This is a genomic window from Streptomyces sp. NPDC048269, assembly GCF_040652395.1.
Lineage (GTDB): Bacteria > Actinomycetota > Actinomycetes > Streptomycetales > Streptomycetaceae > Streptomyces.
In genome coordinates this window covers 1-114708 of record NZ_JBEZLW010000018.1, presented here as the reverse complement: position 1 = coordinate 114708, position 114708 = coordinate 1, and the positions used below count along the sequence as shown (strand labels likewise).

At 72.1% G+C, this 114708-nt stretch carries 101 protein-coding genes, 1 tRNA gene, 1 other RNA gene, 2 pseudogenes and 1 riboswitch (1 of these 106 only partly in view); of the genes and pseudogenes, 54 read left to right on the top strand and 51 right to left on the bottom strand.

Features of this window, described 5'->3' with window-relative positions:
• Together AB0D48_RS21195 and AB0D48_RS21190 are read right to left on the bottom strand one after the other, a co-directional pair.
• Positions 1-791: the 5' portion of a hypothetical protein gene (locus AB0D48_RS21195; RefSeq protein WP_362398865.1), read on the bottom strand. The gene continues 40 nt to the left of window position 1, outside the view; only the first 791 of its 831 coding nucleotides appear in the window; the start codon lies at positions 789-791; its stop codon lies off the left edge, out of view.
• Positions 788-1522: a MerR family transcriptional regulator gene (locus AB0D48_RS21190; protein WP_362398862.1), complete on the bottom strand. Its 735-nt coding sequence runs from the start codon at positions 1520-1522 to the stop codon at positions 788-790. The genes AB0D48_RS21195 and AB0D48_RS21190 overlap by 4 nt, the downstream gene beginning before the upstream one ends.
• A 78-nt stretch (positions 1523-1600) precedes the next feature.
• Here AB0D48_RS21190 and rnpB point away from each other — a divergent pair.
• Together rnpB and AB0D48_RS21180 are read left to right on the top strand one after the other, a co-directional pair.
• Positions 1601-2002, top strand: an RNA gene (gene rnpB / locus AB0D48_RS21185) — RNase P RNA component class A.
• A 137-nt stretch (positions 2003-2139) separates the two neighbouring features.
• Positions 2140-2484 (top strand): hypothetical protein, encoded by a 345-nt coding sequence (locus tag AB0D48_RS21180; protein ID WP_362398859.1) that lies wholly within the window; start codon positions 2140-2142, stop codon positions 2482-2484.
• 69 nt (positions 2485-2553) lie between these two features.
• On the opposite strand, the gene AB0D48_RS21175 is transcribed toward AB0D48_RS21180, so the two are convergent.
• The 3 genes from AB0D48_RS21175 to AB0D48_RS21165 are packed head-to-tail and all read right to left on the bottom strand — an operon-like array spanning position 2554 to position 5581.
• Positions 2554-3984 (bottom strand): bifunctional RNase H/acid phosphatase, encoded by a 1431-nt coding sequence (locus tag AB0D48_RS21175; RefSeq protein WP_362398856.1) that lies wholly within the window; start codon positions 3982-3984, stop codon positions 2554-2556.
• The gene (locus tag AB0D48_RS21170) at positions 3984-4727 is read right to left on the bottom strand and encodes a C4-type zinc ribbon domain-containing protein (RefSeq protein WP_362398954.1); all 744 of its coding nucleotides are present in this window, start codon (positions 4725-4727) and stop codon (positions 3984-3986) included. The genes AB0D48_RS21175 and AB0D48_RS21170 overlap by 1 nt, the downstream gene beginning before the upstream one ends.
• A complete protein-coding gene (locus tag AB0D48_RS21165; protein WP_362398853.1) occupies positions 4724-5581 on the bottom strand; it encodes a Nif3-like dinuclear metal center hexameric protein in 858 nt (285 codons plus the stop codon). Before AB0D48_RS21165 ends, AB0D48_RS21170 begins: the two co-directional genes overlap by 4 nt.
• Before the next feature lie 462 nt (positions 5582-6043).
• Between AB0D48_RS21165 and AB0D48_RS21160 the strand changes: the two genes are divergently transcribed.
• Positions 6044-7144: a hypothetical protein gene (locus AB0D48_RS21160; RefSeq protein ID WP_362398850.1), complete on the top strand. Its 1101-nt coding sequence runs from the start codon at positions 6044-6046 to the stop codon at positions 7142-7144.
• Positions 7145-7202: 58 nt separating this feature from the next.
• Here AB0D48_RS21160 and AB0D48_RS21155 read toward each other — a convergent pair whose 3' ends face one another.
• From AB0D48_RS21155 to AB0D48_RS21145, 3 genes are read right to left on the bottom strand one after another with little or no spacing between them, the layout of a single operon-like run.
• Positions 7203-8144, bottom strand: coding sequence for a 3-oxoacyl-ACP reductase (locus tag AB0D48_RS21155; protein ID WP_362398847.1), 942 nt, complete (start codon positions 8142-8144; stop codon positions 7203-7205).
• 35 nt (positions 8145-8179) lie between these two features.
• On the bottom strand, positions 8180-9256 hold the full coding sequence (locus AB0D48_RS21150; protein WP_362398844.1) for a Zn-dependent alcohol dehydrogenase: 1077 nt from the start codon (positions 9254-9256) through the stop codon (positions 8180-8182).
• 28 nt (positions 9257-9284) lie between these two features.
• Positions 9285-10139, bottom strand: coding sequence for a MaoC/PaaZ C-terminal domain-containing protein (locus AB0D48_RS21145; RefSeq protein WP_362398842.1), 855 nt, complete (start codon positions 10137-10139; stop codon positions 9285-9287).
• A 233-nt stretch (positions 10140-10372) separates the two neighbouring features.
• Here AB0D48_RS21145 and AB0D48_RS21140 point away from each other — a divergent pair, with 233 nt between their 5' ends.
• On the top strand, positions 10373-10726 hold the full coding sequence (locus AB0D48_RS21140; protein WP_362398840.1) for a DNA-binding response regulator: 354 nt from the start codon (positions 10373-10375) through the stop codon (positions 10724-10726).
• Between the two features lie 498 nt (positions 10727-11224).
• Here the strand turns inward: AB0D48_RS21140 and AB0D48_RS21135 are convergent, their stop codons facing one another.
• From AB0D48_RS21135 to AB0D48_RS21105, 7 genes are all read right to left on the bottom strand, one after another.
• Positions 11225-12412, bottom strand: a complete 1188-nt coding sequence (locus AB0D48_RS21135) for a lipid-transfer protein (protein ID WP_362398837.1) — start codon at positions 12410-12412, stop codon at positions 11225-11227.
• Positions 12413-12423: 11 nt separating this feature from the next.
• Entirely contained in the window at positions 12424-14568 is a 2145-nt protein-coding gene (locus AB0D48_RS21130; protein WP_362398834.1) for an acyl-CoA dehydrogenase family protein, read from the bottom strand.
• Positions 14569-14647: 79 nt separating this feature from the next.
• Complete coding sequence (locus AB0D48_RS21125; protein ID WP_362398827.1) at positions 14648-16249, bottom strand: serine/threonine-protein kinase; 1602 nt, start codon at positions 16247-16249, stop codon at positions 14648-14650.
• A 34-nt stretch (positions 16250-16283) separates the two neighbouring features.
• Positions 16284-17864, bottom strand: a complete 1581-nt coding sequence (locus tag AB0D48_RS21120) for a serine/threonine-protein kinase (protein WP_362398824.1) — start codon at positions 17862-17864, stop codon at positions 16284-16286.
• Entirely contained in the window at positions 17861-19375 is a 1515-nt protein-coding gene (locus tag AB0D48_RS21115; protein WP_362398821.1) for a serine/threonine-protein kinase, read from the bottom strand. Before AB0D48_RS21115 ends, AB0D48_RS21120 begins: the two co-directional genes overlap by 4 nt.
• 7 nt (positions 19376-19382) lie before the next feature.
• Complete coding sequence (locus AB0D48_RS21110) at positions 19383-19643, bottom strand: DUF397 domain-containing protein (protein WP_362398818.1); 261 nt, start codon at positions 19641-19643, stop codon at positions 19383-19385.
• Positions 19603-20451 carry a helix-turn-helix transcriptional regulator gene (locus AB0D48_RS21105; protein ID WP_362398815.1) on the bottom strand — a complete coding sequence of 283 codons (849 nt, stop codon included), beginning with the start codon at positions 20449-20451 and terminating at the stop codon, positions 19603-19605. The genes AB0D48_RS21110 and AB0D48_RS21105 overlap by 41 nt, the downstream gene beginning before the upstream one ends.
• Before the next feature lie 84 nt (positions 20452-20535).
• Here AB0D48_RS21105 and AB0D48_RS21100 point away from each other — a divergent pair, with 84 nt between their 5' ends.
• The 13 genes and pseudogenes from AB0D48_RS21100 (at position 20536) to AB0D48_RS21040 (ending at position 36097) form a co-directional block, all read left to right on the top strand.
• Positions 20536-20946 carry an ATP-binding protein gene (locus tag AB0D48_RS21100; protein ID WP_362398812.1) on the top strand — a complete coding sequence of 137 codons (411 nt, stop codon included), beginning with the start codon at positions 20536-20538 and terminating at the stop codon, positions 20944-20946.
• 82 nt (positions 20947-21028) lie between these two features.
• Positions 21029-22855 carry a serine/threonine-protein kinase gene (locus tag AB0D48_RS21095; RefSeq protein ID WP_362398809.1) on the top strand — a complete coding sequence of 609 codons (1827 nt, stop codon included), beginning with the start codon at positions 21029-21031 and terminating at the stop codon, positions 22853-22855.
• Positions 22856-23330: 475 nt separating this feature from the next.
• Complete coding sequence (locus tag AB0D48_RS21090; protein WP_362398806.1) at positions 23331-23978, top strand: class I SAM-dependent methyltransferase; 648 nt, start codon at positions 23331-23333, stop codon at positions 23976-23978.
• Between the two features lie 319 nt (positions 23979-24297).
• Positions 24298-24460 (top strand): annotated as a pseudogene (locus AB0D48_RS21085) (IS1380 family transposase); the annotation flags it as partial.
• A 385-nt stretch (positions 24461-24845) separates the two neighbouring features.
• Entirely contained in the window at positions 24846-25268 is a 423-nt protein-coding gene (locus tag AB0D48_RS21080) for a hypothetical protein (protein ID WP_362398804.1), read from the top strand.
• Between the two features lie 75 nt (positions 25269-25343).
• Entirely contained in the window at positions 25344-26249 is a 906-nt protein-coding gene (locus AB0D48_RS21075; protein ID WP_362398801.1) for a hypothetical protein, read from the top strand.
• Positions 26250-27767: a peptidoglycan-binding domain-containing protein gene (locus AB0D48_RS21070; RefSeq protein ID WP_362398799.1), complete on the top strand. Its 1518-nt coding sequence runs from the start codon at positions 26250-26252 to the stop codon at positions 27765-27767.
• Positions 27764-28483 (top strand): ABC transporter ATP-binding protein, encoded by a 720-nt coding sequence (locus AB0D48_RS21065; protein WP_362398796.1) that lies wholly within the window; start codon positions 27764-27766, stop codon positions 28481-28483. The genes AB0D48_RS21070 and AB0D48_RS21065 overlap by 4 nt, the downstream gene beginning before the upstream one ends.
• Positions 28477-29739 carry an ABC transporter permease gene (locus AB0D48_RS21060; RefSeq protein ID WP_362398793.1) on the top strand — a complete coding sequence of 421 codons (1263 nt, stop codon included), beginning with the start codon at positions 28477-28479 and terminating at the stop codon, positions 29737-29739. The genes AB0D48_RS21065 and AB0D48_RS21060 overlap by 7 nt, the downstream gene beginning before the upstream one ends.
• A gap of 343 nt (positions 29740-30082) precedes the next feature.
• Entirely contained in the window at positions 30083-31012 is a 930-nt protein-coding gene (locus tag AB0D48_RS21055) for an N-acetylmuramoyl-L-alanine amidase (RefSeq protein ID WP_362398790.1), read from the top strand.
• A gap of 150 nt (positions 31013-31162) precedes the next feature.
• Entirely contained in the window at positions 31163-31990 is an 828-nt protein-coding gene (locus AB0D48_RS21050) for a hypothetical protein (RefSeq protein ID WP_362398787.1), read from the top strand.
• Between the two features lie 164 nt (positions 31991-32154).
• Positions 32155-33165, top strand: coding sequence for an LLM class F420-dependent oxidoreductase (locus tag AB0D48_RS21045; RefSeq protein ID WP_362398785.1), 1011 nt, complete (start codon positions 32155-32157; stop codon positions 33163-33165).
• A gap of 187 nt (positions 33166-33352) precedes the next feature.
• Positions 33353-36097, top strand: coding sequence for a PKD domain-containing protein (locus AB0D48_RS21040; RefSeq protein WP_362398782.1), 2745 nt, complete (start codon positions 33353-33355; stop codon positions 36095-36097).
• A gap of 95 nt (positions 36098-36192) precedes the next feature.
• Here AB0D48_RS21040 and AB0D48_RS21035 read toward each other — a convergent pair whose 3' ends face one another.
• Both AB0D48_RS21035 and AB0D48_RS21030 read right to left on the bottom strand, forming a co-directional pair.
• A complete protein-coding gene (locus AB0D48_RS21035; protein WP_362398779.1) occupies positions 36193-36597 on the bottom strand; it encodes a hypothetical protein in 405 nt (134 codons plus the stop codon).
• Positions 36598-36635: 38 nt separating this feature from the next.
• Positions 36636-37277 (bottom strand): hypothetical protein, encoded by a 642-nt coding sequence (locus AB0D48_RS21030; protein WP_362398776.1) that lies wholly within the window; start codon positions 37275-37277, stop codon positions 36636-36638.
• A 112-nt stretch (positions 37278-37389) separates the two neighbouring features.
• Between AB0D48_RS21030 and AB0D48_RS21025 the strand changes: the two genes are divergently transcribed.
• The gene (locus AB0D48_RS21025) at positions 37390-37692 is read left to right on the top strand and encodes a hypothetical protein (protein WP_362398773.1); all 303 of its coding nucleotides are present in this window, start codon (positions 37390-37392) and stop codon (positions 37690-37692) included.
• A gap of 57 nt (positions 37693-37749) precedes the next feature.
• Here AB0D48_RS21025 and AB0D48_RS21020 read toward each other — a convergent pair whose 3' ends face one another.
• The 3 genes from AB0D48_RS21020 to AB0D48_RS21010 form a co-directional block, all read right to left on the bottom strand.
• Positions 37750-38838: a prenyltransferase gene (locus tag AB0D48_RS21020; RefSeq protein ID WP_362398770.1), complete on the bottom strand. Its 1089-nt coding sequence runs from the start codon at positions 38836-38838 to the stop codon at positions 37750-37752.
• Positions 38835-39569 carry a class I SAM-dependent methyltransferase gene (locus tag AB0D48_RS21015; RefSeq protein ID WP_362398767.1) on the bottom strand — a complete coding sequence of 245 codons (735 nt, stop codon included), beginning with the start codon at positions 39567-39569 and terminating at the stop codon, positions 38835-38837. Before AB0D48_RS21015 ends, AB0D48_RS21020 begins: the two co-directional genes overlap by 4 nt.
• A gap of 67 nt (positions 39570-39636) precedes the next feature.
• Positions 39637-40953, bottom strand: a complete 1317-nt coding sequence (locus tag AB0D48_RS21010) for a glycosyltransferase family 4 protein (protein WP_362398764.1) — start codon at positions 40951-40953, stop codon at positions 39637-39639.
• A 205-nt stretch (positions 40954-41158) separates the two neighbouring features.
• On the opposite strand from AB0D48_RS21010, the gene AB0D48_RS21005 reads away from it, so the two are divergent.
• The gene (locus tag AB0D48_RS21005) at positions 41159-41782 is read left to right on the top strand and encodes a TetR family transcriptional regulator (protein ID WP_362398762.1); all 624 of its coding nucleotides are present in this window, start codon (positions 41159-41161) and stop codon (positions 41780-41782) included.
• Between the two features lie 41 nt (positions 41783-41823).
• Here AB0D48_RS21005 and AB0D48_RS21000 read toward each other — a convergent pair whose 3' ends face one another.
• From AB0D48_RS21000 to AB0D48_RS20990, 3 genes are all read right to left on the bottom strand, one after another.
• Positions 41824-42999, bottom strand: coding sequence for an acyltransferase (locus AB0D48_RS21000; protein ID WP_362398759.1), 1176 nt, complete (start codon positions 42997-42999; stop codon positions 41824-41826).
• Between the two features lie 262 nt (positions 43000-43261).
• Positions 43262-43495, bottom strand: a complete 234-nt coding sequence (locus AB0D48_RS20995) for a ferredoxin (protein WP_328925458.1) — start codon at positions 43493-43495, stop codon at positions 43262-43264.
• Entirely contained in the window at positions 43495-44958 is a 1464-nt protein-coding gene (locus AB0D48_RS20990; RefSeq protein ID WP_362398754.1) for an aldehyde dehydrogenase, read from the bottom strand. Before AB0D48_RS20990 ends, AB0D48_RS20995 begins: the two co-directional genes overlap by 1 nt.
• A 238-nt stretch (positions 44959-45196) precedes the next feature.
• Here AB0D48_RS20990 and AB0D48_RS20985 point away from each other — a divergent pair, with 238 nt between their 5' ends.
• The 7 genes from AB0D48_RS20985 (at position 45197) to AB0D48_RS20955 (ending at position 53636) form a co-directional block, all read left to right on the top strand.
• Complete coding sequence (locus AB0D48_RS20985) at positions 45197-46258, top strand: MBL fold metallo-hydrolase (RefSeq protein WP_362398751.1); 1062 nt, start codon at positions 45197-45199, stop codon at positions 46256-46258.
• A 69-nt stretch (positions 46259-46327) separates the two neighbouring features.
• Positions 46328-46457: riboswitch (cobalamin riboswitch) on the top strand.
• A gap of 112 nt (positions 46458-46569) precedes the next feature.
• Positions 46570-47835 carry a prenyltransferase/squalene oxidase repeat-containing protein gene (locus AB0D48_RS20980; RefSeq protein ID WP_362398748.1) on the top strand — a complete coding sequence of 422 codons (1266 nt, stop codon included), beginning with the start codon at positions 46570-46572 and terminating at the stop codon, positions 47833-47835.
• Positions 47835-48491 carry an SCO2322 family protein gene (locus AB0D48_RS20975; protein ID WP_362398745.1) on the top strand — a complete coding sequence of 219 codons (657 nt, stop codon included), beginning with the start codon at positions 47835-47837 and terminating at the stop codon, positions 48489-48491. Before AB0D48_RS20980 ends, AB0D48_RS20975 begins: the two co-directional genes overlap by 1 nt.
• Positions 48492-48943: 452 nt before the next feature.
• Complete coding sequence (locus AB0D48_RS20970; protein WP_362398952.1) at positions 48944-50113, top strand: energy-coupling factor transporter transmembrane component T; 1170 nt, start codon at positions 48944-48946, stop codon at positions 50111-50113.
• On the top strand, positions 50110-51960 hold the full coding sequence (locus AB0D48_RS20965; RefSeq protein WP_362398742.1) for an ATP-binding cassette domain-containing protein: 1851 nt from the start codon (positions 50110-50112) through the stop codon (positions 51958-51960). The genes AB0D48_RS20970 and AB0D48_RS20965 overlap by 4 nt, the downstream gene beginning before the upstream one ends.
• Before the next feature lie 68 nt (positions 51961-52028).
• Positions 52029-52916 carry an ECF transporter S component gene (locus tag AB0D48_RS20960; protein WP_362398949.1) on the top strand — a complete coding sequence of 296 codons (888 nt, stop codon included), beginning with the start codon at positions 52029-52031 and terminating at the stop codon, positions 52914-52916.
• A gap of 264 nt (positions 52917-53180) precedes the next feature.
• Positions 53181-53636, top strand: a complete 456-nt coding sequence (locus AB0D48_RS20955; RefSeq protein WP_362398739.1) for a transglycosylase SLT domain-containing protein — start codon at positions 53181-53183, stop codon at positions 53634-53636.
• 160 nt (positions 53637-53796) lie between these two features.
• Here the strand turns inward: AB0D48_RS20955 and AB0D48_RS20950 are convergent, their stop codons facing one another.
• Entirely contained in the window at positions 53797-54966 is a 1170-nt protein-coding gene (locus tag AB0D48_RS20950) for a steroid 3-ketoacyl-CoA thiolase (RefSeq protein WP_362398736.1), read from the bottom strand.
• Between the two features lie 241 nt (positions 54967-55207).
• On the opposite strand from AB0D48_RS20950, the gene AB0D48_RS20945 reads away from it, so the two are divergent.
• Positions 55208-56452, top strand: a complete 1245-nt coding sequence (locus AB0D48_RS20945; RefSeq protein ID WP_362398733.1) for a cytochrome P450 — start codon at positions 55208-55210, stop codon at positions 56450-56452.
• 866 nt (positions 56453-57318) lie between these two features.
• Here AB0D48_RS20945 and AB0D48_RS20940 read toward each other — a convergent pair.
• Positions 57319-59352, bottom strand: coding sequence for a bifunctional glycosyltransferase 87/phosphatase PAP2 family protein (locus tag AB0D48_RS20940; RefSeq protein ID WP_362398730.1), 2034 nt, complete (start codon positions 59350-59352; stop codon positions 57319-57321).
• Between the two features lie 119 nt (positions 59353-59471).
• Here AB0D48_RS20940 and AB0D48_RS20935 point away from each other — a divergent pair, with 119 nt between their 5' ends.
• The gene (locus tag AB0D48_RS20935) at positions 59472-59813 is read left to right on the top strand and encodes an antibiotic biosynthesis monooxygenase (RefSeq protein WP_362398727.1); all 342 of its coding nucleotides are present in this window, start codon (positions 59472-59474) and stop codon (positions 59811-59813) included.
• A 187-nt stretch (positions 59814-60000) separates the two neighbouring features.
• On the opposite strand, the gene AB0D48_RS20930 is transcribed toward AB0D48_RS20935, so the two are convergent.
• Positions 60001-60396, bottom strand: a complete 396-nt coding sequence (locus AB0D48_RS20930; protein WP_362398724.1) for a nuclear transport factor 2 family protein — start codon at positions 60394-60396, stop codon at positions 60001-60003.
• 109 nt (positions 60397-60505) lie between these two features.
• Here AB0D48_RS20930 and AB0D48_RS20925 point away from each other — a divergent pair, with 109 nt between their 5' ends.
• Positions 60506-61012, top strand: coding sequence for a GNAT family N-acetyltransferase (locus AB0D48_RS20925; RefSeq protein WP_362398721.1), 507 nt, complete (start codon positions 60506-60508; stop codon positions 61010-61012).
• 101 nt (positions 61013-61113) lie between these two features.
• Here AB0D48_RS20925 and AB0D48_RS20920 read toward each other — a convergent pair whose 3' ends face one another.
• A complete protein-coding gene (locus AB0D48_RS20920) occupies positions 61114-63186 on the bottom strand; it encodes an MFS transporter (RefSeq protein ID WP_362398718.1) in 2073 nt (690 codons plus the stop codon).
• A 224-nt stretch (positions 63187-63410) separates the two neighbouring features.
• On the opposite strand from AB0D48_RS20920, the gene AB0D48_RS20915 reads away from it, so the two are divergent.
• Both AB0D48_RS20915 and AB0D48_RS20910 read left to right on the top strand, forming a co-directional pair.
• A complete protein-coding gene (locus AB0D48_RS20915) occupies positions 63411-64280 on the top strand; it encodes a peptidoglycan-binding domain-containing protein (RefSeq protein ID WP_362398715.1) in 870 nt (289 codons plus the stop codon).
• A 141-nt stretch (positions 64281-64421) separates the two neighbouring features.
• A complete protein-coding gene (locus AB0D48_RS20910; RefSeq protein ID WP_362398712.1) occupies positions 64422-65105 on the top strand; it encodes an HAD-IA family hydrolase in 684 nt (227 codons plus the stop codon).
• 2319 nt (positions 65106-67424) lie between these two features.
• Here AB0D48_RS20910 and AB0D48_RS20905 read toward each other — a convergent pair.
• A complete protein-coding gene (locus AB0D48_RS20905; protein WP_362398708.1) occupies positions 67425-68006 on the bottom strand; it encodes a TMEM165/GDT1 family protein in 582 nt (193 codons plus the stop codon).
• A gap of 594 nt (positions 68007-68600) precedes the next feature.
• Here AB0D48_RS20905 and AB0D48_RS20900 point away from each other — a divergent pair.
• The 4 genes from AB0D48_RS20900 to AB0D48_RS20885 all read left to right on the top strand — a co-directional run bounded on the left by AB0D48_RS20900 (position 68601) and on the right by AB0D48_RS20885 (position 72660).
• Positions 68601-69245, top strand: a complete 645-nt coding sequence (locus tag AB0D48_RS20900) for an HNH endonuclease family protein (protein ID WP_362398946.1) — start codon at positions 68601-68603, stop codon at positions 69243-69245.
• A 223-nt stretch (positions 69246-69468) separates the two neighbouring features.
• Complete coding sequence (locus AB0D48_RS20895; protein ID WP_362398705.1) at positions 69469-71130, top strand: alkaline phosphatase D family protein; 1662 nt, start codon at positions 69469-69471, stop codon at positions 71128-71130.
• A 131-nt stretch (positions 71131-71261) separates the two neighbouring features.
• Positions 71262-71894, top strand: a complete 633-nt coding sequence (locus tag AB0D48_RS20890) for a VTT domain-containing protein (protein WP_362398702.1) — start codon at positions 71262-71264, stop codon at positions 71892-71894.
• Between the two features lie 175 nt (positions 71895-72069).
• A complete protein-coding gene (locus tag AB0D48_RS20885; protein WP_362398699.1) occupies positions 72070-72660 on the top strand; it encodes a hypothetical protein in 591 nt (196 codons plus the stop codon).
• A gap of 32 nt (positions 72661-72692) precedes the next feature.
• On the opposite strand, the gene AB0D48_RS20880 is transcribed toward AB0D48_RS20885, so the two are convergent.
• Positions 72693-72917: a DUF2277 domain-containing protein gene (locus tag AB0D48_RS20880; RefSeq protein ID WP_362398696.1), complete on the bottom strand. Its 225-nt coding sequence runs from the start codon at positions 72915-72917 to the stop codon at positions 72693-72695.
• Positions 72918-74071: 1154 nt separating this feature from the next.
• Here AB0D48_RS20880 and AB0D48_RS20875 point away from each other — a divergent pair.
• Complete coding sequence (locus AB0D48_RS20875; protein WP_362398693.1) at positions 74072-74635, top strand: hypothetical protein; 564 nt, start codon at positions 74072-74074, stop codon at positions 74633-74635.
• 184 nt (positions 74636-74819) lie between these two features.
• Here AB0D48_RS20875 and AB0D48_RS20870 read toward each other — a convergent pair.
• A pseudogene (locus AB0D48_RS20870) lies at positions 74820-74924 on the bottom strand (NUDIX hydrolase); the annotation flags it as partial.
• A gap of 196 nt (positions 74925-75120) precedes the next feature.
• Positions 75121-75195: transfer RNA gene (locus AB0D48_RS20865), tRNA-Val, on the bottom strand.
• Between the two features lie 21 nt (positions 75196-75216).
• Here AB0D48_RS20865 and AB0D48_RS20860 point away from each other — a divergent pair.
• From AB0D48_RS20860 to AB0D48_RS20850, 3 genes are all read left to right on the top strand, one after another.
• Positions 75217-76545, top strand: a complete 1329-nt coding sequence (locus AB0D48_RS20860) for a hypothetical protein (RefSeq protein ID WP_362398690.1) — start codon at positions 75217-75219, stop codon at positions 76543-76545.
• Positions 76546-76672: 127 nt separating this feature from the next.
• Positions 76673-77350, top strand: coding sequence for a DUF4383 domain-containing protein (locus AB0D48_RS20855; RefSeq protein ID WP_362398687.1), 678 nt, complete (start codon positions 76673-76675; stop codon positions 77348-77350).
• 135 nt (positions 77351-77485) lie between these two features.
• Positions 77486-77701, top strand: a complete 216-nt coding sequence (locus AB0D48_RS20850) for a zinc ribbon domain-containing protein (protein ID WP_362398684.1) — start codon at positions 77486-77488, stop codon at positions 77699-77701.
• Positions 77702-77721: 20 nt separating this feature from the next.
• Here the strand turns inward: AB0D48_RS20850 and AB0D48_RS20845 are convergent, their stop codons facing one another.
• Genes AB0D48_RS20845 through AB0D48_RS20830 form a run of 4 tightly spaced genes read right to left on the bottom strand, consistent with a single transcriptional unit; the run spans position 77722 to position 82932 of the window.
• A complete protein-coding gene (locus AB0D48_RS20845; RefSeq protein WP_362398681.1) occupies positions 77722-78381 on the bottom strand; it encodes an O-methyltransferase in 660 nt (219 codons plus the stop codon).
• Positions 78378-79199, bottom strand: a complete 822-nt coding sequence (locus AB0D48_RS20840; protein WP_362398679.1) for an HAD family hydrolase — start codon at positions 79197-79199, stop codon at positions 78378-78380. Before AB0D48_RS20840 ends, AB0D48_RS20845 begins: the two co-directional genes overlap by 4 nt.
• Positions 79196-81733: a phosphoribosyltransferase gene (locus tag AB0D48_RS20835; RefSeq protein WP_362398943.1), complete on the bottom strand. Its 2538-nt coding sequence runs from the start codon at positions 81731-81733 to the stop codon at positions 79196-79198. Before AB0D48_RS20835 ends, AB0D48_RS20840 begins: the two co-directional genes overlap by 4 nt.
• Positions 81734-81765: 32 nt before the next feature.
• Positions 81766-82932: an HpcH/HpaI aldolase/citrate lyase family protein gene (locus AB0D48_RS20830; RefSeq protein WP_362398676.1), complete on the bottom strand. Its 1167-nt coding sequence runs from the start codon at positions 82930-82932 to the stop codon at positions 81766-81768.
• 194 nt (positions 82933-83126) lie between these two features.
• Between AB0D48_RS20830 and AB0D48_RS20825 the strand changes: the two genes are divergently transcribed.
• Positions 83127-83897: a TerD family protein gene (locus AB0D48_RS20825; RefSeq protein WP_362398940.1), complete on the top strand. Its 771-nt coding sequence runs from the start codon at positions 83127-83129 to the stop codon at positions 83895-83897.
• Positions 83898-84100: 203 nt separating this feature from the next.
• On the opposite strand, the gene AB0D48_RS20820 is transcribed toward AB0D48_RS20825, so the two are convergent.
• The 6 genes from AB0D48_RS20820 to AB0D48_RS20795 form a co-directional block, all read right to left on the bottom strand.
• The gene (locus AB0D48_RS20820; RefSeq protein WP_362398673.1) at positions 84101-84841 is read right to left on the bottom strand and encodes a Tellurium resistance; all 741 of its coding nucleotides are present in this window, start codon (positions 84839-84841) and stop codon (positions 84101-84103) included.
• Between the two features lie 155 nt (positions 84842-84996).
• Entirely contained in the window at positions 84997-86112 is a 1116-nt protein-coding gene (locus tag AB0D48_RS20815; protein ID WP_362398670.1) for a DUF475 domain-containing protein, read from the bottom strand.
• A 25-nt stretch (positions 86113-86137) separates the two neighbouring features.
• Positions 86138-86713, bottom strand: a complete 576-nt coding sequence (locus AB0D48_RS20810) for a TerD family protein (protein ID WP_362398667.1) — start codon at positions 86711-86713, stop codon at positions 86138-86140.
• Positions 86714-86897: 184 nt separating this feature from the next.
• Positions 86898-87473: a TerD family protein gene (locus AB0D48_RS20805; protein ID WP_266788238.1), complete on the bottom strand. Its 576-nt coding sequence runs from the start codon at positions 87471-87473 to the stop codon at positions 86898-86900.
• A 160-nt stretch (positions 87474-87633) separates the two neighbouring features.
• The gene (locus tag AB0D48_RS20800; protein ID WP_362398663.1) at positions 87634-88092 is read right to left on the bottom strand and encodes a peroxiredoxin; all 459 of its coding nucleotides are present in this window, start codon (positions 88090-88092) and stop codon (positions 87634-87636) included.
• 146 nt (positions 88093-88238) lie between these two features.
• Entirely contained in the window at positions 88239-88667 is a 429-nt protein-coding gene (locus tag AB0D48_RS20795) for a DUF3052 domain-containing protein (protein WP_362398661.1), read from the bottom strand.
• Between the two features lie 440 nt (positions 88668-89107).
• Between AB0D48_RS20795 and aceE the strand changes: the two genes are divergently transcribed.
• Positions 89108-91840 carry a pyruvate dehydrogenase (acetyl-transferring), homodimeric type gene (aceE, locus tag AB0D48_RS20790; protein ID WP_362398658.1) on the top strand — a complete coding sequence of 911 codons (2733 nt, stop codon included), beginning with the start codon at positions 89108-89110 and terminating at the stop codon, positions 91838-91840.
• Positions 91841-91910: 70 nt separating this feature from the next.
• The gene (locus AB0D48_RS20785) at positions 91911-92708 is read left to right on the top strand and encodes a potassium channel family protein (RefSeq protein WP_362398655.1); all 798 of its coding nucleotides are present in this window, start codon (positions 91911-91913) and stop codon (positions 92706-92708) included.
• Here the strand turns inward: AB0D48_RS20785 and AB0D48_RS20780 are convergent.
• The gene (locus AB0D48_RS20780; RefSeq protein ID WP_362398652.1) at positions 92689-93069 is read right to left on the bottom strand and encodes a peptidase inhibitor family I36 protein; all 381 of its coding nucleotides are present in this window, start codon (positions 93067-93069) and stop codon (positions 92689-92691) included. The genes AB0D48_RS20785 and AB0D48_RS20780 overlap by 20 nt on opposite strands.
• A 200-nt stretch (positions 93070-93269) precedes the next feature.
• Positions 93270-93398, bottom strand: coding sequence for a hypothetical protein (locus AB0D48_RS20775; RefSeq protein ID WP_362398649.1), 129 nt, complete (start codon positions 93396-93398; stop codon positions 93270-93272).
• Positions 93399-93652: 254 nt separating this feature from the next.
• Between AB0D48_RS20775 and AB0D48_RS20770 the strand changes: the two genes are divergently transcribed.
• The 3 genes from AB0D48_RS20770 to AB0D48_RS20760 all read left to right on the top strand — a co-directional run bounded on the left by AB0D48_RS20770 (position 93653) and on the right by AB0D48_RS20760 (position 96609).
• Positions 93653-94333 (top strand): TetR family transcriptional regulator, encoded by a 681-nt coding sequence (locus tag AB0D48_RS20770; protein WP_362398646.1) that lies wholly within the window; start codon positions 93653-93655, stop codon positions 94331-94333.
• A gap of 214 nt (positions 94334-94547) precedes the next feature.
• Positions 94548-95687, top strand: coding sequence for an alpha/beta hydrolase (locus AB0D48_RS20765; RefSeq protein WP_362398937.1), 1140 nt, complete (start codon positions 94548-94550; stop codon positions 95685-95687).
• Between the two features lie 76 nt (positions 95688-95763).
• Positions 95764-96609 (top strand): DUF4429 domain-containing protein, encoded by an 846-nt coding sequence (locus tag AB0D48_RS20760; protein WP_362398644.1) that lies wholly within the window; start codon positions 95764-95766, stop codon positions 96607-96609.
• Positions 96610-96920: 311 nt separating this feature from the next.
• Here the strand turns inward: AB0D48_RS20760 and AB0D48_RS20755 are convergent, their stop codons facing one another.
• The gene (locus tag AB0D48_RS20755) at positions 96921-97961 is read right to left on the bottom strand and encodes an aldo/keto reductase (protein WP_362398642.1); all 1041 of its coding nucleotides are present in this window, start codon (positions 97959-97961) and stop codon (positions 96921-96923) included.
• On the bottom strand, positions 97958-98356 hold the full coding sequence (locus AB0D48_RS20750; RefSeq protein ID WP_362398640.1) for a MerR family transcriptional regulator: 399 nt from the start codon (positions 98354-98356) through the stop codon (positions 97958-97960). Before AB0D48_RS20750 ends, AB0D48_RS20755 begins: the two co-directional genes overlap by 4 nt.
• A gap of 79 nt (positions 98357-98435) precedes the next feature.
• On the opposite strand from AB0D48_RS20750, the gene AB0D48_RS20745 reads away from it, so the two are divergent.
• Positions 98436-99257, top strand: coding sequence for a serine hydrolase domain-containing protein (locus AB0D48_RS20745; protein WP_362398934.1), 822 nt, complete (start codon positions 98436-98438; stop codon positions 99255-99257).
• Between the two features lie 29 nt (positions 99258-99286).
• Here the strand turns inward: AB0D48_RS20745 and AB0D48_RS20740 are convergent, their stop codons facing one another.
• On the bottom strand, positions 99287-99943 hold the full coding sequence (locus AB0D48_RS20740; protein WP_362398638.1) for a pirin family protein: 657 nt from the start codon (positions 99941-99943) through the stop codon (positions 99287-99289).
• A gap of 143 nt (positions 99944-100086) precedes the next feature.
• On the opposite strand from AB0D48_RS20740, the gene fasR reads away from it, so the two are divergent.
• From fasR to fabF, 5 genes are all read left to right on the top strand, one after another.
• Positions 100087-101253 carry a fatty acid biosynthesis transcriptional regulator FasR gene (gene fasR, locus AB0D48_RS20735; RefSeq protein ID WP_362398931.1) on the top strand — a complete coding sequence of 389 codons (1167 nt, stop codon included), beginning with the start codon at positions 100087-100089 and terminating at the stop codon, positions 101251-101253.
• 89 nt (positions 101254-101342) lie between these two features.
• Entirely contained in the window at positions 101343-102275 is a 933-nt protein-coding gene (locus AB0D48_RS20730) for an ACP S-malonyltransferase (RefSeq protein WP_362398636.1), read from the top strand.
• A gap of 19 nt (positions 102276-102294) precedes the next feature.
• Positions 102295-103299, top strand: coding sequence for a ketoacyl-ACP synthase III (locus AB0D48_RS20725; protein ID WP_362398634.1), 1005 nt, complete (start codon positions 102295-102297; stop codon positions 103297-103299).
• A gap of 56 nt (positions 103300-103355) precedes the next feature.
• The gene (locus AB0D48_RS20720; RefSeq protein WP_362398632.1) at positions 103356-103604 is read left to right on the top strand and encodes an acyl carrier protein; all 249 of its coding nucleotides are present in this window, start codon (positions 103356-103358) and stop codon (positions 103602-103604) included.
• Between the two features lie 79 nt (positions 103605-103683).
• The gene (gene fabF / locus AB0D48_RS20715; RefSeq protein ID WP_362398629.1) at positions 103684-104949 is read left to right on the top strand and encodes a beta-ketoacyl-ACP synthase II; all 1266 of its coding nucleotides are present in this window, start codon (positions 103684-103686) and stop codon (positions 104947-104949) included.
• 75 nt (positions 104950-105024) lie between these two features.
• Here fabF and AB0D48_RS20710 read toward each other — a convergent pair whose 3' ends face one another.
• Positions 105025-105519: a DUF3145 domain-containing protein gene (locus tag AB0D48_RS20710; protein ID WP_030160508.1), complete on the bottom strand. Its 495-nt coding sequence runs from the start codon at positions 105517-105519 to the stop codon at positions 105025-105027.
• 248 nt (positions 105520-105767) lie between these two features.
• On the opposite strand from AB0D48_RS20710, the gene AB0D48_RS20705 reads away from it, so the two are divergent.
• Positions 105768-106664: an SGNH/GDSL hydrolase family protein gene (locus AB0D48_RS20705; RefSeq protein WP_362398625.1), complete on the top strand. Its 897-nt coding sequence runs from the start codon at positions 105768-105770 to the stop codon at positions 106662-106664.
• A gap of 101 nt (positions 106665-106765) precedes the next feature.
• Here the strand turns inward: AB0D48_RS20705 and AB0D48_RS20700 are convergent, their stop codons facing one another.
• Positions 106766-109267, bottom strand: a complete 2502-nt coding sequence (locus tag AB0D48_RS20700; protein ID WP_362398622.1) for a glycoside hydrolase family 3 C-terminal domain-containing protein — start codon at positions 109265-109267, stop codon at positions 106766-106768.
• A gap of 104 nt (positions 109268-109371) precedes the next feature.
• On the opposite strand from AB0D48_RS20700, the gene AB0D48_RS20695 reads away from it, so the two are divergent.
• The gene (locus tag AB0D48_RS20695) at positions 109372-109950 is read left to right on the top strand and encodes a TetR/AcrR family transcriptional regulator (RefSeq protein WP_362398619.1); all 579 of its coding nucleotides are present in this window, start codon (positions 109372-109374) and stop codon (positions 109948-109950) included.
• Positions 109951-110042: 92 nt separating this feature from the next.
• Positions 110043-110771 carry a carbon-nitrogen hydrolase family protein gene (locus AB0D48_RS20690; RefSeq protein ID WP_362398617.1) on the top strand — a complete coding sequence of 243 codons (729 nt, stop codon included), beginning with the start codon at positions 110043-110045 and terminating at the stop codon, positions 110769-110771.
• 12 nt (positions 110772-110783) lie between these two features.
• Here the strand turns inward: AB0D48_RS20690 and AB0D48_RS20685 are convergent, their stop codons facing one another.
• From AB0D48_RS20685 to AB0D48_RS20675, 3 genes are all read right to left on the bottom strand, one after another.
• Complete coding sequence (locus AB0D48_RS20685; protein WP_362398614.1) at positions 110784-112370, bottom strand: DUF2142 domain-containing protein; 1587 nt, start codon at positions 112368-112370, stop codon at positions 110784-110786.
• Between the two features lie 13 nt (positions 112371-112383).
• Positions 112384-114042 carry a hypothetical protein gene (locus tag AB0D48_RS20680; RefSeq protein ID WP_362398613.1) on the bottom strand — a complete coding sequence of 553 codons (1659 nt, stop codon included), beginning with the start codon at positions 114040-114042 and terminating at the stop codon, positions 112384-112386.
• A gap of 228 nt (positions 114043-114270) precedes the next feature.
• A partial coding sequence (locus AB0D48_RS20675) for an IS5 family transposase (protein WP_362398610.1) occupies positions 114271-114708 on the bottom strand: 438 nt, incomplete at its 5' end.

The window sequence follows — 114708 nt, the reverse complement described above, 5'->3', positions numbered from 1 at the left end:
GGGTCGTCCGCGTGGAACCGGATGGTCCGTGCCTCTCCCCGGCCGCCGAGCGGGCGGGTGAACGGGAGCGGGCGACTCAGCTCCACGGTCACCGAGGTCTGACTGCCCACGATCAGGTCGAGCACCCCGTCCTCGGACACCGTGACGAGCCGCCCCTCGGGGTAGCGCCGGTCGACCCGCACCGAGGCCACGGCGTCTGCCGGGACGGACAGGTCGAAGAGGGCCCCGTAGCGGATCAGCAGCGAGCCGTCCGGCCGGACCACGTGCGGCCGGGTGACGCAGGCGGCGTGCAGGGCCAGCACGATCAGGACCCCGTACACGTCGAGGACGAGGACCACCCGGTGGACGGCGGGCCAGGGGATGAGGAGGGCCAGGCAGACCGTCTCGACCACCGACACGAAGACCATCCCGTACATCATGGCCGTCTGCGGTCCCGTGTACCCGGCGGCGAGGTCCCCGGCCCGGACCCCGTGCTTGCGGCGCAGCACCCACCGGCCGAGCGCGGCGGTGGCCCGCAACTCGTGTCGCAGCAGCCGCCGCACCTGCACGGGGACCACGGCGTGTACGGCCGCCCACCAGGCCGCTCGGGGCCCGGCGCCGCCCGCGCGCGCGGCGGCGTACAACGAGCGCAGCACCCAGGCCTCCAGCAGCAGCACGGCGAGCACCAGCGCCTCGGCGGCCGCCAGGGCCGACCCGGGGATCCGTACCCCGGCTGCCAGGCAGACCACCAGCGCCAGCTCTCCTGGTACGACGGCGACCGCCGCTGCCCTCGCGGCCCGTTTCCCGCTCACCCACGTCCCCTCTCCACGAACGCTTCCATCACCCGTCGTACGACTTCCGCCTGTGCGGGGGCGTACTCGGCGAGCAGCGCCTCCTTGAAACCGGCCACGACCGCCCCTCCGGCGGGGATCGCGGCGAACACCTCGTCGGGGACGGCCGCGACCAGCTCCGCGGCCAGGGCCGGGATCCGCGGGTCGTCCACGGCGGCGTCGGCGAGGGCGTCCAGCCGCTCGTACAGGGCGAGCACCGCGGGATCGGTGGCCAGCGGCCCGAGTGCGGCGTAGAGCTCCTCGCCGCCGGAACCCGAGGCGTCGAGCAGCGTCAGGTGCTCGCGGTCCTTCGCCGCGGCCGGCGAGTCCGTCGGCGGCGTCTGCGCCAGCAGCGCGGCGAGCGCGGGCGAGAGCGGCTCGCCCTCCCCGGGCGCCGCGGCCAGCAGCGCCGCGAGCCGCCGCCGGCGCTCGCCGATCTCGGCCTCCTGACGGGCCAGGTCGGCGTCGAGCTCTTCGAGTACGTCGGCCAGTTCGCGCCCGGCATCGTCCGCGAGGACGTCCCGCACCTCGTCGAGGCTCAGCCCGAGCTCGGTGAGCCTGCGTACGCGGGCCAGCAGTACGGCGTCGCGGACGCTGTAGGCCCGATAGCCGTTGGGTCGCCGCTCCGGCTCCGGGAGCAGCCCGACATGGTGGTAGTGCCGGATCGCCCGGGTGGTGACCCCGACCAACGCGGCGATCTCTCCGATCCGCATGCCCTCCAGTAGAAACCCTGCCGCTGCGTCAAGGTCAAGCCGCGACGGCACAGCCGGTAACATGGTCGCCACGGCAGACGAGTCGGCCGGGCGGCCGCGTCGGGATCTCCGGATCCCGCCGAGGAACGTCCGGGCTCCACAGGGCAGGGTGGTGGGTAACGCCCACCCGGGGTGACCCGCGGGACAGTGCCACAGAAAACAGACCGCCGGGGACTTCGGTCCTCGGTAAGGGTGAAACGGTGGTGTAAGAGACCACCAGCGCCTGAGGTGACTCAGACGGCTAGGTAAACCCCACCCGGAGCAAGGTCAAGAGGATCCGTCTCCGGACGGGTCTGCGCGGACGCTTGAGGGCTGCTCGCCCGAGTTCGCGGGTAGACCGCACGAGGCCGGCGGCAACGCCGGTCCTAGATGGATGGCCGTCTCCCCGGCGACCGCGAGGTCACCGGGTGACAGAACCCGGCGTACAGGCCGGCTCGTCTGCCACACAACGTCTGACCTGGGGGTTTCCCCGGATCGGACGTTCCTTTTTTCGTGACCGCACACGCGCGGCCGCCCGGATCCCGGCAGCTGACGCAAACGCCCCTCGGAGGGGCACCAGATGCGGCACGCTCGTCTTCATGACCGATCACCCTGCCCACGCGGCGGCCGCCGCCGCGCTCATACGCGAACTCGCCGAAGCGACCAAAGACCCCCGCGACGCCTACGGAAGCCCGGCCGAAATCGCTTCCGTGGCCCAGAGCCTGCGCGACCTCGCCGGCCACCTCGAAGACGCACTGCGCCACATGGAGCGGCACATCGACCGGCAGGGAGACGGCTGGGCCACCACGAACGGCCAGCAGCCCCGCCGGTACGCGCGGCAGGCGAACAGCCAGATCCTCTCCGCCCGGGCCGCGGCCCACACGATGGCTCGTGCTCTGGGCGAGTCCGTGGAAGCCCTCATCCACCTCAAGCCCGCACCCTGACGCCGGCCGGGTGGGAATGACGCCCCCGCCGCCGGACTGCCGGTGGCGGGGGCCTCTTCGCGTGAGCGGCTAGCGCAGGTGGGACGTGTCGTTCAGCAGCCGGACCGAGGCGTTGCCGTCGGCGTAGTAGGCCACCGCCGACAGGGAGGCGGCCGCGAGCTCCATGCGGAACAGGGATTCCGGAGGGGCGCCCAGGGCGAGGCGGACCAGGATCTTGACCGGGGTCACGTGGGTGACCAGCAGTACCGTACGGCCCGCGTGCGCGGCGAGCAGCCGGTCACGGGTCGCCGAGATCCGGCGGGTGGCGGCCATGAAGCTCTCGCCGCCGCCCGTGGGGGCCGCCTTCGGGGAGTCCAGCCACGCCTGGAGGTCGTCGGGGAACCGCTCGCGCACCTCGGCGAAGGTCAGGCCCTCCCAGGCGCCGAAGTCCACCTCGCGCAGGCCCTCTTCGACGGTCACGTCGAGGCCGAGGCGGTCGGCGACGGCCTGCGCGGTCTCGCGGCAGCGGCGCAGGGGGGAGCTGATGACCGTCTGCACGGTGCCGCGTGCGGCGAGCGCCTCGGCCACGGCCGAGGCCTGGCGCCGCCCGGCCGGTGACAGCTCGGGGTCGGTGCCGCCGCTCCCGGAGAAGCGCTTCTGCGGGGTGAGGGCGGTCTCGCCGTGGCGCAGCAGCACGAAGGTGGCGGGGGTGCCCATGTCGGGCCCCCAGCCCGGGCCGGCCGCCGGGGCGGTTGCCGTGGCGTTCGTGCCGCCGTGGGTGCCGGAGGCGACGGTACCGGCCGAGCTCGCGTCGGCCGCGGGGGCCGGGACGCGCCCCGCGGCGGCGGGGGCCCGGCCGGGCGCGAGGGTCACGGTTTCGCCGAACAGGGTGTCGGCGCCGCCCGCTTCGGCGGAGCCGGCGCGCGTGGCCGCGGCCTGGGCCACCCCGCCGCCCGTACCACCGCCGGAGGCGAGGGCCGCGCGTACGGCCGCCGCACCCGCCGCGGCGTCTCCGGGCGGGCCGGAGGGCGGGGGCGTGGCCAGGGACCGCGCCGCCGACGTGTCCAGGGCGGCCGTCGAGGCGGACGGCTCCCACTGCTTGCCGCGCTTGCCCGCGTCCATGGCTTCGTTGGCGAGCCGGTCCGCGTGCTTGTTCCGCTCCCGCGGGATCCACTCGTACTTCACCTGGGAGCGGGGCAGGATCGTCGCCGCTTCCGCCGCGAGCGGCTTCATGTCCGGGTGCTTGATCTTCCAGCGGCCGGACATCTGCTCGACGACCAGCTTGGAGTCCATCCGGACCAGGACCTGCGCGTCCGACGCCAGTTCCCGCGCCGCCCTGAGCCCGGCGATCAGGCCCTTGTACTCCGCCACGTTGTTCGTCGCGACGCCGATGTACTCCGCGCGCTCGGCCAGCGTCTCGCCCGTCACCGGGTCGAGGACGACAGCGCCGTAGCCGGCGGGCCCCGGGTTGCCCCGGGAGCCGCCGTCCGCCTCCACGACGAACCGGACAAGCCCCGGCATCAGATGCCCGAGTCGGCCGTACGGACCAGGATGCGGCCGCAGTTCTCGTGGCGCACGACCTGGTCGCGGGCCGCGGCCTTGATCTCGTTGACCTCGGCCATGTCGAGCTCCAGGCGGCAGCCCTCGCAGCGGCGCTGGTACAGGCGCGCGGCGCCGACCCCACCCTGCTTGACGCGGATCTTCTCGTACAGCGCCATCAGGTCGGCCGGCATGGACGCGACGATGACCTCGCGGTCCTTGGCGATCTTGGCGGCCTCGGCGTCGAGTTCTCCGGCGGCGGCGTCACGGCGTGCGATGGCGTCCGCCAGCTTGGTCTCCAGGCCGGAGACGCGGTCGGTGAGCTCGGTGACCCGCTCCTGCGCGGCCTCCAGGCGCTCCATGACCTCCAGGACCACGTCCTCCAGGTCGCCCTGCCGCTTGGCCAGGGAGACGACCTCGCTCTGCAGGTTCGCCAGGTCCCGGGCCGAGATGCCCACGCCGGAGTCCAGGCGCTGCTGGTCGCGGGCCGCGCGCTGGCGCACCTGGTCCACGTCCTGCTCGGCCTTGGTCTGCTCGCGGGCGGCGTCGCTGGCCTGCGTCTGGGCGGCGACGAGCAGGTCGCGCTGCTGGGTGAGGTCCTTGGTCAGCGAGTCGGCCTCGGCGTGCTCGGGCAGCGACTTGCGCTTGTGGGTGAGCTGAGACAGCCGGACGTCCAGGGCCTGGACGTCGAGAAGTCGGATCTGGTCGGCGGGCTCGGCGTTCAGTTGGGGGCTCCAGAGATAGAGGTGGGTGTGACGGACGGCGCGTGCGCCGTCCACGGGTCGGTGACCGTGCGCGAGACATGGGTACGCAGGCCCCAGCCATGGCGCTCGGAGATCGCGTCGAGCTGCGCGGCGGCCTGCTCGCACCAGGGCCACTCGGTGGCCCAGTGGGCGGCGTCGACGAGGGCGAGCGGGCTCTGCTCGCGGGCCTCGGACACCGGGTGGTGGCGCAGGTCGGCGGTCAGGAAGACGTCCACGCCCGCGGCCCTGGCCTGCTCGAAGAGGCTGTCGCCGGAGCCGCCGCTGACGGCGACGCGGCGGATCGGCGCGTCCGGGTCGCCGGCGACACGGATGCCCTGGGCGGTCGCCGGCAGCCGGGCCGCGGCGCGGGCGGCGAACTCGCGCAGGGTCTGGGGCTGGTCCAGTTCGCAGATCCGGCCCAGGCCCCGGCGGCCCGTGGGATCGGTGGCGTCGGGCACCAGCGGGCCGGTGATCCGCAGGTCCAGGGCTCCCGCGAGGGCGTCGGAGACACCGGGGTCGGCGGTGTCGGCGTTGGTGTGGGCGACGTGCAGCGCGATGTCGTTCTTGATCAGCGTGTGCACGACGCGGCCCTTGAAGGTGCCGGCCTCGACGGTCGTGGTGCCGCGCAGGTAGAGGGGGTGGTGGGTGACGATCAGGTCGGCGCCCAGCTTCACCGCCTCGTCGGCGATCTCCTGTACGGGGTCCACGGCGAAGAGCACCCGGGAGACCTCGGCTTCGGGGTCGCCGCAGACGGTGCCGACGGCATCCCACTGCTCGGCCCGCGAGGGGGGCCAGAGAGCGTCCAGCGCGGCGATGACTTCAGAGAGACGGGGCACGGGCCAAGGCTACCGTCCGTGGCGCCCGCCCCATGGCCCGACTGCTCGTCGGCCGGTTCCTGGCGGGCTCGGTCTCGTCCCTGGCCCCGCCCAGCCGGGCTCGGTCTCGTCCCTGGCCCCGCCCAGCCGGGCTCGGTCTCGTCCCTGGCCCCGCCCAGCCGGGCTCGGTCTCGTCCCTGGCCCCGCACACGCACGGGCCCGGTCCTCTCCCTGGCCCCGGAGACGCCCGTGAAGATCCGGTCGGCGGCGGCCGCGTCCATCCACTCCGGGCCGATCTCGACGCTCTCAGGTCCTCGGCCGAACCGGTTCCGCACCCCAAACGCCCCGATATCGCACAGCACAATCACCTCCTCCACCACAGACGAATTGCCGCGCGGCCACCCGTATGTGTGAAGCGGAGTTGGTCGCCCTGTTCGGCACGAAGTGCGAAAACTAGCTTCCTCACCGGAGGTGACGGCCCGGATGACTGTCTGTGCCATCAAGATGACGACCACGGCCCCGTTCACGATCGCCGCGGACGGGTCGTACGCCGCCCGGCTCGCAGGGGACGGCGAGGCGCTCTACGCGGAGCGCTGGACCCTGGCCGGCCCCGAACCGTACGCGGTACCGCTGCCGCTCGCGCAGCCCGAGGAGGCCGACAGCGAGCTGCTGCCGCTGACCGACGGGCGGGTGCTGATCCACCGGCGGGTGGCGGAGCGGCACGCCTTCGCGCTCCTGTACCCCACGGGCGCCGCGGCCGGGCCGCGCACCGGGGAGCTCCAGCTGGGCGCGGTACAGCCGGAGCAAGGGAAGGACGTACGGGTCCGCCTGCTGCCCCCGTCCCCGGGCGGCACCGGCGCCTTCGCCCTGGCCGTGACCGACGCCGGAACCACGGTCTGGCGGGTTGCCGGCGGCGGCTTCGGGCCGGAGCAGGTCGCCCGGATCCCGGGCCGGTGCTCCGGCGGGGTCTGGCTGGACCGCGTGGGCCGGATGCTGGCCCTGGACCGCGAGCTGGACGGCACCACCAAGGCCGTCGCCGTGGACCTGGGGCGCGGCGGCGAGGTCTCCCCGCTGCTCCAGATCACCGACGGCAGCGACGACCGGCTGCTGCTGGCCGACCCGGACAGCGGACTGCTGCTGATCCGCTCCGACGCGCCGGGTGAACCGCGTCTGGGCTGGGGGGTGCTGGGCAGTTCCCTGCCGGTCCGCTTCCCGGAGTGTCTGCGGCTGGGGGACGCGCACCCGTTCGCCGTGCAGCCGGGCCAGGCGCTGATGCCGGAGACCTGCGGAGTGGCCCTGCGGCTGCCCGGGGGTGAGGGTACCCCCGGCGCTGGCTGGGGGAGCATCGGTCTGTGGCGCCCCGCCGACCGGCGCGTCTTCCGGCTCGGGGCCCCGGCGGGCTGGCTCGGCGGGACGGGCCTGTGGAGTCCGCAGGGCCGCCTGCACCTCCCGTACGCGACCCCCGACGTCCCTTGCGGGATCGTCGGGATGACCCTGCCGGTCTCCCCTCCCCCACCGGTCCGCCTGGACGCCGCCCCGCCGGCCCCGACCCGCCCGATCCCGCTCCAGCAGGCGCCGCTGTGACGACCCGGCCCCGCCGACCCGGACCCGCCGGGTCGGCCCGCCGGCCCGATCCGCCGTATCAGCCGTGCTTGAGTCCCAGCACTTCCACGGCGGCGAAGGTCTCGTTCGCCGGGCGGGAGTCGTAGTGCGGGGTCAGGACCTCGTCGAGTTCCTCGTACGAGAAGGCCTCCTTGGTCGTGTCGAACTTCGCCGCCACCTTCGGCCGTTCCATCACGACCACGATCCCGCCGTGCACGACGAACAGCTGCCCGTTGGCCTTCGCGGCGGCTGGTGAGGCCAGGTAGCCCACGAGCGGGGAGACGTGCTCGGGGGCGAGGGCGTCCAGCTTGCCCTCCTCCGGGACCTGGAAGCCGGCGAAGACGTCCTCGGTCATCCGGGTGCGGGCGCGCGGGCAGATGGCGTTGGCCGTCACCCCGTACTTGGCGAGGGCAAGGGCGGTGGACGTGGTCAGGCCCACGATGCCGCCCTTGGCCGCCGCGTAGTTCGGCTGGCCGGCCGAGCCGCCGAGGAAGGCCTCGGACGACGTGTTGACGATCCGGCCGTAGACCGGGCCGCCCGCCGCCTTCGAGCGCTCGCGCCAGTGCACGGACGCGAAGTGCGTGGTGTTGAAGTGGCCCTTGAGGTGGACCCGGATCACCGAGTCCCACTCCGCTTCGGACATCGAGAAGACCATCCGGTCGCGCAGGATGCCGGCGTTGTTGACCAGGATGTCGAGCTTGCCGAAGCTGCTCACCGCCAGGTCGACCAGCTCGCGCGCCTGCTCGAAGTCGGCCACGTCGCCCAGGTGCGCGGCCGCCTGCCCGCCCGCGGCGCGGATCTCCTCGGCCACTTCCTCCGCCGGGGCGGCCGAGGCCTCCCCGGAGCCGTCCCGGCCCGGCTGCCCGAAGTCGTTGACGACCACGCTCGCGCCGAGCCGTGCGAGCTCGATCGCCTCGGCCCGGCCGAGCCCGCGGCCCGCGCCCGTGACGACGGCGGAGAGTCCCTCAAGTGGCAGTGACATCCGTACGGTTCCTCTCAGAGCTGGTCGACGGGGCGTCAGAGTTCGATGCAGGTGCGCAGGGCCACGCCCGTACGCATCTGGTCGAGGGCGTCGTTGATCTCGGCGAGCTGCACCCGGTGCGTGATCAGGCCCGCCAGGTCCACCCGGCCTGCCCGCCACAGCGCGATGGTGCGCTCGTAGGAACGGAGCACGTCCCCGCCGCCGTACATCGAGGGCAGGATCTTCTTCTCGTCGAAGAAGAGCGAGAACATGTCGATCTGGAAGGTGTCGTCCAGGGCGCCCGCGCCGACGATGACGACGCTGCCGCCGCGCCGGGTCATCTTGTACGCGGTCTGCGCGGTGGCGGACTTGCCGACGACCTCGAAGACGTAGTCGAAGCCCTCGCCGCCGGTGATCCGGTTCTTGGCGTCGTCGAAGGCGTCGGGGGCGACCGCCTCGGAGGCGCCGAACCGCAGGGCGGCCTCGCGCCGCGACTCCACCGGGTCGACGGCGATGATCTGCCCCGCGCCCTGGACCTTGGCGCCCTGGATGACGGATATGCCGACACCGCCGCACCCGATGACGGCGACCGAGGACCCGGCCTCCACCTTGGCGGTGTTGATGGCCGCGCCCAGGCCGGTGGTGACGCCGCAGCCGATGAGCGCGGCGATGTCGAGGGGCAGGTCGTCGGGGATCGGGACGGCGCACTTGGCGTCGACCACGAGTTCCTCGGCGAAGGTGCCGGTGGCGGCGAAGCCGAAGATGTCACCGCCCGCGCGGCGGAAGTTGGGGGTGCCCGCGTTGACCAGGCTCTCCAGGCACAGGTGGCCCTGGCCGCGCTTGCAGGACGGGCAGTGGCCGCACGGCGGCAGCCAGCAGACGAGTACGCGGTCGCCCACCTTGTGGCCGGTCACCCCGTCGCCGACGTCGGAGATCACTCCGGACCCCTCGTGGCCCGGGACGAAGGGGGCGGGCTGCGGCAGGACGCCGCTCATCGCGGAGAGGTCCGAGTGGCACAAGCCGGTGGCCTTGATCCGGATCTTCACCTTGCCGGGACCGAGCCCCACGGCCTCCATGTCGTCGACCACTTCGAGCTTGTCCTGGCCGATCTCGCTCTGCAGTGCTGCGCGCACGGTGCGGCTCCTTCAGTCCGGTCTTGGATTACGCGTGTTCGACGACGGTGTCGGCGAGGACCGGCGCGTCGTCCCGTTCGACGGCGGTCACCGACACCAGGACGCGGCCGGGCTCCTGCCACATCCGGATGCGCAGCGTCTCGCCGGGGAAGACGATCCCGGCGAAGCGCGTGCGGTAGGCGCGGACCCGGGACACGTCCCCGCCGAGGGCCGTGTCGACGACGGCCTTGAGGGTCGTCCCGTACGAGCACAGGCCGTGCAGGATCGGCTTGTCGAAGCCGGCCAGCTTCGCGAACTCGGGATCGGCGTGCAGGGGGTTCCAGTCGCCGGAGAGGCGGTAGAGGAGCGCCAGCTCCTCACGGATGTGCCGCTCCTCGACGCGGTCGGGGGCGCGCTCGGGCAGTTCCTCCCTGACGGAGGGCCCGCGGTCACCGCCGAACCCGCCTTCTCCCCGTACGAAGATCGACGCGTCGCTGGTCCACAGCGGCCCGTCGGCGTCGGCGACCTCGGTGCGCAGGACGATCACTGCCGCCTTGCCCTTGTCGTGGACGGCGGCGACCTTGGCCGAGGAGGTGGCCCGCCCCTTGACGGGGATCGGCCGGTGCAGCTCGATGGACTGGCCGCCGTGCAGGACGGCGGCGAGGTTGACGTCGATGCCCGGGGCCGCCAGGCCGCCCATCATGGCCATGCCGGCGCCGGCGACGGTGGCGAAGCTGGGCAGGACGTGGAGCTTGGACTCCAGGGTGTAGCGCAGCTCGTCGGGGTCGGTGGCGGGGACGCCGGCGCCGAGGCCGAGGTGGTAGAGCTGGATGTCCTTGTGGTCCCAGGCGATGTCCCCCTGGCGGGGGTCGGCGGCGAGGGCCCTGGCGGCATCGATCGGCATGAGGGTGCTGCTCCCTGTCGTTGAAGAACTGGGGCCGTGGAAGACCTCGGTGCGGCCGTCCGCACCGTCGGCCGCACCGAGGTCGTATGCGGGGCCGGCTGGTTCTAGAACGCGTTCTAACCTGACCGGTGAGGGAATGTATAACGCACGCCCCGATAGTTGGGAAGACTCACGGGGGGGACTCGCGGACGGACTCCTGACTTCACGTCAGATAGGGTTTCCGGGTGGACGAAATGCCCGTTGAACACCGCCAGGCCCGTGCGCTGCGCGTCCTGCTGGATCCCCCGAACCCGGCCCTGGCGCTCCAGCTCGGCCTCCAGCCGGACATCGAGGTCGTACGGGACCTGCTGGGGCGGCCGACGGTGGCCCTGGTGGAGGACGCCGAGTCGGTGGCGCGGCTGCTGGCGGAGGACCCGGAATGCCGGGTCCTGGTCCTGACGGGTTCGGCGCACCCTGGGCTGGGGGCCGCGGTGCTCGGGGCGGGGGCAGCGGGGCTGGTCCTGCGCGACGGCCCGGTGGAGGACCTGGCGGACGCGATCCGCCGGGCCTCGATGGGCGAAACGGTGGTGGACCCGGCCCTTGGCTGACCGCCGGGTGGGGCCGGGCGCCGTGGCTCCGCCCGCGCATCGCCGGCGAGGCTGTTCCGTGCCGCGGCCCGCCCCCCCCACTCGGCTCAAAGCCCGGGGCTCCGCCCCGACCCCCGACGGCGCTCCGCGCCGCGCCTCAAGCGCCGGCGGGGCTGAATTCCGGCTCACGCCGTCCTCTCGGCGCGACGGGATTGCCCTCAGGGAACGTCACCCCCGCCCGGCACACCCCAAGCCCGGCCAGGCACCTTCCAGCCCCGCCGGCGTTTGAGGCGCGGGGCCCGGGGCGGAGCCCCAGTCAGTAGGCCGCACCGCACAACCCAGCCCCACCAGGCACCTTCCAGCCCCGCCCGACACACTCCAGCCCCGTCGGCGTTTGAGGCGCGGGGCCCGGGGCGGAGCCCCGGTCTGTGAGCCGCACCGCACAACCCAGCCCCGCCAGGCCGGCGGAGCCCCGGCCCCCGTGCCTCAGACGCAGACGCAGACGCAGACGCAGACGGGCTACTTCCGTAGCAAGGTCACCACCGCAGCACCCCCCAGGCCGATGTTGTGGGCCAAGCCCACCCGGGCCCCCGGCACCTGGCGGCCCCCCGCCTCGCCGCGGAGCTGCCACACGAGCTCCGCCGCCTGCGCGAGCCCCGTCGCGCCCAGCGGGTGCCCCTTCGAGATCAGGCCCCCGGAGGGGTTGACCACCCACCGCCCGCCGTACGTGGTCGCGCCCGACTCCACCAGCTTCCCGGCACCCCCGTCCGCACACATCCCCAACGCCTCGTACGTCAGCAGCTCGTTCACCGAGAAGCAGTCGTGCAGCTCGATCACGTCGACGTCCTCGATGCCGAGCCCGGACGCCTCGTACACCTGCCGCGCCGCCGCCGCCGTCATCGGCTTGCCGACCACGTCGATGCACGAACCCGACGAGAACGACGCCTCCGTGTCCGTGGTCATCGACTGGGCGACGATCTCCACCGCCTTGTCGTGCAGCCCGTGCCGCACGACGAACCGCTCCGAGACCACCACCGCGGCCGCCGCCCCGTCGGAGGTGGGCGAGCACTGCAGCTTCGTCAGTGGCGAATGGATCTCCTTCGCCGCCAGGATCTCCTCCACCGAGTACACGTCCTGGAACTGCGCGTTCGGATTGTTCGCCGAGTGCCGGTGGTTCTTCGCGCCGACCGCCGCCAGCTGCGCGGCCGTGGTCCCGTACCGCTCCATGTGCTCCCGCGCCGCGTTCCCGAATATCTGAGCGGTCGGCGGGGACATCTCGAAGCCGTGCCCGGCGGCCATGATCCCGTAGTGCCGGGCGACCGGCGACGTCTTGAAGTCGCCGCCGTCCGCCCCGCCCCCCAACGCCCCGCGCTTCATCTTCTCGAAGCCCAGCGCCAGCACGCAGTCGCTGATGCCCCCCTCCACGAACTGCCGCGCCATCATCAGCGCCGTCGAGCCCGTCGCGCAGTTGTTGTTCACGTTGTAGACCGGGACCCCGCTCAGCCCCAGCTCGTACACCGCCCGCTGGCCGGCCGTGGAGGCCTGGAAGCAGTACCCCACCGGCACCTGCTCGACCTGGTCGTACCCCACCCCCGCGTCCGCCAGCGCCGCGGACCCGGCCTCGTTCGCCATGTCCCAGTACTGCCAGTCCCTCGACTCCGGCTTCTCGAACTTCGTCATGCCGACGCCCACGATGTACGACTTCATTCCGCTGACTCCTAGTCCCTGGGAAGGCCGAGGATCCGCTCGGCGACGACGTTGAGCTGGACCTGCGTGGTGCCCCCGGCGATGGTCAGGCAGCGGGACATGAGCATCCCGTGCACCGCCCGCTCCCCCGCCCCCTCCCGTACCGCGCCCGCCGGCCCCAGCAGTTCGAGCGCGAGTTCGGCGGTCCGCTGCTGGTGCGGGGTCTGGAGGAGTTTGCGTACGGACGCGCCCGCGCCCGGCTCCAGCCCCGACACCTGCTGGAGCGTGGTGCGCAGCCCGATGCAGGCCAGGGCGTGCGCCTCGGCGGCCAGCGCGCCGATCCGCGCCGCGTACGTGCCGTCGAGGCCGGCGGAGCGGGTGATCAGGGCTTCGAGGCCGGTGTCGAAGCTCATCTGGTCGGCCATGTGGACCCGCTCGTTGCCGAGGGTGTTCCGGGCCACCTTCCACCCGCCGTCGGCGGCGCCGACCAGCGCGTCCGCCGGGAGCAGCACGTCGTCGAAGTAGACCTCGTTGAAGAGGGCCTCCCCGGTGATCTCCTTCAGCGGCCGGACGTCGATGCCGGGGGTGTTCCTCATGTCGACGACGAAGTAGCCGAGTCCCTTGTGCTTGGGCGCCTGCGGATCGGTACGGGCCAGCAGGATCCCGTAGTCGGCGCTGTGCGCGGAACTCGTCCACACCTTCTGTCCGTTGACCCTCCAGGAGCCGTCCTCGGTCCGCTCGGCCTTCGTCCGCAGCGAGGCCAGGTCGGAGCCGGCGCCCGGCTCCGAGAAGAGCTGGCACCAGGTGACGTCCCCGCTGAGGGTCGGCAGGACGTAGGCCGCCCGCTGCGCGTCCGTCCCGTAGGCGAGCAGCGAGGGCACGACCCAGGTGGCGATTCCCAGGTCGGCGATCTTGACCCCGGCGGCCCGCAGCTCCTGCTGCACGACGAGCTGCTCGACGGGGCCCGCCCCGAGGCCGTACGGGGGCGGGAGGTACGGGGCCGCGTAGCCGGTGGGGGCCAGGATCCGGCGGGCGGCCACCGGGTCGAGGCCACGCGCGTCCTCGATGGCGGTACGGGCCTTCGCGCGGTACGTCTCACCTTCCCGCAGGCTCTCGGGCGGCATCTTCAGCCGCATCTCCCGCCGCGCCCCCGCCGCCGCGAGCCGTACGGCCCGTACGCGGTGCCCGTCCCCCGGCCCCAGCAGCTGGCGGGCGACCAGAGCCCGCCGCAGATGGATGTGGGCGTCGTGCTCCCAGGTGAAGCCGATCCCCCCGAGCACCTGGATGCAGTCCTTGGCACAGGAGTACGAGGCGTCGAGCGCACTCCCGGCCGCCAGGGCGGCGACCAGCGACCGCACCTCCGCCGGTTCGTCCATCGCCTGAGCCGCGTCCCAGGCCAGTGCCCGGGCCTGCTCCAGCCGCACCAGCATGTCCGCGCACAGGTGCTTGACGCCCTGGAACTGCCCGATGGGCCGGCCGAACTGCTCGCGCACCTTCGCGTACTCGGCGGCCGTGTGCAGTGCCCAGGCGGCGGTGCCGCAGGCGTCGGCGGCGAGGAGGGTGCAGGCCAGGTCGCGGACCAGGGCCGCGTCCAGCTCCAGCAGCCGGCCGGGCGGGGCCGTGACCCCGCGCGCCCGCACCTCGGCGGTGGGGCGGGTCGGGTCGGCGCTCTCGTGCGTACGGATGTCCAGCGCGGCGGCGTCCACGGCGAACCAGCGGGTGCCGTGCGCGGCGTCGGCGGCGAGCAGGACGAGGTCGGCCTCGCCGGCGCCGAGCACCGGGGGCGCGAGCCCGTCGAGCAGGTGCCCCCCGCCCTCGACGGCGACGGCGGTCAGGCTCCCCGGGCCGAGCGCGACGGCCCCGACCCGGCCCGCGAGGGGCTCGGCCCCGGCCCGGTCCATGAGTACGGAGGCCAGCGCGCTCGGCAGGAACGCCCCGGGCAGAGCGGCCCGCGCGGCCTCCTCGACCACCACGGCGAGGTCGAGCAGGGTGCCGCCGTCCAGGTGCGGCTCCAGCAGCCCTTGCGCGGTCATCGCGTCCCAGTAGGCCGGCCGCGCCCCGGTCTGCGGCGGGGTGTCGAGGAGCTTGCGCACCTCCTCGGGCGGCACGGCCCGCGCCACCCACCCGCGCACCGCCTCGGCCAACTCCCGCTGCTCTTGCGTGATTCCGATGCCCATGCGCGGCAGACTAGAACACGTTCCAATCTGACGGAAGGTCAGGTAGCGGTGTACTTCGGCGGCCGCATCACTGGCAGGATCAGCGGGTGGCGGCCTTCAGCGCGGCCCTGGCGACCTCCTTCGCCTTCGCCTCGCAGTCGCCCTTCGTGTACGGCTTCGCCTGGAGGCCCACCCAGACGGAGAGATTGCCCTCGCGGACGGCGAGGACACAGCTCCAGTCAGCACCGGGGGAGCTCCAGTAGGCCTCGGTGCCGAACCCGAGGCGGGAGGCCTCGCGCTGACCGGCCGCCTCCTCCTGGAATCGCCGCCTCTGCGTACCCGCGTTGGCGCCCGCGTCTCCGCCGAGGCTCAGGTCCCACCGGACCAGCGCGGCCGGTGACGCGGCGGTGTGGAGCCCGTCCCAATTGCAGGCCGCCCGCACACCCTTGGCCGTCTCGGACCGGGTGTCGCGGGCCGGCGACCCGGACGCCAGGGGCAGTTTCCCGTGCGCCGCCTGACAGGTCGGGACGGCCGTGTAGGAGATGGGAGCCGTGACCCGATCCCGTACGTACAGTGCGACCCCGGTACCGGCCACGAGGAGCACACCGGCCGCCGTCAGGGCCGCGATCCGGCGCGGAGCACGCCACGGGCTGCGGGGCATGTGCAGCCCCGCCTGCGTTCCAGGCACCGCCGGAGCCAAATCCAGCCCCGCCGGCGTTCGAGGCGCGGGGGTCCGGGGGCCGGCCCCCGCGAGCGGCGCCGCAGGGGCATCCGGGGCGTCGGTCGGCGCCGACGGCTCGGCCCGGCCGTCCAGCAGCCGGTCGATGTCCGCCCGCTGCGCGGCGATCATCCCGTACACGGCGGAGGGCCACTGGCGGCCCGCCGGAGCCACCGGACCGATCAGCTCGCGCAACCGCGCCGGGGAGGGCCGGGCGGCGGGGTCCTTGGCCAGGCAGCTCGCGACGACGTGGCGCAGCCCCGCCGGGACGGCGCTCAGGTCGGGCTCGGCGTGCACCACGTCGAAGAGCGTCCGGAGGGCGGAGGTGCCGGCGAACGGACTGCGGCCGGTCACCGCCATGGCCAGCACCGAGCCGAGCGAGAACACGTCGCTGGCGGGGGTGAGCGGCCTGCCCTCGGCCTGCTCGGGCGACATGTACGCGGGCGAGCCGACCACGATGCCGGTCCGCGTCAGCTCGGTGTCCCCCTCGGCCCCCGGCTCCGTCGCCCGCGCGATGCCCAGGTCGATGACCCTCACGCCGCCCTCGGCGAGCAGCACGTGGGACGGCTTGAGGTCCCGGTGCACCAGCCCGGCCCGGTGGATCTCCGCCAGGGCCGACGCCAACCCCGCAGCGAGGCGCCGTACGACGTCCTCCGACAGCACCCCGACCTCCTCGACGACGGCGCTCATGGACGGTCCGGCCACGAACGCGGAGGCGAGCCAGGGCGTCGGGGCGTCCGCGTCGGCATCGATCACCGCCGCCGTGTAGGCGCCGGACACCTTGCGCGAGGCGGTGACCTCACGCCGGAACCGGGCCCGGAAGCCCTCGTCCCCGGCGAAGTGCGCGAGCACCTGCTTGACGGCTACGAGGCGCCCGTCGGGCCCTGCCGCCAGCAGCACCCGCCCCATACCGCCCTCCCCCAGCACGCCGAGCACGTCGAACGGCCCCACGTGCTTCGGCCCCGAGGGCCCCAGGTCTTCCATCCCACCCCGTCCCATCTCTCCACTCGGCCCGCGCTCAGCGCGGGACGGCCGCCAGCGCGGCGCGGGCGATCTGTTTCGCCTCGGCCTCGCAGGTCGCTGCGGGATGCTCCGGGCCGCCGAGGGCCACCTGCACCACGAGGTTGCCGTCGCGCACGTGCAGCCGACAGATTTCCGTTTCCATCGCTTTCGGCCTCCACTCCGCTTGGTCCCCCACCCCGAGGCCGGTCTCGGTGCGACTGTGGCCGAAGCCGATCCGTTGGCGCTCCGTCCCGCTGTCCCCGCTGCGGCCGCTGCGCTCCAGGGTCCAGGCGACGGAGGCGTGCGGCGGCGGCTCGTTCTCGCGGGCGGCGTCGTAAACCGGCAGCCAGGCGCAGTGCGCAGACGCCCAGCTGGCCTCGTTGACGTACGTGTCCTTCTTCTCGTTCCGGGCCGGCAGCGGGAGCTTCCCGGCCGCCTCCGCGCAGCGCGGCACGCTCAGGTACCGGTCCGCTTCGGCCGGCGGCCTCGGCGGCGGCTCCTCCTTCTCGCGCAGCAGGTACGCGGGTCCGGCCACGGCCGCCACGAGGGCCCCCGCCAACAGCAGCAGGCTCCTGCGGCGCAGGCGCAGGCGCATGCCGCGTGGCGCGTGCGCCCGTTCCGGGCGGACCGCGCGCGGGGCGGTGGCGGTCGCCGCGTCCGGGTCCACGTCCGGGCCGGAATGCGCATCCGCCGGCCGGGCCGTGCTGTCCGGGTCCCGGAGCAGCCGGTCGATCTCCTCCTGCTGTGCGGCGGCCATGCGGTCGACCGCGGGCGGCCACTGCGTGCCGTCGGCCGTGCCGGTCAGGCCCAGGATCTCGGCCGGGGACGGCCGGGCTGCCGGGTCCTTGGCCAGGCACCGGGTGACCAGGCCGCGCAAGCTCGGCGGCAGGCCGAGGAGGTCGGGTTCGGCGTGCACGACGTTGTACAGGGTCAGCGCCACCGTCGGCGCCACGAAGGGGCTGCGGCCCGTCGCGGCCAGGACCAGGACCGACCCGAGGGAGAACACGTCGCTCGCCGGGGTCAGTTCACCGCCCTCGGCCTGCTCGGGCGACATGAACGCGGGCGAGCCGATCACCGTTCCGGCCCGCGTCAGCTCGGTGACCTCGCCGGGCCGGGCCACCCGGGCGATGCCGAAGTCGATCACCCGTACCCCGTCCCGGGCGAGCAGCACGTTGTCGGGCTTGAGGTCCCGGTGCACCAGCCCCGCCCGGTGGATCTCCGCGAGGGCCGTCGCCAGCCCGGCGGCGAGCCGCCGTACGGTCTCCTCGGGCAGCGCCCCGGCGCTCTCCACCGCGGCCCCCAGCGCGGGCCCGGCCACGAACACCGAGGCCAGCCACGGAGCGGCCGCTTCGGCGTCGGCGTCCAGGACCGCGGCCGTGTAGGCGCCGGAGACCTTGCGCGAGGCGGCGACCTCACGCCGGAAACGGACGCGGAAGCCGTCGTCGTCGGCGAGCCGGGCGTGCACCTGCTTGACGGCGACGAGCCGCCCGTCCGGTGCGGCGCCGAGCAGCACGCGGCCCATGCCGCCCCGGCCGAGCTCGGCGAGCAGCCGGTACGGCCCTGCCACGGCCGGATCTGACGCCCCGAGTGGTCTCATGGTCCCCTCACCACGTCGACGGCCCGCCCGGCGAACTCCCGGGTGAAGGCCTCACATTCTCCGGGCGGGTAATGGGGACCGTTCACCGAGACGACGACCGTCATGTTGACGTCCCGTACGCGCAGCTTGCAGCTCGGATCCGCCTCGAAGTCCGGCGGCTGCCACAGCCCCTCCTCGGCGAACCCGAGGGCGAGCTCGCGCTGGGTCTTGCCGCGGGCGTAGGAGGCCTCGTGGTACTTCTTCGCCTGCTCGGCCCCGGTGCCCTTGCCCTTCAAGGTCGAGAAGAACCGCCACTCGACCCGGATCTGGTCACCGGTCCGGGTTGCCCAGTAGCAGTCGACCTCCTCCGCGCCCGACGCCTGTTGCGGACTTGCCCCGCCCGCGGGTTCGAACCCGGACGGCACGCTCAGCTTGGGGACGGTCTGCTCACAGTGCGGGGGCGACGCCGGGTACACGTCCTTCCGCTGTGCCAGCGGTGTCGTGCCGGGCGTCGGCACGGGCTCGGGTACGACCTGGCGGTAGGCCTCCACGACGTACGGCCGCCCCACGGTCAGCCCGACGGCGGCCACGGCCGCCACGCCCGCAAGGGCCACCGCCACGACCAGCGGCCGGGGCCTTCGGCGGCGGGCAGGAGCCGTGTCGGCCGCGGCCACGCGCAGCAGCCCGCCCATCGTGACCGTCTGCTCGTCGATCAGCGTGTTCACCGCCTTCGGCCACGGCCGCGCCGAGGGCGTCAGCCCGCCGACCGTGCTCAGCAGCTCGCCCGGGCTCGGCCGGTCGGCCGGGTCCTTGGCCAGGCACAGCGCGATGATCCCGCGCAGGCCGGGCGGTACCCCGCTCAGGTCCGGTTCGGCGTGCACGACCTCGTGCAGGATCCGCGGCACCGAACTCCCGGCGAACGGCGCCTTCCCCGTACAGGCCATGACGAGGGTCGCGCCGAGCGAGAACACGTCACTGGCCGGGGTGAGTTCCTGCCCCAGGACCTGCTCGGGCGACATGAACGAGGGCGACCCGATGAGCGAGCCGTCGTGCGTGATCCGGGTCTGGTCGCCCACCGCCCGCACGATGCCGAAGTCGATGACCCGTACGCCGTCCTCGGCGAGCAGCACGTTCGACGGCTTGAGGTCCCGGTGGATCAGGCCCGCCCGGTGTACGTCGGCCAAGGCGTGCGCGAGCCCGGCGGCCAGTCGGCGCACCGCCTCCTCGGGCAGCGGCCCGGCGGCGTCCAGGGCTTGGCCCAGCGAAGGCCCCGGCACGAACTGCGAGGCGAGCCACGGCCTCTCCGCGTCGGGGTCGGCGTCGATCACGGCCGCGGTGTAGCCGCCGGCCACCCGCCGCGAGGCGTCCACCTCGCGGCGGAACCGCGCCCGGAACCCCTCGTCCTCGGCCAGGTCGGCATGCACCTGCTTGACCGCGACATGGCGCCCGTCCGGCGCCACCCCCAGCACGACCCGGCCCATACCGCCCTGGCCGAGCACCGAGACCGTCCGGAACGGTCCTATGTACTCCACTCCGCTCCTAGAGGGCGCCGACGAACGCAGCGAAGGCGGCGGGACTCACGGTGAAGGCGGGGCCTTCGGGGTTCTTGGAGTCCCGGACGGCGACCTGGGTGGGCTGGGTGGCGACTTCGACGCACTCGCCGCCGGTGCCGCCGCTGTACGAGGCCTTGCGCCAGGCGGTGGCGCCGAGGGGGGCGCACTCGACGCAATCGCCGCCGGTGGTTCCACTGAAGGACGACTTACGCCATTGCACGCTCGTCAGGTCCAGGCCGTTCTCCATAACGTTCCTCCATTACGCGAGCGATCAGCGCGACCGAGCGCTCCGGGGAGAGTGCTTCGGCTTGCAGCCGAGCGTAGCCGACCGAACGTTCCTTGATCAGTGACGGGTTGGCGGTCATGTGACCCTGCGCATAGCCCTCCTCGTAGAACAAGTCCGGGTCGTCGTCAAAGCGGAGGAGGTTGAACGACCCGAGCATTCCTGTGTGTTGTCCAGCCGAGAAGGGCAGCACTTGGACCTGCACCCACGGCCGCTCCAGGAAGGCCAACAGGTGGGCGAGTTGGTCTCGCATGACCTCATGCCCGCCGACCTCCTGATGCAATGCCGCCTCGGCGAGCACCACCCATAGGGCTGGCGGGTGCTCGCGTTCCAGGATGCGCTGCCTCTCCATGCGGGCCGCCAACAGCTCGTCGACCTGATCAGGGCGGTCGACGCCGAGCAGGGCGCGCGCATAGGCCTCCGTTTGGAGTAGCCCGTAGACCAGCTGCGACTGGTAGGTCGAGATGTACTCGGCCTTCGCCTCCATCTCCGCGTACGCCTGGAACCAGCTCGGCAGCTGACTCCGCAACACCAGCCCCACCAGCCGGGAGAACACCCCACCCGTCCCGAGCGCCGCGTCCACCCGCTCCGAGAAGTCCCGCGTCGGGACCTTCCTCGCGGTCTCGATCTGCCCGATCAGCGAGGCCGTGCAGAAGACGATGCCGCCCAGCGCCCCCTGTTTCAGCCCCGCGTCCTCTCTCAGGCGGCGCAGTTCCGAGCCGTAGTAGTCCAGCGGCGAGGCGCTGGGATCCAGATCGCGGATGTTGACCATGAGGAGGTCACCCCCAAGTCCACGCCGTGCGGCGTTCGTTTCGGTCCGTAGCCGAGCGTAACCACGCCACCTCACCCTGGTGACATGAATCACGCAACTCACCTCTCCCCCGGGGAGATTGACGACAGCTACCACATGGGCTTCACCGTCAATGAGCACTCGGCCCGGCACATGCGGCGCGTACTGCGGATGATGCTGGCGAGCTGGGGCCACGGCGGGCTGACCCACGCCGCTGAGCTGGCGCTCACCGAGCTGGTCGCCAACGTCGTACGCCACGTCCCCGGCCGGGACTGCTCGGTGCTCATGCTGTGCCGGCCGGGCGGGGTGCGGGTGGAGGTGTCCGACGGCTGCCCCTCCCCTCCCCGGTTGGCGCGCGACGGCGGGGGACTGGCCGAGGGCGGCCGGGGGCTGCTCCTGGTCGAGGCCGTCACCGACCGCTGGGGCACGGTGCCGCTGCCCAGGGGCAAGACGGTGTGGTTCGAGTGCGACGCGTGACGCACTGAGCCCCCGGCCCCTCGCACTCGGCGATAATGCTCTGCCGAACGGGGTGGATCATGCAGTGACGGGGGCCGGGCGCGTGCAGGAACTGATCGAAGGCCGTTACTCACTGGAGGAGTTGCTCGGCCAGGGCGGCTTCGGCGAGGTGTGGCGGGCCGAGGACAGCCGGGTGGGCCGCCAGGTCGCCGTCAAGATCGGATACCCACAGTCGCCCGAGGAGACGCGCCGGTTCGAGCGGGAGGCCAGCCTGGCCGGGAACCTCGCGCATCCCAACATCGCCACCGTCCACGACTTCGGGCGTACCGAACGGGCCGGGCGCAGTGCCGTCTTCCTCGTCATGGAGCTGCTCCAGGGCCGCAGCCTGGCCGAGGTCCTGGAGGCCGGAGTACCGCCGCTCGCGGACGCCCTGGACTGGGCCGCGCGGATCGCGGACGCGCTCGGCGCCGCCCACGACGCCGGAATCGTCCACCGGGACATCAAGCCGGCCAACGTGATGGTCACCGGGAGCGGGGTGACGAAGGTCCTCGACTTCGGCATCGCCAAGGCCCGGGGCGGGCCCGGTACGGAGCTGACGGCCACCGGCATGATCATCGGGTCGTTCCCGTACATGGCGCCCGAGCGGTGGACCGGCGGGGCGGACGGCGTGCCCGTCGACGGCCGGGCCGACCTGTACGCCCTGGGCTGCGTCCTCATGGAGCTGCTGACCGGTGCCCGCCCCTTCCCCGCGCGGGAGATGCACGAGCTGCTCGCCCAGCACCTCACGACGCGGCCGCCCGTGCCCAGTTCTCTGCAGGCGGGTCTGCCGGCCGCGCTGGACTCCCTCGTGCTCGACCTGCTCGCCAAGGACCCCCGCGAGCGCCCCGAGAGCGCGGGCCAGGTGTCCCGGCGGCTGGCGGAGATCGCCCGGGGCGCAGTCGCCGCCTCCGGCGACCCCGCCGTGCCCGTGCTCCCTCCGGTGACAGCGCCCGTGACGGCGCCGGCGGCCCCCTGGCCGCCTCCGCCGTCCTACTCCCCCACCGTGCACACCGGGGTGGGCGATCCGGTCCGCACCATGCTGGGGCGCAGGCTGACGCAACTGCTGGAGGACGGCCCGGCCGACGTCGTGGAACGGCTCGGCATGCTGACCTCCGACCTGGCCGAGGAGCTCGGGGCGCACGACCCGCTCACGATGCGTGCCGCGTACCACCACGCGATGCGCGTCCGCGGGCGGTCCGTCACGGAGCTGGAGCGCATCCTGCCGAGGATGGTGCGGGTCCTCGGCCTCGAGCACCCGGACACGATCACCGCGCGTGCCACGTACGTCGGCGAGGCCGCGGCCTTCGGGCCCGGCGACGGCCGGCGGCACGAGGAGGAGCTGCGCGAGATCATCGGGCAGGCGACCCGGGTGTTCGGCACGCACGTCCCGGTCACGCTGACCGCTCGCTACCACCTGGCCTCGGCCATGCACCGGGGGGCCCGCGACCGCGACGGCCAGTGGGACGCGCGCACCCGTGAGCGGGCGGAGAGCGAGCGGGCCTGGCTGGGGCCGCTGCTGCCCGACCTGGAGTGGGCGCTGAGTGCCGACAGTCCGGTCCTGCTGGACGTGCGGCGCCGGCTGGCGCACGACGCCTGGCTGCTCGGTGACTTCGCCGCCGCCGCGCCCCTGTACTGGCGGCTCTTCCCGGACCTCGCCGAACTCGCGGAGCACGGCGATCCGGAAGTGGCCCACCGCGTGCTGCGCAGCATCGGCGAGGCGGGCGATCCCGCGAGCGCGCTGGCGCACATGAACCTGCTGCTGCACCGGCTCCCCTTCCTCGCGGGCAGCCGCCGGCTGGCCCAGGAGGTGTCCGACACCCGGGCGGAGTTCCGACGGACGCTGCGCGAGCAGCGCCGGGCCGACGGGGGCGGCGGCCTGTTCGGCCGCTGAGCCTCCAGCCCCGCCCGGTCCGCGGGTCCGGCTGCAGGACCGGGGCTCCGCCCCGCACCCCGCGCCTCAAACGCCGCCGGGGCTGAATTCGGCTGATGCCGTCCGCTCGGCGGCGCTGGATTGCCCGCAGGGCAATTGCAGCCCCGCCGGCGTTCGAGACGCGGGGGCTCGGGCGAAGCCCCCGTCCTGCAGCCCCGCAGCGTTTGAGGAGCGGGGGCTCGGGCGAAGCCCCCGTCTTGCAGCCCCGCCGGCGTTCGAGACGCGGGGGCTCGGGGGCAGAGCCCCGGTCTTGCAGCCCCGCCGGCGTTTGAGGCGCGGGGGCTCGGGGGCAGAGCCCCCGCAACGGTGCCGCACCGGACCACGGGACCCGGGACCCGGGACCCCAGGACTCGGGACTCGGACTCGGGACCCGCCATGGACCGCTACTCAGCGGTAGGGCAGCATGGGCCGACCAGTCGCAGCTCAGGAGGAACACATGGCCAGCCCCAAGCCGGAGACCCTCGCCGCCTTCGAGGCGGCCAAGGGGTTCATGCCCGTACGGGAGGGGCTCGCCCTGTACGAGGCCGCCACCACCGCGGCCGCGCTCGGGTTGCCGCTGCTGGAGGTCGGGACGTACTGCGGGCGTTCCACCATCCTGCTGGCCGACGCCGCCCGTGAGGCAGGCGTCGCCGCGATCACCGTGGACCACCACCGCGGCAGCGAGGAGCAGCAGCCGGGCTGGGAGTACCACGACCCGACGGTCGTGGACCCGGAGATCGGGCTGATGGACACCCTGCCCACCTTCCGCCGTACCCTCCACAAGGCCGGGCTGGAAGACCACGTGATCGCGATCGTCGGCCGCTCCCCGCAGGTCGCCGCCGCCTGGGGCGGCAAGCTCGGCCTGGTCTTCATCGACGGCGGCCACACCGACGAGCACGCCACCGGCGACTACGAGGGCTGGGCCCCCCACGTCGCCGAGGGCGGCACGCTCGTCATCCACGACGTGTTCCCGGATCCGGCCGACGGCGGCCAGGCCCCGTACCGGATCTACCTGCGCGCCCTCGCCTCCGGCGCCTTCGAGGAGGTCTCGGTGACCGACTCCCTGCGCGTGCTGCGCCGCACGTCCCCCGAGCGGGCCGTCTAGAAGCCCGGTGAAGGTCTTGTTGAGGGCTGTCCGGCCGGAGGCCGGGCGGCCCGCTTGCCCTATGTGGTGGCCGGGTCGAGGTGCCAGGTGTGGCTGGTGCGGGTGAGTCCGAGGTTGATCAGACGGCGGAGGTTGAGGGCGGCGGCCCTGGTGTGGAGCCAGGTCCTCCCGCAGGGCGGCTCGCACAGCACCACTAACCTCGCGCTTTCATGAAGCGCGGTGTCGGACAGGTGATCAGGTAAACGAAAAGTGCCTCTGACCAGCAAGAATGAGGATAGTCGAGGTCCTTGTTCCTGCCATAGCCGGAGGCACTTCTCAGGTGAAGAAGCGTATCGGGTCCTACCCAGGTGTCCGCGTCGAGCGGGACGGCCGGGCGGTGGTGTCCCAGGCCGGGGCCGTACTGCTGGTCGCCCAGGCTGGACCGAGCGATATCGGCGGCTCTGTCACCGTGGCGCAAGCTTCGGGCGGTGCACGATCCGGGCTAACCAAGAGCTGCCTACAGACAGGCCCTTTTCACGTTTAGGACACAACAGCCCCAGAACGTACGCAATATCGGCCTGTAAACACGTGCCTATTCGTGAAATTGGACTCGGTTATGGAGGCGACGACCGATCGCCCGCAAAGGGGGCGGCGGATGTCCTCGCTGGTGGAGTCAGGCGCCGTCCGGGAGCACACCCAACCGGGGGAAGGAGGAGGCAGGTTGACATCGACCAAAGATCGGTTACCCTTCGACCGCGCACCTGACGTGCACACAACACACACACCCGCGGGCGGTACGCAATGTGGCGCCGTATTGCGGACACCTATCGCCGTTCACCGGTCACGATCAAAAACGAGGAAAGACTTATGATTCGACGGATTTCAGCAATGTTGCTTGCCGTGGTATCTCTGTTCGGCGCAGGAATCGCCCTAGCCGGGCCCGCGCAGGCCTACTGCGACTACGACCACGCCTGTTTCTACTCGAACAGCAATTTCGAGGGATGGAAGAGGAGAGACTACAACTCGCAGCTCAACTGGCGCAACCTCGCCTACGACAACAACGGCAACGCGCCTCTCTACTACACTGACGGCTACCCCAGCAACGTCAGCTCCATTGAGAATGAGGACCCGGACACCAAGCTCTCCGTGTACTACAACTCCGGGAATCTCGGCCCCTGCTTCATGGTCGCGGCTAACGGTTCCGTGAGCAACATGGGGGGCATATACATTAAGTCCGGCATGACCGCCAATGACAACATGAACTCGCACAAGTTCAGCAACTCATGCTTGGGGAACACGTACAACTTCTGATCGTCGAGACATGAATGCGGTGGGGCGGAGGCAGTTCCGCCCCACCGTGCACATCCACTCTCTCCAGGGGTTTCCTTGCGTTACACACGTCTCGTCATCGCAACCGGGGTCGGCGTGCTGCTGCTCACCGGGTGCGCGGAGGGCGCCGGGGTGAACGACAGCGCCGGCGGTGGCGGTCCCGTGGTCCAGGACGTCGTCACGGAGGCCGACATCGTCCTCCCGGTGTCCGCTTACCTCTTCACTCGCGAGCAGCAGGCGCTGGTCGACACCGCGAGTTCTACCCTGGCCGCCGACTGCATGAAGCGGTTCGGTTTCGATTGGCCCGTCAAGAAGACCGAGCCACTCAAGGTCGTGAGCCGCCGGTACAGCGTTGTCGGCGAGAAGGTCGCCGCCGAGTACGGCTATCACATGATCCCGACGGCCGGCTACGACGAGCACGCCGAAGGCGCGGTTCCCAGTCAGGCCAAGTTCCCGCCCGAGGCGTACATGATCTACGGCGGCAAGGGTGGCGATGGAGCCGCGGGACGCAGTTACCAGGGCAAGGACGTCCCCGAGGGCGGCTGTCTAGGGGAGGCCGCCCGCAAGCTGGGGCTCGACAAGGTGCAGGATCCCCGAAAGGGCAAGACCGGACTGCTCAGCATCGATTTCTCCTCCTTTGGGAAGGCCCTGGCGACGCCTGAATTCAAAAAGGCGCAGGACGAGTGGGTGGCCTGCATGAACAAGTCGGGATATCAGCACACCGGCTTCATGCAGCCCGCCGAGAAGTACGCGTCCCAGGGGAACTCTGCATCGCCGGAGGAGAAGGTCGTGGCCAAGGCCGATGTGAAGTGCAAGCAGGAAACGAAACTCGCCACCGTGCTGCTCCGCCTCGAAACGAAGATCCAGAGCGACTACATCGAGCAGAATGCCGCCGGTTTTGCCGAGATCAAGAAGGACCGGAGCGCGGTCATAAAGTCGGCCAACGAGGCATTGGCGAACTGAATGCAGCACGACGAACAGCCCTTCGTGGTCTCGGCCGGGGCGGCTAACAGCGGCGGCGGTGAAAGTGGTGGCGGTGCACGGATCGGGCGGCGCTGGGTCGCCCTGATCGCGGTGGGCGCGGTCGCGCTCACCGGGGCGGGCTTCGGGGCCTCCCTGCTGATCAAGTCGCCCGCCCAGGCGGCGGCGGACTCCCGGCCCCCGGCACCGTCCGTGATCACCGCGCCAGTCGAGTACCGGACGCTGGCCTCCTCAGTGATCCTTCGCGGCACCGTGGTCGCCGGCCAGAGCGTGGAGATCACTCCCGGCGGCGCGGCTGAGGGAGGCAGCCCCACGGTCTCCAAGCTGCCGCTGAAGGTAGGGGACGAGGTAGGCGCGGGTCGGCTGCTGGTTGAGATATCGGGCCGTCCGGTGATCGCGCTCCAGGGCACGGTTCCGCTCTATCGCGACCTCAAGCCCGGTGCCCAGGGCAGCGACGTGGGCCAGCTCCAGGACGCGCTCCAGAAGCTCGGCCACTCCACTTCCCCCGACAACCGGGGGCGTTTCGGCGAGGGCACGAAGTCGGCGGTCACCGCGCTCTACAACGCGCTCGGGTACGAACCCGTTGTAGTCGGCGGCGCCGAGGGCGCTGCCGCCGTCACCGCGGCCGAAACACGGGTGACCTCGGCCGTACGAGCCCTGGACGACGCCAAGGACGCACTGAAGACCGCCGAGGCCAGCTCAGTTTCGGGCTCGGGCAAGACGACGGTGCCGACCACCAGTCGCGAACTGGAGCACCTGCGCAAGGCGGTCAGCCGTGCCCAGGAGGACCTGGCCACCGCACGCGAGGGACTCGTGGCCGCGCGGGCGACCGCAGGCCCCATGGTTCCGTCCGGCGAGGTGACGTTCCTGGAGAGCTTCCCCGCACGGGTGCAGGATATCCCCGCACGGCTCGGCGGGAAGGTGCAGGGGGCGGTGATGACCATCGCAGCAGGCGCCCTGGTGCTGCACGGTTATGTGCCCGACCACCAGAAGGGCCTGATCAGGGCGGGTCAGCAGGCAGAGATCCTCTCCGAGGTCAACGGCGCCTCCGCCCAGGCCTCCGTACAGTCCATCGCCACCGCCCGCACGACGCCGCGCGCCGATGGCGGCACGCCGGCCGGACAGCCGGCCGGACAGCCGGCCGGTGGGCAGGCCGGTGGGCAGGCTGGCGCGGACGGCTATCTGATGACTCTGGCGCCGGGCCGGCCGCTGGGGGCCGAGTGGACCGGGCAGAACGTCCGCATGACAGTGCTGGCCGCCACGACCGCCGGCAAGGTCCTGGTCGTACCCATCACGGCGGTGTCGGCCGGCGCCGACGGCTCCACAGTGGTCACCGTGCTGGAGGACGACGGCAGGCAGCGCCGGGTCCGGGTGAAGCCGGGCACCACCAGCGACGGCCATGCCGAGGTCACACCCCTGGACGGCGGCGCCCTGGGCGAGGGTGACCGTGTGGTGACCGGGGTCCGGTCCAACGGCGCCGTGCGAGGAGGCACCGGATGACCACGCCCCCTCCCCCGTCCGAGCCGCCCGTCATCGAATTCCGGCAGGTCGGCCTCACCTATCCGGGGCCGCCGCCCGTGGAGGCGTTCCGCCCCAGCGACCTCACGGTCGGCAGGGGCGAGTTCATCACCGTCGTCGGCCCCTCCGGATCGGGCAAGTCCACGTTCCTGAACATCGCCGGACTCCTCGACACCCCCACGACGGGCAGCTTCCTGCTCGACGGCATCGACACCGGCCGGCTCAGGGACACCGAGCGCACCACTTTGCGTGGCCGCCGTATCGGGTTCGTCTTCCAGGCCTTCCACCTGCTGCCGCACCGCAGCGCCCGCGAGAACGTCGAACTCGCCATGGTCTACGACGGTACATCGCGCCGCGAGCGCCCCCGACGGGCCCGCGAGGCGCTGGCCCGGGTCGCCCTCGGCCACCGCACCGAGGCGCTGCCCACCCGGATGTCCGGCGGCGAACGCCAGCGGGTGGCCATCGCGCGGGCCTTGGTCGCCCGGCCCTCGCTGCTCCTGTGCGACGAGCCGACGGGAAACCTCGACACCGCCAACGCCGAGGTGGTGCTCCGGCTGCTGGAGGCTCTCAACGCCGAGGGCATCACCATCGTCCTCATCACGCACGACCCGGCCGTGGCCGCCCGCGGCCGACGAACGGTCACCATCCGGGACGGCATCCTAAGCGAGAGCGAGAGCGAGCAGGTACGCGCATGCTAAGCCGGATCGGAAAGAAACGGCACGCCGCGCCCCTCCCCGGGATCGGGCGCTCCACATTCGCGCCACGGGACCTGCTGGCCGAAGCGCTGGCCGGGATGCTGCAGCGCCCCGCCCGCTCCGCGCTCACCATGCTCGGCACCGTCCTGGGCGTCGGTGCCTTCGTCGCGGTGCTCGGCCTAACCGCCACCGCCTCCTCGCAGATCGACGCCCGCTTCAACATGCTCTCCGCGACCGAGGTGACGGTCGAGGACATCGCCCGCGAACAGAACAAGTTCGCCGACGCGGCGTTCCCGGACGACGCCTCGGACCGCGTCGAGCGGCTCAACGGGGTGCGTCACGCCGGCGCGCTGTGGACGGTGCGGCCCCGACGCAGCGCCGCCGAACTCGCCGTCACCGCCGCCCCGGTGGGCGACACCGGAGGGGAAACCCTCAACGTGGTGGCCGCCGCCCCCGGTGCCCTGCGCGCGGCCGAACCCCGGCTCTCCCAGGGCAGGCTGTACGACGAGTTCCACTGCGGTGCCCGCCAGCGCGTCACCGTGATCAGCTCGGGCATCGCCGCCCGGCTGGGCATCACCACGCTGGAGACCAAGCCGGCGATCTTCATCGGCGGGCAGCCGTTCACCGTCGTGGGCATCGTCGAGGACGTCCAGCGCCAGCCGGACGTGCTGCTCTCGGTTCTCGTACCGCAGACCACCGCGGTCGAACTTTGGGGGCGGCCCACCGAGGGCGCCAGAATGCTCATCGCCACGGACCTGGGCGCCGCCCGTCAGGTGGCCAGGGAGGCCCCCACGGCGCTGCGCCCCGACCACCCGGAGTACCTCAGGGCGATTCCGCCGCCCGACCCGAGGAGCCTGCGAACCTCGGTGACCTCCGACCTCGAACAGCTGTTTCTGCTGCTCGCCGGGGTGTGCTTGGTCATCGGAGCGGTCGGAATCGCCAACACCACCCTGGTAGCGGTCCTGGAGCGCACCGGGGAGATCGGCCTGCGCCGCGCCCTCGGCGCGCAGGGGCGCCATGTCACCGCCCAATTCCTCGCCGAGTCGGGCACGCTGGGCGCCTTCGGCGGACTCATCGGTACGGCCATCGGCACACTGGCCGTCCTGGTGGTGGCGCTGATCAGGGACTGGACGCCGGTCATGCACCCGGTGACCCTGGCTACCGCCCCGCTCATCGGCCTGGCGACCGGCGTCGTGGCCGGGATCTATCCCGCCCGGCGCGCGTCCTCCGTGCAACCGGCCGAAGCCCTTCGCGGCTGACCCGCCCCGCCCAGGGGAGGCTCGCGACATCCATGGCGGATATGGGCTGATATCTGCATCACATAACGGCCGCAAGCTCGCCAGAGTCCGCTGGGCGTAGCAGATCTCCACGCGATCTTCGTCTCTCAGCGTCCGCCCACCGTCCAGGGCTGGTGGGGGCGGTGAGTATCACGAGGGGCCCTAAGTAGACCGCAGGCAGCGCACTTAACAGTGCGGCCCGGCGGAAGGAAGGATTATGAGCCCTGGCGGGAAACCCCCATCCCCGCATAAAGGACAATCGCACCGCGCCCCCGGATGGCCCACGGTCCGTACGGCGGCCCGGGGGGCGGTCTAGCATCGCCGCGTGCGCAACGACGACAGCCCCCTACGCCCCGAGCCCGGCCCCCCGGCGGGCCCGGCCCGGCCCTGGTTCGCGCGCCGCTCCACCCTCGTGGTCGCGGCCGCCGCACTCGCCCCCATCTTCCTCGGCGGCTGGGTCCTGACCCAGATCCTGGCCGGGGCGGGCGGCGACGACTCGCGCCCGCCGCGGGTCGTGCTGCCGAAGGGCTCCTCCGCCCCCGCCCCCGCCTCCCCGTCCCCGGCGGCGCCCGCCAAGGGCCCGCTCTCCGGCCGGACCGTCGTCATCGACCCCGGTCACAACACCGGCAACTTCGACCACACCAACGAGATCGAGCGGCAGGTCGACATCGGCACCAACCGCAAGGAGTGCGACACCACCGGGACCACGACGAACGCCGGCTACATGGAGGCCGAGTTCACGATGGACGTGTCCCTGCGGGCCCGCAGGCTCCTGGAGGCGCAGGGCGTGAAGGTCATCCTCACGCACGAGGTCGGGGGCCGCGCCTGGGGTCCCTGCATCGACGAGCGGGCCCGGATCGGCAACCAGGCGAAGGCGGACGCCGTCGTCTCGGTCCACGCGGACGGCGTCTCGGCCGGCAACCGCGGCTACCACATCATCCTCCCCGCGGACGTGCGGGGCGGCGCCGCCGACACCGGGCCCATCGTCGGGCTCTCCCGGCAGCTCGGCGAGCGGATCGCCTCGAACTTCGCCCGGACCACCGGTTCCGCCCCCGCCAACTACCTCGGCAGCGGTACCGGTTTGGTCGTCCGCGACGATCTCGGCGGACTGAACCTCTCAACCCGGCCCAAGGTGTTCATCGAATGCGGCAACATGCGTGACGCCAAGGACGCGGCGCAGCTGACGAGTCCGGAGTGGCGGCAGAAGGCGGCGCAGGGCATCGCGGACGGCATCGTGGGGTTCCTCGGCGGGTAGTCCCACCGGAGGTCCCGCCGGGACTGCTCGCAGCCCCGATCCTCTCGGCCGCGCGAGACCTCCGTACCATGGTGCCGCCCGCCCGCTCCCAGGCAAGCTCTGCGACCGCGGTACCACGAGACGACCGAGACCGAGAAGGACACCTAAGACGTGAACATCCGCTCCCTCACTCGAGGCGACGGCGTGGTGATCGGAGCAGCGGCGCTGCTGTTCATCGCCTCGTTCCTCGATTTCTACTCCACCACGCTGGGCGATCTGCCGAGCGCGTGGGACACCGACGCCTACCGGCTGGTTCTCCCCAGCGTCTTCCTGCTCGGCTTCATCGCCGCCGGTCTGCTGATCGCGGGCCGCTTCCAGCCCGAGACCCGTAAGGTCCTCGGCCTGCCGCTGGCCGCGTGGGGCACCGTGCTCGCCGTGTCGGCCGCCTGGTCCGCGCTGTGGGCCCTGATCACCTGCCCGAGCACGTTCGACCTCGGCGCCGGCGCCATCCTCGCCTTCCTCGCCACCCTGGCCCTGGCCGGCGTTGCCGTGGCGGGCGCGAAGATCCCGGCGCTGGCCGGCCAGCTGATGCCGGAGCCGAAGCCCGCCGCCGTCCCGCCGTACGGGGGCCAGCCCCAGCCGGGCGCCGGGTACGGCTACCCGGGCGGCCAGCAGCAGCCGTACGGCTCCACCCCACAGCCGGTCCCGCCGTACGGCGGCACGCCGACCCCGGCCCCGGCCCCGGCCCCGCAGGACAACGCCCAGCACACCCCGGCTCCGGCGCCCGCCCCGGCGGGCGACTTCACGCCGTTCTGGTTCGCCGTTCCGGTGGCCCGCCCCCTCTTCGCCGAGGACGGCTCCCCCACCCCGATCGCCGAACTCGCCCCGGGCACCTGGTACCTGGCCGTCGAGCAGCGTGACGCCGCCACCCTGATCGCCCAGACCCAGGACGGCCGCCGCGGCGTCCTGAACGACACCTCGGGCATCCAGCGCGGCTGAGTTCGGCCCCGCCGGCGATTGAGGCGCGGGGTCCGGGGGCGGAGCCCGCAACGGCGCCGCACACACCGCCCCACAGCAACGGCCCCCCGCCCTTCCGGGCGGGGGGCCGTTGCCTTACAGTCACCTGACGCACCGTCAGTTCCGGCATCGCGGAGGGACCGTCCATGCGCCTCGGACTCGCACTCGGCTACTGGGGCCGCGGCCCCGACCCGCACCACCTCGCCCTCGCCACCGAGGCGGAGGACCTCGGCTACGACTCGGTGTGGACGGCCGAGGCCTGGGGCTCGGACGCCTTCACCCCGCTCACCTGGATCGCCGCGCACACCTCCCGGATCCGCCTCGGCACGGCCATCGCACAGATGGCCGCGCGCACCCCCACCGCCACCGCCATGCACGCCCTCACCCTGGACCACCTCTCCGGCGGCCGGATGATGCTGGGCCTGGGCATGTCCGGACCGCAGGTGGTCGAAGGCTGGTACGGGCGCCCCTTCCCCGCGAGCCCGCTCACCGCGACCCGCGAGTACGTCGACGTCATCCGGCAAGTGCTGCGCCGCGAGGGCCCGGTCGCGCTGGAGGGCCGCTTCCACCAGCACCCGTACCGGGGCGAGGACGGCACCGGCATCGGCAAGCCGCTGAAACCCATCACCCATCCGCTGCGCGCGGACCTGCCGGTCCTGCTGGGCGCGGAGGGGCCGAAGAACATCGCCCAGACGACGCGGATCGCGGACGGCTGGCTCCCCCTGTACTGGTCGCCGGCCCGCACCGACGTCTACCAGGCCTCGCTGGCCGGCCTCCCCGAGGGGTTCATGATCGCGCCGATGGCCCGTGCCAAGGTCTGCGACGACGTCGCCGAGGGGCTACTTCCGGTCAAGGCGATGCTCGGCTTCTACATCGGCGGCATGGGCCACGCGGCCCGCAACTTCCACGCCGACCTGATGGCCCGGATGGGGTACGAGGAGGAGGCCCGCCGCATCCAGGAGCTGTTCCTCGCCGGACGCAGGGAGGAGGCGGTCCTCGCCGTCCCGGACGCGTTCGCCGACGAGATTTCGCTGGTGGGACCGCGGGAGCGGATCGCGGAGCGGCTGGAACTGTGGCGCAAGGGCCCGGTCACCGACCTGCTCGTGACGGCCCCGGACCCGCACACCCTGCGCGTCCTGGCGGAGCTCAACGCCTAAGGGCTCCGATGCTCCGATGTGTTCAATCGGAGGTGACAGCGACTGTCCGAAAGCGGATGATGAGCGTTGCCGTTGCGGGCTTCGCGTGCGCCCGACTGCCGCCGGGGGGGGAACTGGCCGCACACAGGTCGCGAAGCGCCGCACCCGTGGCGACCCACGCCGTCTTCTGCTCGAAGGAACACTCCTGTTGCGTCATCGTCATGCGACGGGCCTGCTGACCGCGGGTCTCGTCTCCCTTCTCGGCCTGCCCGCCACTGCGGCCGCCGCCGAAACTCCGACCGCCCTCTACGTGAACCATGCGGACGGTGCCAACTGCACCGACGGCGGACCCGGTTCGCAGACCGCCCCCTTCTGCACGATCTCGGCGGCGGCCAAGGTCGTACAGCCGGGCCAGAGCGTTCGGATCAAGCCAGGCACGCGTTATGACGAGGCCGTCACCGTCGACCGCTCCGGGGAGCCGGGCAAGCCGATCACCTTCCTCGCCGACGCGGCGGACGCCTCCACCAAGGTGGATCTGGGCGGCAAGGGACTGACCGTCAGCGGCGCCGCCCACGTGGTCCTCCGCGGGCTGCGTGCCAACGGCGGGGTCCAGGTCAGCCGTTCCACCGACGTGGCACTGGACGGCATCGACAGCTCGCCCAGCAGCCTCGACGCACTCGTGGTCGGCGACGGAAGCACGGACGTGCGGGTCAGCCGGAGCCGCCTGAAGGGTGTCCGGATCGCGGGCGGTTCCCAGGGCACCGTGCTCAGCAACAACGCCATCGTCGGCCTGCGCGGGCCGGCAGTCTCCGTGACGGACGCCCCCGGCACTGTCATCACGAACAACACGGTCGACGGCTACTGCGCGACGACCTTCTCGGTCAGTGGCTCCTCGTCCGGCTCCGGGCTGTTCAACAACCTGCTCTACACCAGGTACAACGGCCTCTGCCAGCCGGTCGAACCGCGCAGCGGCATCACGGTGTCCGAGAGCGCGGCTGCGGGCACCCGCGCCGACTACAACCTGATCGCCGGCCTGGACGGGCTGACGGCCTACCAGTGGGCCGGCACCAGCTACCAGGCCCCGGCGGCGTTCGCCGCCGCCACCGGCCAGGGCGCGCACGACATCCTGGCCCCGTCGCCGCAGGGCGTCGGCGCCGTGGACGGCTCCCCCACCATCGACTCCGGCGACCCGACGGCGCCGGGGGTGCTGCCCACCGACCTGTCCGGGTACCCGACCATGGACAACCCGCGTGTGCCCAACACCGGCAAGGACGGCGGGTACATCGACCGCGGCGCCCGCGAGACCCAGGACGAGCTGAGCAACGCCCTGCTGGAGCTCGACCAGGCCTGGGCGCCGGCCGGGACCACGGTGAAGGCGACGGCCTCCGCGCACAGCCGCTGGGGCAGTGCGCTCACCTACCACTTCGACTTCGGCGACGGGACGGCCCCGGTCGTCACCACGGAGCGCACCGCCGAGCACGTCTACACCTCGCCGTGTGCGTGCGTCGTCAAGGCGACCGCGGTCAACGGCGCAGCGAAGGTCTCCGCCGAGCAGACGGCCGAGGTGACCACGCCCGGCCCGCTGACCACGGGCTTCACCGCCACGCACGTCCTGCCGAGCGCGGAGGACCCGCGGGCGCTCGTCCTGCCGCTGTCCGTCGAGGTCGACCCCCGGGCGGCCACCGTGGCACCGTGGCCGGTCCAGCGGATCGACGTGGACTTCGGTGACGGCGCGAAGGAGAGCCGCGACGGGCTGAACACCGTCCGGCACGCCTACAAGGTCCCCGGCACGTACAAGGTGACGACGACCGTCCAGGACACCAAGGGCGCCACGTCCTCGGCCGAGCGGACCGTGCAGGTCGCCTACACCCCGGCCGGCTACGTCGCCCTCACACCGTTCCGCGTACTGGACACCCGCACCACCAACACGCCCGTCCAGGGCGGCGCCGCCACCCCGGTCACCCTGCCGATCGTCTTCACCGGCTCGGGCCCGAACCACACGGCCGGCGCGTCCGCGGCGGTCCTGAACGTGACGGTCACCGGGGCCACCGAGGACACCCATCTCAGCGTCTGGCCCGCGGGTCAGCCCCGCCCGGTCACCTCGAACGTCAACGTCAAGGCGGGCGGCACCTCCTCCAACACCGTCACCGTGCCCATCGGCGCCGACGGCAAGGTCTCCGCGCAGCTCAACTCCGGCGAGGCCGCGCTCATCGTCGACTTCGTCGGCTACTACCAGCCGAACACCGGGCAGCGCTTCTCGCCGCTCGCCCCGGCCCGCCTCGTCGACACCCGCACCACGGGCGGCGCGCTGCGAGGTGGCCAAGCCCGCACGGTGAAGGTCGCCGGTGTGGGCGGCATCCCCGCCGACGCCACGGCCGTCGCCCTCAACCTCACCGGCACCGGCGCGACCGAGCAGGCGCACGTCATCGCCTACCCGGACCCGGACCCGACCCGTCGGCCCACCACCTCGAACCTGAACGTGGAACCCGGCAAGGACAAGTCCAACCAGGCCATCGTCCCCGTCGGACCGAACGGCACCATCACCCTCTACACCAACACCGGCTCCACCCATCTGATCCTGGACGCGGTCGGCTACTACGCCAAGGACGGCAAGGCCCTCTTCACGCCCGTCGTCCCCCAGCGCCTCGCCGACACCCGCACCACCGGCAAGCTCGCCCCCGGCGCGACCACCACCGTCGCCGGGATCCCGGCGAACGCACTCGGCGCGGCCCAGAACGTGACCGCCACCGACACCACCGGGCCCGGCTTCCTCACGGTCTACGGACACGGCGGCACGCGGCCCGAGGCCAGCAGCCTCAACACCCGCCCCGGCGAGACCGTGCCCAATCACGTCACCACCCCGGTGGCCGACGGCCGCGTCAGCATCTCCAACAGCTACGGCGGCAGCACCCACGTGATCACCGACCTGTTCGGCTACTTCACCCAGGGCTGACCGGCTGATCCACCCGCAGAGCACCGGAGCCCCGGCCACCGCGACACGCGGCGACCGGGGCTCCCGGCTGTGAACGGGGTGTCGGGAGCCCCGTCTCAGGCGTCCCGCGGATCCTCCCCGGGGGCCTGTGCGATGGCCGCCAGCAGCTCGCGCAGGTCCAGCGCCATGACGGCGATCTCGATGCTCCCGCCGCCCGCGTAGGCGCAGGTGACGATCCGCGAGCCGGGGTTGATGGACATGCCTTCCCTCATGGAGGGGGGCCGTACCCCGGTGGCACGGGCGCCGGGCAGCGGCACGGGCTCACCGCGTTGCGGGACCCAGCGGGCCGCGCCGCCGTCGGCGTACACCCGGCCCGGCCGCCAGCGGCCCTCGCCGACGGGCCTGCGGGCCATGCCGGGGATCCCGGGCACGGGGCCGGCGGCCGTCCGCGCGAGGTGCTTGCGCCGCAGGAGCCAGCCGGCTCCGGCGGCGGCGAGGACGGCCGCCACGATCTCGATCACGGGACCATTGAAACAGCCGCGGGGTCCCGGGTCGTGACCTACTGGCCCAGCTGGGAGACGCTCGGGACCTTGTCCTTCACCTCGGCACCCGCGCTCTTGCCCGCCTCCTTGACGCCGTTGATGACGTCGTCGAAGGAGCTGATGTCGGCGTCACCGGCATCGCCCTTGCGGAGCTTGCCGGCGAGGCCCTTGAGGGAGTCGATGCCCGCCGTCAGCGGGGCGAGCGCCTTCGACAGCAGCGGGTCGCCCTTGGCGTTGTCGGCGGCCGCCTTCAGCCGGTTGTACGCGAAGGCACCCGCGAGGCCGGCCTTGATGAGCGCGAACGTGCGGCCCTTCGCGCCCTTCTTGAACTTGCCGGCACGGTACGGCTTGATGATCCACTGGTACGTCGCCCCGGCCGCGAGGCCCGCGTTGGCGACGAAGCGCGTCTTGGCGAACTTCTGCTTCTCGGCGGAGGTGCTGGGCGAGGGCGTCGGGGCGGCAAGCTCGTCGGCTTCGACAGCGGCCGGCTCGGCGGCCGCGAGGGCGGCCAGCTCGCCCATGGAGGCGGCCGAGAGCTCCTCCTGCCGGCCCCTGTCGCCACCGCCGTCGCCGCAGGCGGTGGCGCCGGCCAGCAGCGCGGTGGACAGGACCACCGCGGTCAGGGCACGGCGGATTCGGACGGTCGTGGGTACGGACACGGTTTCCTCCGGGGAGTGAGGTGTCTCCCGCAGCCTCGCCCGGGCCGTGGGGCTGCGCCACTTGGGGGGCCCGTTCGGGTTTGCGGCGCGCCCGCGCGGCAACACGGGTGACATGCGCACACAAACCCGAGTACACGCCCGAGGAAGCAATCAGGCAGGCCGGGCCGTCGCACTGGTGGCGGACGTGCTCGCCTTCGTGATCGTCCTGTGGATCCTGCTGTACCTGCTGGACGCCAACCGCGGCAACGAGCTGGTGGAGTTCGTCCACGACACCGCCAGCTGGCTGGCCGGCTGGTCCTACGACCTGTTCACCTTCAGCCGCGAATGGATCCAGGTCGTCATCGGCTACGGCCTGGCCGCCGTGGTCTACGTTCTCGTCGGACACGCCGTCGCCGGCTGGCTGTACCGGCGCTGACGTCCGACGAAGGCGCCTCCCCCCACCGCACGGTGGAGGGAGGCCCTTGTCCACACCTCAACGGCAGCAGTCGGGCTCCAGCCCGGCCGGGAGCGAGGTCCCGCCGAACACCTCGGTGGTGGCCTCGTCGCCGCCGAGCGCCGCGACGGCGAGCAGCAGCGACCCGGCGGTCCAGGTGGTCTGCTCGACCGGCCACACCGCCTTGTCCTGGAACACGTACCCCGTCCAGTACATGCCGTTGTCGGCGCGCAGGTGCGTGATCGAACGCAGGATCTCCAGCGCCCGGTCCGACTCGCCCGTCGCCCACAGCGCGAGCGCCAGTTCGCAGGACTCGCCGCCCGTTACCCACGGGTTCGGCAGGACGCAGCGCACGCCCAGGTCCGCGACGACGAACTCGTCCCAGCGTTCCTCTATGCGCGCCTTGGCCTCGGGACCGGTCAGGGCCCCGCCGAGGACCGGGTAGTACCAGTCCATCGAGTAGTGGTTCTTGTCGAGGAACCGCTCGGGGTGGCGGCGTATCGCATGGCGCAGGGCGCCCGCCGCGAGCTCCCAGTCGGGCTGCGGCTCCTCGCGGTGCTCGGCGATGGCCAGCGCGCAGCGCAGGGCCTGGTGGATGGAGGAGGAGCCGGTCAGCAGGGCGTCCGTGACGGGCGTGCCGTCGGCCTCCCGCTTCCAGCCGATCTCGCCACCGGGCTGCTGGAGCGAGAGCACGCACTCCACGGCCGCGTAGACGGCGGGCCACATCCGGTCGAGGAACGCGTCGTCGCCCGTGGACAGGTAGTGGTGCCAGACGCCGACGGCTATGTACGCCGTGAAGTTGCTCTCCCGGCTCGCGTCCTGCGGCTCGGCGGTGTCCACCCCGTCCGGCCTGTCGGCGTAGGCCGCGTACCAGGAGCCGTCCTGGTTCTGGTGGGCGGCGAGCCACTCGTACGCCTTCTCGGCGGCTTCGTGCGCGCCGGCCGCGTCCAGCGCCATCGCGGCCTCGGTGTGGTCCCACGGGTCGAGGTGGTGCCCGCGGAACCACGGGATGGCCCCGTCCGCCCGCTGCGCGGCGAGGATGCCGGCGACGGTTTCGGCGGCCTGTTCGGCGGTCAGTACGCCGTCCAGGACGAGGTGTTCGGGTGAGGTGCGCCCGGGCGAGGTCACTGTGCGGCGCCGACGGGGAGGTGCGGCTTGGTCGCGTACGCCACGAAGCTCTTGCCGATGACCGGGTTGAGGGCCTGCTCCGCGAGGCGGGTGAGCGCGGGCTTCTTCATGATGTCCCAGACCAGGAGCTTGTGGTACGCCTTGACGGGCAGCGCCTTGTCGTTGTCGACGCCGAAGGCGCACTTGAGCCACCAGTACGGAGAGTGCAGTCCGTGCGCGTGGTGCGTGCCGTACGGCTTGAGGCCCGCGGCCTCCATCTTGCCGAGCAGTTCGTCCGCCTTGTAGATGCGGATGTGGCCGCCCTCGACCTCGTGGTAGGCGTCGGAGAGCGCCCAGCAGATCTTCTCGGGGCCGTAGCGCGGCACGGTGATGGCGATGCGTCCGCCGGGCTTGAGCACGCGGACCATCTCGGCGAGGACGCCCTTGTCGTCGGGGATGTGCTCCATCACCTCGGAGATGATGACGACGTCGAAGGACTCGTCGGGGAAGGGCAGTGCGAGCGCGTCGCCCTCCATGGCGGTGGCGGTGGCGCCGGCCGGGGCCTCGCCCGCCTCCTTCATCGCGGCGAACCACTTGGCGACCTCGCGGATCTCCTCGCCGTTGCGGTCGACGGCGACCACCTGGGCGCCTCTCCGGTAGCACTCGAAGGCGTGCCGGCCTGCGCCGCAGCCCAGATCGAGCACGCGGTCGCCTGCGGCGAGCGGGAACCGGGAGAAATCGACGGTCAGCACGGGGTCCTGCCTTCGCGGTCGCGGGAGTGGAGGGGGAGGGGGTGGTTCTTGAAGGGAACGTGGAAGATCAGCGCGCCCGGCGGGTACGGCCGGCGGCCTGCTCGATGGCGGCCCGGTAGTGCGCGGCGGTGCCCTCGGCGGCCTTGGCCCAGGTGAAGCGGGTCAGGACCCGTTCGCGCCCGGCGGCGCCGAGACGGGCCCGCAGCTGCGGGTCGCCCAGCATCCGGCCCAGCGCGGCGGCCAGCGCGCCCGCGTCGCCCGGGGGCACCGCGAGGCAGGTCTCGCCGTCGGGGCCGGAGACCTCGGGGATCGCGCCGCCGGTCGTGGCGACGAGGGGGGTGCCGGTGGCCATGGCCTCGGCCGCGGGGAGCGAGAAGCCCTCGTAGAGGGAGGGCACGCAGGCGACCTGGGCGCTGCGGACGAGATCGACGAGTTCGGCGTCGGTGATGCCCTTGACGAAGCGGACGGCGTCCTGGAGCCCGTACGCCTCGATGGCGCGGGCGACCGGCCCCTCCTCGGCGCGCTTGCCGACGACGACGAGGTGGGCGTCGGGCTGCTCGGTGCGCAGCTTCGCGAGCGCCTCGACGAGGTGGACGAGCCCCTTGAGCGGGACGTCCGCGCTGGAGGTGGTGACGATGCGGCCCGGGACCTCGGCCACGGACGGGTCCGGGGACCACAGGTCGGTGTCGGCGCCGATGTGCACGACGTGGATGCGGCCGTCCTGGACGCCGAGGTGCTGGGCGATCTCCTGCTTGGAGGAACCGGAGACGGTGAGCACGGAGGGCAGGCGCCGGGCGACGCGGCCCTGCATGCGCGTGAACGCGTACCAACGCCGTACGGAGGCCCGCTTCATGCGGTCCGTGGCGGCGTCGAGGTCGAGCTGCCGGTCGACGGTGATGGGGTGGTGGATCGTGGTCACCAGGGGTGCGCCGAGGTCCGCCAGCAGGCCGTATCCCAGGGTCTGGTTGTCGTGGATGACGTCGAACTCACCGGCGCGGGCGGCGAGATGGCGCCGGGCCCGCAGGGAGAACGTCAGCGGCTCGGGGAAGCCGCCGGTCCACATGGTGGCGACCTCCAGCGCGTCGATCCAGTCCCGGTACTCGTCGCGCTTGGGAGTGCGGAAGGGGTCCGGCTGCCGGTAGAGGTCGAGGCTCGGGAGTTCGGTGAGCGTGGCGCCCGTGTCGAGCACCGGGTAGGGCTGCGCGCCGATGACCTCGACGGAGTGTCCCAGGCGTACGAGCTCGCGCGAGAGGTGGCGGACGTAGACGCCCTGGCCACCGCAGAACGGGTTCCCCTTATAGGTGAGGAGCGCGATGCGCAGCGGGCGGTCGCCGTCGGTGGCGGAACCCGGGAAAGGGCTCGTCACCATGGCCTCAGCGGTCACTCCTGGCCCCCTTCATCCCTGCACTTTCGCCGGAGCGTAACCGCTCGGATAATGTAGAACAAGTTTCAGACTTGATCCGTTGAGACCATTGAATCTACCGGCCGGAAACCACACCGTAAGAGGCGGAGCAGGTGATTCGCGCCACGGCTTCGGCGCCTGACATGCTGGCTCCGGATCAGCCCCGCAACGACTCGGAACGGGACACATGACAGCGGAAGCGAAGGCCGCCCACACCTCGGCGTCCCCTCCCCTGACGGAGCGCCAGGAGGCGCGCCGCCGCCGGATCCTGCACGCCAGCGCCCAGTTGGCGAGCCGGGGCGGCTTCGACGCCGTCCAGATGCGCGAGGTCGCGGAGTCGTCCAGCGTGGCGCTGGGCACCCTGTACCGCTACTTCCCGTCAAAGGTGCACCTGCTGGTGGCCACCATGCAGGACCAGCTCCAGCACATGCACACCACGCTGCGCAAGCACCCGCCGGCCGGGGACGACCCGGCGGCGCGGGTCGCGGAGACCCTGATGCGGGCCTTCCGGGCGCTCCAGCGGGAGCCGCACCTGGCGGACGCGATGGTGCGGGCGCTGACCTTCGCGGACCGCAGCGTGAGCCCCGAGGTCGACACGGTGTCCCGGCTGACCACGGCGATCATCCTGGACGCGATGGGCCTGGAGGCCCCGCCGACGGCGGAACAGCTCTCGGCGGTCCGGGTCATCGAGCACACCTGGCACTCGGCGCTGATCACCTGGCTGTCGGGCCGCGCCTCGATCGCACAGGTCAAGATCGACATCGAGACGGTCTGCCGCCTGATCGACCTGACGGCCCCGGAAAAGGCCTGAAGCCGCCGCCGGGGCCGGCGCGGGCGCGGCTGACCTGCCGCCTACGCGGCGAGCTTCTGCGGCCGCTCGGCGTGCGGAGCCATCAGGCGGCGTAGCAGCCGGGTGAGCGGCCGCTCCACCAGGCGGTGCAGCAGCCAGGCGATCAGCGCCATCCCCGCGAGCACCCCGAGCAGCGTCGGCCAGGCGCCCCACTGCTCGTTCCACCGCCAGATCACCCGCACGCCCAGCGACTGGTGCACGAGGTAGAGCGGGTACGAGATCGCGCCCGCGACCGGCAGCCAGCGCCACTGGATCCGGTCCAGCTTCCCGAGCGCGATCAGGCCCATCAGCAGGTACATGACGGTGATCGCGGTCAGGCAGACCTTCCAGTTGATGCCGTGCCCCTCACCCTCCATGATCGCCGGGAGCCAGTGCTGCATCAGCAGCCAGGACAGCGCCAGGATGCCCAGGGTCTCGCCCTCGATCCGGCCCGCCCGGCGGATCAGGTAGAAGGCCATGCCGGCGATGAAGAAGGGCGCCCACGCGGGCACCAGGAGCTGGTCCAGCAGCTTGATGCCCGACGCCGGGGCCAGGACCGAGCCCAGCGCCCAGAGCCAGCAGAAGTTCGCGACCCGGCGGTGGCTGGTGCCCAGCAGGACGACCAGCGAGAAGATCAGGTAGAAACGCAGCTCGACCCAGAGCGTCCAGTAGACGTTGTCGATGCCGTTCACGCCGAGGGGTTCCTGCAGCATCGTCAGGTTGGTGAGCATCCGGCCGACGGTGACCCGCTGCTCTCCCGGGGTGTGCGGGCCCAGACGGGCGGCCGCCGAGGCGAGCACGACCGCCGCCCAGTAGAGCGGGAACAGCCGCAGGATCCGGCCCTGCCAGAACTGCTGGAGCGACTTGCCCCAGGCGGACATGCAGATGACGAACCCGCTGATCATGAAGAAGAAGACCACGCCCAGCCAGCCGAACCCGGCGACCCGGTGCAGCGTGGGGAACAGCTCGACCGACGTCCGCTGCCACGGGATCGTCCCGGTGCCGGCCAGGTAGTGGAACAGGACCACCGCCAGCGCCGCGAGCAGCCGCAGGCCGTCCAGCACCGCTATTCGCGGCGCCCGCACGGACCCGCCACCCCTCAACACCACCCTCCGGCGACGGGCGGGGTCGGGAGCTTCCTGCGGCGCCTCGGCAGGCGCCGGGACGCGCTCCACGGCAAGGACGGACCTGTCGGACATGACACCTCTGGAATTTCCTGCGGTGTCGCGACACCGGTACGTTTCGTGGGGATGGAACCCCGTGATCGTAGCGATGCTGTGTGCATCCACAGGAATCCGGGCTATGCGGCAGGCCGGGTGAAACACGGTCCCCGGCCCGTCCGCTCGTACTGTCCCGCCCCCGCCGCCGCCCACCGGTGGTTCCCCCTGCGGGGCCCGGGCCGGATCGCCCGGCGGCCCCGCAGAAGTGTCACACTCCGCAGTCGCCGGCCCTGAACAGGGGTTACTCCTCCGGCGGGAAGACCGGTTCGCCGGTGGCGGCCAAGGTGATCATGATGGCTTCCACCGGGCAGCCCTCCGCCGCCGTCAGGACCGGCTCGTTCGCGTCCGTTTCCGGGGTGCGCGGGTGCGACTGCCGGGCGGAGTCGAGGGCGAAGCCCTCCGGGGCGTGGTTCACGCACATGCCCGAGCCGATGCAGACCCCCCGGTCCACCTCGACCTGCCAGCGGTCGCCCATCAGGCACCCGCCTCATAGCCCGCCGGCAGGTGGATCATCTTGTGCTCCAGGTACTCGCTCAGGCCCTCCGGCCCGAACTCCCGGCCCACGCCGCTGTTCTTGTAGCCGCCGAACGGGCCGAGCATGTCCAGGCTGAAGGTGTTCACGTTGAAGGTGCCCGTCCGGACCCGGCGCGCGAAGTCGACACCGTGCTCGACGTCGGCCGTCCAGACGCTGCCGCTCAGGCCGAACTCGGAGTCGTTGGCCACCCGTACCGCCTCCGCCTCGTCCCCGTACGGGATCAGGCAGACGACCGGGCCGAAGATTTCCTCGCGGGCGATCCGCATGGAGTTGTCCACCTCGCCGAAGAGGGTGGGCTCCACGTACCAGCCCCGCTCCAGGCCCGCCGGGCGGCCGCCGCCCGACAGGACCTTCGCGCCCTCCTCCTGGCCGATGCGGATGTAGTCCAGCGACCGCTGCTGCTGCCGCTGGGCGACGAGAGGGCCGAGCTGGGTCGCGGGGTCCAGCGGGTCGCCGACCACCAGGGCCCCGGCCGCGGCCGCGAGGGCCTCGGCCACCTCCTCGTACCGGCTGCGCGGCGCGAGCACGCGGGTCTGGGCCACGCACGCCTGGCCGTTGTTCATCCAGGCCGCGGGCACGATCCCGGCGACGGTGGTGTCCAGATCGGCGTCCGGCAGGATCACGGCGGCCGACTTGCCGCCGAGTTCGAGGGTGACGCGGGTCAGGTTGCGCGCCGCGACCTCCATCACGCGCTTGCCGGCGGCGACCGAGCCGGTGAAGGCGACCTTGTCGATGCCGGGGTGGCCGACCAGGTACTCGCTGACCTCCCGGTCGGCGGGCAGGATCGACAGCACTCCCTCCGGCACCCCGGCCTCGCGCGCGATGTCGGCGAGGATGTACGAGTCGAGCGGGGACTCCGGGGACGGCTTGAGGATCACCGTCGAGCCGGTGAGCAGCGCGGGCGCGAGCTTGGCGGCGGCCACGAACTGCGGCACGTTCCACGGGATGACGGCCGCGACGACCCCGACCGGTTCGCGGCGCACCAGGATCGGGCCGAGGACGCCCTGACGGTGCTCCTCGTACGGATAGGCGCGCGCGACGGTGATCGCGGCGTCATAGACCATCATCGGGCCGAGCGCCTGGGCGAGCACGCTCCAGGAGTACGGGGATCCGTTCTGGGAGCTGATCGAACGGGCGATCTCCTCGTGCCGGACGGCTATGGCGTCCTTGATCCGGGAGACGACGGCGACGCGTTCGTCGAGCGACATCCGCGGCCAGGGCCCCTCGTCGAACGCCTTGCGCGCGGCGGCGACCGCCCGGTCGACGTCTGCCTTCGAGGCGTGCGGCACGGAGCCGATGACCTGCTCGGTGTGGGGGGAGACGACCTGGATCGTGTCGCTGCCCAGCGGATCCGTCCACTCCCCGCCGATGAACAGTTGTCCGTGTTCCACGAGCTCGGTCATGGCTGATGCCTCCTGCGGCTTGGCGTTCCAGAACTGATACCAGTTCTAGTTAGAGGAGTCCACGGCCAGGGCGGAACGGCCCGGAAGATCGAACGACTAGTCAGAAAGCGCTGGAGGTGGTCGACTTGGGCTACTACTGAAACAAGTTCTCGTTCGGCTTCCCGTGCGGAACCACGCTCGGTTCGGTTCGGTTCGGTTCGGTTTGGCTCGTCGGCTCGGCTCAGGGACTGGGGGTCTCATGTCAGAGGACACACCACAGGACACGTCACAGGTGACCGACCACGGCGGAGGAGTGTGGGCGATCAAGGTCCCCATCCCTGACAACCCCCTCGGGCACACCCTCGTCCACGTCCTCGACACCGACCGCGGCCCGGTCCTCGTCGACACCGGCTGGGACGACCCCGAATCCTGGGACGCCCTCGTCGCCGGCCTCGCCGCGCTCGGCATCGCCCTCGCCGACGTCCACGGCGTCGTCATCACCCACCATCACCCCGACCACCACGGCCTGTCCGGCCAGGTCCGCGCCGTGTCCGGTGCCTGGATCGCCATGCACGCCGCCGACACCGAGGTCGTCGTACGGACCCGGTCCGCCGAGCCGGGCGTCTGGTTCGACTACATGAGCGAGAAGCTCGCGGCCGCCGGAGCCCCCGAGGAGCACATCGCCCCGCTGCGCGCCGCCCGCGCGGGCGGCCGCATGCGGACGCTGCCCGGCCTGCACGCCGCCGTCCCCGACCGGGAGATCGTCCCCGCCGAGCTGCTCCCCCTCGCCGGACGCCGGCTGCGCGCGATCTGGACTCCCGGGCACACCCCCGGGCACGTCTGCCTGCACCTGGAGGAACAGCACCCGGCGAACCTCCCCGGCAACGGCCGCCTCTTCTCCGGCGACCACCTGCTGCCCGGTATCTCCCCCCACATCGGCCTGTACGAGACCCCGGAGGACACCCGCGTCACCGACCCCCTCGGGGACTACCTCGACTCCCTCGAACGCATCGGACGCCTGGGCCCGGCCGAGGTGCTCCCGGCCCACCAGCACGCCTTCACCGACGCCCCCGCCCGCGTTCGGGAACTCCTCGAGCACCACGAGGAACGGCTCACCGGGCTGTGGGCGCTGCTCGCCGAGCCACTGACCCCGTGGGCGCTGGCGGAGCGGATGGAGTGGAACCGGCCCTGGGAGCAGATCCCGTACGGCTCCCGCAACATCGCCGTCTCCGAGGCGGAGGCCCACCTGCGGCGGCTGGTGAAGCAGGGCCGCGCGGAGGTGGTCCCGGGCACCGACCCGGTGACCTACCGGGCGCTGTAACGGGTACGGCGTCGCGGCCGGAGCGGGCTCGGGGCGGGCAGCGCCCCCGGGCGCGCGGGTTACGGGCCGGTAGAGTGAATCCGTCGTCCACACCTCTGTACGGGGGGAAGCCGGTGCGAATCCGGCGCTGACCCGCAACCGTGACCCGCCCTCGGCACCGCCGCGGCGGGGAGCCGGAATGCCCCGTACCGGAAGTGCGCGGCTCGTGCCGCCGGGCCCCCGGCGGCCGGCACCGTCGAGGTAAACGGAGCCGGAGCCCGGTGCCTGAGCGTGCCTGCCTCCAGCTCCCCAGCACGAGAGGCATCCGCCCCATGAACGTCCGCCGCAGCGCCGCCGCGCTCGCCGCCTCCGCCGTGCTCTGCGTGGGCGCCGCCCCCGCAGCCCTCGCCGACACCGCCCCGCCCGCCTCGCCCTCCGCGCCGCCGGTCATCCCCTCCGGGCTCTACGGCAAGAAGGACCCGATGTACGACGGCGTGTGGCGGCAGTCGTTCGCGCTGCTCGCACTGCACACGGTGGGCGTCAAGCCCGCCGGGCAGGCCGTGGACTGGCTGACCGGCCAGCAGTGCCCGAACGGCTCCTTCCCCTCCTTCCGCGCGGACACCGCCAAGGCGTGCGACGCCTCGACGTACATCGACTCCAACGCCACCGCGGCCGCCGTGCAGGCGCTGGCCGCGCTCGGCGGCCACGACGAGACGGTGAAGAAGGCCGTCGGGTGGCTGAAGTCCGTACAGAACGAGGACGGCGGCTGGAGCAGCAACCCCGGCGGCGCCATGGACAGCGGTACGGACGCGAACTCGACCGGCATCGTGATCAGCGCCCTGGCGGCGGCCGGTGAGAAGCCGGCCGAGGTCAAGTCGAAGGCGGGGAAGTCGCCCTACGAGGCGCTGCTCACCTTCCAGCTGGGCTGCTCCGCCGAGCCTGCCGCCGACCGGGGCGCCTTCGCGTTCCAGCCGGTCGACGGCAAGCTGCTCGCCAACGCCGACGCCACGGCCGCCGCGGCGCTGGCCGGACTCGGCACGGGCGCGGCCGTTCCGCCCGCCACCACGGACACCCCCGCGACGGCGCTCGCCTGCCCGGCCGGTTCCGCCGACCCGGTGGCCGCCGCCCAGGGCGCGGCCGGCTACCTGGCCGAGGCCCTCGAGAAGGACGGCCACCTCACGGCCTCGACCCCGGGCTCGGACCAGCCGACCCCGGACACCGGCAACACCGCCGACGCGGTGATCGCCCTGGCCGCGGCCGGGCACAAGCAGTCGGCGGCGGGTGCGCTGGAGTGGCTCAAGGCCAACTCGGCGCAGTGGTCGAAGGACAACCCTGCGGCCCTCGGCACGCTGATCCTGGCCGCGCACGCGACGGGCACCGACCCGAAGTCCTTCGGCGGCACCGACCTGGTGTCGGCGCTGAACGCGACGGGCCCGGCCCCGCAGGGCACGGACACCTCCGCGACCACGGTGGACAGTGACGAGGACAAGCCCTCGGGCGGCCAGAGCATCTGGTGGATCATCGGTGCGGGCGGCGCGGCCGGCGTGGGCATCGGCATCCTGCTGAGCGGGCGCCGCAAGAAGAAGAACCAGCTCTGATGCCCCGCCGCCTCCTTCCGCTGGCTCTCGGCCTCACCCTCGTTCTGCTGGCCGCCGCACCGGCCCTGGCATCGAGCTACCGCTACTGGTCGTTCTGGGACGGCGCGGGCGGCCGGTGGGCGTACGCCTCCACGGGCCCCTCGACGGCCCGTCCGGCGGACGGCTCGGTGCAGGGCTTCCGCTTCGCGGTGAGCAAGGACGCGGCGGCCGAGGCGGCGCTGCCGCGGGCGGCGGCGGACTTCTCGGCGATCTGCGGGGCGACCCCGGCGGCCGAGGGCAGGAAGCGGGTGGCGCTGGTCATCGACTTCGGCGTCCCGGCGGACGCCCCGGCGGGCGACGCCCCGCCGCAGCCGGAGCCGCGCACGGCCTGCGCCCAGGTGGCCCCGGAGGCCACGACGGCCGAGGCCCTGGCGTCGGTCGCGAAGCCGCTGCGCTACAACAGCGCGGCGCTTCTGTGCGCGATCTCGGGCTACCCGGGCCAGGGCTGCGGCGAGCCGCTGGCCGACGCCCCGGCCGCCCCGGCGGCCCCGGCGGCCCCGGCGGCAACCCCGGAGCAGGAGGGCGGCGGCCCGTCGGCGGGCCTCCTGGCCGGCATCGCAGCAGTGGCCACCCTGGCCGCAGCCGCCCTGTGGCAGTCCCGCCGCCGCACACGATGACACCCGCCGAGGCCGTCCCTCCGAACCGTCCCGAGGCCGACGGCGCCGCCGGACCGTGCAACGGCCGGACACCCGCCGACAGCACCCAGCCCACCTCGGAGCCCGGGGTGCCCGGGCCACACACCGGCGGGGCGGACGCCGACAGCACCCAGCGCACCCCGGAGCCCGGGGTGCCCGGGCCACACACCGGCGGGGCGGACGCCGACAGCGCCCCGCTCACCACGCAGCCCGGGGCGGCCGGGCCGCGCACCGACGGGACGGACGCCGACGGCACCCAACACCCCCCGGAGCCCACGGCAGCCGAACCGCGCACCGGCGGGGCGGACGCCGACGACGCGCAGGCACCCACCGGGGCCACCCGCACCCGGGCTGCGGTCCGGACGGGTGGTGCGGGTGGGTATCCCGCCCGGCCGGAGGCCGGGCGCGGGCCCACCGGAGCCGCACCCGGCGACGTGACCCCGGCCCGGCGGAGCCCGCCCTCGGCGCCGGATCCCGGGCACGGGTCCTCGTACGACCGCCGAAGGCGCTGGAGCGCACCCCGCGCCGACAGGGCCACGGCCCTGCACGCGGGAGCCTGGTGGCTCTGGGCCCTCGGTCTCGCCACCGCCGCGTCGCGCACGACGAACCCCCTCCTCCTCGGCCTGATCGTCGGCGTGGCCGGCTACGTGGTCGCGGCCCGCCGGACCGCCGCCCCCTGGGCCCGTTCCTACGGGGCTTTCCTCAAGCTCGGACTCGTCGTCATCGGCCTGCGCCTCCTCTTCTCCATGCTCCTCGGCTCCCCCGTGCCCGGCTCGCACGTCCTCTTCGTCCTCCCGGAGTTCCCGCTCCCCGCCTGGGTCCAGGGCATCCGCTTCGGCGGCAAGGTCACCGCCGAACAGCTGGTCTTCGCCTTCTACGACGGCGCCAAGCTGGCCACCCTGCTCGTGTGCGTGGGGGCCGCGAACGCACTCGCCAACCCGGCCAGGCTCCTGAAGTCCCTCCCGGCCGCCCTCTACGAGGCGGGGGTCGCCGTCGTCGTCGCCATGACCTTCGCGCCGAACATGGTCGCCGACGTCGTCCGCCTGCGGACCGCCCGCCGTCTGCGCGGCCGCCCCACCGGCGGGGTGAAGGCCATCCTCCAGATCGGCCTCCCCGTCCTGGAGGGCGCCCTCGAACGGTCCGTCGCCACGGCCGCGTCGATGGACGCGCGCGGGTACGGGCGCACCGCGCAGGTCCCGCCCGCCGTCCGGCACACCACCAACGTCCTCACCCTCGGCGGCCTGCTCGGCATGTGCGCGGGCACGTACGGGCTGCTCGCCGCGCAGGGAGCCGCGTACGGCCTGCCCGTCCTCCTCATCGGCCTGGTCCTGGCCATGGCGGGGCTGCACCTCGGCGGGCGCCGGTCGGTGCGGACCCGCTACCGGCCCGACCGCTGGGGGGCGCGTGCATGGCTGGTCGCCGGGTCGGGTGCGGCTGTCGCCGCCGTCCTCATATATACGGGCACGCGCGATCCCGGGGCGCTGGCGCCGGGCGTGGTCCCCCTGGTCTCGCCCTCGCTGCCGCTCTGGCCGGCGGCGGCGATCCTGATCGGTCTGCTGCCCGCCTTCGTGGCACCCGTACCGCCCAAGGAGGCGTCCCAGTGATCCGCTTCGAGCAGGTCTCGGTCACGTACGAGGGCGCGGCCGGCCCGTCGCTCCAGGGCGTCGACCTGGTGATCCCCGAGGGCGAGCTGACGTTGCTGGTCGGGCCGTCGGGCGTCGGCAAGTCCACGCTGCTGGGCGCGGTCTCCGGGCTGGTGCCGCACTTCACCGGGGGCACGCTCCGGGGCCGGGTGACGGTCGCGGGCCGCGACACCCGCACGCACAAGCCTCGGGAGCTCGCGGACGTGGTGGGTACGGTCGGTCAGGACCCACTGGCGCACTTCGTGACGGACGTGGTCGAGGACGAGCTGGCCTACGGCATGGAGTCCCTCGGGCTGGCCCCCGCCGTGATGCGCCGCCGTGTCGAGGAGACCCTGGACCTCCTCGGCCTGAACGAACTGCGCGACCGCCCCATCGCGACGCTGTCCGGCGGGCAGCAGCAGCGGGTCGCGATCGGCTCGGTCCTGACCCCGCACCCGAAGGTCCTGGTCCTGGACGAACCCACGTCGGCCCTCGACCCGGCGGCGGCGGAGGAGGTCCTGGCGGTCCTCCAGCGCCTGGTCCACGACCTCGGCACCACCGTCCTGATGGCGGAGCACCGGCTGGAGCGGGTGGTCCAGTACGCCGACCAGGTGCTGCTCCTGCCCTCCCCGGGCGCGGCCCCGCTCCTCGGTACCCCGGCCGAGATCATGGCCGTCTCCCCGGTCCACCCTCCGGTGGTCTCCCTGGGCCGCCTCGCGGGCTGGTCCCCGCTCCCCTTGTCCATCCGCGACGCCCGCCGCCAGGCCGCCCCCCTCAGGTCCCGCCTGCCGGCCACACCCCCACCGGCCCCGGCCGCGTCCCCGACCCCGACCCCGACCCCGGATCCGGCTCCGGCCTCGGCCACCCCGCCAGGCGGCCGGGGCCGGCCGATTCAAGCCCCGCCGGCGTTTGAGGCGCGGGGGTCTGGGGGCGGAGCCCACAGCAGCGCAGCCCCCGGGCTGCTCACGCGCCTGCTCCGCCGGAGCAAGCCTGGCCCCGGCCGGCCGCCCGCCGCGCTCCGCCATGCGCCGGCCCACGCCGAGCCCACCCCGGCGGCAGCCGAAAGGGTCGCCGAGGCCCGCAACCTCGGGCTGCGCCGCGGCCGCGCCGAAGTACTCCGCGGAATCGACCTGGCCGTGTCGCGCGGCGAAACCGTCGCCCTCATGGGCCGCAACGGCGCCGGCAAGTCCACCCTGCTCTCCACCCTCGTCGGCACCCTCGCCCCCACCACCGGCCAGGTGACCGTCGGCGGCCGGACCCCGCACCGCACGGCCCCCGCCGAGATGGTCCGCCGCGTCGGCCTCGTCCCGCAGGAGCCCCGCGACCTCCTTTACGCCGACACGGTGGCCGCCGAGTGCGCGGCCGCCGACTCCGATGCCGGCGCGGCCCCCGGTACCTGCCGGGACCTGGTGTCCGCCCTGCTCCCGGATGTCCCCGACGACACCCATCCCCGCGATCTGTCCGAGGGCCAGCGCCTGGCCCTGGCCCTGGCGCTGGTCCTCACCGGCCGGCCCGCCCTGCTGCTCCTCGACGAGCCCACCCGCGGCCTGGACTACGCCGCCAAGGTCCGCCTGATCGAGATCCTCCGCGCCCTCGCCGCGCGCGGCCACGCCATCGTCCTGGCCACGCACGACGTGGAACTCGCCGCCGAGCTGGCCCACCGCGTGGTGATCCTGGCCGGCGGGGAGATCGTCGCCGACGGCCCGACCGCCGAGGTCGTCGTCTCCTCCCCGGCCTTCGCACCGCAGGTGGCGAAGATCCTCGCGCCCGCACACTGGCTCACGGTGAGCCAGGTAGCCGAAGCCCTGACCCGGGCGGACACCCCGTGACCCGCCCGGCGACGGGCCCCGTGACCCGCCCGGCGACCGGCAAGGTGCCCCGCCCCCCGGCCCGGCCGGTGCCCCGCCCCGCGACCCGCCCCGTCCGGATCGGCCCCCGAGCCGCCGCCGCCCTGGTCCTCGTCACCCTCATCGGCGTCGCGGCCTTCGGCTGGCCGCTCCTCGCCGACCGGCAGTCCGGCCTCGCCCACTCCCAGGACGCCCCCTGGCTGTTCGCCGCGCTCCTTCCCCTCCTCGTCGCCGTCGTCGTCGCGACCGTCGCCGACAACGGCATGGACGCCAAGGCGGTGGCGATGCTCGGCGTGCTCGCCGCCGTCGGGGCGGCGCTCAGACCGCTGGGCGCGGGCACGGCCGGCCTGGAGCCCATGTTCTTCCTGATGGTGCTCAGCGGCCGCGTCCTCGGTCCCGGCTTCGGCTTCGTGCTCGGCTCGGTGACGATGTTCGCGTCCGCCCTGCTCACCGGCGGGGTCGGGCCGTGGATGCCGTTCCAGATGCTGGCCATGGGCTGGTTTTCGCTGGGCGCCGGGCTGCTGCCCGGCCCGGAGCGGATCCGGGGCCGGGCGGAGCTGCTGATGCTGGCGGCGTACGGCTTCGCGGGTTCGTTCGCGTACGGCACGGTCATGAACCTGCAGGGCTGGGTGATCCTGCAGGGCATGGGGCAGGGCGTCTCGTTCCACCCGGGTGAGCCGGTGGCGGCGAACCTGGCGCGCTTCGCCGCGTACTGCCTGGCGACCTCGGTGGGCTGGGACCTGGGCCGGGCCGTGCTGACCGTCGTACTGACGCTCACGCTGGGCGCCGCTCTGCTCAAGGCGCTGCGCCGGGCGACTAGGAAAGCCGCCTTCGATGCGCCCGTCACCTTCGATTCGGGGGCGGGAAGTGGCCCGGACCACACCCCTAAAGGGGTACGAATGGCTACGAAACGTGAGATACGGGGCCTTCAGCGGTGACTCGGCCCATAGGACCCAGGTCACACACGAAGCGGGATAGTAGCCCTCAAGCAGGGCAAATGACCTCCCTCCATGACGCCTCCCACCTGCGCGGATGGGGGGCGCCCCCACCGGGGGCCGTTGCTCCCCGACTGCGAGGACCGCTAGTAGGAGGGCTCGTTGCCACGACCCCGGGGGGTCTGTAGAACTGGATGAGTCGCCGGGCGGCACGGGTGCTTCACCCGCCGCCGACGAACCCCTCTCCACCGCGTGAGTGGCTCACGCATGTCTTCGGCATGCCTGCGACCGCCCTCGTCCCCTACGGAAGGTCAATCCGTGTCCAACTCCGTCATCCGCCGCATCGCCGCTTCCAAGAAGACCCTCACGGGTACCGTCCTCGCCCTGGGCGTCGCCGGTTCCATGCTGGCCGCGGTTCCCGCGCAGGCCGCCCCGACGGGTGCGAAGGCGATCGCTCAGCAGATGATCAAGGACCCGGCCCAGTTCGCTGCGTTCGACAAGATCGTCTCGCACGAGAGCGGCTGGGACCACACCGCGACCAACTCTTCCTCCGGTGCGTACGGCCTGGTCCAGGCCCTGCCGGCGTCGAAGATGTCCTCCGCGGGCTCGGACTGGAAGACCAACCCGGCCACCCAGATCAAGTGGGGCCTGGACTACATGAACGAGCGCTACGGCAGCCCGGTCGGCGCCTGGAACTTCTGGCAGTCCCACCACTGGTACTAAGCCACCAGCGGTAGCACCGGCGGCAGAACCAGCAGCAGACATACGAAGGCCCCGGTGGCCGGCCTCCCCAGGTCCGGCCGCCGGGGCCTTCTGCATCCCATCCCACGGGTTCAGAGGCGCCTGCGCGCGCAGCTCACGAGCGGTTGTCGCACGAGAGCCGTCACAGGCGCTGGATGATCGTTCCGGTCGCCAGCGCGCCGCCCGCGCACATGGTGATCAGCGCGAATTCCTTGTCGCGGCGCTCCAGCTCGTGCAGCGCGGTCGTGATGAGCCGGGCGCCGGTGGCGCCCACGGGGTGGCCGAGCGCGATGCCGCCGCCGTTCACGTTGACCTTGTCCAGGTCCTGTTCGAAGACCTGGGCCCAACTGAGGACGACGGAGGCGAAGGCCTCGTTGATCTCGACGAGGTCGATGTCCTTCAGCGACATCCCCGCCTTGCCGAGCACGGCCCGTGTCGCGTCGATCGGTCCGTCCAGGTGGTAGTGGGGGTCGGCGCCGACCAGCGTCTGGGCGACGATCCGGGCGCGCGGCCTGAGCTTGAGGGCGCGGGCCATCTTGCGGGAGGCCCACATCACGGCGGCGGCACCGTCGGATATCTGCGAGGAGTTCCCCGCGGTGTGCACGGCGGTCGGCATGACCGGCTTGAGCCGGGCCAGGGCTTCCATGCTGGTATCGCGCAGGCCCTCGTCGCGGTCGACGAGCCGCCACATGCCCTGCCCGGCGGCCTGCTCCTCCTCCGTCGTCGGCACCTGCACGGCGAAGGTCTCGCGCTTGAACCGCTCCTCGGCCCAGGCTGCCGCGGCCCGCTCCTGGGAGAGCACCCCGAGCCGGTCGACGTCCTCGCGGGTCAGTCCCCGGTGGCGGGCGATGCGCTCCGCGGCCTCGAACTGGTTCGGGAGGTCGACGTTCCACTCGTCCGGGAAGGGCTTGCCCGGCCCGTGCTTGGAGCCGGAGCCCAGCGGGACGCGGCTCATGGCCTCGACTCCGCACGCGATGCCGATGTCCATGACCCCACCGGAGATCATGTTGGCGACCATGTGGTTGGCCTGCTGGGAGCTGCCGCACTGACAGTCCACGGTCGTCGCGGCGGTCTCGTACGGGAGTCCCATGGCGAGCCAGGCGTTGCGGGCGGGGTTCATCGACTGCTCGCCGGCGTGGGTGACGGTGCCGCCGACGATCTGTTCGACGCAGTCGGGCTGGATTCCGGTACGGGCGAGCAGTTCGCGGTACGTCTCGCCGAGCAGGTAGGCGGGATGGAGGTTGGCCAGCGCGCCCCCGCGCTTGCCGATGGGGGTGCGTACGGCTTCGACGATGACGGGTTCCGCGGCCATGAGCTCGTCCTCTCCTGCACTGTGCCGGCGCGGCGGGCCGTCCCGGCGCCCCGCCCGAACTAGTACGCGTTCTAGTTCTCCCCGCAGTCTTATGACCTCATGCGCCGCCACGCAAGGGTCTTGCACGCGCCCTGCACGGATTCCACACGCAACAGTTGGCGCTCCGACCCTTGTCACTTTTAGAACTCGTTACTACCTTCAAGCCAACTTCTGATGGGCCGTCAGACTTTGGAGTCGCCCGATGTCATGCCCCGCGCTGCCCGAAGGCTTCGACGCCACCGACCCCGACCTGCTCCAAAGCCGGGTCCCGCTGCCGGAGTTCGCGCGGCTGCGCCAGACCGCACCCGTGTGGTGGTGTCCGCAGCGGCGGGGCATCACCGGCTTCGACGACGAGGGCTACTGGGCCGTGACCCGGCACGCGGACGTCAAGTACGTCTCCACGCACCCGGAACTCTTCTCCTCGACCACGAACACGGCGATCATCCGCTTCAACGAGCACATCCAGCGTGACCAGATAGATGCCCAGCGGCTGATCATGCTGAACATGGATCCGCCGGAACACACGCGCGTACGCCAGATCGTGCAGCGCGGTTTCACACCGCGGGCCATCCGCGGACTGGAGAACGCCCTGCGCGACCGGGCCCGGAAGATCGTCGAAGAGGCCACGGCCGCCTCGGCCGACGGCAGCTTCGACTTCGTGACGCAGGTGGCCTGCGAGCTGCCGCTGCAGGCCATCGCCGAGCTGATCGGCGTACCGCAGAAGGACCGCGCCAAGATATTCGACTGGTCGAACAAGATGATCGCCTACGACGACCCGGAGTACGCGATCACCGAGGAGGTCGGCGCCAACGCGGCGATGGAACTCATCGGCTACGCGATGAACCTGTCCGCCGAGCGCAAGGAGTGCCCGGCCAAGGACATCGTCACCCAACTCGTCGCGGCGGAGGGCCAAGGCAACCTCGGCTCGGACGAGTTCGGCATGTTCGTCCTCCTCCTGGCGGTCGCGGGCAACGAGACCACGCGCAACGCCATCAGCCACGGCATGCACGCCTTCCTCACCCACCCCGACCAGTGGGAGCTCTACAAACGCACCCGGCCCGCCACCGCGGCGGAGGAGATCGTGCGCTGGGCCACCCCGGTGGTGTCCTTCCAGCGCACCGCCACCCAGGACACGGAGCTGGGCGGCCAGAAGATCAAGGCGGGCGACCGGGTGGGGCTGTTCTACTCCTCCGCCAACCACGACCCCGAGGTCTTCGAGAACCCGGACGCCTTCGACATCACCCGCGACCCGAACCCCCACCTGGGCTTCGGCGGCGGCGGCCCGCACTTCTGCCTCGGCAAGTCCCTGGCCATCATGGAGATCGACCTGATCTTCAACGCCCTGGCCGACGCCCTGCCCCACCTCCGCCTGACCGGCGACGACCCGCGCCGCCTGCGCGCGGCCTGGCTCAACGGCATCAAAGAACTCCGGGTCAGCCACGCCTGACCCGCGCCCCAGGACGGCAGGGGCCACCCCACCCCCACACCCCGGCCCCTGCCGTCCACCGGCCCCCACGCCCGGGCCCGTGCCGTCCGCCGGCCCCACACCCCGGGCCCGTGCCGTCCGCCGGCCCCACACCCCGGGCCCGTGCCGTCCGCCGGCCCCACACCCCAGCCTCTGCCGTCCGCCGGCCCCCACACCCCGGCCCCTGCCGTCCGCCGGCCCCCACGCCCCGGGCCCCCACGCCCGGGCCGCTGCCGTCCGCCGGCCGCCAGCCCCAGCCCCCGCGCCCAGGGTCCAGCCCCGCACCAAAGTCCCGCGCCCGACACCTCCCCCCTGCGAGCACCTCCCGCCGGCACTCCCGGCCTCCGCCAACACTCGAACCTCGCCGCGCACCTTCAAGTCCCGCCCGGCGATCTGCAGCCCCGCCGGCGTTTGAGGCGCGGGGCCCGAGGCAGCGCCCCGACCCTTCAGCCCCGCCGACACCCCAAGACCGGGGCCGAGGCAACGCCCCTACCCTTCAGCCCCGCCGGCGATTGAGGCGCCGGGCCCGAGGCAGCGCCCCGACCCTTCAGCCCCGCCGACACCCGAAGACCGGGGCCGAGGCAACGCCCCTACCCTTCAGCCCCGCCGGCGTTTGAGGCGCGGGGCCCGGGGCAGCGCCCCGGCAACGGACCCGCACCCGTTCAGGTGGCGGCCAGGCCCGAACGGGGCGATCCTGACTGACAGCGGCGATCCAGCCGAAGGGGCGCCGGGGCAACTGTGCCCCGGCGCCCCTTCGGCCCTCGCAGGCCACGGCCAGGCAGCACCGCACCCGCACCCGCTCCCCCACCGGCCCAGCCGGCCACGCCCCGCGTGCGCGACCTCTCGGGCTACCGCGACGCCCGGGCGGCCGGGATGGGAAGCGGCTGATCCCGGTCCTCGCCGTCCTCGCCCGCAGTCCGCTGCGCAGGCAGGCTCGCGCTCAGCCTGCGCGGCCCGGACAGCGCGCACACGAGCCCGAATCCGGCGGCCACGACGGCCGCACCGCCCACCGCGTCGAGCACCCAGTGATTGGCGGTGGCGACGATCGCGCACACCGTGATCAGCGGATGCAGCACCCCCAGCAGCTTCTGCCAGCCCTTCGGCGCGAGAACCACGATCACGATCCCGCACCACAGCGACCAGCCGAAGTGCAGCGAGGGCATCGCCGCGTACTGGTTGGAGATCGCGGTCATCGCCCCGTACGACGGATTGGCCAGGTCCTGCGGTCCGTGGACGGTGTCGATGAAGCCGAGGCCGGGCATCAGGCGCGGCGGTGCGAGCGGGTAGAGCCAGAACCCTATGAGCGCCAGCACCGTGGCCAGCCCGAGCGAGGCCCGCGCCCAGCGGTAGTCGCCCGGCCGGCGCCAGTACAGGACCGCCAGGATCGTCAGCGGGACCACGAAGTGGAACGAGGTGTAGTAGAAGTTGAAGAACGCCTCCAGCCAGGGCGTGTTCACGACGGCGTGGTTCACGGCGTGCTCGATGTCGATGCCCAGCATCCGCTCGATGCCGTGGATCTGGCTGCCGTTGCCCTCGGCGAGCGAACGGCTGGTGGGGGCCGCGGCCCTGATGTGCGAGTAGAGCGAGTAGCCGACCCGTATCAGCAGGAGTTCCAGCAGCAGGTTGGGGCGGGACAGCACGCGCCGCCAGAACGGCAGCAGCGGCACCCGCGCCCATCGGGCGGCCGCGGGGCGCCCGTAGGCCGTCGGGACGGGTTCGCGCCAGTACGGCGACGAGCGCGGCAGGAACGGTACCGCGCAGGCGGCGGCCAGCGCGGCGAGGAGGAGCACGTTGTCCCGTACGGGGGCCAGCGCGGCCAGGTTCGGCAGCAGCACGTCGCTCGGCAGGGTCATGGCGAGGACCACGGCCACCGGCCATACGGGCCGGTCGGCGGCTCGCCGGCCGACCTTGCCCGCGACGGCGAGCAGCACCCACAGCAGCTGGTGGCGCCAGCCGGTCGGGGACACGGCGACGGCCACGCAGCCCGTCATGGCGACGGCGAGCAGCAACTGGCCGTCGGCGGCGTAGCGGGCCGCGCGGCGCAGGCCGATCCAGGCGAGGCCGGCCGCGAGTGCGACGTACAGGAGGATCTCGGCCGGTCCGGTCAGGCCGAGGCGCAGCAGCGCGCCGTGCACGGACTGGTTGGCGAGGCTGTCGGGAGCCACGCCGAGGCCGGTGCCGGCCATGTGCTGGACCCAGTAAGTCCAGGAGTCGCGGGGCGTCGCCGCCCAGGACAGGGCGGTGGCTCCGACGAAGGTCACGGCGGCGGACCCGGCCGTCGGGCGGCGGCCAGTGAGCCACAGCAACGGGGCGAAGAGCAGCAGGGCGGGCTGGAGGGCGGCGGCGAGACCGATGAGGAAGCCGGCCGGGCGTTCGCCGGGCACGCGGAAGACGGCCAGCAGCACCAGCAGCACGGGCAGGACGGCGGTCCGGCCGGGCGGGGCGGCCTCGCGGACGGGCAGCGAGACCATCATCAGGGCGGTCAGCACGGGCGCGGCGAGCAGGGCGGTGCGGCGGGGCACGGGGTCGGGCAGGCCGCGCGCGGCGACGAGTCCGATGGCGGCGACGAACAGCAGGGTCGCGCAGATCCAGGCGACCTCCAGCGACGGCGCGGCGAGGCCGAGCAGTGGCTTGAGGACCAGCCCGGCGAACGGGGTGCCGGTGAACTGGCCGCCGTCGTAGAGCGAGCCGGGCAGGCCGCCGGGAAGGTGGAGGCCGCTCAGCCACTCACCCGGTGGAACGCGCAGCACGGCGGCGGCCTGTCTGACGGCGAGGGCGCCTGCCAGCGCCCACAGGAGGAGGCGCGCCGCTCCGAGCCTGCCGCTACCGCCTATGACCCCGGCATGTCCGTTCGCACTGCTGTGCTCCGCCGCGTTAGCCACGCCTCGCCGGCCTCCCGCCCTGTCGACCGCAACCCTGACTCTGCCTGGCTGCCACGTTTCGTGCCCCGGTCCATTACCTGAACGACGATATCCCGCGCGGGATCCCTAGGATGGCCCGCATGAGCATCGTGAAGATCAACGCGCTGACCGTTCCCGCCGAGCAGCGGGAGGTGCTGGAGCAGCGCTTCGCCTCGCGGGCGGGGGCTGTGGAGGGCTCGGACGGATTCGAGTGGTTCGAGCTGCTGCGCCCCGTGGAGGGCACCGACCAGTACCTGGTCTACACGCGGTGGCGGTCCGAGGAGGACTTCCAGGCGTGGATGGAGGGGCCGATGAAGGCCGCTCACCAGGGTGGTGCCGGTGGCGGCGCGGGCGGTGGCGGTGAGCGGCCGAAGCCGGCGGCTTCCGCGTCGTCGGTGTGGTCGTTCGAGGTCGTGCAGCAGGCGGCGCCGAAGAAGTCCTGACGCGGCGGGAGGCCCGGGGCACGCGCTCCGGGCCTCTTCTCTGCGGGGTTTGCGGGCTCCGCGGGCTCTGCCGGGCGTGTCTGTCGGCCATGTCTGTCAGCTGCACCAGTCGGCGGCATCTGTAGATGTGTCGACGTACTCGGTCAGATCCGCCTGTCGGCTCGGTCGACCGGCTCAGTCGACCGGCTCAGCTCCAGAAGGCGTCTGCCTCGTCGATGTCCGCGGTGCACGCGTCGATGTCGGTGATCTTCCCGCCGACGATGGTGAAGAAGAGCCCCTCGCGGATCTCGATGCCACGGTCGCCTCGGTCACCGCGCGCGGTGTGGAAGCTCATCACGTGTCCCCGCCCGTCCGCCAGCACCGCTTCCAGGTGCACCTGGTAGGTGCCCTTCGTCTCCTCGGCGAGCCGGCGGTAGAGGTCCATGACGTTCTCCCGGCCCTTGTGGTGCCCGGACAGCGGGTTGTTGCCGGGCATGTGGTGGATGGCGTCGGCCGTGAACAGCGTGCTCAGCGTTTCCATGTCGCCCTTGCCGAAGGCCTCGTAGCCGCGGCGGATCAGGGCACAGTCGGGATGCTCGGACATGGTGTTTCACACCCTCCAGGTACGCACGGTTTGCCCTTTTTTCCTATCATCGGCCCGTCCCTGTGGATATTCCACGCGGGAGATCCGCGACCAACTCCACAATGTCGTCATGACCACTCACAGCGAACACCGCACACACACCTGGACCGTGGCCCCCGAGCCCTACACCACCCCCGATGCCACGGTCCTGCGGCGCGCGTACTACGCCGAGGTCGCCGGCCGGTACTGGAAACGGACCGTCACCGAGGCCGAGATCGATCAGGGGCTCCTGGACTTCCCCGATGACGGCCTGGTCCCGCCGACGGGCCAGTTCGTGGTCGGCAGACGGGGCGGCGAGGCCCTGGCCTGCGGCGGGATACGCCTGCTCGACCCCGTCACCGCCGAGCTCACCAGGGTGTACGTCGACCAGCGCGCCCGCGGTACCGGCGGCGGGGCGGCTCTGCTCGAAGTCCTGGAGGCGCAGGCCCGTGCGCTGGGCGCCGAGCGGATCCGGCTGGACACCCGGTCGGATCTGGTGGAGGCCCGGGCGTTGTACGCGCGGCACGGCTACGCGGAGATACCCGCCTACAACTCGGGCCCGTATGCGGAGCACTGGTTCGAGAAGCGCCTGGTCTGACGCGGCCTGATCCGGTCCGACCAGCCTCTTCCATCCGGCCCCGTCCGATCCGGCCCGACCCCGGCCCGGCCCCGGCCAGGCACTCAGTCCGGAGCGGCGGCCTAACGTGCGGCGTGGTCCCGCCGCGGGGCGGCGCCGTAGGGCTCCTCGGCGTCGGATCCGCAGAGCTCGGCGTTGATCTCGTGGACCAGCTTGACCAGGTCGGTCGGCCGGTCCGGACCCCACCAGTCGCCGAGCAGGTCGGCGAGGGACTCCTGCCGGGCGGCGGCGAGCTTGGCGGCCGCCTCGCGCCCCTTGTCGGTCAGGACCAGCGCCAGCCCGTCCCGTACGGCGAGCCCGCGCTCCTCGGTCTGGCGGGCGGCGTCCGTGATGGCCTTCAGCGGCACGACGGTGCGCTCGGCGAGCATCGCCGGCTCAGCGGAGCCGTACTTGTTGATCCGCAGCAGCATCCAGCTCGCGGCGGGCAGCAGGTCGTAGCCCGCCTTCTCGGTGATCTTCTCGTAGACGTGCCGGCGGCCCTCCCTGGTGCCGAGGACCGACAGCGCGCGGGCGACCTCGTCGCGGGACGAGCGCTCGACGGGGTTGGAGGCGAGGGTCTCGGTCACATCGGGCGCGGTGACCGAGGCGCGGAGCTTGTCCTCCTTGAGGAAGCAGGCGACCACGAAGGCGATGAGGACGATCGGCACGGCGTAGAGGAAGACGTCCGTGATGGAGGTGGCGTAGGCGTCGAGCACCCGGGGGCGCAGCTCGGCGGGGAGTGCGCCGATGGCCCGCGGGTCGGCCTCCAGCTCGGCGGCGCTCGCGCCGGGCGGCAGGGTGACGCCCTTGAGGGCGGCGCCGAGTTTGTCGTCGAGCTGGTTGGTGAAGACGGTGCCGAAGATCGCGACGCCGAAGGAGGCGCCGATGGAGCGGAAGAAGGTGGCACCGGAGGTGGCGACGCCGAGGTCGGCATAGCTGACGGCGTTCTGCACCACCAGTACGAGCACCTGCATGACGAGGCCGAGTCCCGCGCCGAAGACGAAGAAGTAGGCGCTCATCTCCCAGGTGGAGCTGGTGCGGTGCAACTGGTGCAGGAGGAGCAGACCCAGGGCGGTGACGGCGGTGCCGGCGAGGGGGAAGACCTTCCACCGGCCGGTGCGGCTGACGATCTGGCCGGAGGCCGTGGAGGCGATCAGCATGCCGAGGACCATCGGCAGCATGTGTACGCCAGACATGGTCGGGGAGACGCCCTGGACGACCTGGAGGAAGGTCGGCAGGTAAACCATCGCGCCGAACATCGCGAAGCCGACGACGAAGCTGATCACCGAGCAGAGGGTGAAGGTGCGGATGCGGAACAGTTTCAGCGGCAGGACGGGTTCGGCGGCCTTGCGCTCCACGAGGACGAATGCGACGAGGAGCACCAGGCCGAGGACGGCGAGGCCGATGATCTGGGCCGAGCCCCAGGCCCAGGTGGTGCCACCGAGTGAGGCCACCAGCACGAGGCAGGTGGCGACGGAGGCGATGAGGAGGGTGCCGAGGTAGTCGATCGTGTGCTTCGAGGAGCGCACCGGGATGTGCAGCGCGGCGGCGATGACGGCGAGTGCGACGAGACCGATCGGGAGGTTGATGTAGAAGACCCAGCGCCAGGACAGGTGGTCCACGAACAGGCCGCCCAGCAGCGGGCCGAGCACGCTGGTCGCGCCGAAGACGCCGCCGAAGAGGCCCTGGTACTTGCCGCGTTCGCGGGGCGGGACGATGTCGCCGACGATCGCCATGGACAGCACGATGAGTCCGCCGCCGCCGAGGCCCTGCAGGGCGCGGAAGCCGATGAGTTGGGGCATGTCCTGGGCGAGGCCGCAGAGGGCGGAGCCGATGAGGAAGAGGACGATGGCGTACTGGTAGAGCTTCTTACGCCCGTACTGGTCGCCGAGCTTCCCCCACAGGGGGGTGGCGGCGGTGGAGGCGAGCATGTAGGCGGTGACGACCCAGGACAGATGAGCCATGCCGCCGAGGTCGCTGACGATGGTCGGCAGGGCGGTCGACACGATGGTCTGGTCGAGTGCGGCGATCAGCAGGCCCAGGAGCAGGGCGCCGATGGAGACGAGCACCTCGCGGGAGGCGTGTTCGCCAGCGGGCCCGGAGCTCCGCGGGCCGGGCCCCGGAGCCGCTTCGTCCTTGGTCACATCCTGAGCCATCGATACCTCCTCAGGCCGGATCAACATCTCCATCCTGCGTGGTGTGTCCGGTTATGGCCTCTCGGAGGGGGTGGGAAGCCGCCCGGCGGGTCTGCATAATCGCTGGCAGTGCCCAGGGAGGGATTCCAGTGAACGGTGAGCACTGTCCAGATTGCGGTGCCCGGGGCGCCGCCTGCCGGTGTGCGCCGGGTGCGGGTTTCAACCCCTTGCGCATCCGCCCGTACGTGACGTTGCCCGACCCGGGCGAGCCTGACGACGACGCGCCCGCGCCGCCGGTGGCGCGCGTGGTGGTTCCGCCGCCGCGGGACGACACCCCGGCGTACGGGATACCCGTGGCCCCGGGGCAGCCCTGGCCGGACGGCCCGGCGCCCGCGCCGCTCGCGGCCGAAACGGCACGGCTCCACCCTCTCCCGGAGCCCGGCTCCAGCCCCGGCGGCGCAGAGGGCGGAGGAGCGAGCGTCCGAGAGGGTGAACGAGAGGGCGGGGGCGGGGGTGGGGGCGGGGGCGGGGGCCCGGAGAAGCGGACCGGCCCGGGCTTCCGGCGGCTGCTGCCGCTCCTGATCGCCGCCATCGCGGTGGTCGCCCTCGGTGGTACCGCCGTGGCGCTGTGGGCGCTGCCGAGCTCCGCCGGGAGCGACACGGCCCTGCTGGACGCACAGGCGTCGGCGCCCGTGACGAGCCCGGTCCCGGCCGAGCCGTCCCGGACGCCCGCCCCCGGGACGACCGGCCCGTCCCCGTCGGTCTCGCCCTCACCGTCGCCGAGCGCCTCGAAGTCGACGTCGCCGTCCCCCTCACCGAGCGCGTCCCGTTCGTCGACGCCCCCTTCCCCGAGCCCGTCTCCGACCCCGCCCCGCGCCCCCAGCCCCACGCCGCCGCCTCCGCAGGCACCGACCCTCCGGTACGGGGACTCGGGCTCGGAGGTGGAGAAGCTGCAGCGGCTGCTGGCGGCAAGAGGCCTGTTCACGTACAAGATCAACGGGAAGTTCGACTGGCGAGTGGAAAACGCCGTGTCGACGTTCCAGTACGACAACAACATCGACGAGGACGAGTGGGGCGTCTACGGCCCTGCGACCCGGAAGGCACTGGAGGGTTAGGGACACGGCTCACACGACGCCAGGTTGGCGCGGACCGCTCCTCTTTTGTATCGTGGAGGAACAAAGTGGTTCCGCCTTCACTCCCTGACCGGTGGGCGGAACCACTTGTTCTCTTCTCCCGCCCCGTCTGGAGCACCGCCGATGTCGGCCAGCACCACCACCGCGCCCGTCGTCCTCACCGCCAAGGCCCTGCTCCTGGACATGGACGGCACCATCGTCAATTCCGACGCGGTGGTCGAGCGCTGCTGGCGCGACTGGGCGGTGTCCCACGGGCTGGACCCGCACGAGGCCCTCAAGGTGGTCCACGGCCGCCAGGGGTACGCCACCATGGCCGTCCTGCTGCCGGACCGTCCGATGGAGGTCAACCACGCGGAGAACGCCGTGATGCTGGCCCGCGAGACCGCCGACACCGACGGCGTGGTCCCGGTCGCGGGCGCCCCGGAGTTCATGGCCGCGATCGACGGCCTGCCGCACGCCCTGGTCACATCCGCCGACGCCGCCCTGGCCACGGCCCGGATGTCCGCCGCCGGCCTGCCGATGCCCGGCATACGCGTCACGGCCGAGTCCGTCCAGGCCAGCAAGCCCGACCCCGAGGGCTTCCTCAAGGGCGCCGCCGCACTGGGCGTGGACCCGGCCGACTGCATCGTGTTCGAGGACTCGGCCGCAGGCATCGCCGCCGGCCGGGCGGCGGGCATGCGCGTGATCGGCGTAGGCCCCCGCGCGGCAGCCCACACCCCCACGACCCACGTCCCGGACCTGACCCCACTCCACATCACGACCACCCCCGACGGCTCGATCCAGCTCACCGTCACATCGGGGAGGTAGGGGCGGGGACGCCGGGGCTCCGGGCGGGTCCGGAGGCGCCGGGAGCTGCGGGAGCGCCGGACGGCACCGGGGCTGCGGGAGGTGCGGGAGCTGCGGAGGCGCCGGGCAGCTCAGGGAGCAGGGCCACCGGACGGACGGAATCCCGTCGCGCGGCGAGGCTACGGGCAGCAGGACCCCAGCGAGGCGGCGGCAGGGAAGTGGGGCGGGGCTTCGGTGGTGCGGGAGCCACTCACTCCGGATCAGGGTGGGGCTGGGGGTTTCCCGTCCGTCCCATCGTCTTCCGGGTCGGGCCGGTCCCTCAAGGGCGCTCCTTCGTCGCGTCGCTTCGCGATGGCCTTCGGCCACCCTTGACCGACCGGCCCGACCCGGAACATTCGAGGACAGACGGGAAGCCCCCAAAAGAACGGTCACCAGTGTTCAGAGTCAGGGGCGGGCACATCAGGGATGCGGGTGCCCGGTTCCCCGGGCGCCGGCCAAATCCCATCACCGCCCCCGGTCAGCGGTGGGGGCGCGGGCACCAGCCCCACCCACCCCAGACAGCGACCAGCAGCCGATCGGGAGCGGGGGCGCGGCAAATCGCTACGCGCTCCTCACGTCTCGGCGTCCGGCGCCCGTCTGGGGCTGGGAACAGGCCGCCACCAATCGCTACACAGCTGAGGTGACCCGGCGGCGACCACCCCGGCATGTGGCTGGTCATAAGCCGCCCGACCCCTCACCTGAGCACTCCCGTCAGGCGCCTGTAGGTAGTTGGGGGCGCGGACGACGTCTGCCGGCACCACAAAAGAGCAGAAGAGGCCGGTGGTGGGCGCCGGGCGGGTGCCGGGCGGGCGCGCTGGCGGGGGGCGCCTTGCGGGCACGCTGGCGGGCGCCGTGCGGGTAGTGCGGGGGCACAAAAGGACGGCTGGGGGAGTGTGGTGCCGGATTTCTCGGTCTCCCGCTCCGGGAAGTGATCCACTCACTCTCAACTCGCATCCAAATGGGGGCAAAGTGCCCGCTGTCGCGTCCCTGGGACGTCTGCAGTGATCGTGGGCGGCTTTGGTCCAGCCCCAGACGGGCGCCGGACGCCTGGCCGGGAGAAGCGCGTAGCGATCTGACGCGTCTGCCCGCAGCCGCGTCCGGGGGGACGTCTGCAGTGATCGTGGGCGGATTTTGTCCAGCCCCAGACGGGCGCCGGACGCTTGGCCGTGAGAAGCGCATAGCGATCTGACGCGTCTGCCCGCAGCCGCGTCCGGGGGGACGTCTGCAGTGATCGTGGGCGGATTTTGTCCAGCCCCAGGCGGGCGCCGGACGCTTGGTGGCGAGAAGCGCGTAGCGATCTGATGCGTCTGCCCGCTGCCGCGTGCCGGGAGACGTCTGCTGTGATCGTGGGCGGCTTATGTCCAGCCCCAGACGGCTGCCGGACGCTTGGTGGCGAGAAGCGCGTAGCGATCTGACGCGTCTGCCCGCCTGGCTGATCCCGAGGGCTCTCTGGTCGCTGCCGGGTGCGGGCTGGGCCCGCCCGACCCGGAATCTCTTCCATGCGGGGCCGTGTGGGTGTCTGCCCGTGCCCGCGCCCCCACCGCTGACCGGGGGCGGTGAGGTGGCTCGGCTGGCCCTGCGGGGAACCGTGCCCCCGCATCCCTGATGTGGCCGCCCCTGACTCTGAACACCGGTGACCGTTCTTTTGGGGGCTTCCCGTCTGTCCTCGAATGTTCCGGGTCGGGTCGGTCGGTCAAGGGTGGCCGAAGGCCATCGCGAAGCGACGCGACGAAGGAGCGCCCTTGAGGGACCGGCCCGACCCGGAAGACGATGGGACGGACGGGAAACCCCCAGCCCCACCCTGATCCGGAGTAAGCGGCTCCCGCCCCTCCGAAGCCCCGCCCCACTTCCCTCCCGCCGCCTCGCTGGGGTCCTGCTGCCCGTAGCCCCCGCCCCACTTCCCTGCCACCGCCTCGCCGGGGACTTGCCCTCCGAAGTTCCGCCCCACTCCCCCGACGCCGAGCAAGTGGCCCCCACCCCCCGAAGCCCCCGCCCCACTTCCCTGCCACCGCCCAGCCGACGTCCCGGCACCCGAAGCCCCGCCCCGCCCGCCCCCACCGTCGATCCGCTCGCGCAGGAAGTCCGCGTGGCCATCGTGGCGGGGTGTATTCCTCGATCAGACGAGCACCATCCGAAGCCCGTCGACCCACCGCACCCGCCGCCACCACCAACGTCCCCACCCCCACCATCACCAACACCCCCACCCCAAGACCGCCCCGCCGACCCAGGCCCCCCGCCAAGCCCCCCACGAGTTCCAGCCTCGGCCTCAAGTCCCGCAGGCACCCGACAGTCGGGGCCCGCTCACCCCGCGATCGCCTCGTACAGCGAGAACGCGGCCAGCGCCGCCATCACTGCCGCCGCGACCTTGGTGATCAGGCGCAGCGGCACGTACTTCATCAGGGTGCGCCCACCCAGGATGCCGATGCCCGCGACCGCCCACAGGGCGAGGACCGCGCCGACGCCGACCGAGACCGCGTTGTCGTACCGCGCGGCGAGGTTGGCGGTCATGATCTGGGTCAGGTCACCGAACTCCGCCACGAGGATCAGCATGAATCCGGCGCCGGAGACCTTCCAGAAGGACTGGTCGGCGGGCGGCTTGACCGCCTCCTCGCCGTCGTCCTTCTTCAGGAGCAGCATGGCCGCGCCCGCGAGGAAGAGGACGCCGACGACGGCCTGGACGAGCCGGTGCGGGAGCAGCGTGAGCACACTTCCCGCCGCGATGGCGAGGGCCACATGCACGGCGAAGGCGGCGGCTACGCCGGCGAAGACATAGGAGGCGCGGTAGCGGGTGCCGAGCATCAGGCCGGCGAGGGCCGTCTTGTCGGGGAGTTCGGCGAGGAAGACGACGCCGAAGGCGATCGCCGTGACGCTGAAGCTGAACACTGCGGTGAAACCTCAATCGGTCGGGCAGGACGCCATCGGGACCGAGAGACCTGGGGTGTGTCAGGGGTCGCTTCGGCTCGGCGGCGCCCTGGGCTTGCGCGTGCGCGTACGTGAATACGAACGAACGCGCCTATGCATGGACAGGACACTGCGGCCGAAGGTCTCGCTGGCCGAACCGCTGTGCGCGGCCTGCCTCCGGGCGCCGGCTGGGGTGACCCAGCAGTATGTCGACGGTCCGGCGAAGAGCTACTCCCCTTCTGCTCCATCAGGGTACGCGACGCTCGCGGGTGTCCGGAATAGGCCCTTGGTCCCGCACTTGCCGGGCTCCCCTGCTCGCCGCCAATCCCCACTACCCCGCACCGACACCGCCATCCCCCCGCCCCCACCCCCACCCAACGCCCCCCACCCCCCGCCACGGAATCTCAACTTCCGTTTGAGTGGGCCTTGTTGCGCCACTTGATGTGACGTGCCCATGTCGCCACGCTGTCACCTGGCGCCCACCCCCGCGAAACCTGGCGCCGCAACCATGGCCGCGCCCCTCCGGGGCCGCACGGCCCACGTCCCCCCGCATCCAGGGAGCCCCTCATGGCACTCATACCCACCGTCTACGCGCGTCGAATTGGCGTGTTCGCGTCAGCGGTCGCCCTCGCTTCCCTCACCTCCCTCGTCAACGCCCCGACCGCCCAGGCCGCCCCGCCCACCCCCATCAGCGCCGCGGCAGCCCGCTCGTACCTGGCGACCGTGACGCCGCGGGCCGAAGGGTCCACCTCCGGCTACAGCCGCGACCTCTTCCCGCACTGGAGCACCATCTCCGGCGCGTGCAACACCCGCGAGACCGTCCTCAAGCGGGACGGCGTCAGCGTCGTCCAGGACTCCGCGTGCGCCGCCGTGAGCGGAAGCTGGTACTCCGAGTACGACGGCGCCACCTGGACCGCCGCCTCCGACCTCGACATCGACCACGTGGTCCCGCTCGCCGAGGCCTGGCGCTCCGGCGCCAACTCCTGGACCACGTCCAAGCGCCAGCAGTTCGCCAACGACCTCACCCGCCCGCAGCTCATCGCGGTCACCGACAACGTCAACCAGGCCAAGGGCGACCTCGACCCCGGCAAGTGGATGCCGCCGCGGACCGCCTACCGCTGTACGTACGCGCGCATGTGGGTCCACGTGAAGCAGTACTGGGGCCTGAGCATGGACTCCGGCGAGAAGACGGCACTGGTCAACAGCCTCAACGGCTGCTGAGGCCGGCACCGACGCGCTCCTGGCGCCGCCGGCTCGCTCCTGGCGGCCGCCAACTCGCTCCTGGCGCCCGCCAACTCGTTCCTGGCGCCCGCCGACACTCTGCTGACGGCCGCCGATACTCCGCTGACGGCCGCCGGCCGATGATCTCCCCCGCCAGGGGGAGGCGGCGCTCCCCCTCGCCGTCGTACCGTGATCGAAGGCGCTACGGAGGAGGGGGAGTTCCATGGCCGGACTGCGTCTGGGGCCGCTGCTGCGCTACGTCGACTGGGACACGGGCGGGTCCGCCACCATATGGGTCGAGGCGGACCGCCCGTGCGAGGCGGAGGTGCGGTGCGCCGACGGGGCGGGCGGCAGTGTTCGCAGCTTCCAGATCGCCGGGCACCACTACGCGCTGGTGCCGGTGACGGGCCTGACTCCGGGGAGGGCGACGGAGTACGAGGTGCTGCTCGACGGCGTGCGGGTGTGGCCGCTGCCCGGCAGCGGCTTCCCCCCGAGCACGATCGCCGCCCCGGCCGTGGCGGGCTCCGGCCGTCCGGCGGCCGACGGGCTGCGCGTCACCTTCGGTTCCTGCCGGCAGGCCGCGCCGCCCGCCGGACGGCACGGCCCGCACGGCCCGGACGCGCTCGACACCCTCGCGGCGCGGCTGGCCGCCGATCCGGAGGCGGTGCGGCCGGACGTCCTGCTGCTGCTCGGCGACCAGGTGTATGCCGACGCGCTGTCCCGGGAGACCCGGCAGTGGCTCGCGGCCCGGCGGGACCTGCGGGAAGCGCCCGGCGCCCAGGTGGCGGACTACGAGGAGTACACCCGGCTCTACTACGAGTCCTGGCTCGATCCGGAGATCCGCTGGCTGCTGTCGACCGTTCCGAGCCTGCACATATTCGACGACCACGACGTCATCGACGACTGGAACACGAGCGCGGCCTGGCTGGCGGAAATGCGGTCGACGCCGTGGTGGCAGGAGCGGGTGCTCAGCGGGCTGATGTCGTACTGGGTGTACCAGCACCTGGGTAATCTCTCGCCCGCGGAACTGGCGGCCGACGGGCTGTACGGGGCGATACGGCAAACCCCTGACGGCACGGATCTGCTGCGCTCCTTCGCGTCCGCGGCGGATACCGACCCGGCTTCGGTGCGCTGGAGCTACCGGCGCGACTTCGGCCGGACCCGGCTGCTGATGGTGGACACCCGGGGCGCACGGGTGCTGGCCGAGGACGGGCGGGCGATGCTGGACCCGGCGGAGCAGGGCTGGCTCCGGGAGAACGCGCTCGCGGGACACGGGGGTTACGACCATCTGCTGATCGGGTCCTCCCTGCCGTGGCTGTTGCCGCCGCTCATCCACGACGCGGAGACGTGGAACGCCGCGCTGTGCCGCGGGGAGCGGGGGCCGGGGTGGGCGCGAATAGGCGAGGATCTGCGCCGGCGCAGCGATTTGGAGCACTGGGCGGCTTTTCCGGCCTCGTTCGCGGCGCTGACCGATCTGATCGAGGAGGTCGGGACGGGGCCGCGGGCGCCGTCGACGGTGTGCGTGCTGTCGGGGGACGTGCACCACGCGTATGTGGCGGAGCCGCACATACCCAGCACGGCACGGGTGTTCCAGCTGACGTGCTCACCGGTGCACAACTCCATCCATACGGCGGTGAAGCTGGGCTTCCGGCTGGGCTGGTCGCGTATGGGGCGATGGCTGGGTCGGGGCTTCTCGCGGCACGGGCGTACGGGGCGGCCGCCGTTGAGCTGGCGGCGTACGGGCGGGCCGTGGTTCGGGAACCAGCTGATGACGCTGGCCCTGGCGGGGCGAACGGCTCGGCTGCGGCTGGATCAGGCCCGCAAGGGCCGTGCGGGTGCCCGGCTGGTGACTGTGTTCGACCGGGAACTCACGGGGGCGGAGTAGGGGCCGCCCCGGGCATCCGGAGTGCGAACGGCGGGCGTACGCTGTATGGCTGTCAAGCCGCTCCTGCCGCTCCCCCGCGACGTCGCGGCGCTTCATGCCGCTGCACGTCAACCGGACTGGGGAGTCCCGCCTTGTTTGAGACTCTGGGGTCGCTGACCGCGAGCCCATGGATCTACGCCGTGGTGGCGGTGTCCGTCGTGCTCGACGTTTTCCTTCCGGTACTGCCGAGCGGGGTTCTCGTGATCACCGCTGCGGCGGCCGCGGCGGCCGCGGGAGCGGCGGGGCCGGTGGCCGTGCCCGAGCAGGTGCCGGACATCCTGGCTCTGCTCGTGATCGCCACGACCGCCTCGGTGCTGGGGGACATGGCTGCGTTCCGGCTGGCCCGGCGCGGTGGTGCCCGGCTGGACCGGGCCATCGCCCGCTCCCGTCGGCTGACCCGGGCCCATGAGCGGCTCGGTACGGCTCTGGCCCGCGGCGGCGGCACCCTGGTGGTCATCGCCCGCTTCGCTCCGGCCGGCCGCTCGGTGGTGTCGCTGGGCGCGGGCAAGACGCACCGCAAGGTGACGGAGTTCCTTCCCTGGTCGGTTCTGGCGGGCATGGCCTGGGCGGGGTACAGCGTGGCGCTGGGCTATTTCGGCACTCAGTGGCTCGGTACCCAGTGGCTGGGGACGGCCGTTTCCGTCGTCGCCCTGTTCGCGGCGGGCGCGCTGGCGGCCTTCCTCGTCGGCCGTCCGGCCTCGTCCGCGGCGGCGCAGGTCGCGTAAGCACGGCCCTGTGGGGACGTACTCCCTCTGATGGAGCAGTGACTCACCCGTTCACCCGGCCCCGATCGCCGCGCGCGGGCCGGGCTCCTAGCGTCCACAGCACGGTGCGCAACCGAATCCGCGTCACACCCGTGCCCTGGCCGCGCCGTTTCGAGGAGCCCGAGGAGTTCTCTCCATGCCCGCCAAGCCGCCTGTCACGCCGCCCGTCGCCCTCCCCGACTCACCTCTCGCCCAGCCGCCCGCCCGGCCGCCCGGCCGCCGGCCGGCCCCGCGGTGGGCCCAGCGGTCCGCCGCACCGCACCGCCTGCTGGCCGTCGCGGCCGCCTCACTCGCCATTGCCGCCGCCACTCCCGCCGCACTGGCCTACGCCGCCCCCACCGCCACCGTCTCCCCCAGCACGGTCGCCCCGGGCGGCCGTGTCTCCCTCAACGTCGCGGGCTGCGGAACCAGGACCGGCCGGGCCTCTTCCAGTGCCTTCGGGGAGGTGAGCCTGACCCCCGGCAATGCGGGGGCCACCAACCTCTTCGGCAACGCCACCGTCTACCGCAACGCCGTCCAGGGGACGCACCGCGTCACCTTCGAGTGCGGCGGCCCGGGTGGTGAGCGCGTCACGGTCGCGCTGAACGTCGCCCCGGGCGGCGCGCGCGGCGGTACGGGCGGCAGCATCGCCTCCGTGAGCACGGGTCAGATCGCCGTGGGCGGCGTCCTCGTCGCGGGCGCGCTCGGCGCCGGGGTATGGGTGCTGCGACGCCGCGCGTCCGCCTGACCTCCCGACCCGCGGGAGGCCGTAGGCCCGGGTCAGGCGGTGGCGGCCTGACCGCGGACCTGCAGCCCGTCGAGGAGCAGCCGGGTGGCCTCGGCGACGGCGTCCACGGACGCCTCGAACACCTCGCGGTTGTGCGCGGCGGGCGCCCTGAAGCCGGACACCTTGCGCACGTACTGCAGCGCGGCGGCGCGGATCTCCTCCTCGGTGGCCTTCTCGGGGATCGACGGCGGGCGCAGGGTCTTGATCGAGCGGCACATACTCCTACTATCCCGCTGTCGAGGCAGCTCGGCCCGGACAATTTCATGATCAATCCGGCCTGGAGCCGGCTCCCGAGCCCCGGGCCCGCGACGTCGTCCAGCAGCCCGATGGCCTGCTGGACCGTCTCGGCGGCCCGCCGGTCGTCGCGCAGCGGGACGGCCTGCCCGCCCAAGCCCTGGTAACCCCAGCGCTGCGACTTCCGTCCTCGCGCAGTGGATCTCGACGTCCGCAGGCTCGGCCGGCGACGTCTGAGCCCGGCCGCCGACCAGGACGGTCGTGCCCTCTGCGTCAACGGCGGGCGCCGGTGTGCCCCATCGACACCGAGATCGAGCCGCATGGTCTGCCGCATGGCTTTCAGCGGGGGCCACAGGTCCTTCAGCAGTCGCCTGGCCCGCTCCATGCTGTCGTCCGGCTGAGGGACGCCGGAATCGAGGCGCGGCAACAAGGCATAGAGGATGCTGATCTCCTCGTTCACGATGCGGGCCTTCTCGAGCACGCTGTCCGAGACCAGCATTTGCGCTTCGTCGTACTGGACCCGGTGCGCGTTCATAAGCAGCGTCTGCTCTCTGCCGGATCTCATCCGTCAAGGCGTCTGTGGTCATCGCCTGGAGGTAGTCGGCCAGCGCATAACGGCAGTTACGGCTCGGCTGTTGACGCCTACGTAGCAGTCACGAAGGTTGTCGTGGTGCTGGCGCTCACCCTCCCAGCGCCTCACTTCGCCGGCGGCGCGTTGGGCCAGGTAACCCGACGCCAGGGTGCCGCCGACACCCGCGAAACCGACCAGCAAGGCGGCCAGGGATGCATCCACCGGCTCAGCACAGCAGGCGCCCCCTGTCACATATGTGAGGCATGCCCTTACTCAACAGTTCATCCCCGGTCACGGAAGCCAAGTGCCGCCTCCCACGACGGGACGCTCGGCCCCGCGTAGGACACCCCTGTGAGGTCGCCCGGAGTCACGGGCGGTCGCCCTCGTTGATGACATCGCGAGGTCAGCCATCGCAACTGTGCGCTGCCTGCACCCCCGTGCACTCTTGCACGCCCTGCCCGACGCACACACCGTGGTCAGGTGCAGCTCAGCGTTCCGACGACGCACGGGGGAGGGCAACGCATAGTGAGTTCAGTATCACTCTGGGCCATTGAGACGTTCGGGGCCGTGGCGGGCCGGCTGGCCGAGTCGATCCCCGCCTGCCTCGTGGAAGCCCACGCCAGGGCGCGTCACGCCCATGAAGAGGTCCGTACTCGTACACAGGAAGCGTATGGCCACGGCCTCCACGCGGCGCAGTACGAGACGCTCGCCGCTGGTCTGGAACCGATCGACGGGGCGGCTTCCCGACGGCTCCAGGGCCGGACGGTGATGGTCGTCGGCAGCAATGTCATCCTGCCGATCCGCTATGCGCAGAGGGACGTCCCGGTTACTGCAGCGCGGCTCCGGAAGGCTTATGGCCTCCGGGCCGACCTGATCCGACGCCACGGCCCGAAGCCGTTGCAGCTGACACTCGACCTCGACCTGGAAGAGCTCGACGAGGAGCATTTACATCCGGACGTGGCTCTCCTCCCGCCGGAGCTGCAGCTGATCATCGTGGCGTACGCCTGCTCGTTGGAGCAGGGCGTCATAAGGGTCGAGTGGGGCTCGGCAGAACTACTGCACGGGGATCGCCGCCTCATCTGGCACCATCACGAGCCGCTCCTTCCGCCGGCTGACCCGCGCCCCGCCTAGTCTGCGGTCCCCAGGTCAGCCACAACTCACAACAACCGCACGCTGGTCACCTCTGAGGGCCTTCCCACCCGCCCACCATGGCCCACCCGGGGAGGGCGCTCGTCGCTGGGCAACGGAAAGCCGCCACGACCGTCCCCACCCCAACCAGCGGCGTCCCGAGCGCAGTCAAGACCGCGGCCGGGGACTGGCGCACGTCCCGGCTCCAGACGCGAGGCCCGTCCCCGTCCAGGACATCCAGCAGCCGATTCGCGCAGACCTCGGGCATCCGCTCGGACACCTCTGCGGGCGTGGAGCGACTGAACTGCCCGGGTTTCGCCGGACGTTCGCTCGCTGCCACAGGAGGACAGGACACGGAGCGCCAGGCGCTCGGGCGCACGGACCGGCTGCTGCGCCGACGGCCCGTCCGTCCGTCCGTGACCGTCTCCGCTGACGTCAGATCCGGATGCAAAAGACCCCCCGCCAAGATCGGCGGGGGGCCTTTGTGCTGGTGGGCGCGGACGGTTTCGAACCGCCGACATCTGCTTTGTAAGAGCAGCGCTCTACCCCTGAGCTACGCACCCGTGGATGAGTGGACAGCCTACATGGCGGGCACACCCCCCACGCAAACCCGTTCCCGTGGGGGAGAATGGTCCGGGGCATGGCGGACGCGGTACGGGAGAGGGATTGTGACAACGGCATCCCGGCGTTGGTTTGGTGGGCGGGACGAGAGTCGGCGGGCGGATGCGCAGGCGGCGAAGGATGCCGCCGCCGCCGCGTTCTACGAGCTGGACACCGCGCAGCGGGATCTGCGGATCTCGATCGAGACCATCGCGGCGGCGGACGGGTCGCCCGCCGCGCGGCAGGCGAGCGAGGGGTTCGCCGCGCTGGGGCAGCGGATCGACCAGGTCAGCCATGTGTACATCCAGGCCGTCGACGCGCACGACCTGGACCGGGTGGATCTGGAGGCCTCCGTCGCCACGCAGGCCCGGGAGCAGTTGACCCGGGCGCGTGACGAGCTGGTGCGGGCCAAGGCGGAGCTGGACCGGTTCGCGCAGGGTCTGCAGCCGCTGCTGGACAAGGCCGAGACGCAGCTCGCGCGGGTCGCGCCGGCCCGGGAGCGGGCGAAGGCGGCGCTGCTGGCGGCCAGTGACGCGCTGGATGCAGTACGGGCCAAGGGGATGCGAGCCGATGACCTGGCGGCGCGGCTGGCCGCGCTGGGGCCGGAGCTGACCAAGCTGAACCAGGGTGCGGCCCAGCACGGGGTGCAGGAGACCGTGCAGCGCGCCGACCGGATCCTGCGGGACGCCGAGGGCGTGCGGGCGGAGGCGGCGCGGCTGCCGGAGCGGGCCGCGGAGATCGACCGGCGGCTGGTGAGCCTGCGGACGCGGGCCCAGGCGCTGCGCAACCGGGCGGACCGGGTGGATCCGGTCCTGAGCGAGCTGCGCCGGCGGTTCAGCGCGGCGTGCTGGCAGGACCTGCAGCACGTCCCCGACCAGGCGGTACGGGATGTCGCGCAGGCGGAGGACCGTCTCAAGGAGGCGTCCCGGGCGCGCGACGAGCAGCGCTGGGCCGACGTGGGGGTGCTGATCGACGGGGTACGGGCTTCGCTGGAGGCGACGGACGAGGCGGTGTCGGCGGCGCAGGACCGGCTGACGCGGCTGGAGGCGGTGGCGCGGAACCCGCGGGACGAGGTGGACCGGACCCGGTTCGCGATCCGGGATGCGCAGCGGCTGGCGATGGCGGGCCGCAGCGTGCCGGATCCGCGGCACGCGCGGCCGCTGGACGAGTCGGTGGCCCGGGTGGACCGGGCGCTGGCGGAGCTGGAGGGACGGCACCCGGACTACTGGCATTTCCTCCAGGAGATGGAGGAGGTCCGGGTGGCGGTGGGCCGGGTGGTGGCGGACATCCGGGGCGACCGAGCCGTCGGGTGAGGCCGGACTTGTCCCGGGGTGGGCATCGGCGGATGCTGGAGGTGCCGGGAACGGAGCAGAGGAGGGTGGTATGGCTGCCCACACTTTCCACAGGCCTCGTGCGCACCGCGTACCCCAGGCACCTCCTGTGCCGCATGAGTCGTACGCGCCTCACGCCCTCTACGGGTGCCATGAACCCCACGAGCACTATGCGCCGTACGTAGCCCATGAGCCCTACGCGTCCCACGCACCCCAGGTCCCCCACGGGAGACTGCGACGCCTTCTGCATCCCGTCAATGCCCGGCTCGACGAGCATCTGCCCACCGATCACAAGCTCAGCAAGGTCTACCGGAGCGGGGCCGGCCTGACCGGTCTGCTGCTGGTCGCCTTCGGCATCCTGGGGCTCATCCACCGGATCGGGTTCTTCGACACCGGTGGAGACACGGTGCTCGCCCTGAACACCAACGGCGCGCTGAGTGTCCTGTCGATCTGCATCGGCGGGGTGCTGTTCATCGGGACATTGATCGGCAAGACCTTCGCCTCCACCCTGAACATCGTGCTCGGGGTGGCGTTCATCCTGAGCGGATTCGCCAATCTCGCCCTGCTGGACAGCAGTTTCAACTTCCTGGCCTTCAAGATCCCGAACGTGCTGTTCAGTTTCGTCGTCGGCGTGATGCTGATGTGGTTCGGGATGTACGGGCGGGTGGGCAGCGCGCTGCCGCACGACAATCCGTACTGGCAGGCCCGCCACCCCGAGGCGGCGGCCCGGGAGCAGCGGGTGGCGACACGGAGCGGAAGCGGGAGTGGGAGCGGGAGACGCCTCTAGGACTCCGCGCCCCGCCCCCTCCGGCCCGCACCCTCCCCCCTCCGGCCCGCGCCCTCCCCCCTCCGGCCCGCGCCCCGCGACCTCCGCCCGGCCGCACCCTGCCATAAATCGTCCCGCCGCCGTTAACCTGGCCGCATGCCTCGATACGAATTCCGCTGCCGGACCTGCGACGACACCTTTGAGGTCAGCCGGCCGATGGCCGAGTCCTCCGCGCCCGCCGACTGCCCCGCCGGGCACGCCGACACCGTCAAGCTGCTCTCCGCCGTCGCCGTGGGCGGCACCAGCAGTGCCCCCGCGCCCGCCCGGGCGGCAGGCGGCGGGGGCTGCTGCGGTGGCGGTGGCTGCGGCTAGACGCAGCCGGGCGACGCCGCCTAGCGCTTGCGCGAGAGGGTCAGGCCGTCCGAGATCGCCAGCATGACGGACTCCATGCGGGAGTCCGCCGCGACGTGTTCGTTGAAGGCGCGGACACCGGCCGCCGAGCCGGTGGCCGACTCGTCGAGGACCGTGCCGTGGAACAGGGTGTTGTCCGTGACGATCAGGCCGCCCGGACGCAGCCTCGGCACGAGCTCCTCCCAGTAGGCGATCTGGCTCTCCTTGTCCGCGTCCACGTAGGCCATGTCGACGTGCGGTTCCGCGGGCATCGCACGGAGCGTGTCCAGCGCCGGGGCGATGCGCAGCTCGATGCGGTCCGCGACGCCCGCCGCCGCCCAGGCCGACTTGCCGTAGGCCGTCCACTCCTCGGAGACGTCGCAGGTGACGAGGCGGCCGTCCGCGGGCAGCGCCTGCGCCATCGACAGGGCCGAGAAGCCGGTGAAGGTGCCCACCTCCACGATGTGGCGGGCGCCCGTCAGCCGGACGAGGAAGGCCAGCAGCGGCCCCTGTTCCTCCGCCGACTGCATCCCGGCGACGTCCGGGAACTGGGCGTACGTCGTCTCCACCAGCCCCCGCTGGTACTGGTCCAGCGGGGGGTTGTGGTCGAGCATGTACCGGTAGAGCTCGTCAGTGATCTTGGTGCTGTTGCCCTTGGTCATGCGGTCAGTGTCGCAACCGTCCGGCCGAATTCGCGGACGATTTCCTCACCGGCCAGGACGCCGGCCGCGGCCAGCGCGGTCACCGACGGCGCCGTCCAGGCCGCGTCCGCCAGCTCGCCGTGGCCCGGGCGCCAGGCCGCGTCCGCCGCCAGCAGCAGGTCGGCGTCCAGGAGCGAGTCGCCGGCGGCGAGGGTGGTCGTGGCGCCCGTCCGGCGGGCCACCTCGTGCATCGCCGCGCTCTTGGTCAGCGGGCGCGGCACGGCGTAGATCTTGCGGCCCTGGAGGGAGACCGTCCAGCCGCGCGCCTGCGACCACTCGGCCAGGGACTTGAGCCATTCGTCGGGCACCAGGGCCCGCTCGACGACCAGGTACGCGAACAGGTCCTCCGCCACCCGTGCCTTGCGCAGCCATGCCGGGTCCGCCGTCGCCAGCAGGTGGGCGTGCACGTCCTCCAGAGGGGCACACTCCTCCGCCAGGCGCGCCGCGACCTGCCGCCGCCAGTCGCGGTCCGGGACCCCGTCGACCAGCAGCTGGCCGCCGTTCGCACAGATCGCGTACTGCGCCGGGCGGCCGGGGAAGCGGATCCGCTGGTACTGCTTGCGGGTCCGCGTCGTCGTCGGTACGAAGACGACCGACGGGTCGGCCGTCAGCTCCGCCAGCAGTCCCGCCGCCGTCTCCGTCATGTAGGACAGCGGCTTGCTCTCGTGGACCTCGACGCACAGCAGCCGCGGGGCCACCGGGTCGGGCATGGTCAGGCCGAGGGCCGCCGTCGAGTAGATGAGCGTACGGTCGAGATCACTGGCTACCAGGACAGTCACTTCGAGGCCACAGCCTTTCCGTCGGCGCCGGTGGCGCCGCGCGTGAATCGGGGGTGGATGAGTCCGACGCAGGTGTAGGGAAGCCCGTCGACCTCCTCCACGGGGACCCCGCGCTGCTCGGCGAGCAGCCGTACGTGGTCCAGGTCGGCGCCCGCGCCGCGCTGCGCGAGGATCTTCCACGGCACTCGGCGCAGCAGCACGCGGGTGGTCTCGCCGACCCCGGGCTTGACCAGGTTCACGTCGTGGATGCCGTACTCCTCGCTGATCCGCTCGACCGCCGCCCAGCCCTCCCAGGTCGGCGTACGGTCGGCCGCGAGCAGCTCCTTGACCTCGGCGCCGACGGCGTCGGCCACCTCGTCGAAGCGGGCGGCGACCGTGTCGACGAAGTCGACGGACACGTCGGCCCCGGAGAGCTCGCGGTAGAACTTGGCGCCGTGGAAGTCGGCGGGCCCGACCAGGTCGGACCTCAGCACCGTACGCGAGACGAGGCCGGAGACGGTGGAGTTGAGGCAGGCTGACGGGATCAGGAAGTCCTCGCGGGTGCCGTAGGTCTGCACGCACGAACCGGGGTCGGCGAGGACCACGATCTCCGGGTTGAAGCCCGGGCCCCCTTCCTTTTCCTGATGGGCGGCGAGGGCGGCGGTCAGCTCGCGCGTGATGGCGCCCTTGCCGGTCCAGCCGTCGACGAAGACGACGTCGGCCGGGTCGTGGTGGGCGGCCAGCCAGCGCAGGGCGTTGGCGTCGATGCCGCGGCCGCGCACGATGGAGACGGCGTAGTGCGGAAGGTCCAGGCCGTGCCGCGCCCGGGCCCAGCGGCGCATCAGCACGCCGACGGGAGTGCCCGCCCGGGCCAGGGAGACCAGGACCGGGGAGGGGGAGCGTTCGGCGAGGACGGTCTCGGTGACGGTGCCGACCGCGCGGGCGATGCGGGCCGCCGAGGCGGTCAGGGCGCTCTGGTAGAGCTCCTGGTACTGCGGGCTGGGCTGGTACTCGACGGGCAGCGATTCGGCGTAGTGCGCGCCACCCGCCTGTATCGCTTCCTCGCGCTCCTCGGTCGGGGCCTCCAGCTCGACGCGGGAGAAGTCCTGGAGCAGCCAGCCGACGTCCTCGGCGGCGTACGAGGAGAACGCGGGCCCGCGCAAGGGCTCGTGCGTGATCGGCTCGGTCATGATCGGCTTTTGCTCCTGCCGGTCGGGTACGTAGGAAGGTACGGCGGCCAGCAGGACGCGGCCGGTGTGCGGAGCCAGGCTCGCGAGCAGTCCCGACCGCAGCTCGGGGGTGTCCCCGGCCGAGTCGACGACGGCGATGACGGCGTCGAAGCCGGCGCCCGCGACGTTGTACGCGTAGCGGTCTCCGGGGCCGTCGGCCGGGGCGTCGTGGGCGGGGAAGACCAGCCGGGTGCGGATGGCGTAGCCGGGATCGTCCACGGCGAGCACGGGCGAGCGGGTGGTGGTGGAGAAGCGGACCTCGCGGGCCGCACCCGCCTCCTCCAGGGCCTTCGCCAGGCGCAGCGGGGCGTACATCAGCTCTTCGTTGCCGAGTACGAGGATGCGGCCGGGCCGGTCGCCCAGCGCGGCTGTGAGCTCGGCGGTCAGGTCGGGCAGGGCCGCGTTCAGTGCTTCGCGGTGGACGGGTGTGAAGCCGTGACGGCCGCCGTCGGGGACTCCGGCGGGCCAGTTCAGGTCGATGCGCGTGATCGGCTGCGGGCCGGGGGCTCCGCCCCGGACCCCACGCCCCGAACTCCCCCGGCTACCGCTGGGAGGTACACCGGGGCGGGGCTGGATTTGCCCGCCCCGAGCCTCGGCGAGGGCAGCAGTTCGGGCTTCGTACTCCTCCACCAACGCCTGGCCCTTGGTCAGGACGCCGTCCGGGAGGGTGACCGTGCCCGAGGCCAGGGATATGAGGTCCACGCGGGCACCCAGCTCGGCGGCGAAGACGGTGAGACGGGCGCGGTCGGCCGGGGAGCGCATGTCGACGAGGGCGACGACCACGTAGTGCGGGCGGGGATGGCGGGCGTGGAGGTCGCGGATGGTGTTCAGGACCGTGTTGCCGGTGGAAAATTCGTCGTCGACGAGGACCAGCGGCCCGCTGCCGGCCAGCAGCTCGGGGTCCTCGGGCAACAGCAGGTGCGAGGTGGCGTGCGAGTGGGCCTCCTCGAAGCCCCCGGCGGGCTCCACTCCCCGCACGGGCCGGCGGGTGGAGTGCAGGTAGGGGACCGGGCCCAGGCCGTCCGCGACGCAGTGGCCGAGCCCGGTGGCCGTCTCGGCATAGCCGAGGACCACCGCCGAGGCGGCGCCGTCCGCGCCGAGCAGGGCCCGGACCCGCTCGCCGAGCCCGAACCCGGCGGCGTACACGGCCGCCGGGGACTGCGGAACGTGCTTGCCCAGCACCTGTGAGACCAGCAGGTGGGCCCGCTTGGGGTTGCGCCGCAGGGCCAGGCCGAGCAGCTCTGTCAGCCGCGGCCCTCCTCCGGAGCCCTCCAGGCTGATGCCCAGCCGGTCCGCGACCCATGTTCCCGACCACACCGTGTCGATCGTCTTGCCTTCCCTCGTCGTCACCGGCCCGCTCACACCTGGAGCCCGGCCGTGAGCAGGTCGACGAAGCCGACCTCCTCCTTCGCCACACCGAACACCTCGGCGCGCAGCATGGTGCGCTCGGCCCAGGCCCGGTGGGGCTTCACCTCGTTCATTTTGTTCGTGTAGACGGAACGCATCACTCCGCCGCCACCGCGCTCGGGGCGCAGGATGTCCTGGGCGTCGCTGAACTCCTCGTGGGAGACCACCGACAGTGCGTGGACGGGCGTGACGTGGGCGGGGTGGATGCAGGTCTTGCCGAGCAGTCCGTTGGCCCGGTCGAGTTCGATCTCGCGCAGCAGGCCGTCCAGGTCGTGTTCGATCAGGGCGGTGCGCAGTTCCTCCACGCCTTCCGCCAGGAAGGGGCTGCGGCGCAGTTGTGGCTTGAAGAGACGCTGCTGGCTGCGGAAGTACTCCCACACCGGTCCGGTGACGGTGAAGCCGGTGCCGTCGGCGCGGCTGAGGACGTTGACCACGTCCGCGATCACGCCGGCCACGATCTGGACGTCGTAGGCGGTCATGTCGGGGGTGCGGCGCAGGCCGTAGGCGGAGCAGAAGTCGGTGACGCCGAGCCGCAGGGCCAGGACCCGCTCGCGGTGGCCGTTGACCGTGCGGGAGATGCCGGCGAGGGTTTCGACGCGGGTTTCGAGGTGCAGGAGGTCCGGGGTCTCCAGGACGGGCATCGCGTACAGGCGGGCCCGGCCGTAGGCGGCCTCGGCCTGGGCCACGGCGTCGAGGAAGGCGCTGCCGCTGCTCTCGTCGAACTTCGGGAGTACGAATCCGGCCAGTCGCCGGGCGGAGCCGCCCAGGCGGCGCACCAGGTCGGGTATCTGCTCGGGCGTGCGGACGCGGATGAACAGCAGCGGGAGCTCGGCGGTGTCCGCGTCGAGCTCGGCGAACTGCCGGACGAGGTTCTCCTCCGCCGCGACGACGTCGCCGTCGCTGATGGAATCCTCCAGGCAGAGGACCATGGAGACGACTCCCCGGCCGGCCTGCTTGCGGATGTCCCGGGCGAGCTGGGGGCGGGTGGCGGGGCTGTACAGCGTGGCACCCAGAGCCGCGGCGAGGACACGCGCGGGCGAGGCTCCGGTGAATTCCGCCGGTTCCTGGTGGAAGAGGTCCTTACGGACAGTGGGCGATATGTGCCCGAAGTGACGCATGTGCTTCCCCCGTACTGCCTCGGCGGCCCATCTGGCGTGGCCGGTAATAGTACGTACGAACGTGAGTCAAGAGTTCCTCAAGCACATGAAGTTCAGGTAACCCTCTTGCACCATGCCCAGCTCTCGCGTTCGGGACAAGGCCCTACGGGGGGCCGCATTGTCCCGGTCCACCCCGGGAGGGCAGGATGACGGGCATGACGCACGCGATGCAGAAGGGCTCGAACATCCCGGTGGCCGCCGTGGCGGTCCGGGCGGTGCTCCGCTGGACGGCCGGCCCCGAGGTGCCGGACGTGGACGCCTCCGCCCTGCTGGTGGGCGCTGACGGCCGGGTGCGTTCGGACGAGGACTTCGTCTTCTACAACCAGCCCCGGCACCCGTCGGGGGCCGTGTGGCGACTCGGCAAGAAGCAGCTCGGCGACGCGGTCACCGACGCCGTCCAGGCGGACCTGCGGACGGTGACCCCGGCGGTGGACCGGATCCTGGTGGTCGCCTCCGCCGAGGACGTCCCCTTCCAGCGGGTCCGCGACCTGCGGATCCTGCTCTACGACGCCACCGCGGCCGGTGGCGCCGAGCCGCTGGCCTACTTCGACGTGCGGCCCGAGACCGGCGCCGAGACGGCGCTGATCTGCGGCGAGCTGTACCGCCGGGGCGAGGGGTGGAAGTTCCGGGCCCTGGGCGAGGGCTATTCCGACGGGCTGGTGGGGCTGGCGACCGATCACGGGATCTCGGTCGACGAGAACGCCGCCGAGCCCGCCACGAGCCCGGAGGCCGGGTCCGGCGCCGGACCCGCCGGAGGACCCACCTCCGAGCAGACGGCCGCGATGGCCCCGCCCACGCAGGCGCCGCCGCCGGTCCAGCCCGCCTACGGGTACCCGCAGCCGGTGTCCCCGGCCCCGGTGCCGGGTCCGGCCGCGGACCCGTCGTTCCGGCTGCCGGTGCAGGGCCCGCAGTTCATCCGCCGCTGACGCCGCCGGCTCCGGGGCAGGCGCCGCGAGGCCGGCGAGGCCGCTGATCGCCGGCACCGCCGAGGCCGCGAGGCCGGTGGCGCGCACCGGGCCCCCAGCCCCGCCCGGGACTCCGGTCGGCCCGGGGCACGTGTCAGGCCCGGCCTCGGGTCAGGCCGGGGGCTCCGGTCAGGCCCGGCCTGCGGTCCGGCCCCGGGCCCCGGTCAGGCCTTGGTGCTCTTGTAGCCCCGCCCCCACTGGAGCCCCCAGCCGTACAGCCGGTCCAGCTCGGCCTGGAACCCGTACACGAACTTCACCTCGCGCCGCACCACGAGCTCGCCCTTGACCCGCTCCAGGGAGACCACCGCACAGGAGCGGGCCTGCGGCTGCCGCTCCTCCAGGGGGATCTCGATCCGCGGCCCGGTGACCGGGAACAGGGTGACCAGGGCGTGCGTCCGGTCGAAGGCCGGGGTCTGGTCGTAGATGTAGACGAAGACCAGCAGCCGCTTGATCTCGTCGGCGTGGTCGAGGTTGACGTAGAGCGTCTCGCCGGACGCCGAGCCGAACCTGTCGTCCCCGCTGAGCTTCACGTACGGCGGGTCGTTGATGTCGCCGAGCAGGTTGCCCAGCGGCTGGACGACGCCGCGGGTGCCGTCGGTGAGCTCGTAGAGGCAGCCCATGTCGAGGTCGACGTTGACCATGCCCTGGGTGTGCGCCTGCACCATGTCGGGCTTGAACAGCTTGAACGGGTGCCGGAAGAGCTGGCCGCTCTGCCCGGAGCTGCCGCCGATGTCCGAGGTGCGCATGCGCCAGGACAGGTTGACGCGCAGATTGCCGTGGACCGCCCCCTGTTTGGTGAGCGAGACCGTCGAATGTCGTTTGGTCAGCTCGATCGCGTTCGACGAGGCGCTGCCCGACTGGAACTGCACGGCGCGGCTGCCCATGATGCCGTCGAAGAAGCCCATCCCCTACCCCCCTTGATCCCTTGATCCCTTGATCCCTTGGTCCCCTGGTCCGCCGAACCCCTGGACCCCTGATCCCTACGGAAGCGGGGCGGCCCGCCGGGTCCGTGGACCCGCCCGGCCGCCCCGCAATTGAGCGTTCCGCATTACAGCCGCGGTCATGCCTCGGCGGCGGCACCCTCCAGTTCCAGGCGCTTGTTCCGACGCACCGAGGACCAGAAGGACCATGCGATCAGCAGGACACCGACGAGGCCGGTGATGACCTCGTTGATCTCGTACTGGATGGTGACGAGAAGGAGCACGGCGAGGGCGCCGATGGCGTAGTGCGCGCCGTGCTCCAGGTAGACGTAGTCGTCGAGGGTGCCCTGGCGGACCAGGTAGACCGTCAGCGACCGGACGTACATGGCACCGATGCCGAGGCCGAGGGCCATGAGCACGATGTCGTTGGTGATGGCGAAGGCGCCGATGACCCCGTCGAAGGAGAAGGAGGCGTCGAGGACTTCGAGGTACAGGAACATGAAGAACGCGGCCTTGCCGGCCATGGCGACGGCAGTCACCGGCTTGCCGGACTTCTTCGCCTCTTCCTCGGCCTCGTGCTCGGCCTCCTCCTCTTCCTCCAGCTTGTTCTCGAAGTAGCCGGAGAGGCCGCCGACGATCATGTAGGTGATCAGGCCGAGAACGCCGGAGACGAGGACGGTCTGCGCCTTGTCCACGTGAACGCCGCCGTGCTGGTGGGCGTGGGTGGCGAAGGTCATCGAGGTGACGACCAGGACGATCAGCGCGATGCACGCGGACAGCATGTCGACCTTGCCGAGCTTGGCGAGCGGGCGCTCCAGCCAGGCGAGCCATTTGATGTCGCGGTCCTCGAAGATGAAGTCGAGGAAGATCATCAGGAGGAACATGCCGCCGAAGGCGGCGATGGACGGGTGAGCGTCCGTGACGAGCTGCTCGTACATTTCCTTGTCGGTCATGGCCAGATCGACGGCCTCGATGGGCCCGATCTTGGCGCTGATCGCGACGATCACGACGGGGAAGACCAGTCGCATGCCGAAGACCGCGATGAGCACACCGACAGTGAGGAAGATCTTCTGCCAGAAGGCATTCATCTTCTTCAGGATTCCGGCGTTGACCACCGCGTTGTCGAACGACAGCGAGATCTCAAGGACCGACAGGATCGCGACGATCCCGAAAGCCTGCCACCCCCCGTAGAACACCGCTGCGACCAGACCGAGCGCAGTGATTGCGAACGACCAGCCGAAGGTTTTGAGAACCACTGGCACCCCATCGTCTTGTACGGCTTTACGAAACGTTGACCCCGAAGTCTAGAGCGATGCCCCTCAGGCCCGACGCGTACCCCTGCCCCACCGCACGGAACTTCCACTCACCCCCGTACCGGTAGACCTCGCCGAAGATCATCGCGGTCTCGCTGGAGGCGTCCTCGGAGAGGTCGTAGCGGGCCAGTTCCTGCCCGTCCGCCTGGTTCACGACGCGGATGAAAGCGTTGCTGACCTGGCCGAAGCTCTGCCGGCGCGAATCCGCCTCGTGGATCGAGACCGGGAAGACGATCTTGTCCACACGGTCCGGCACCTTGGTGAGGTCGATGATGATCGACTCGTCGTCACCCTCACCCTCGCCGGTGAGATTGTCGCCCGTGTGTTCGACGGAGCCCTCGGGGCTCTTCAGGTTGTTGTAGAAGACGAAGTACTCGTCCCCCAGCACCCGGCCGCTGTTGCACAGCAGCGCGCTGGCGTCGAGGTCGAAGTCCGCGCCCGTGGTCGAGCGCGCGTCCCATCCGAGGCCGATCAGGACCCGGGTGAGGTTCGGTGCGGCCTTGGAGAGGGAGACATTGCCCCCCTTGGCGAGTGTGACGCCCATGTTGTGGTCCTCCCCGGACGACGGTGTGGCGGTCTGGCGGTGTGGCAGGTGTGGCAGGTGTGGCAGGTTATGCCGTGCGCGTCCGTGCGCGGTCCGTGCGAGCCATGTGGCCCGCGCGGGCCGTAAAGCCGGTCCGGCGCCGTACACACAGTGCACGGCGCCGGACGGGTGATTGCTCTCAGGCTCAGACGTTGACGCCGAAGTCCTGCGCGATGCCGCGCAGGCCCGAGGCGTAGCCCTGGCCGATGGCGCGGAACTTCCACTCCGCGCCGTTGCGGTACAGCTCGCCGAAGACCATGGCGGTCTCGGTCGAGGCGTCCTCGGAGAGGTCGTAGCGGGCGAGCTCGGTGTTGTCGGCCTGGTTCACCACGCGGATGTACGCGTTGCGGACCTGACCGAAGCTCTGCTGGCGGCTCTCGGCCTCGTAGATCGAGACCGGGAAGACGATCTTGGCGACATCGCCCGGGACACCGGCGAGGTTGACCTTGATGGCCTCGTCGTCGCCCTCGCCCTCACCGGTGGTGTTGTCACCGGTGTGCTCGACCGAGCCGTCGGGGCTCTTCAGGTTGTTGAAGAAGACGAAGTTCGCGTCGCTGGCGACCTTGCCCTGGTCGTTGGTCAGGATCGCGCTGGCGTCGAGGTCGAAGTCGACACCGGTGGTGGTGCGAGCATCCCAGCCCAGACCGACGATGACCGCCGTCAGGTTAGGCGCGGCCTTGGTCAGCGAGACGTTGCCGCCCTTGCTGAGGCTGACTCCCACGGGTCCTCCATTGGGTTCATGTGTGGGGCGGGGCCCCGTCGTGCGGTTGCTACCGGATCAACGTTTCGATCCTAGTGACGGGTTCCCGCCTGGACGCGGTTTTCGCAGGGAACTGCGGCCGACGAGCCGACCACGAGCCGCCCACGCCCGACGACGGGCCTCAGAGGCTGTCGAGGGCCTTGATGTACTCGTTCAGGTCACGCGCGTCGGGCAGTCCGTTGACGACAGTCCAGCGCACGACGCCGTCCTTGTCGATGATGAAGGTGCCGCGGACCGCGCACCCCTTCTCCTCGTCGAAGACGCCGTACGCGCGGGAGGTCTCCCCGTGCGGCCAGAAGTCCGACAGCAGCGGGTAGTCCAGGTTCTCCTGCTCGCCGAAGACCCGGAGGGTCGGCACGGAGTCGTTGGAAACCGCGAGGAGCTGGACCTCGTCGTTCTGGAAGCGCGGCAGCTGGTCGCGCAGCTCGCACAGCTCGCCGGTGCAGACGCCCGTGAAGGCGAAGGGGTAGAAGAGCAGCACCACGGCCTTCTCCCCCCGGAAGTCGGAGAGCCGCACGGTGGCGCCGTGGTTGTCCTTGAGCTCGAAGTCCGGGGCCTTGTCGCCGACCTGGATCGCCATCTCTCGCGTCCCTTCGTTTCCTGCATACCTGCGTTGGGCTGTTCGGGTGAGGCAAAGCCTATGCACGCCGGGCGCCGGGAACGCACACACCCCGCCGACCGGGGTCGACGGGGTGACAAAGTGTCCGCTCGGCTGCGGGGCGCGGCTCAGCGCTTGGACTTGACGGCGGTCTTGGGCGTCACCAGCTTGGTGGCGCCCCACTCCTTGCCCACGGGGAGACCCTTGGCCAGCGAGAGGCCGGCGGTCTCCGCGGCTTCCTTGATGTCGCTGGCCTCGACGTAGCCGGGGCGGCCCGTCTTGGGGGTCAGCAGCAGGATCAGTGCGCCGTCCTCGATCAGCTCGGTGGCATCGACCAGAACGTCCGCCAGGTCGCCGTCGTCCTCCCGGAACCACAGCAACACGGCGTCGGCGACGTCGTCGTAGTCCTCGTCGACGAGTTCGCCGACGAGCCCATCAACGACATCACGGAATTCCTGATCGACGTCGTCGTCGTAGCCGATCTCCTGGACCACCTGTTCGGACTGGAAACCCAGCCGGGCGGCCAGGTTCTCCGCGTGGTCCGCGGTCGCGCTCACGGGGTGCCTCCTGCTCATGTTCGGTGAATGTCTTCTGGCGGCGCGCGTACGCGCAGCATTGGACGTAGTCCACACGGGCGCGGCGGATCGCGCAAGTACCCGGCCGCCGAGACCGTCGAAACGGTGACGATTGCGGCCGTCTCGCCGCAACTTTCAGCCCCTCCGTATACACCTCGGGTGATTCATCCCACACCATTCCGGTTCATTCGTCATCGCTTCAGGACTTTCCTACCTGTTTGAGGGACGAACGGCCTTCCGAAGGAGGTGACCGGCTTGGGCGTAAGGTTGCGATGTGGCCGCATCTGCCCCCGACCCCCTTCCCGTGGCTCCCTGCCGTCTCCAGGGATTACCCAGTGGTAGAGATGACGATTTCGGCCGAGCGTAAGACCATGGGAGGCGGCGAACCCAAGGCACGACTCCCCCGACAGCGAAGGAACAGCGTGGCTTCCGCATCCGATCGCAATCCGATCATCATTGGCGGCCTGCCCAGTCAGGTCCCGGACTTCGATCCGGAGGAGACGCAGGAGTGGCTCGACTCCCTGGACGCAGCGGTCGACGAGCGGGGCCGTGAACGCGCCCGCTACCTGATGCTGCGGCTGATCGAGCGGGCCCGCGAGAAGCGCGTGGCCGTGCCCGAGATGCGCAGCACGGACTACGTCAACACGATCGCCACCAAGGACGAGCCGTTCTTCCCCGGCAACGAGGAGATCGAGCGCAAGGTCCTCAACGCCACCCGCTGGAACGCGGCCGTGATGGTCTCGCGCGCCCAGCGCCCGGGCATCGGGGTCGGAGGCCACATCGCGACGTTCGCCTCCTCCGCCTCCCTCTACGACGTGGGCTTCAACCACTTCTTCCGGGGCAAGGACGAGGGCGACGGCGGCGACCAGATCTTCTTCCAGGGCCACGCGTCCCCCGGCATCTACGCCCGCGCCTACCTCCTGGACCGGCTCACCGAGCAGCAGCTCGACGCGTTCCGGCAGGAGAAGTCGAAGGCCCCGTACGGCCTTTCCAGCTACCCGCACCCGCGGCTGATGCCGGACTTCTGGGAGTTCCCGACCGTCTCGATGGGCCTCGGCCCGCTCGGTGCGATCTACCAGGCCCGGATGAACCGGTACATGGAGGCGCGCGGGATCGCGGACACCTCCAAGTCCCACGTATGGGCGTACCTCGGTGACGGCGAGATGGACGAGCCGGAGTCGCTCGGCCAGCTGTCCATCGCCGCGCGCGAGGGCCTGGACAACCTGACCTTCGTCGTCAACTGCAACCTGCAGCGCCTCGACGGCCCGGTGCGCGGCAACGGCAAGATCATCCAGGAGCTGGAGTCGATCTTCCGGGGCGCCGGCTGGAACGTCATCAAGCTGATCTGGGACCGCTCCTGGGACCCGCTGCTGGCCCAGGACCGCGACGGCATCCTGGTCAACAAGATGAACACCACCCCCGACGGGCAGTTCCAGACGTATGCCACCGAGTCCGGCGCGTACATCCGCGAGCACTTCTTCGGGGACGACCAGCGGCTGCGCGCGATGGTCGAGAACATGAGCGACCAGCAGATCCAGCACCTGGGCCGCGGCGGACACGACCACAAGAAGGTCTACGCGGCGTACGCGGCGGCCAAGGCCCACAAGGGCCAGCCGACGGTGATCCTGGCGCAGACGGTCAAGGGCTGGACGCTAGGCCCGAACTTCGAGGGCCGCAACGCGACGCACCAGATGAAGAAGCTGACGGTCGACGACCTCAAGCGCTTCCGCGACCGCCTGCACATCCCGATCACGGACGCCCAGCTGGAGAGCGGCGCGCCGCCGTACTACCACCCGGGCCCGGGCTCGCCCGAGATCCAGTACATGCACGACCAGCGCAGCTCGCTCGGCGGCTACGTGCCGACCCGCGTGGTGCGCGCCAAGCCGCTGCAGCTGCCGGATGACGCGGCGTACGCGGCCGCCAAGAAGGGCTCGGGCCACCAGTCGATCGCCACCACGATGGCCTTCGTCCGCATCCTGAAGGACCTGATGCGGGACAAGGAGATCGGCAAGCGCTTCGTGCTGATCGCGCCCGACGAGTACCGCACCTTCGGTATGGACGCCTTCTTCCCGAGCGCCAAGATCTACAACCCGCTGGGCCAGCAGTACGAGGCGGTCGACCGCGACCTGCTGCTCGCGTACAAGGAGTCCCCGACCGGCCAGATGCTGCACGACGGCATCTCGGAGGCGGGCTGCACGGCCTCGCTGATCGCCGCGGGTTCGGCGTACGCGACGCACGGCGAACCGCTGATCCCGGTGTACGTCTTCTACTCGATGTTCGGTTTCCAGCGCACGGGTGACCAGTTCTGGCAGATGGCCGACCAGCTGGCGCGCGGTTTCGTCCTCGGAGCGACCGCCGGCCGGACCACCCTGACGGGTGAGGGCCTCCAGCACGCCGACGGTCACTCCCAGCTGCTGGCCTCGACGAACCCGGGCTGTGTCGCGTACGACCCGGCCTACGGCTACGAGATCGCGCACATCGTCAAGGACGGTCTGCGGCGCATGTACGGGCCGGAGTCGGAGGACGTCTTCTACTACCTGACCGTCTACAACGAGCCGATCCAGCACCCGGCCGAGCCGGCGGACGTCGACGTGGACGGGATCCTCAAGGGCATCCACCGGGTGTCGCAGGGCACGGCGGGCACCATCGGGGCGCAGATCATGGCCTCGGGCGTGGCGGTGCCGTGGGCGCTGGAGGCGCAGCGGATCCTGGCCGCCGACTGGAACGTCCGGGCGGACGTCTGGTCGGCGACCTCCTGGAACGAGCTGCGCCGCGAGGCCGTCGAGGTGGAGGAGCACAACCTGCTCCACCCGGAGGAGGAGCAGCGCGTTCCGTACGTGACGCGGAAGCTGTCAGGTGCGGAGGGTCCGTTCGTGGCGGTCTCCGACTGGATGCGGTCGGTGCCGGACCAGATCTCGCGCTGGGTGCCCGGTCCGTACACCTCGCTGGGCGCGGACGGTTTCGGCTTCGCCGACACCCGCGGTGCGGCCCGGCGGTTCTTCCACATCGATGCCCAGTCGGTGGTCCTGGCGACGCTCACCGAACTCGCCAAGGCCGGCCGGATCGACCGTTCGGTGCTGAAGCAGGCCGTCGACCGCTACCAGCTGCTGGACGTCGCGGCGGCGGACCCGGGCCCGGCGGGCGGCGACGCGTAGCCGTCACCCTTCCGTGGGGGCGCCGGGACACCTGTCCCGGCGCCCCTTACGCGTTCTTTACGATGCTGGCATGAAGGAACCCTCCCGCCAGGCGCGCTGGGTGCGCCGTACACAGGCGCCGCTCCTGGTGCTCGCCGTGGCGTTCGCCGTCGCCTACGCCGTGCCCATCGTGGCGCCCGACGCGGATCCGGCGGTCCACCGGGCGTGCACGCACGCGGAGTGGGTGGTGTGGGGGGCGTTCGCGGTCGACTACCTGGTGCGGCTGCTGCTCGCCGGTGACCGCAGGGTCTTCGTACGGACGCACTGGCTGGACCTGGCCGCGGTGGTGCTGCCGCTGGTCCAGCCGCTGCGGCTGCTGCGGCTGGTCGCCACCCTGATGCTGGTGGGGCGCCGGGCCCGGATGGCTCCGCAGATCCGGCTGACGACTTATGTGGCCGGGGCCGTGGTGGGGCTGCTGATGTTCGGCTCGCTCGCGGTGCTGAGCGTGGAGCGGGACGCCCCCGACGGGAACATCAAGAACCTGGGCGACGCGGTGTGGTGGTCCTTCACCACCATGACGACGGTCGGGTACGGCGACCACTCCCCCACCACCGGCCTCGGCCGGGTGCTGGCCGTGGGGCTGATGCTGTCGGGGATCGCCCTGCTGGGTGTGGTGACCGCCAACATCGCCGCCTGGTTCATCGCCCGCTTCGAGCGGGACGACCAGGTGGAGCGGCTCCAGCTGGCGGCCATCCGGGAACTCCAGACGGAGGTACGGGCGCTGCGCGCCGAGGTCGCAGCGCTGGGCGGCGGGGCGGCAGGGCCGGTCGAGCCCGTCGACCGGACCGCCGCCCCGCCGCCGCGCGGGGCTACGTCTCCCACACCTTGAACGCCCTTACCTGGTACGGCGACTGGGGCAGCCAGACCCCGTCGCCCGGGTAGGTCTGGAACTCGCCTGTCTCCGCGCACACCGCCGACTGGTACGTCGTCACCGGGCGGCCGGTCCGATTGCTGAGGGACTGGGCGCTGGTCCCCGCGGGCAGGGCGGTGCAGCTGTTGATGTCCAGGGTGCTCAGCTCGTGGGTCTGCCGGGTGCCCTTGAACTCGGGCTTCGCCCACAGGCACAGCTGCCCGGTCGCGCAGGCCCCGAGCGTGGCCGGGCCGGCGGCGTGCGCCGCGCCGGACGTGCTCGGGACGAGGGCGCTGAGGGTCAGGCCGACTACGGCGAGAGTGGTGCTCCACGTACGCATGACGGGTCAACTCCTTGTGGACGGACGTGCCCCGGACCGTTTCCGAAAGCTCCGCCGACACCACGCTGACCTGGGCCGATGGCCGAGCGGAAGAGGCGTCGGGCGGGTCCACCCTGATAGGCGACAGCCCCGCCGGAACCATCCTGCGGGGCTGTCGTACGTACGGAGTTGACGCATCCGCGGGCGCCGGCCCCTGGCCCTCAGGCGTGTGCGGCGCCCGCCCCCACGGTGGCGTTCTCGCCCCGCTCGGTGAAGCAGGCGAGGGCGAGCGGAGGCAGCTCGGCCGTGCGCCAGTCGTCCCCGAACGAGTTGCCGACCGTACTGGCCATGACGGCGCCCAGGACGGCGCTTCCTTCCCCTTGAAGCGGGGCATCCCCGCCCGCTGAGGCACCGGCAACCTCGCCTTGACGTCCTGATACATGCGCGGTTCGGCAGGCCCCGGGCATCCTCGGCACCAGATGACAGCGACTGACACTTCACAAACGGCTTAGCGGTACCGCCGCTGTGGCGCGGGTCACAGGTAACCTGACCGCTCACTCGGCGTCAGAAGAGCAGAAGAACAGCGGAAAGGAGCCCCACGGTGATGATCGACGAGCGGCCGGCGCCGGCCGCACCGGTGGTGGCGGGACTGCGCGAGCGCAAGAAGCGGCGCACCCGGGACGCGCTGCTGCGCGCCGCCCTGCAGCTCTTCATCTCCCAGGGGTACGAGCGCACCACCGTCGATGAGATCACCGACGCCGTGGACGTGTCCCAGCGGACCTTCTTCCGCTACTTCGCGAACAAGGAAGAGGTCGCCTTCGCCGTCCAGGACCTGGTCGAGTCGCACTTCTTCGCCGAACTGCAGGCCCGGCCGCCCGCCGAGGGCCCCTTCGCGGCGATGCGCGGCGCGGTGCTCGCCGCCTGGGACACTCTCGAGGAAGCCCTCTCCGAAGTGGTCCCCCTCGACCTCTACATGCGCAGCTACCGGCTGATCGAGTCCACCCCGGCCCTGCTCGCCGTACACCTGCGCCGCTCCACCGAGCTGGAGGAGCGGATCGCCCGGCTGATCGCCGCCCGTGAGGGCCTGGACGTGGACATCGACCCACGGCCACGGGTGGCCGTCGCCGCGTTCTCGGGCGTGATGCGCGTCACGGGGCGGCTGTGGGGGCAGGGCGAGGACACCAGCGTGGCCGCGATCCGGCGGATGACCGAGATGTACCTGGACCACATCGGCCCGGCGCTGGCGGCGGATTGGCGCCGTACGCCCGCCACGGACCGGAACTGACCGGTGGACCGGGGCCTGCCGGGCAGGACGGCGACCGGAGTTGCGGAGCTACCCGGTCGGCCGTGAGTCCCGTCACCCGGCGCGCCGCGGCCGGAAGGCGTCTTTTACGCTGGTCGCAGTGAAACTGTCAGGCCTTGCCCACCCCACCGCCCCCGACGCCGACCCGCGCCCCGCCGCCCTGCGCACCCTGCTCGCGCTCGCGGTGGTGTTCGTCATGCTGGCGACCACCGGCTGGACGGCCGTGCACCGCCCCGAGAACGGCACTCCGATGCGTGCCGCGGCCCTCGCCGCCTGGGCCTCGGCTCGGATCGACGGCCGCCCGGTGCCGTCCGCGGATGCCCCCGCCCGGACGGTGGCCCGCTTCTTCCGAGGGCTCGACGGCGCCCAGCGGGCCCGGCTCGCCGACGGCTACCCGCTCGTCGTGGGCAACCTCGACGGAGTCCCCGCCGCCACCCGCTACCGGGCCAACCGGCTCGGCCTGGAGCGGGCCGGCCAGGTCGAGGACGCCCGCAGCCGCGATGTCGCCCTGACCCCCGCCGACCGCTCCGCGGCCGTCCGCCGCTTGCACCGCTTCGCCTCGCTCGCCGAACCGGGCCGGCAGATCTTCGCCTTCGACCCCACCGGTGGCGGCCGCGTCGCCGAGGTCTTCGGCGACCTCGACGAGGCCCGCCGGATCTCGGTGATCGTCCCCGGCGTCGACACCGACGTGCTCACCTTCGAGCGCACCCAGCGCCGCTTCACCGCCCCGGTCGGCATGGCCGAGTCCCTGTACGAGGCCCAGCGCGCGGCCACGCCGGACAGCCGGACGGCGGTCATCGCGTGGGCCGGCTACACCGCGCCGACCGGAGTGGGCATGGACGCCGCCACCGGCCGGATGGCCATGGACGGCGCCGTCCTGCTCAGAGCGCTGACCGTGGCCCTGCCCGGGGACTCCAGCGTGGCGCTGTTCTGCCACAGCTACGGATCGGTGGTGTGCGGGGTGGCCGCGCACGAGCTGCCGGCCCGGGTGACGGACGTCGTGGTGGCGGGCAGCCCCGGGATGCGCGCGGAGAACGTCGCCGGGCTGCACACCTCGGCCCGGGTCTGGGCCACGCGGGACCAGGGCGACTGGATCGCGGACGTACCGCACCTGGAGGTCGGCGGGCTGGGCCACGGGGCCGATCCGGTGTCCCCGGAGTTCGGCGCCCGACTGCTCTCCTCGGTGACGGCCAAGAGTCACACCGGCTATTTCGCGCCAGGGACCGACTCGGTGGACAACTTCGCCAAAATCGGAACCGGCGCGTTCGGTTCCGTGGTCTGCGCGAGCGGCGACGACGCATGCCGCCGTGGAACTTCCGGCGCAGACCAGGACTGACGCGCGTAGAGACGCGGAAAAGGGGCCTCGCACCGAGGGGGGACGTGCGGGGGCCCCTCCCTCTACCATGTGCCGCATGGGTGACGTACTGGCCGGAAACCATGCCGTCTGGGAGTTCGACTCGGACTCGGTGCTCATCCGCTTCGCACGGGGGATAAGAACGCCGAGGACGCCAAGACTCTTTCACGCGCTCGGCTCACGCCGGATCCCCCTGGAAGCGGTGTCCGGGGTGACCGTGACCGCGGGGAAGCGGGACACGGTGGTGCTGCGCGTCCGTCCGCGGCCGGGCGCGGATCCGCTGATGGAGGCCGCGGCGGGGCAGCTGAAGGAGTCCTGCGACCCGTACCGGCTGGTGCTCCCGGGCGAACGGGCCCCGCACGCCGCTGCCTTCGCCGAGGCGCTGCGCGTCCGGCTCGGGCCGGATGCCGCCGAGCCGGCCGATCGCTTCCTGGTCGACGTACCGCGGCCGCCGCTGCACCTGAAGGCGTATGACGCGCGGGTGGGCTTCGACGGCTCGGGGGTCGTCTTCCACTGGTCCCGTACGGGCGCCACCTCCGCCAAGTGGAAGGCGGGCGACCAGCGTTACCCGCTCTCGGCCCTGACCGGCGTGGAGTGGAGGTCCCCGGGCGGGCCCGGCGGGCACCTGCGGCTGCTCGTGCGGGACGCCGCCGCCGATCCCCGCCCGGACCACGACCTGGCGGCCGCCGTCTTCGGCGTGGGGTACGGCGCGGCGCACGAGTCGCTGCCGTTCGCCGCGGCGGTCCTCGCCGGCTTGCGCGACCGTGCCGCCGTGCCCGCGGTCCCCCGGGCGCGCTCCGGCGACGAGCGCCTGCAGCACCTGAACGAACTGCACACGGCGGGCCTGCTGACGGACGCGGAGTACACGGCCCTGCGTGAGCGCTTCACCGCGGATCCGCTGTAGCGGTGGCCCGTGGGGGCCGAGGCCGCACCCCGGCCCCACTCCGCCCTCCCAGGGGCGCCGCCCCCGGACCCCCGCGCCTCAAACGCCGGCGGGGCTGGATGTGGCTGATGCCGTCCGCCTGGCGGGCGTGGAATGGCACCTCCCGCCCGACGGGGCTGGATGTGGCTCCGCCGGGACCCGGCGCCTTCGGCGCAGGTACGCCCTCAATCGCCGGGCGGGGCTGGATTTGCGCTCCGCGCAAACCAGCCCGCCGGCGCTTGAGGCGCGGGGTCCGGGGCGGAGCCCCGGCGGCGCCGCCGCAGACGGAAGGGTCAGGCTTCGCGGGCTGCCGACGTGAAGGTCATGTCCGGATAGCGGTCGCCCGCCACCCGGGCGGCGATCGGCTCCAGCGAGGCCAGTTCCGCCTCCGACAGGGTGATCCGCGTCGCCGCGGCGTTCTCGCGGAGGCGGACCGCCTTGCGGGTGCCCGGGATCGGGACCACGTTCAGCCCGTGCACCGCCGCCCGCTGCTGCACCCAGGCCAGCGCGACCTGCGCCGGACTCGCCCCGTGCGCCTCGGCGATCTCCCGCACCGGCGCCAGCAGCGCCGCGTTGGCCTTCGCGTTGTCGCCGGTGAACCGCGGCTGGTGGCGCCGGAAGTCCTCCTCCGAGAGGTCCGCCGCCGCGTCCGCGAAGGAACCCGTGAGGAAGCCGCGGCCCAGCGGGGAGTACGGCACGAAGGCAACCCCCAGCTCCGCCGCCGCCCCCACCGCGCTGCGCTCCACGTCCCGGCTGAAGAGCGACCACTCCGACTGCAGCGCCGCGATCGGGTGCACGGCGTGCGCCTCGCGCAGCTCCGCGCCGGTGACCTCGCTGAGCCCGAGGTGGCGCACCTTCCCCTCCGCCACCAGTTCCGCCATGGCGCCCACCGACTCGGCGAACGGCACCGCCGGGTCGCGCCGGTGCATGTAGTACAGGTCGATGACGTCCACGCCGAGCCGGCGCAGACTGTCCTCCACCGCCCGCCGGATGTAGGGGCGGTCGTTACGGACGCCCCGGTAGTGCGGGTCGTCGCCCCGCTCTATGGCGAACTTCGTCGCCAGGGTGATCTCGTCCCGGTGCGCTGCCACGAACGGGGCGAGGAATTCCTCGTTCCGCCCCCGCCCGTAAGTGTCCGCGGTGTCGAAGAGGGTGACTCCGGCGGCCAGCGCGGCGTCGAGGGTCTCGCGGGCCGCCGCCTCGTCGGTGTCCCCGTAGAACTCGCTCATGCCCATGCAGCCGAGGCCCTGGACGCCGACCAGCGGGCCGCCCTTGCCGAGTTCGACCTGCGCGAGGGTGGTGCCGTCGAACGTGGTGCCGTCGTACTCCGTCATGACTGTGCGCTCCCCGCGATTTCTTTCGTCGTATAAAGATCGATCTTGTAGTCCAGTACGGCGAGCGCGTCCGTCAGCTCCGACAGCCGCGCCCGCACGTCGCGCCGCGTCCGCTCCAGCAGCTCGCGGCGCTCGTCGACCGTGTGCTCGCCCTCGCGGACCAGTTCGGCGTACCGGACCATGTCCGCCACCGACATCCCGGTGGCGCGCAGCTTGCCGACGAAGGCCAGCCAGTGGAGGTCCGCGTCGCTGAAGCGCCGCTGTCCCGAGTGCGAGCGGTCCACGTGCGGCATCAGGCCGATCCGCTCGTACCAGCGCAGCGTGTGCTGGGTCAGACCGGTCCGGGCCTCGACCTCGCTGATCGTGTACCGCGTCTGCGTCAGGCTCTGGCTCATGGCCCCCACGCTAAAACCCTTGAGTGCACTCCAAGCAAGTAGGCTCGGCCGCATGCACAGCATGGAGGCCGTCAACGGCATGGAAAGCCTGCGGATCATCGAGAACTGGCCGGTGCCGACCGCCGCGGCGGCCGTCGTACGCGCCGACGGGAGCCTGGCCGGCTCCCACGGGCCCGTCGACCACCGCTTCGCGCTGGCCTCGGTCACCAAGCCGCTCGCCGCGTACGCGGCCCTCGTCGCGTACGAGGAGGGCGCGATCGAGCTGGACGAGCCGGCCGGGCCCGAGGGTTCGACGGTCCGTCACCTTCTCGCGCACACCAGCGGCCTGGCCTTCGACGAGCACCGGGTGACCGCCCCGCCCGGGGAGCGCCGGCTGTACTCGAACGCCGGTTTCGAGGTGCTCGGCGACCACATCACCAAGGCCACCGGGATCCCGTTCGCCGAGTACGTGCACCAGGCGGTGTGCGAGCCGCTGGGCATGACGGCGACCACCCTGGAGGGCTCGCCCGCCAAGGACGGCGTCTCCACCGTCTCCGACCTCGTGCGGTTCGCCGCCGAACTGCAGGCGCCCCGGCTGCTCGACGTCCGCACGGTCGCCGCGGCCACCTCCGTCGTCCACCCCGGTCTCAAGGGCGTCCTGCCGGGCTACGGGCACCAGTCGCCCAACGACTGGGGGCTCGGCGTGGAGATCCGCGACGGCAAGTCCCCGCACTGGACGGGCGGCTCGTCCTCGCCGCGCACCTTCGGCCACTTCGGTCAGGCCGGCACCTTCCTGTGGGTGGACCCGGACGCGCGCGCCGCGTGCGTGGCGCTGGCGGACCGCGCCTTCGGCCCGTGGGCCGTGGAGGCCTGGCCCCCGTTCACCGACGCGGTCCTGGCGGAGCTCAGGGGCCGGGCCTAGGCAGGAAGTTCCCAGAAGGGGCGCCGGACCTAGGCAGGAAGTTCCCAGATGAGCAGCTCGCCCGGGGACCCGGCGACGATCTCCAGGTCGCGCTCGCCGGTGATCCGGACCGAGTCCCCGGGGCCGAGTTCCTCGCCGTCCAGGCGCAGGTCTCCGCGCACGACGTGCAGGTACACCCGCTCCGCCGCCGGTACGGGCACCCGCTCGCCCGCGCCCGGCCGCCGCACGTACAGCACGGCGCCGGCCGCGGGGACCGCGTAGGGCGCGTCCTCGGCGATGCCGCGGATCACCTCGTACGAGGGCTCGCCGCCCGCGGTGAGCGGCGCGAGCCACATCTGCACGAAGCGCAGCCGCTCGGTGCCGTCGTTGCGCTCCACGTGCCGCGCCCCGGATCCGGCGCTGAGCCGCTGTATGTCGCCGGGCCGGACGAGGCTCTTCTCGCCGGTGCTGTCCTGGTGGGTCAGCTCGCCCTCGACCACCCAGGTGACGATCTCGGTGTGGCTGTGCGGGTGCTCGTCGAAGCCGGCGCCCGGGGCGAGGGTCTCCTCGTTGCAGGCCAGGACCGGGCCGAAGCGCAGGTTGTCCGGGTCGTAGAAGGACCCGAAGGAGAAGGCGTGCCGGGTCGTGATCCCGGTGACCGGGTCCCCGCCCTCGTACCGGTCGGCGCCGCGGCGTACATCAATCATGGGGGCCACCGTAGACCCAGCCGTGGCACGGGGCGTGGCCCGGACACGGGACCGGACTCCGCACGGCCTTCCCGATAAGGCAGTCTTGTCCCGTGCCCCAACCCGAACGTGAGCATTCCCCCGCGACACACGCCGCGCATCCCGTGCCCGCCCATCCGCACACCGCGACGCTGCGCCGACTGGAGAAGTCCTCCGGCCGGCTCGCCGCCAACGCCATCGCGCGGATGGACGAGACCCTGCCGTGGTACCGGGCGATGCCCCCGGAGAACCGGTCCTGGATCGGCCTGGTCGCACAGGCCGGCATCGCCGCGTTCACGGAGTGGTTCCGGCACCCGGAGACCCCGCAGGCGATCTCCACCGACGTGTTCGGTACGGCTCCGCGCGAGCTGACCCGGGCGATCACCCTGCGCCAGACCGTCGAGATGGTCCGCACCACGATCGAGGTCATGGAGGCCGCGATCGACGAGGTGGCGGCCCCGGGTGACGAACAGATCCTGCGCGAGGCGCTGCTGGTGTACGCCCGGGAGATCGCCTTCGCGACGGCCCAGGTGTACGCGCAGGCCGCCGAGGCCCGCGGGGCGTGGGACGCGCGGCTGGAGTCGCTGGTCGTCAACGCGGTGCTGTCCGGCGAGGCCGACGAGGGCGCGCTGTCGCGGGCGGCGGCGCTGGGCTGGAACTCCCCGGAGCACGTGTGCGTGGTGCTGGGCACCGCGCCGGAAGGGGACAGCGAGCTGACGGTCGAGGCGATCCGGCGCGCGGCCCGCCACCACAAACTCCAGGTCCTCACCGGTGTGCTCGGGGACCGTCTGGTGGTCATCGCGGGCGGCAGCGACAACCCGATGCAGGTCGCGAAGTCCCTGATCGGACCGTTCGCGGCCGGCCCGGTGGTGGCCGGCCCGGTGGTGCCCGACCTGCTGAACGCGACGAAGTCGGCGCAGGCCGCGGCGGCCGGGCTGAAGGCGTGCACGGCGTGGCAGGACGCGCCGCGCCCGGTCCTGGCGGACGATCTCCTGCCGGAGCGGGCGATCGCCTCGGATCCCGCTGCAAGGGAGCAGTTGGTGGAGGAGATCTACAGACCGCTTGAAGAAGCGGGCTCAGCTTTGCTCGAGACGCTGAGCGTGTATCTGGAGCAGGCGAGCAGCCTCGAAGGGGCTGCCCGGATGCTGTTCGTGCACCCCAACACGGTGCGCTACCGGCTGCGACGTGTGACCGACGTCACCGGCTGGTCACCTTCTGATGTCCGTTCAGCGTTCACGCTGCGGATCGCCCTGATTCTCGGGCGTCTGGCCGACGGCGATCCTCAGTCCTAGACTTTTGTCGGACATCAACAATTACCCCGACGGTTCTTGGTCCCTGTCCCCACGGGCGGCAGGGACCATCCACAAGAGAGAGTGTGAGGGTGCTCGTACTCGTCGCTCCCGGCCAAGGCGCTCAGACGCCCGGCTTCCTGACTCCCTGGCTCGACCTTCCCGGTGCCGCTGACCGCGTCGCCGCCTGGTCGGACGCCATCGGGCTCGACCTTGCCCACTACGGCACGAAGGCCGACGCGGACGAGATCCGCGACACGGCCGTGGCCCAGCCGCTGCTGGTCGCCGCCGGTCTGCTGTCCGCCGAGGCCCTGGCCACGTCCCATGGGCACGGCCGTTCGACCTTCGGTGCCGTTGCGGGCCACAGCGTCGGTGAGATCACCGCCGCCGCTTACGCCGGTGTCCTGACCGACGCCGACGCGCTGTCCTTCGTCCGTACGCGGGGTCTGGGCATGGCCGAGGCCGCCGCTGTCACCGAGACCGGCATGGCCGCGGTCCTCGGCGGCGACCGTGACGTGGTCGTCGCACACCTGGAGAAGCTGGGTCTGACCCCCGCCAACATCAACGGCGCGGGGCAGATCGTGGCCGCCGGCACCATGGAGCAGATCGCTGCCCTGGAGGCCGACAAGCCCGAAGGCTCCATGAAGGTCGTCGCCCTCAAGGTCGCGGGCGCCTTCCACACGCACCACATGGTCCCCGCCGTCGACAAGCTGGCGGAGGCCGCGCAGGCCCTCTCCCCGGCGGACCCGGCGCTGAAGTACGTCTCGAACAAGGACGGCCTCGTCGTCACCACGGGCGCCGACGTCGTCGCCCGTCTGGTCGGCCAGGTCGCGAACCCGGTCCGCTGGGACCTGTGCATGGAGACGTTCTCGGAGCTCGGTGTCACGGGGATCATCGAGCTGTGCCCCGGCGGCACCCTGACGGGTCTGGCCAAGCGCGCACTGAAGGGCGTGCCGAGCGTGGCCCTGAAGACCCCGGACGATCTCGACAAGGCCGCGGCGCTCGTCGCCGAGCAGACGGCCTGAGAGAAGGAGCCCACACAGCATGTCCAAGATCAAGCCGGCCAAGGGCTCCCCGTACGCCCGCATCCTCGGTGTCGGCGGCTACCGCCCGACCCGTGTGGTGCCCAACGAGGTCATCCTCGAGACGATCGACTCGTCCGACGAGTGGATCCGCTCCCGTTCGGGCATCGCGACGCGGCACTGGGCCTCGCCCCAGGAGACCGTCGCCGCGATGTCGGTGGAGGCCTCGGGGAAGGCGCTGGCCGACGCCGGTGTCTCCCCCGAGCAGATCGGTGCCGTGATCGTCTCGACGGTCTCGCACTTCAAGCAGACGCCGGCCGTCGCGACCGAGATCGCGCACCGGATCGGCGCGGTCAAGCCCGCCGCCTTCGACATCTCCGCGGGCTGTGCCGGTTTCGGCTACGGCCTGACCCTGGCCAAGGGCATGGTGGTGGAGGGTTCGGCGCAGTACGTACTCGTCATCGGCGTGGAGCGGCTCTCGGACCTCACCGATCTGGAGGACCGCGCGACGGCCTTCCTGTTCGGTGACGGCGCCGGTGCCGTGGTCGTCGGCCCCTCGGACGAGCCGGCCATCGGCCCCACGGTGTGGGGTTCGGAGGGCGACAAGTCCGAGACCATCAAGCAGACCGTGCCGTGGGACGAGTACCGCAGCAAGGACAGCGCCGAGAAGTTCCCGGCCATCACGCAGGAGGGTCAGGCGGTCTTCCGCTGGGCCGTCTTCGAGATGGCCAAGGTGGCCCAGCAGGCGCTCGACGCCGCCGGAATCACCGCCGACGACCTGGACGTCTTCATTCCGCACCAGGCAAACATGCGGATCATCGACTCGATGGTGAAGACTCTGAAGCTGCCGGACCACGTCACGGTCGCCCGTGACGTGGAGACTACCGGCAACACCTCGGCCGCCTCGATCCCGCTCGCTATGGAGCGGCTCCTGGCGACCGGAGCGGCGAAGAGCGGCGACACCGCGCTCGTCATCGGCTTCGGGGCGGGACTCGTCTACGCCGCGACGGTCGTTACCCTCCCCTAGGGCCCGGGTTTCACTGCCCGGCCCGAATCACCAGTTAGCTATAGAAGGAGCGCCACATGGCCGCCACGCAGGAAGAGATCGTCGAGGGTCTCGCGGAGATCGTCAACGAGATCGCCGGTATCCCGACCGAGGACGTTCAGATCGAGAAGTCCTTCACCGACGACCTGGACGTCGACTCCCTCTCCATGGTCGAGGTCGTCGTCGCCGCCGAAGAGCGCTTCGACGTCAAGATCCCGGACGAGGACGTCAAGAACCTCAAGACGGTCGGCGACGCCGCCAGCTACATCCTGAAGCACCAGGCCTGAGCCTGACGAGCGTTTGTCGCCACCTGGCGGTGGCGCCGTGACAATTCAGCACCCCCTGAGACGTGGAGAAAGAATTCCTGTGAGCCCGACCAATCGCACCGTGGTCGTCACCGGTATCGGCGCAACCACTCCGCTGGGTGGCGACAGCGCTTCGACCTGGGAAGGTCTGCTCGCCGGCCGTTCCGGCGTAAAGCCCCTGGAGGGCGAGCGGTTCGCCGAACTCCCGGTCCGTATCGCCGCACCGGCCGCCGTGGACCCGAGCGAGGTCCTGCCCCGGCCGCTGGCCCGCAAGCTCGACCGCTCGGCGCAGTTCGCCCTCATCGCGGCCCGCGAGGCGTGGGCCGACGCCGGCTACACCGCCCCCGCGGGCGAGGACGCCGCCATCGCGCCCGAGCGCCTCGGCACCGTCATCGCCTCCGGCATCGGCGGCGTGACGACCCTGCTCGACCAGTACGACGTGCTGAAGGAGAAGGGTGTGCGCCGGGTCTCCCCGCACACCGTCCCGATGCTCATGCCGAACGGCCCGTCGGCCAACGTGGGCCTGGAGGTCAACGCCCAGGCGGGCGTGCACACTCCGGTCAGCGCCTGCGCCTCCGGCGCCGAGGCCATCGGCTACGCCGTCGAGATGATCCGCAGCGGCCGTGCCGACGTGGTCGTCGCCGGCGGCACCGAGGCGGCGATCCATCCGCTGCCGATCGCCGCGTTCGCCAACATGATGGCGATGTCCAAGAACAACGAGAACCCCGAGCTGGCTTCCCGCCCTTACGACAAGGGCCGTGACGGCTTCGTCCTGGGCGAGGGCGCGGGCGTCGTCGTCCTGGAGTCCGCCGAGCACGCCGCCGCGCGCGGTGCCCGGGTGTACTGCGAAGTGCTGGGCCAGGGCCTGTCCGCGGACAGCCACCACATCGCGCAGCCGGAGCCGACCGGCCGCGGTGTCGCGGCCGCGGTGCAGAACCTGCTCGACAACACGGGTCTCGACCCCGCCGAGCTGGTCCACCTGAACGCGCACGCCACGTCCACCCCGCAGGGTGACACGGCCGAGCTGAAGGCCCTGCGCAAGGTGCTGGGCGACGACCTCGACCACATCGCGATCTCCGCGACCAAGTCGATGACCGGACACCTGCTGGGCGGCGCGGGCGGTATCGAGACCGTCGCGACCGTGCTGGCGCTGCACAACCGGCTGGCCCCGCCGACGATCAACCTCGACGACATCGACGACGACATCGACGCGGACATCGTGCGCGGCGAGCCGCGCAAGCTGCCGGCCGACGGCCCGATCTCCGCGATCAACAACTCGTTCGGTTTCGGCGGACACAACGTGACGCTCGCGTTCCGTACCGTCTGACCCACACGTACGAAGGGCCCCGTCGGCATCTGCCGGGCGGGGCCCTTCTCGTGTACGGGGCCGGGTGGTACGGGCTCAGACCACCTGGTGGAGCCAGCGGACCGGGGCGCCCTCGCCCGCGTAGCGGAAGGGCTCCAGTTCGTCGTCCCAGGGTTTGCCGAGCAGTTTGGCGATCTCCGCCTCCAGGTCGGTCTCGCCGCGTGCGGACCGGGCGAGGGCGGCGCGCAGCCGGTCCTCCGGGATGAGGATGTCGCCGTGCATGCCCGTCACGGCGTGGAAGATGCCGAGCTCCGGGGTGGAGCTGTAGCGCTCCCCCTCGGCGGTCGGGCAGGGTTCCGCGGTCACCTCGAAGCGCAGCAGGTGCCAGCCGCGCAGCGCTGAGGCGAGTTTCGAGGCGGTGCCCGCTTCGGCCTGCCAGGAGAACTCGGCTCTCCAGGTGCCCGGCGAGGCGGGCTGCCTGATCCAGTCGAGGTTCACCCGCACCCCGAGCACGCCCGCCACAGCCCATTCCACGTGCGGGCAGAGCGCGCGCGGTGCGGAATGCACGTACAGAACTCCACGTGTCGTCACCGGGACCTCCAGTGTGGGACGAGGTCGGGAATAAACTCCAGAAAACGGACAGTATGTGACGTGATGCAATGTAACGGAAATTATTTGACATTGCGCTACGGGACCTGCGGCCGAAACGCCACGGGAAAAAGCTACCGTGCGTCAGAGGTCATGGTGTGACGTACGGTCGCTCCGAGGCCGGTAAACACAGAGCTTTCACTCAGCAGGACCCCCCGAACGATGCGGGGCGTCGAGGAGGAGACCATCCCATGCGCACCACCGCTCCGCGCCGCCGCGCGCGCCGGACACTCGCGGGCGCGGGAGCGGCGGCCGTCCTGCTGGCCGGAGCGGTGACGGGGTGCGGGCCGGGCGGCTCGGGCGACGACGGCGTGCGCGGGGCGCAGGCCGCGCCGCGCTGGAACACGGCGCCCGCGTCGATCGCGGCGGTGGGCGACTCCATCACCCGTGGATTCGACGCCTGTTCGGTCCTCGCCGACTGCCCGGAGGTCTCGTGGGTCACGGGCAACGACCCCGAAGTCCACTCGCTGGCCGCGCGGCTGCTCGGCGAGGCGGGGGTGCCCGTCCGCAGCTGGAACCACGCGGTGACGGGCTCGCGGATGGCGGACCTGCCGGGGCAGCTGGCGGAGGCGGCCGGGCACAAGCCCGACCTGGTCACGGTCATGGTGGGCTCGAACGACGCCTGTCGGCCCACGGCTTCGTCGATGACGCCGGTGGCGGAGTTCCGGGCCGGTTTCGAGCGGGCCCTCGCGGGGCTGCGGGCCGCGTCCCCCACCACCCAGGTGTACGTCTCCAGCGTGCCGGACCTCCAGCGATTGTGGGAGCAGGGCAAGGACGACCCGATGGTGCGGAAGATCTGGAGCCTGGGCATCTGCCAGTCGATGCTCGCCGATCCGCTGTCGGCGGCCTCGGGGTCGACGGCCCGGCGCGAGCAGGTGCGGGCGCGGGTGGTCGAGTACAACGAAGTGCTCCGCGAGGTCTGCGCGAAGGACGCGCTGTGCCGTTACGACGGCGGCGCGGTCTTCCAGTACCCCTTCGGGGCGGACCAGTTGAGCCGCTGGGACTGGTTCCATCCGGGCAAGGAGGGGCAGGCGCGGCTGGCGGAACTGGCGCACCGCCAGGTGACGGCGGCCGAGCCGCCGCGTTGACGCCGGTGGGCAGGGGGCGGGGGTCAGGACCCGCCCCCTGCCCGGTCTTTTTATGGGGCCCGGCGGGGGTGCTTTCCGGCCATTCCTGTTGTTACGCCGCGTTACGGGGTGTCGAGCGTGGCGGTCAGCCGCGTGTCGCCGTGCGAGTGGCTCGCGCGGACCTCGTAGCTGCCGCCGATCCGCTGCCAGCCGCGGGTGCTCTCGTCCCAGATCTCGAAGGCCCGGGCGGGCAGTTCGATCTCGGTCTCGACGCTCTCGCCGGGGCCCGCCTCGACGCCCGCGAAGGCCGCCAGCCAGCTCGCCGGACGCTCCACCGGGTCTTCGACCGGGGCCAGGTATATCTGGACGACCTCGCGGCCGGGCCGGGGGCCGGTGTTGGTGACGCGCACCCGGGCCGTGGTGGCGGTGACCTCCAGTGACTCGTACGCCCAGTCGGTGTAGCCGAGGCCGTGCCCGAAGGGGAAGGCGGGGACCACGGACCTGGCCTCGTACGCCCGGTAGCCGATGCAGAGCCCCTCGTGGTACTCCAGGCGCCCCTCGGTGGGGACGACTTCGGTAACGGGCGCGTCGGCGAACCGGGCCGGCCAGGTCGTGGGCAGCCGCCCGCCCGGCTCCGCGTCCCCGAGGAGTACGTCGGCCAGCGCGGCCCCGCCCTCCTGCCCGGGGAACCAGGTCAGCAGCACGGCGGCCACCTCCTCGCGCCACGGGAGCTCGACCGGGGAGCCGGCGTTGACGACCACCACGGTGTTCGGGTTGGCGGCGGCGACGGCGCGGACCAGGTCGTCCTGACGGCCCGGCAGGGTGAGGTCGCGGCGGTCGAAGCCCTCGGACTCCACGCGCTCGGTGGTGGCGACGACCACGACGGCGGTGTCTGCGGCGCGGGCGGCCGCCACCGCCTCGGCGATCAGTTCCTCCGGGTCGCGCCGCGGGCCGAGGTGGAGCAGCGAGAACATGATCGCCTTGAGCGGCAGCGCGGTCACGTCGGGGACCTGGTAGGTCAGTGACACCTCCACCGGCTCCCCCTCGGTGAGGGTGAGCCGGGCACGCTCGCTGGGGGCGCCGAAGAAGGCCTCGAAGGGGTCGGCCTCGTTGCCCATCTCCTGGACGCCGCCCCACAGGGTCTCCCCGCCGACGGCAAGGGTGAAGGCGCCGAGCCCCCGGGTGCCGAAGGCGTGCTCGCCGCTCTCGCGCGGCAGGAACGTCCCGGTGACCTCGATGGTCGCCATCGTCTCGTACGTGGCGCCCGCGGGCAGGTCCTCGCCGATCCACTGGACCTGGCCGGAGGGGAGGCTGCCCTCGCCGAGGACGGCGCCGGAGGCGTCGCGGCAGACGGCGCGGAGCTCGAAGCCCTTGTCGGCGGGGGCGAGTTCGTCGGAGGGGTCGGCGCCGACGGCGAAGGTCAGGGTCCCGTCCGCAAGCGCGGCGGTGAGGCCGTCGAGCGGGGAGACGACCCGCTCGGGGAAGACGGTGGCGGAGCCGCCGCCGAGGACGCGGGCATCGCGGGCGGCGGCGCCGATCAGGGCGACGGTGCGGCCGGCGGCGGCGTCGAGCGGCAGGGTCCCGTTCTCGTTGCGGACGAGGACGAAGCCGCGGGCGGCGAGTTCACGGGCCAGTGCCTGGCCGTCGACCGGGGCCGGAGCCTCGGTGACGACTGCGGGGGCGCCCTCCAGGAGGCCGACGCGGGCGGCGAGGCGCAGCACGTTGCGCACGGCCGTGTCGACGGCGGATTCGGGGACCTCGCCGGCGCGGACGGCCTCGGCGAGGGCGGGTCCGTAGACGGTCTGCGGGCCGGGCATGGCCACGTCCAGGCCGCCTTCGATATCGCCGGTGGTGGAGCGGGCGGCCATCCAGTCGGAGACGTTGTATCCGTCGAAGCCCCATTCGCCGCGCAGGACTTCGTTCACCAGGTAGCGGTGCTCGGTCATCGTGGTGCCGTTGACCTGGTTGTAGGCGGTCATGATGCCCCAGGGGTGGGCATTGGCGACGACGGCCTCGAAGGGGGCCAGGTACAGCTCGCGCAGCGGGCGCGGCTCGATGACGCTGTCGACGGTGAACCGCTCGGTCTCGGCGTCGTTGCCGACGAAGTGCTTGACGGTGGTGCCGACCCCGCCGTCCTGGACGCCGTTCACGTAGCCGGTGCCGATGGCGCCGGTGAGGTAGGGGTCCTCGGAGTAGCACTCGAAGTGGCGGCCGCCGAGCGGGGAACGGTGCAGGTTGACGGTGGGCGCGAGGAGGACGTGGACGCCCTTGCGGCGGGCCTCCTGGGCGAGGAGCCGGCCGGCGCGGCGGGCGAGCGCGGGGTCCCAGGCGGCGGCGAGCGCGGTCGGTGAGGGCAGGGCGATGGACGGGTCGTCGGCGGTCCAGCGCACGCCGCGCACCCCGATGGGGCCGTCGGACATGACCAGGGACTGGAGCCCGATCTCGGGGAGGGCGGGCAGGGACCACATGTCCTGGCCGGCCAGCAGGCGGGCCTTGGTGTCGAGATCCAGCTTGCCCAGCGACGCCTCGACGGCGTTTTCGCGGGCCTGATCGGCATCGGTCACGGCCGTGCCTCCTCGGTGAGTGCGGTGGGTGCGGTGCGTGCTGCGTGCGGGTGCCCCCATCGTGGACCCGCTACCTGTAGAGCGGTAGGGCTTGTAATCTTTTCGTGATATCCAGATGCCGTACGGTCCTGCTGGCGGGTCGGAACGAGAAGGGTGCCGGGGCAATGGCCAGAGCGAAGAGCGAGGAGCGGCGCGGGGAGATCGTCCGCGCGGCCGTCGAGGTGATCGCGGAGCGCGGTTACCGGGGCGCGTCCCTGGGCTCGGTCGCCGAGCGCGTGGGCCTGACCCAGCAGGGGCTGCTGCACTACTTCCCGACCAAGGAGGCGCTGCTGGTCGCGGTGCTGGAGGAGCGCGACCGCTGGGACACGGGCGGCGGCTCGCGGGCCTCTGCGGGCGCCTGGCGACTGGACCTGCTGGCCTCGCTGGTGGAGTACAACGCGATGCGCCCCGGCATCGTGCAGACCTTCTCGGCGCTGCTGGGCGAGAGCGTCACCGACGGGCACCCGGCCCGGGAGTTCTTCACCGAGCGCTACGCCCAGGTCCGCGGCGAGATGGCGGCGGTGCTGCGTGCCGAGTTCGGCGACCGGCTCCCCTCGGGCCTCACCCCCGAACAGGCGGCCCCGCTGCTGACGGCGGTCATGGACGGCCTCCAGTACCAGTGGCTCCTCGCCCCCGGATCGGTGGACATGCCGGCTGCGTTCCGGTCCTTCCTGACCCTGCTGCGGGGGCCCGCAGCGGAGTGATCGCCCGAGGGAAGCCGGCCGGGAGCACGTCCCGCGCAGCCGCACTCGGGGGAGATGCCGGAAGGCCGCCGGCGGACTGGCATCCTGAGCCCATGAAGATCGCCGCAGCGCAGATGACCTGTGTACCCGCCGACGTGCGGGCCAACGCCACGGCGGCCGCCGTGCTCGCCGGCCGGGCGCGTGAGGAGGGGGCCGAACTGGTGGTGTTCCCCGAGTTCACGCTGACCGGGTACGAGTTGGCGGCGCTGGCCACCGACCCCGGGCTCTGGACGGACGCCGACGATCCCCGGCTGGACCCGGTGCGTTCCGCCGGCATCGCCACGGCGATCAATGTCGCGCTTCCGGCCGGCGGCGGCCGTCCCGCCATCGCGACGCTGGTCCACGACGCGGACGGCGCGCACGTGACCACGTACGCCAAGCAGCACCTCTACCGGCACGAGCAGGACGTCTTCCGGCCCGGCGGGCAGGACGGGCGTTTCGAACTCGGCGGCATCCGCTTCTCGTTGGGCGTCTGCTACGACAACCACTTCCCCGGGCCGGCCGGCCGGGGCGCGGCCGACGGCTGCCAGGTCCACCTCGCGAGCTCCCTCTACGGGACGGGCGACGGGGTCCACGAGCGCGCCACCGTCCACCCGGGGATCGCGAAGGAGCACGGCCTGTACGTCGTCCTCGCCAACCACGTCGGCCCGGCGGGCCCGTGGACCGGCTGCGGCGGGGCGGCCGTATGGGCCCCGGGCGGCGCGCTGCTGGCCGAGGCGGACGACCGTACGCCGTCCGTGGTGACCGCCGACGTCGGCGCGGCCGGGGTGGCCGGGGTCTGACGGCCCCCGCCGTCAGGCGGGCTCCGGCACCCTCGAGTGGCGCCCGGGACGCGGGGCGTCCCGGTCCGGGGGCTGCGGCGCGGCGGGCTTCCGGTCCGACAGCAGGGCAGGCACCACGAGCAGCAGGGCCGCCACCGTGTACACGCCGACCCACACGACCCAGCCGCCGGGCGGGGCCCAATGGGCATGGGTCGGCACCCACGAGCCCGAGGTCCCGACCGCGAAGCGGCGCAGCGTCCAGTAGAACGAAGCCACGTCGGCCAGCGCGAGGCCGACGGCGGCGAACCCGACCAGCCTGCGCCAGGGGAAGCCCCGCTCGGGTGCCCGGTCCGCACAGATCAACACGGCCATGAGCGGCAGGCCGACGGCGAAGGGCAGCAGGTAGCGGCCCTGCCACACCATGCCGACCCGCTCCGCCTCCGAGGCCTGGGCGACCACCGGCACCATCACGATGGCCGCCAGCATGCCGAGCACCGCGACCGACTCCCGCGCGCGGCCGTAGGCCAGCGCCAGTGCCGCGAGCGTCGCCAGCACACCCAGCCAGACCAGCCAGGTGAAGGCGGGGGCCGGCGTGTCCAGCCAGCCGAAGTACCCGAGCATCTGCTTGACGTAGGTGTAGGAGTTGCCGAGCGTCTTCTTCGCAGCCGTGGCGGCGGTGAGGCTGTCCGGCGTGTTGATCAACGAGTTGTCCGGGTGCTTCGACGCCCAGAGCATCGCACCTGCCGTCGCGATGCCCAGCAGCGCCGTCCAAGCCCACAGGGCCTTGCGGCGCAGCACCTGCCCCAGCACTCCGCGCCGCTGTGCCAGCAGCAGGCAGAAGACCACGGCTCCGGCGAACCAGATCAGTCCGAGCGGCCGGATGTTGATGAGCACCAGACCGCCGACGCCCAGCCTGGCCAGCCGGCGGTTCAGCAGCCGGGGGTCGGGGGACAGCACGATCGACAGCAGGGCCGTCCACACCAGGATCCCGGCGGCGATCTCGCCGCCGCTGGGGTTGACCATGCCGCCCATGTACAGCGTCATCGGCGTGGCCGCGGCCAGCACGCCCAGCACGGCCAGCGAGCGCCGCCGCCACTCGGCGGCCGTGACCAGCGCGCTGGCCAGCAGGGCGGAGCAGAGCAGCGCCGACGCGAAGCGCATGAGGTACAGCCCCTTGGGGCCGTCGACCAGCAGGCTCGGCCAGCCGGTCGCCAGGTAATAGGCCGGGTGGTAGCGGCCGGCCGCGGTGGTGACCTGCACGGTCTTCCCGGAGTTCCCGAGCGAGGGCGCGCAGGACGCGGGCTTCTTCTCGTGCCACGCGTAGCACTCGTGCATCTTGGGGAGGTTCCGGTACCACTCCGGGAGTTGCACCCCGGTCTCGGCGAACTGCCCCTCGATGCCCGCCACCACGTGCGGAACCATCACCTCGGGTCCGCTGATCTGGCCCCTGGCGGCGGCCGCCGCGCGGATGAAGTGCGCGTGCTCATCGGGAGAGCTCGCGAGCGGGCTGGCGGCGGACCAGGAGCCCGCGAGCGTGAAGAACAGCGCGAAGGCGACCAGCCACAGCCGCTTCGGAGTCCTGGCCGACCGGTCGGCCAGCCGCGTCAGTGCGGAGATCATCGGTTTCCTCGAGTCATCGGATGAAGCTCAGCCAGCTCTGGTCGCCGTCCTTGGAGCAGGTACCGCCCGGGGCGAACTTCGGGCAGCTCCCGTCCTTCTCCGTGATGGTGTGCGACACCCAGGGCAGGATCCGGTAGGTGCCTTCCTTGGCCGGCATGTAGCGGTCGGCCATCGAGGAGGAGACGGTGCCGAGGACCAGCAGCAGGGCGCACAGGGCGCCGATCACCGCCCCCTCGCGGCCGGGGAAGCCGGCACGGGGCGTGCCGTCGGCGCCGGCCTCGCGGCGCGCGGCGGCCATCCGCTGCGAGACCAGATGGGCGACCAGCGCGCACAGCAGCAGCCCGCAGTAGAGCAGCTGGTTGTTGGTCCGCGTGTACAGCTGGACGGTCTGTGTCTCGTACATGTGCGAGGCGATGTACATCCGCATCACCCACGCGCTGATGAACATGGCCGCGATGGTGACCACCATGGGCCTGCGGATGCCCAGCCAGATCGCGGCACCGAGGCAGACGAAGGTGACCAGGGCGAAGAGCCCGACCCCGCCGTACTCGCCGGGCGGCGGCCAGTCGCCCACCTTGCCGGGCATGTCGGTGCGCCACATCAGGTAGTAGGCCGGGTCGGTGAAGTTGTCGAAGCGGAAGTTGTAGTCCTTGGTGGTCTGCCCCTCGGTCAGCATCACCATCAGGTAGCGCCCGGCGACCACGAGGAAGGACGCCAGGGTGGCGCCCAGGAAGGCCGCGCCCTTGAGGCGGCCGGACCGCCACGGGAAGTACAGCAGCGCGGCGAACAGCACTCCCGCCGCGCTCCACAGGAACCAGCCCGAGTAGGTGAGGAAGAGCAGGCCGAGCAGTACGCCGAAGCCGGCCCCCTTGAGCAGCAGCGGCCGCCAGCCGTCGGTCCCGCTGCGGCGCAGCGACACCACCATCGCCACGAGTACGGGAACCAGCAGGACGAGGACCGTCTGGCTGTACGGCTTGTACGCGTCGATGAGCGCGAAGGCCGGCGCCACGCCGAAGGCGAGCGCGCGGACCGGGCTCAGCAGCATGCGCCAGCAGAGGTAGACCAGCGGCCCGAAGGCGGCGGCGCCGAGGATCTGGAGGTCCTTGAAGGCGTACGCGGTGTTGCCGCCGCGGAACCACTCGGCGTAGTGGCCGAGGGTGTAGAGGGGCGCCGGCGGGTAGACCGGCGAGCCCGAGGGCCGGCCGTTGGCCACCGCGTGGGCCCACTCGACGATGCGGCCGCTGTCACCGTTGAGGCCGAACATCGGCCACGGCGTGCCGTGGAGGGCGACCACCGCGCCGGCCGCGACGAAGCCGCTGGCCAGACCCGCGATGGCGGCGGCGGCGATCCGGGCGGCGAGGTCGAAGTGGTGGCCCCGGCGCAGCCGCATCGCGAGCGCGACGGCGGCGATGAACAGCAGGCCGACCAGGGCGAACCGCAACTGGATCGCGGCGAGGCCGCTGACCTGGGCGATCCTGTCGAGCGGGTTGAGCTTGAAGCCGCGGGCCAGCACCGGCAGGACGAGCGCCGCGGCGAAGGCGACGACGGCTTCGAGGAGCAGGAGGGTGCCGCGGGAGCGCAGCGAGCCGGGGACCGCCGGTATCGGGCGGGCGGGCGCGGCCGGTCCGCCCGAGGGCAGCCCGGTCACCGGGCCCGCGGTACTGACTGTCACTGCTGTGTCCCTACTGCTGGTCGGTCCTCGGCCCGACGGCCGGTCGGTGCTGGGCAAGCCGCTGCCCGACTCCGGGCCCCCGCGCCGAAGCTCCGGGCCGGGGCGGACTCAAGGGCAGTGAGAGACAGCCTTGGCACTTGCTGCCATGCATACTACGGGCCCTCTCTGGGAATAGAGGGGCCCGGGGAAGTGACCGCCCCGGGCCGGACCAGCCACTAGGCAGTGTCTTCAAAGGGGCTTTAGCCAGAGGAACAGGGATGCGATGGTGACGGCTGCCTGGTAGGACTCGCGGGTTTTGTCGTAGCGAGTGGCGATCGCGCGGAACTGTTTCAGACGGTTGAAGCAGCGTTCGACGACGTTGCGCTTCTTGTAGAGGAGTTTGTCGAAGGTGCACGGTCTGCCTCCGGCACCGCCTCGGCGGATTCGGTTGGCGCGCTGGTCGCGGCGTTCGGGGATGGTGTGGCCGATCCCGCGTTTACGCAGGTAGGCACGTATCTTGCGGGAGCTGTAGCCCTTGTCTCCCAGGACATGGTCGGGGCGGGTCCGAGGTCGACCGCGCCCGGCCCGGCCGACCTTGATGGTGTCCATGACCTCCTCGAAGTGGGTGCAGTCGGCGGCGTTGCCGCCGGTGAGGACGAAGCCGAGCGGTCGGCCGCGACCGTCGCA

Bases quoted from the DNA above. Each gene is read 5' to 3' on its own strand.
- AB0D48_RS21120 (WP_362398824.1), bottom strand. From the start codon at position 17,864: ATGAGACCACTCGGGGCGTCAGATCCGGCCGTGGCAGGGCCGTACCGG.
- AB0D48_RS21005 (WP_362398762.1), top strand. From the start codon at position 41,159: ATGACAGCGGAAGCGAAGGCCGCCCACACCTCGGCGTCCCCTCCCCTG.
- AB0D48_RS20725 (WP_362398634.1), top strand. From the start codon at position 102,295: ATGTCCAAGATCAAGCCGGCCAAGGGCTCCCCGTACGCCCGCATCCTC.
- AB0D48_RS21065 (WP_362398796.1), top strand. From the start codon at position 27,764: ATGACCACGCCCCCTCCCCCGTCCGAGCCGCCCGTCATCGAATTCCGG.
- AB0D48_RS21130 (WP_362398834.1), bottom strand. From the start codon at position 14,568: ATGGGCATCGGAATCACGCAAGAGCAGCGGGAGTTGGCCGAGGCGGTG.
- AB0D48_RS21175 (WP_362398856.1), bottom strand. From the start codon at position 3,984: ATGCCGGGGCTTGTCCGGTTCGTCGTGGAGGCGGACGGCGGCTCCCGG.
- AB0D48_RS20985 (WP_362398751.1), top strand. From the start codon at position 45,197: ATGTCAGAGGACACACCACAGGACACGTCACAGGTGACCGACCACGGC.
- AB0D48_RS20830 (WP_362398676.1), bottom strand. From the start codon at position 82,932: ATGCGTCACTTCGGGCACATATCGCCCACTGTCCGTAAGGACCTCTTC.
- AB0D48_RS20950 (WP_362398736.1), bottom strand. From the start codon at position 54,966: ATGGCCGCGGAACCCGTCATCGTCGAAGCCGTACGCACCCCCATCGGC.
- AB0D48_RS20895 (WP_362398705.1), top strand. From the start codon at position 69,469: ATGGCCGGACTGCGTCTGGGGCCGCTGCTGCGCTACGTCGACTGGGAC.
- AB0D48_RS21000 (WP_362398759.1), bottom strand. From the start codon at position 42,999: ATGTCCGACAGGTCCGTCCTTGCCGTGGAGCGCGTCCCGGCGCCTGCC.
- AB0D48_RS20995 (WP_328925458.1), bottom strand. From the start codon at position 43,495: ATGGGCGACCGCTGGCAGGTCGAGGTGGACCGGGGGGTCTGCATCGGC.
- AB0D48_RS20700 (WP_362398622.1), bottom strand. From the start codon at position 109,267: ATGGGGGCACCCGCACGCAGCACGCACCGCACCCACCGCACTCACCGA.
- AB0D48_RS20945 (WP_362398733.1), top strand. From the start codon at position 55,208: ATGTCATGCCCCGCGCTGCCCGAAGGCTTCGACGCCACCGACCCCGAC.
- AB0D48_RS21090 (WP_362398806.1), top strand. From the start codon at position 23,331: ATGGCCAGCCCCAAGCCGGAGACCCTCGCCGCCTTCGAGGCGGCCAAG.
- AB0D48_RS21100 (WP_362398812.1), top strand. From the start codon at position 20,536: ATGAATCACGCAACTCACCTCTCCCCCGGGGAGATTGACGACAGCTAC.
- AB0D48_RS20850 (WP_362398684.1), top strand. From the start codon at position 77,486: ATGCCTCGATACGAATTCCGCTGCCGGACCTGCGACGACACCTTTGAG.
- AB0D48_RS20705 (WP_362398625.1), top strand. From the start codon at position 105,768: ATGCGCACCACCGCTCCGCGCCGCCGCGCGCGCCGGACACTCGCGGGC.
- AB0D48_RS20860 (WP_362398690.1), top strand. From the start codon at position 75,217: ATGGCGGGCACACCCCCCACGCAAACCCGTTCCCGTGGGGGAGAATGG.
- AB0D48_RS20820 (WP_362398673.1), bottom strand. From the start codon at position 84,841: ATGGGCTTCTTCGACGGCATCATGGGCAGCCGCGCCGTGCAGTTCCAG.
- AB0D48_RS20935 (WP_362398727.1), top strand. From the start codon at position 59,472: ATGAGCATCGTGAAGATCAACGCGCTGACCGTTCCCGCCGAGCAGCGG.
- AB0D48_RS20755 (WP_362398642.1), bottom strand. From the start codon at position 97,961: ATGACGGAGTACGACGGCACCACGTTCGACGGCACCACCCTCGCGCAG.
- AB0D48_RS20695 (WP_362398619.1), top strand. From the start codon at position 109,372: ATGGCCAGAGCGAAGAGCGAGGAGCGGCGCGGGGAGATCGTCCGCGCG.
- AB0D48_RS21140 (WP_362398840.1), top strand. From the start codon at position 10,373: ATGCCCGTTGAACACCGCCAGGCCCGTGCGCTGCGCGTCCTGCTGGAT.
- AB0D48_RS20770 (WP_362398646.1), top strand. From the start codon at position 93,653: ATGATCGACGAGCGGCCGGCGCCGGCCGCACCGGTGGTGGCGGGACTG.
- AB0D48_RS20955 (WP_362398739.1), top strand. From the start codon at position 53,181: ATGTCTTCGGCATGCCTGCGACCGCCCTCGTCCCCTACGGAAGGTCAA.
- AB0D48_RS20845 (WP_362398681.1), bottom strand. From the start codon at position 78,381: ATGACCAAGGGCAACAGCACCAAGATCACTGACGAGCTCTACCGGTAC.
- AB0D48_RS20745 (WP_362398934.1), top strand. From the start codon at position 98,436: ATGGAAAGCCTGCGGATCATCGAGAACTGGCCGGTGCCGACCGCCGCG.
- AB0D48_RS21045 (WP_362398785.1), top strand. From the start codon at position 32,155: ATGCGCCTCGGACTCGCACTCGGCTACTGGGGCCGCGGCCCCGACCCG.
- AB0D48_RS20780 (WP_362398652.1), bottom strand. From the start codon at position 93,069: ATGCGTACGTGGAGCACCACTCTCGCCGTAGTCGGCCTGACCCTCAGC.
- AB0D48_RS20690 (WP_362398617.1), top strand. From the start codon at position 110,043: ATGAAGATCGCCGCAGCGCAGATGACCTGTGTACCCGCCGACGTGCGG.
- AB0D48_RS21155 (WP_362398847.1), bottom strand. From the start codon at position 8,144: ATGTCACTGCCACTTGAGGGACTCTCCGCCGTCGTCACGGGCGCGGGC.
- AB0D48_RS20785 (WP_362398655.1), top strand. From the start codon at position 91,911: ATGAAGGAACCCTCCCGCCAGGCGCGCTGGGTGCGCCGTACACAGGCG.
- AB0D48_RS21080 (WP_362398804.1), top strand. From the start codon at position 24,846: ATGTTGCTTGCCGTGGTATCTCTGTTCGGCGCAGGAATCGCCCTAGCC.
- AB0D48_RS20720 (WP_362398632.1), top strand. From the start codon at position 103,356: ATGGCCGCCACGCAGGAAGAGATCGTCGAGGGTCTCGCGGAGATCGTC.
- AB0D48_RS21135 (WP_362398837.1), bottom strand. From the start codon at position 12,412: ATGAAGTCGTACATCGTGGGCGTCGGCATGACGAAGTTCGAGAAGCCG.
- AB0D48_RS20825 (WP_362398940.1), top strand. From the start codon at position 83,127: ATGACGCACGCGATGCAGAAGGGCTCGAACATCCCGGTGGCCGCCGTG.
- AB0D48_RS21110 (WP_362398818.1), bottom strand. From the start codon at position 19,643: ATGGAGAACGGCCTGGACCTGACGAGCGTGCAATGGCGTAAGTCGTCC.
- AB0D48_RS20750 (WP_362398640.1), bottom strand. From the start codon at position 98,356: ATGAGCCAGAGCCTGACGCAGACGCGGTACACGATCAGCGAGGTCGAG.
- AB0D48_RS20800 (WP_362398663.1), bottom strand. From the start codon at position 88,092: ATGGCGATCCAGGTCGGCGACAAGGCCCCGGACTTCGAGCTCAAGGAC.
- AB0D48_RS21025 (WP_362398773.1), top strand. From the start codon at position 37,390: ATGCGCACACAAACCCGAGTACACGCCCGAGGAAGCAATCAGGCAGGC.
- AB0D48_RS20975 (WP_362398745.1), top strand. From the start codon at position 47,835: ATGCCCCGCCGCCTCCTTCCGCTGGCTCTCGGCCTCACCCTCGTTCTG.
- AB0D48_RS20760 (WP_362398644.1), top strand. From the start codon at position 95,764: ATGGGTGACGTACTGGCCGGAAACCATGCCGTCTGGGAGTTCGACTCG.
- AB0D48_RS21145 (WP_362398842.1), bottom strand. From the start codon at position 10,139: ATGCCGATCGATGCCGCCAGGGCCCTCGCCGCCGACCCCCGCCAGGGG.
- AB0D48_RS20990 (WP_362398754.1), bottom strand. From the start codon at position 44,958: ATGACCGAGCTCGTGGAACACGGACAACTGTTCATCGGCGGGGAGTGG.
- AB0D48_RS20980 (WP_362398748.1), top strand. From the start codon at position 46,570: ATGAACGTCCGCCGCAGCGCCGCCGCGCTCGCCGCCTCCGCCGTGCTC.
- AB0D48_RS21060 (WP_362398793.1), top strand. From the start codon at position 28,477: ATGCTAAGCCGGATCGGAAAGAAACGGCACGCCGCGCCCCTCCCCGGG.
- AB0D48_RS20810 (WP_362398667.1), bottom strand. From the start codon at position 86,713: ATGGGCGTCACACTCGCCAAGGGGGGCAATGTCTCCCTCTCCAAGGCC.
- AB0D48_RS20775 (WP_362398649.1), bottom strand. From the start codon at position 93,398: ATGGCCAGTACGGTCGGCAACTCGTTCGGGGACGACTGGCGCACGGCC.
- AB0D48_RS20765 (WP_362398937.1), top strand. From the start codon at position 94,548: ATGCTGGCGACCACCGGCTGGACGGCCGTGCACCGCCCCGAGAACGGC.
- AB0D48_RS21070 (WP_362398799.1), top strand. From the start codon at position 26,250: ATGCAGCACGACGAACAGCCCTTCGTGGTCTCGGCCGGGGCGGCTAAC.
- AB0D48_RS21125 (WP_362398827.1), bottom strand. From the start codon at position 16,249: ATGGAAGACCTGGGGCCCTCGGGGCCGAAGCACGTGGGGCCGTTCGAC.
- AB0D48_RS21160 (WP_362398850.1), top strand. From the start codon at position 6,044: ATGACTGTCTGTGCCATCAAGATGACGACCACGGCCCCGTTCACGATC.
- AB0D48_RS20880 (WP_362398696.1), bottom strand. From the start codon at position 72,917: ATGTGCCGCTCGATCAAGACCCTGCGCCCGCCGTCGATCCCCGAGAAG.
- AB0D48_RS21190 (WP_362398862.1), bottom strand. From the start codon at position 1,522: ATGCGGATCGGAGAGATCGCCGCGTTGGTCGGGGTCACCACCCGGGCG.
- AB0D48_RS20740 (WP_362398638.1), bottom strand. From the start codon at position 99,943: ATGATTGATGTACGCCGCGGCGCCGACCGGTACGAGGGCGGGGACCCG.
- AB0D48_RS20920 (WP_362398718.1), bottom strand. From the start codon at position 63,186: ATGGCTCAGGATGTGACCAAGGACGAAGCGGCTCCGGGGCCCGGCCCG.
- AB0D48_RS20910 (WP_362398712.1), top strand. From the start codon at position 64,422: ATGTCGGCCAGCACCACCACCGCGCCCGTCGTCCTCACCGCCAAGGCC.
- AB0D48_RS21105 (WP_362398815.1), bottom strand. From the start codon at position 20,451: ATGGTCAACATCCGCGATCTGGATCCCAGCGCCTCGCCGCTGGACTAC.
- AB0D48_RS20685 (WP_362398614.1), bottom strand. From the start codon at position 112,370: ATGATCTCCGCACTGACGCGGCTGGCCGACCGGTCGGCCAGGACTCCG.
- AB0D48_RS21180 (WP_362398859.1), top strand. From the start codon at position 2,140: ATGACCGATCACCCTGCCCACGCGGCGGCCGCCGCCGCGCTCATACGC.
- AB0D48_RS20925 (WP_362398721.1), top strand. From the start codon at position 60,506: ATGACCACTCACAGCGAACACCGCACACACACCTGGACCGTGGCCCCC.
- AB0D48_RS20930 (WP_362398724.1), bottom strand. From the start codon at position 60,396: ATGTCCGAGCATCCCGACTGTGCCCTGATCCGCCGCGGCTACGAGGCC.
- AB0D48_RS20885 (WP_362398699.1), top strand. From the start codon at position 72,070: ATGCCCGCCAAGCCGCCTGTCACGCCGCCCGTCGCCCTCCCCGACTCA.